98 protein-coding genes, 1 tRNA gene and 1 riboswitch (1 of these 100 cut by a window edge) are annotated in these 115,343 nt (G+C 52.0%); of the genes, 51 read left to right on the top strand and 48 right to left on the bottom strand.

Going from position 1 to position 115,343, the window contains the following annotated elements:
- Positions 1 to 55: 55 nt before the first annotated feature.
- From IE092_RS10845 to IE092_RS10825, 5 genes are all read left to right on the top strand, one after another.
- Positions 56 to 1,033, top strand: coding sequence for a DNA-directed RNA polymerase subunit alpha (locus IE092_RS10845; RefSeq protein ID WP_189357185.1), 978 nt, complete (start codon positions 56 to 58; stop codon positions 1,031 to 1,033).
- Between the two features lie 109 nt (positions 1,034 to 1,142).
- Complete coding sequence (rplQ, locus tag IE092_RS10840) at positions 1,143 to 1,538, top strand: 50S ribosomal protein L17 (protein WP_189357184.1); 396 nt, start codon at positions 1,143 to 1,145, stop codon at positions 1,536 to 1,538.
- Positions 1,539 to 1,659: 121 nt separating this feature from the next.
- The gene (gene cutA, locus IE092_RS10835; protein WP_189357183.1) at positions 1,660 to 1,998 is read left to right on the top strand and encodes a divalent-cation tolerance protein CutA; all 339 of its coding nucleotides are present in this window, start codon (positions 1,660 to 1,662) and stop codon (positions 1,996 to 1,998) included.
- Positions 1,995 to 3,818: a protein-disulfide reductase DsbD gene (gene dsbD, locus IE092_RS10830; RefSeq protein WP_189357182.1), complete on the top strand. Its 1,824-nt coding sequence runs from the start codon at positions 1,995 to 1,997 to the stop codon at positions 3,816 to 3,818. The genes cutA and dsbD overlap by 4 nt, the downstream gene beginning before the upstream one ends.
- A gap of 89 nt (positions 3,819 to 3,907) precedes the next feature.
- Positions 3,908 to 4,546 (top strand): peroxiredoxin, encoded by a 639-nt coding sequence (locus IE092_RS10825; RefSeq protein ID WP_189357181.1) that lies wholly within the window; start codon positions 3,908 to 3,910, stop codon positions 4,544 to 4,546.
- An 89-nt stretch (positions 4,547 to 4,635) separates the two neighbouring features.
- On the opposite strand, the gene IE092_RS10820 is transcribed toward IE092_RS10825, so the two are convergent.
- The 6 genes from IE092_RS10820 to yihA all read right to left on the bottom strand — a co-directional run bounded on the left by IE092_RS10820 (position 4,636) and on the right by yihA (position 11,523).
- Positions 4,636 to 5,172 carry a GNAT family N-acetyltransferase gene (locus IE092_RS10820; RefSeq protein WP_189357180.1) on the bottom strand — a complete coding sequence of 179 codons (537 nt, stop codon included), beginning with the start codon at positions 5,170 to 5,172 and terminating at the stop codon, positions 4,636 to 4,638.
- 32 nt (positions 5,173 to 5,204) lie between these two features.
- Positions 5,205 to 6,641: an exodeoxyribonuclease I gene (sbcB, locus tag IE092_RS10815; protein WP_189357179.1), complete on the bottom strand. Its 1,437-nt coding sequence runs from the start codon at positions 6,639 to 6,641 to the stop codon at positions 5,205 to 5,207.
- A gap of 63 nt (positions 6,642 to 6,704) precedes the next feature.
- Positions 6,705 to 7,817 carry a magnesium transporter CorA family protein gene (locus tag IE092_RS10810; protein WP_189357178.1) on the bottom strand — a complete coding sequence of 371 codons (1,113 nt, stop codon included), beginning with the start codon at positions 7,815 to 7,817 and terminating at the stop codon, positions 6,705 to 6,707.
- On the bottom strand, positions 7,795 to 9,069 hold the full coding sequence (locus IE092_RS10805) for a sterol desaturase family protein (RefSeq protein ID WP_189357177.1): 1,275 nt from the start codon (positions 9,067 to 9,069) through the stop codon (positions 7,795 to 7,797). The genes IE092_RS10810 and IE092_RS10805 overlap by 23 nt, the downstream gene beginning before the upstream one ends.
- A 666-nt stretch (positions 9,070 to 9,735) precedes the next feature.
- The gene (hemB, locus tag IE092_RS10800; RefSeq protein WP_189357176.1) at positions 9,736 to 10,743 is read right to left on the bottom strand and encodes a porphobilinogen synthase; all 1,008 of its coding nucleotides are present in this window, start codon (positions 10,741 to 10,743) and stop codon (positions 9,736 to 9,738) included.
- A gap of 57 nt (positions 10,744 to 10,800) precedes the next feature.
- Positions 10,801 to 11,523, bottom strand: coding sequence for a ribosome biogenesis GTP-binding protein YihA/YsxC (gene yihA / locus IE092_RS10795; protein WP_189357175.1), 723 nt, complete (start codon positions 11,521 to 11,523; stop codon positions 10,801 to 10,803).
- A 199-nt stretch (positions 11,524 to 11,722) separates the two neighbouring features.
- On the opposite strand from yihA, the gene IE092_RS10790 reads away from it, so the two are divergent.
- The 6 genes from IE092_RS10790 to IE092_RS10765 all read left to right on the top strand — a co-directional run bounded on the left by IE092_RS10790 (position 11,723) and on the right by IE092_RS10765 (position 18,590).
- The gene (locus tag IE092_RS10790) at positions 11,723 to 12,421 is read left to right on the top strand and encodes a c-type cytochrome (protein ID WP_189357174.1); all 699 of its coding nucleotides are present in this window, start codon (positions 11,723 to 11,725) and stop codon (positions 12,419 to 12,421) included.
- A 69-nt stretch (positions 12,422 to 12,490) separates the two neighbouring features.
- The gene (locus tag IE092_RS10785) at positions 12,491 to 14,641 is read left to right on the top strand and encodes a cytochrome c biogenesis protein ResB (protein ID WP_229793131.1); all 2,151 of its coding nucleotides are present in this window, start codon (positions 12,491 to 12,493) and stop codon (positions 14,639 to 14,641) included.
- A 1-nt stretch (position 14,642) separates the two neighbouring features.
- Positions 14,643 to 15,788: a c-type cytochrome biogenesis protein CcsB gene (ccsB, locus tag IE092_RS10780; protein WP_189357173.1), complete on the top strand. Its 1,146-nt coding sequence runs from the start codon at positions 14,643 to 14,645 to the stop codon at positions 15,786 to 15,788.
- A 476-nt stretch (positions 15,789 to 16,264) separates the two neighbouring features.
- Positions 16,265 to 17,233 (top strand): protein-methionine-sulfoxide reductase catalytic subunit MsrP, encoded by a 969-nt coding sequence (gene msrP / locus IE092_RS10775; protein WP_189357172.1) that lies wholly within the window; start codon positions 16,265 to 16,267, stop codon positions 17,231 to 17,233.
- Positions 17,233 to 17,853, top strand: a complete 621-nt coding sequence (locus IE092_RS10770) for a protein-methionine-sulfoxide reductase heme-binding subunit MsrQ (protein WP_189357171.1) — start codon at positions 17,233 to 17,235, stop codon at positions 17,851 to 17,853. Before msrP ends, IE092_RS10770 begins: the two co-directional genes overlap by 1 nt.
- A 101-nt stretch (positions 17,854 to 17,954) precedes the next feature.
- The gene (locus IE092_RS10765; RefSeq protein ID WP_189357170.1) at positions 17,955 to 18,590 is read left to right on the top strand and encodes a 1-acyl-sn-glycerol-3-phosphate acyltransferase; all 636 of its coding nucleotides are present in this window, start codon (positions 17,955 to 17,957) and stop codon (positions 18,588 to 18,590) included.
- Here the strand turns inward: IE092_RS10765 and lptM are convergent.
- Complete coding sequence (gene lptM / locus IE092_RS10760; RefSeq protein ID WP_189357169.1) at positions 18,587 to 18,748, bottom strand: LPS translocon maturation chaperone LptM; 162 nt, start codon at positions 18,746 to 18,748, stop codon at positions 18,587 to 18,589. The two genes, IE092_RS10765 and lptM, sit on opposite strands and share 4 nt — an antisense overlap.
- 61 nt (positions 18,749 to 18,809) lie before the next feature.
- Between lptM and cyaY the strand changes: the two genes are divergently transcribed.
- On the top strand, positions 18,810 to 19,124 hold the full coding sequence (cyaY, locus tag IE092_RS10755) for an iron donor protein CyaY (protein WP_189357168.1): 315 nt from the start codon (positions 18,810 to 18,812) through the stop codon (positions 19,122 to 19,124).
- Positions 19,125 to 19,135: 11 nt separating this feature from the next.
- Here cyaY and IE092_RS10750 read toward each other — a convergent pair whose 3' ends face one another.
- Positions 19,136 to 21,433 carry a penicillin-binding protein 1A gene (locus tag IE092_RS10750; protein ID WP_189357167.1) on the bottom strand — a complete coding sequence of 766 codons (2,298 nt, stop codon included), beginning with the start codon at positions 21,431 to 21,433 and terminating at the stop codon, positions 19,136 to 19,138.
- 304 nt (positions 21,434 to 21,737) lie between these two features.
- Between IE092_RS10750 and IE092_RS10745 the strand changes: the two genes are divergently transcribed.
- From IE092_RS10745 to IE092_RS10685, 13 genes are all read left to right on the top strand, one after another.
- Entirely contained in the window at positions 21,738 to 22,814 is a 1,077-nt protein-coding gene (locus tag IE092_RS10745; RefSeq protein WP_189357166.1) for a pilus assembly protein PilM, read from the top strand.
- Entirely contained in the window at positions 22,814 to 23,437 is a 624-nt protein-coding gene (locus tag IE092_RS10740; RefSeq protein WP_189357165.1) for a PilN domain-containing protein, read from the top strand. The genes IE092_RS10745 and IE092_RS10740 overlap by 1 nt, the downstream gene beginning before the upstream one ends.
- A gap of 26 nt (positions 23,438 to 23,463) precedes the next feature.
- Complete coding sequence (locus IE092_RS10735) at positions 23,464 to 24,129, top strand: type IV pilus inner membrane component PilO (protein ID WP_189357164.1); 666 nt, start codon at positions 23,464 to 23,466, stop codon at positions 24,127 to 24,129.
- Positions 24,126 to 24,659, top strand: a complete 534-nt coding sequence (locus tag IE092_RS10730; RefSeq protein WP_189357163.1) for a pilus assembly protein PilP — start codon at positions 24,126 to 24,128, stop codon at positions 24,657 to 24,659. The genes IE092_RS10735 and IE092_RS10730 overlap by 4 nt, the downstream gene beginning before the upstream one ends.
- 32 nt (positions 24,660 to 24,691) lie before the next feature.
- Positions 24,692 to 26,812, top strand: coding sequence for a type IV pilus secretin PilQ (gene pilQ / locus IE092_RS10725; RefSeq protein WP_229793138.1), 2,121 nt, complete (start codon positions 24,692 to 24,694; stop codon positions 26,810 to 26,812).
- A gap of 17 nt (positions 26,813 to 26,829) precedes the next feature.
- On the top strand, positions 26,830 to 29,346 hold the full coding sequence (locus IE092_RS10720) for a beta strand repeat-containing protein (RefSeq protein WP_189357161.1): 2,517 nt from the start codon (positions 26,830 to 26,832) through the stop codon (positions 29,344 to 29,346).
- Positions 29,347 to 29,404: 58 nt separating this feature from the next.
- Positions 29,405 to 31,045 carry a bifunctional shikimate kinase/3-dehydroquinate synthase AroKB gene (gene aroKB, locus IE092_RS10715; RefSeq protein WP_189357160.1) on the top strand — a complete coding sequence of 547 codons (1,641 nt, stop codon included), beginning with the start codon at positions 29,405 to 29,407 and terminating at the stop codon, positions 31,043 to 31,045.
- A 40-nt stretch (positions 31,046 to 31,085) separates the two neighbouring features.
- Positions 31,086 to 32,231 carry a deoxyguanosinetriphosphate triphosphohydrolase gene (locus IE092_RS10710; protein WP_189357159.1) on the top strand — a complete coding sequence of 382 codons (1,146 nt, stop codon included), beginning with the start codon at positions 31,086 to 31,088 and terminating at the stop codon, positions 32,229 to 32,231.
- Between the two features lie 14 nt (positions 32,232 to 32,245).
- On the top strand, positions 32,246 to 32,935 hold the full coding sequence (locus IE092_RS10705; protein ID WP_189357158.1) for a DUF4197 domain-containing protein: 690 nt from the start codon (positions 32,246 to 32,248) through the stop codon (positions 32,933 to 32,935).
- 416 nt (positions 32,936 to 33,351) lie between these two features.
- A complete protein-coding gene (locus IE092_RS10700) occupies positions 33,352 to 34,509 on the top strand; it encodes an ABC transporter substrate-binding protein (RefSeq protein ID WP_189357157.1) in 1,158 nt (385 codons plus the stop codon).
- A gap of 83 nt (positions 34,510 to 34,592) precedes the next feature.
- Complete coding sequence (locus IE092_RS10695; RefSeq protein ID WP_189357156.1) at positions 34,593 to 35,483, top strand: branched-chain amino acid ABC transporter permease; 891 nt, start codon at positions 34,593 to 34,595, stop codon at positions 35,481 to 35,483.
- Positions 35,484 to 35,491: 8 nt separating this feature from the next.
- Positions 35,492 to 37,450: a branched-chain amino acid ABC transporter ATP-binding protein/permease gene (locus IE092_RS10690; RefSeq protein ID WP_189357155.1), complete on the top strand. Its 1,959-nt coding sequence runs from the start codon at positions 35,492 to 35,494 to the stop codon at positions 37,448 to 37,450.
- Positions 37,444 to 38,166, top strand: coding sequence for an ABC transporter ATP-binding protein (locus IE092_RS10685; protein ID WP_189357154.1), 723 nt, complete (start codon positions 37,444 to 37,446; stop codon positions 38,164 to 38,166). Before IE092_RS10690 ends, IE092_RS10685 begins: the two co-directional genes overlap by 7 nt.
- 58 nt (positions 38,167 to 38,224) lie before the next feature.
- Here IE092_RS10685 and IE092_RS10680 read toward each other — a convergent pair whose 3' ends face one another.
- The 8 genes from IE092_RS10680 to IE092_RS10645 form a co-directional block, all read right to left on the bottom strand.
- The gene (locus IE092_RS10680) at positions 38,225 to 39,316 is read right to left on the bottom strand and encodes an enoyl-CoA hydratase/isomerase family protein (protein WP_308427129.1); all 1,092 of its coding nucleotides are present in this window, start codon (positions 39,314 to 39,316) and stop codon (positions 38,225 to 38,227) included.
- A 162-nt stretch (positions 39,317 to 39,478) separates the two neighbouring features.
- The gene (hpf, locus tag IE092_RS10675) at positions 39,479 to 39,823 is read right to left on the bottom strand and encodes a ribosome hibernation-promoting factor, HPF/YfiA family (RefSeq protein ID WP_189357152.1); all 345 of its coding nucleotides are present in this window, start codon (positions 39,821 to 39,823) and stop codon (positions 39,479 to 39,481) included.
- 107 nt (positions 39,824 to 39,930) lie between these two features.
- Entirely contained in the window at positions 39,931 to 41,409 is a 1,479-nt protein-coding gene (locus IE092_RS10670; protein WP_189357151.1) for an RNA polymerase factor sigma-54, read from the bottom strand.
- Positions 41,410 to 41,415: 6 nt separating this feature from the next.
- A complete protein-coding gene (gene lptB / locus IE092_RS10665; protein WP_189357150.1) occupies positions 41,416 to 42,168 on the bottom strand; it encodes an LPS export ABC transporter ATP-binding protein in 753 nt (250 codons plus the stop codon).
- A 2-nt stretch (positions 42,169 to 42,170) separates the two neighbouring features.
- A complete protein-coding gene (gene lptA / locus IE092_RS10660) occupies positions 42,171 to 42,731 on the bottom strand; it encodes a lipopolysaccharide transport periplasmic protein LptA (RefSeq protein ID WP_189357149.1) in 561 nt (186 codons plus the stop codon).
- A complete protein-coding gene (lptC, locus tag IE092_RS10655) occupies positions 42,728 to 43,375 on the bottom strand; it encodes an LPS export ABC transporter periplasmic protein LptC (RefSeq protein WP_189357148.1) in 648 nt (215 codons plus the stop codon). The genes lptA and lptC overlap by 4 nt, the downstream gene beginning before the upstream one ends.
- A 2-nt stretch (positions 43,376 to 43,377) precedes the next feature.
- Positions 43,378 to 43,902: a KdsC family phosphatase gene (locus IE092_RS10650; RefSeq protein WP_189357147.1), complete on the bottom strand. Its 525-nt coding sequence runs from the start codon at positions 43,900 to 43,902 to the stop codon at positions 43,378 to 43,380.
- Positions 43,902 to 44,933: a KpsF/GutQ family sugar-phosphate isomerase gene (locus tag IE092_RS10645; RefSeq protein ID WP_189357146.1), complete on the bottom strand. Its 1,032-nt coding sequence runs from the start codon at positions 44,931 to 44,933 to the stop codon at positions 43,902 to 43,904. Before IE092_RS10645 ends, IE092_RS10650 begins: the two co-directional genes overlap by 1 nt.
- 604 nt (positions 44,934 to 45,537) lie before the next feature.
- Here IE092_RS10645 and IE092_RS10640 point away from each other — a divergent pair.
- From IE092_RS10640 to IE092_RS10600, 9 genes are all read left to right on the top strand, one after another.
- Positions 45,538 to 47,520 carry a monovalent cation:proton antiporter-2 (CPA2) family protein gene (locus IE092_RS10640; protein ID WP_189357145.1) on the top strand — a complete coding sequence of 661 codons (1,983 nt, stop codon included), beginning with the start codon at positions 45,538 to 45,540 and terminating at the stop codon, positions 47,518 to 47,520.
- Positions 47,521 to 47,554: 34 nt separating this feature from the next.
- Entirely contained in the window at positions 47,555 to 48,097 is a 543-nt protein-coding gene (locus tag IE092_RS10635; protein ID WP_189357144.1) for an adenine phosphoribosyltransferase, read from the top strand.
- A gap of 94 nt (positions 48,098 to 48,191) precedes the next feature.
- A complete protein-coding gene (locus IE092_RS10630) occupies positions 48,192 to 48,668 on the top strand; it encodes a GNAT family N-acetyltransferase (protein WP_189357143.1) in 477 nt (158 codons plus the stop codon).
- Between the two features lie 76 nt (positions 48,669 to 48,744).
- Positions 48,745 to 48,884, top strand: a riboswitch (S-adenosyl-L-homocysteine riboswitch).
- Positions 48,885 to 48,911: 27 nt separating this feature from the next.
- Positions 48,912 to 50,330 (top strand): adenosylhomocysteinase, encoded by a 1,419-nt coding sequence (gene ahcY / locus IE092_RS10625; protein WP_189357142.1) that lies wholly within the window; start codon positions 48,912 to 48,914, stop codon positions 50,328 to 50,330.
- A 56-nt stretch (positions 50,331 to 50,386) separates the two neighbouring features.
- Positions 50,387 to 50,731 carry a phage holin family protein gene (locus IE092_RS10620; protein ID WP_189357141.1) on the top strand — a complete coding sequence of 115 codons (345 nt, stop codon included), beginning with the start codon at positions 50,387 to 50,389 and terminating at the stop codon, positions 50,729 to 50,731.
- Positions 50,728 to 51,564 carry a methylenetetrahydrofolate reductase [NAD(P)H] gene (metF, locus tag IE092_RS10615; RefSeq protein WP_189357140.1) on the top strand — a complete coding sequence of 279 codons (837 nt, stop codon included), beginning with the start codon at positions 50,728 to 50,730 and terminating at the stop codon, positions 51,562 to 51,564. The genes IE092_RS10620 and metF overlap by 4 nt, the downstream gene beginning before the upstream one ends.
- 696 nt (positions 51,565 to 52,260) lie before the next feature.
- Entirely contained in the window at positions 52,261 to 52,671 is a 411-nt protein-coding gene (locus tag IE092_RS10610; RefSeq protein WP_189357139.1) for a type 2 periplasmic-binding domain-containing protein, read from the top strand.
- Between the two features lie 29 nt (positions 52,672 to 52,700).
- Positions 52,701 to 53,861, top strand: coding sequence for a porin (locus IE092_RS10605; protein WP_189357138.1), 1,161 nt, complete (start codon positions 52,701 to 52,703; stop codon positions 53,859 to 53,861).
- Positions 53,862 to 54,094: 233 nt separating this feature from the next.
- Entirely contained in the window at positions 54,095 to 54,877 is a 783-nt protein-coding gene (locus tag IE092_RS10600) for an oxygen-binding di-iron domain-containing protein (protein ID WP_189357137.1), read from the top strand.
- Between the two features lie 371 nt (positions 54,878 to 55,248).
- Here the strand turns inward: IE092_RS10600 and IE092_RS10595 are convergent, their stop codons facing one another.
- The gene (locus IE092_RS10595; protein WP_189357136.1) at positions 55,249 to 55,719 is read right to left on the bottom strand and encodes an Lrp/AsnC family transcriptional regulator; all 471 of its coding nucleotides are present in this window, start codon (positions 55,717 to 55,719) and stop codon (positions 55,249 to 55,251) included.
- Between the two features lie 120 nt (positions 55,720 to 55,839).
- On the opposite strand from IE092_RS10595, the gene metC reads away from it, so the two are divergent.
- Positions 55,840 to 57,045: a cystathionine beta-lyase gene (metC, locus tag IE092_RS10590; protein WP_189357135.1), complete on the top strand. Its 1,206-nt coding sequence runs from the start codon at positions 55,840 to 55,842 to the stop codon at positions 57,043 to 57,045.
- 127 nt (positions 57,046 to 57,172) lie between these two features.
- Here the strand turns inward: metC and IE092_RS10585 are convergent, their stop codons facing one another.
- The 4 genes from IE092_RS10585 to IE092_RS10570 all read right to left on the bottom strand — a co-directional run bounded on the left by IE092_RS10585 (position 57,173) and on the right by IE092_RS10570 (position 65,126).
- Entirely contained in the window at positions 57,173 to 59,416 is a 2,244-nt protein-coding gene (locus IE092_RS10585; RefSeq protein WP_189357134.1) for a penicillin-binding protein 1A, read from the bottom strand.
- The gene (locus IE092_RS10580; protein WP_229793130.1) at positions 59,413 to 61,191 is read right to left on the bottom strand and encodes an ABC transporter ATP-binding protein; all 1,779 of its coding nucleotides are present in this window, start codon (positions 61,189 to 61,191) and stop codon (positions 59,413 to 59,415) included. The genes IE092_RS10585 and IE092_RS10580 overlap by 4 nt, the downstream gene beginning before the upstream one ends.
- Positions 61,181 to 62,932: an ABC transporter ATP-binding protein gene (locus IE092_RS10575; RefSeq protein ID WP_189357133.1), complete on the bottom strand. Its 1,752-nt coding sequence runs from the start codon at positions 62,930 to 62,932 to the stop codon at positions 61,181 to 61,183. Before IE092_RS10575 ends, IE092_RS10580 begins: the two co-directional genes overlap by 11 nt.
- A gap of 70 nt (positions 62,933 to 63,002) precedes the next feature.
- Positions 63,003 to 65,126 carry a prolyl oligopeptidase family serine peptidase gene (locus tag IE092_RS10570; RefSeq protein ID WP_189357132.1) on the bottom strand — a complete coding sequence of 708 codons (2,124 nt, stop codon included), beginning with the start codon at positions 65,124 to 65,126 and terminating at the stop codon, positions 63,003 to 63,005.
- Positions 65,127 to 65,694: 568 nt separating this feature from the next.
- On the opposite strand from IE092_RS10570, the gene IE092_RS10565 reads away from it, so the two are divergent.
- On the top strand, positions 65,695 to 66,141 hold the full coding sequence (locus tag IE092_RS10565) for a cupin domain-containing protein (RefSeq protein ID WP_189357131.1): 447 nt from the start codon (positions 65,695 to 65,697) through the stop codon (positions 66,139 to 66,141).
- Between the two features lie 355 nt (positions 66,142 to 66,496).
- On the opposite strand, the gene IE092_RS10560 is transcribed toward IE092_RS10565, so the two are convergent.
- From IE092_RS10560 to metK, 3 genes are all read right to left on the bottom strand, one after another.
- Positions 66,497 to 68,350, bottom strand: coding sequence for a M4 family metallopeptidase (locus IE092_RS10560; RefSeq protein WP_229793129.1), 1,854 nt, complete (start codon positions 68,348 to 68,350; stop codon positions 66,497 to 66,499).
- Between the two features lie 642 nt (positions 68,351 to 68,992).
- A complete protein-coding gene (locus tag IE092_RS10555) occupies positions 68,993 to 69,871 on the bottom strand; it encodes a M14 family zinc carboxypeptidase (RefSeq protein ID WP_229793128.1) in 879 nt (292 codons plus the stop codon).
- Positions 69,872 to 69,891: 20 nt separating this feature from the next.
- Positions 69,892 to 71,073 (bottom strand): methionine adenosyltransferase, encoded by a 1,182-nt coding sequence (gene metK, locus IE092_RS10550; protein ID WP_189357130.1) that lies wholly within the window; start codon positions 71,071 to 71,073, stop codon positions 69,892 to 69,894.
- A 221-nt stretch (positions 71,074 to 71,294) separates the two neighbouring features.
- Here metK and IE092_RS10545 point away from each other — a divergent pair, with 221 nt between their 5' ends.
- The 4 genes from IE092_RS10545 to IE092_RS10530 all read left to right on the top strand — a co-directional run bounded on the left by IE092_RS10545 (position 71,295) and on the right by IE092_RS10530 (position 75,190).
- On the top strand, positions 71,295 to 72,143 hold the full coding sequence (locus IE092_RS10545; protein WP_189357129.1) for a lysophospholipid acyltransferase family protein: 849 nt from the start codon (positions 71,295 to 71,297) through the stop codon (positions 72,141 to 72,143).
- Complete coding sequence (locus IE092_RS10540) at positions 72,140 to 73,006, top strand: LpxL/LpxP family acyltransferase (protein WP_189357128.1); 867 nt, start codon at positions 72,140 to 72,142, stop codon at positions 73,004 to 73,006. Before IE092_RS10545 ends, IE092_RS10540 begins: the two co-directional genes overlap by 4 nt.
- 251 nt (positions 73,007 to 73,257) lie before the next feature.
- Complete coding sequence (locus IE092_RS10535) at positions 73,258 to 74,082, top strand: DUF2087 domain-containing protein (protein ID WP_189357127.1); 825 nt, start codon at positions 73,258 to 73,260, stop codon at positions 74,080 to 74,082.
- A 163-nt stretch (positions 74,083 to 74,245) separates the two neighbouring features.
- Positions 74,246 to 75,190, top strand: coding sequence for a phytanoyl-CoA dioxygenase family protein (locus IE092_RS10530; protein ID WP_189357126.1), 945 nt, complete (start codon positions 74,246 to 74,248; stop codon positions 75,188 to 75,190).
- A gap of 57 nt (positions 75,191 to 75,247) precedes the next feature.
- On the opposite strand, the gene phhA is transcribed toward IE092_RS10530, so the two are convergent.
- Both phhA and hppD read right to left on the bottom strand, forming a co-directional pair.
- On the bottom strand, positions 75,248 to 76,129 hold the full coding sequence (gene phhA / locus IE092_RS10525) for a phenylalanine 4-monooxygenase (RefSeq protein WP_189357125.1): 882 nt from the start codon (positions 76,127 to 76,129) through the stop codon (positions 75,248 to 75,250).
- 81 nt (positions 76,130 to 76,210) lie between these two features.
- Positions 76,211 to 77,326 carry a 4-hydroxyphenylpyruvate dioxygenase gene (hppD, locus tag IE092_RS10520; protein WP_189357124.1) on the bottom strand — a complete coding sequence of 372 codons (1,116 nt, stop codon included), beginning with the start codon at positions 77,324 to 77,326 and terminating at the stop codon, positions 76,211 to 76,213.
- Between the two features lie 181 nt (positions 77,327 to 77,507).
- On the opposite strand from hppD, the gene IE092_RS10515 reads away from it, so the two are divergent.
- Together IE092_RS10515 and lhpI are read left to right on the top strand one after the other, a co-directional pair.
- Positions 77,508 to 78,008 (top strand): Lrp/AsnC family transcriptional regulator, encoded by a 501-nt coding sequence (locus tag IE092_RS10515; RefSeq protein WP_189357123.1) that lies wholly within the window; start codon positions 77,508 to 77,510, stop codon positions 78,006 to 78,008.
- Between the two features lie 177 nt (positions 78,009 to 78,185).
- Entirely contained in the window at positions 78,186 to 79,151 is a 966-nt protein-coding gene (gene lhpI, locus IE092_RS10510; RefSeq protein WP_189357122.1) for a bifunctional Delta(1)-pyrroline-2-carboxylate/Delta(1)-piperideine-2-carboxylate reductase, read from the top strand.
- A 114-nt stretch (positions 79,152 to 79,265) separates the two neighbouring features.
- Here the strand turns inward: lhpI and IE092_RS10505 are convergent, their stop codons facing one another.
- The 4 genes from IE092_RS10505 to IE092_RS10490 all read right to left on the bottom strand — a co-directional run bounded on the left by IE092_RS10505 (position 79,266) and on the right by IE092_RS10490 (position 84,090).
- The gene (locus tag IE092_RS10505; RefSeq protein WP_189357121.1) at positions 79,266 to 79,931 is read right to left on the bottom strand and encodes a GNAT family N-acetyltransferase; all 666 of its coding nucleotides are present in this window, start codon (positions 79,929 to 79,931) and stop codon (positions 79,266 to 79,268) included.
- Positions 79,932 to 80,147: 216 nt separating this feature from the next.
- Positions 80,148 to 81,404 carry a multifunctional CCA addition/repair protein gene (locus IE092_RS10500; RefSeq protein ID WP_189357120.1) on the bottom strand — a complete coding sequence of 419 codons (1,257 nt, stop codon included), beginning with the start codon at positions 81,402 to 81,404 and terminating at the stop codon, positions 80,148 to 80,150.
- The gene (locus IE092_RS10495; RefSeq protein ID WP_189357119.1) at positions 81,401 to 82,123 is read right to left on the bottom strand and encodes a glutathione S-transferase family protein; all 723 of its coding nucleotides are present in this window, start codon (positions 82,121 to 82,123) and stop codon (positions 81,401 to 81,403) included. Before IE092_RS10495 ends, IE092_RS10500 begins: the two co-directional genes overlap by 4 nt.
- Positions 82,123 to 84,090, bottom strand: coding sequence for a lytic transglycosylase domain-containing protein (locus tag IE092_RS10490; protein ID WP_189357118.1), 1,968 nt, complete (start codon positions 84,088 to 84,090; stop codon positions 82,123 to 82,125). The genes IE092_RS10495 and IE092_RS10490 overlap by 1 nt, the downstream gene beginning before the upstream one ends.
- Positions 84,091 to 84,099: 9 nt before the next feature.
- On the opposite strand from IE092_RS10490, the gene IE092_RS10485 reads away from it, so the two are divergent.
- Positions 84,100 to 84,714, top strand: coding sequence for a 5-formyltetrahydrofolate cyclo-ligase (locus IE092_RS10485; RefSeq protein WP_189357117.1), 615 nt, complete (start codon positions 84,100 to 84,102; stop codon positions 84,712 to 84,714).
- A 64-nt stretch (positions 84,715 to 84,778) separates the two neighbouring features.
- Here IE092_RS10485 and ggt read toward each other — a convergent pair whose 3' ends face one another.
- The 7 genes from ggt to IE092_RS10450 all read right to left on the bottom strand — a co-directional run bounded on the left by ggt (position 84,779) and on the right by IE092_RS10450 (position 92,016).
- Positions 84,779 to 86,512, bottom strand: coding sequence for a gamma-glutamyltransferase (ggt, locus tag IE092_RS10480; protein WP_189357116.1), 1,734 nt, complete (start codon positions 86,510 to 86,512; stop codon positions 84,779 to 84,781).
- Positions 86,513 to 86,781: 269 nt separating this feature from the next.
- On the bottom strand, positions 86,782 to 87,327 hold the full coding sequence (locus IE092_RS10475) for a 50S ribosomal protein L25/general stress protein Ctc (RefSeq protein ID WP_189357115.1): 546 nt from the start codon (positions 87,325 to 87,327) through the stop codon (positions 86,782 to 86,784).
- A 108-nt stretch (positions 87,328 to 87,435) separates the two neighbouring features.
- A complete protein-coding gene (locus IE092_RS10470; RefSeq protein ID WP_189357114.1) occupies positions 87,436 to 88,398 on the bottom strand; it encodes a ribose-phosphate pyrophosphokinase in 963 nt (320 codons plus the stop codon).
- 117 nt (positions 88,399 to 88,515) lie between these two features.
- Positions 88,516 to 88,592: transfer RNA gene (locus IE092_RS10465), tRNA-Gln, on the bottom strand.
- Between the two features lie 63 nt (positions 88,593 to 88,655).
- Positions 88,656 to 89,516 carry a 4-(cytidine 5'-diphospho)-2-C-methyl-D-erythritol kinase gene (ispE, locus tag IE092_RS10460; RefSeq protein ID WP_189357113.1) on the bottom strand — a complete coding sequence of 287 codons (861 nt, stop codon included), beginning with the start codon at positions 89,514 to 89,516 and terminating at the stop codon, positions 88,656 to 88,658.
- Positions 89,517 to 89,521: 5 nt separating this feature from the next.
- A complete protein-coding gene (locus IE092_RS10455; protein ID WP_189357112.1) occupies positions 89,522 to 90,130 on the bottom strand; it encodes an outer membrane lipoprotein LolB in 609 nt (202 codons plus the stop codon).
- Between the two features lie 41 nt (positions 90,131 to 90,171).
- The gene (locus tag IE092_RS10450; protein WP_189357111.1) at positions 90,172 to 92,016 is read right to left on the bottom strand and encodes a tetratricopeptide repeat protein; all 1,845 of its coding nucleotides are present in this window, start codon (positions 92,014 to 92,016) and stop codon (positions 90,172 to 90,174) included.
- 172 nt (positions 92,017 to 92,188) lie between these two features.
- On the opposite strand from IE092_RS10450, the gene mutM reads away from it, so the two are divergent.
- From mutM to IE092_RS10420, 6 genes are all read left to right on the top strand, one after another.
- Positions 92,189 to 93,013 (top strand): bifunctional DNA-formamidopyrimidine glycosylase/DNA-(apurinic or apyrimidinic site) lyase, encoded by an 825-nt coding sequence (gene mutM / locus IE092_RS10445; protein ID WP_189357110.1) that lies wholly within the window; start codon positions 92,189 to 92,191, stop codon positions 93,011 to 93,013.
- Between the two features lie 108 nt (positions 93,014 to 93,121).
- Positions 93,122 to 95,059 carry a dynamin family protein gene (locus IE092_RS10440; RefSeq protein WP_189357109.1) on the top strand — a complete coding sequence of 646 codons (1,938 nt, stop codon included), beginning with the start codon at positions 93,122 to 93,124 and terminating at the stop codon, positions 95,057 to 95,059.
- A gap of 6 nt (positions 95,060 to 95,065) precedes the next feature.
- A complete protein-coding gene (gene mutY / locus IE092_RS10435; RefSeq protein ID WP_189357108.1) occupies positions 95,066 to 96,202 on the top strand; it encodes an A/G-specific adenine glycosylase in 1,137 nt (378 codons plus the stop codon).
- 96 nt (positions 96,203 to 96,298) lie between these two features.
- The gene (locus tag IE092_RS10430; protein ID WP_189357107.1) at positions 96,299 to 97,726 is read left to right on the top strand and encodes an alpha/beta hydrolase; all 1,428 of its coding nucleotides are present in this window, start codon (positions 96,299 to 96,301) and stop codon (positions 97,724 to 97,726) included.
- Positions 97,727 to 97,728: 2 nt separating this feature from the next.
- On the top strand, positions 97,729 to 98,559 hold the full coding sequence (locus IE092_RS10425) for an ABC transporter ATP-binding protein (protein ID WP_189357106.1): 831 nt from the start codon (positions 97,729 to 97,731) through the stop codon (positions 98,557 to 98,559).
- Positions 98,556 to 99,719 (top strand): ABC transporter permease, encoded by a 1,164-nt coding sequence (locus IE092_RS10420; RefSeq protein WP_189357105.1) that lies wholly within the window; start codon positions 98,556 to 98,558, stop codon positions 99,717 to 99,719. Before IE092_RS10425 ends, IE092_RS10420 begins: the two co-directional genes overlap by 4 nt.
- A 344-nt stretch (positions 99,720 to 100,063) precedes the next feature.
- Here IE092_RS10420 and rapZ read toward each other — a convergent pair whose 3' ends face one another.
- The 7 genes from rapZ to ilvA form a co-directional block, all read right to left on the bottom strand.
- Positions 100,064 to 100,927: an RNase adapter RapZ gene (rapZ, locus tag IE092_RS10415; protein WP_189357104.1), complete on the bottom strand. Its 864-nt coding sequence runs from the start codon at positions 100,925 to 100,927 to the stop codon at positions 100,064 to 100,066.
- A gap of 2 nt (positions 100,928 to 100,929) precedes the next feature.
- Positions 100,930 to 101,871: an HPr(Ser) kinase/phosphatase gene (gene hprK, locus IE092_RS10410; protein WP_189357103.1), complete on the bottom strand. Its 942-nt coding sequence runs from the start codon at positions 101,869 to 101,871 to the stop codon at positions 100,930 to 100,932.
- Positions 101,872 to 101,900: 29 nt separating this feature from the next.
- Positions 101,901 to 102,368, bottom strand: a complete 468-nt coding sequence (locus tag IE092_RS10405; RefSeq protein ID WP_189357102.1) for a PTS sugar transporter subunit IIA — start codon at positions 102,366 to 102,368, stop codon at positions 101,901 to 101,903.
- Between the two features lie 98 nt (positions 102,369 to 102,466).
- On the bottom strand, positions 102,467 to 105,121 hold the full coding sequence (locus tag IE092_RS10400) for a bifunctional diguanylate cyclase/phosphodiesterase (RefSeq protein WP_189357101.1): 2,655 nt from the start codon (positions 105,119 to 105,121) through the stop codon (positions 102,467 to 102,469).
- Positions 105,122 to 105,323: 202 nt separating this feature from the next.
- Positions 105,324 to 105,884 (bottom strand): hypothetical protein, encoded by a 561-nt coding sequence (locus IE092_RS10395; RefSeq protein WP_229793127.1) that lies wholly within the window; start codon positions 105,882 to 105,884, stop codon positions 105,324 to 105,326.
- 48 nt (positions 105,885 to 105,932) lie between these two features.
- The gene (gene queF, locus IE092_RS10390; protein WP_189357100.1) at positions 105,933 to 106,778 is read right to left on the bottom strand and encodes an NADPH-dependent 7-cyano-7-deazaguanine reductase QueF; all 846 of its coding nucleotides are present in this window, start codon (positions 106,776 to 106,778) and stop codon (positions 105,933 to 105,935) included.
- Between the two features lie 23 nt (positions 106,779 to 106,801).
- Entirely contained in the window at positions 106,802 to 108,337 is a 1,536-nt protein-coding gene (gene ilvA, locus IE092_RS10385) for a threonine ammonia-lyase, biosynthetic (RefSeq protein ID WP_189357099.1), read from the bottom strand.
- A 75-nt stretch (positions 108,338 to 108,412) separates the two neighbouring features.
- Here ilvA and IE092_RS10380 point away from each other — a divergent pair, with 75 nt between their 5' ends.
- The gene (locus IE092_RS10380) at positions 108,413 to 108,904 is read left to right on the top strand and encodes a YqaA family protein (RefSeq protein ID WP_189357098.1); all 492 of its coding nucleotides are present in this window, start codon (positions 108,413 to 108,415) and stop codon (positions 108,902 to 108,904) included.
- Here IE092_RS10380 and IE092_RS10375 read toward each other — a convergent pair.
- The 4 genes from IE092_RS10375 to bluB form a co-directional block, all read right to left on the bottom strand.
- Complete coding sequence (locus tag IE092_RS10375) at positions 108,857 to 111,064, bottom strand: peptidase domain-containing ABC transporter (protein ID WP_189357097.1); 2,208 nt, start codon at positions 111,062 to 111,064, stop codon at positions 108,857 to 108,859. The genes IE092_RS10380 and IE092_RS10375 overlap by 48 nt on opposite strands.
- Positions 111,065 to 111,082: 18 nt before the next feature.
- Positions 111,083 to 112,369, bottom strand: coding sequence for an HlyD family secretion protein (locus IE092_RS10370; RefSeq protein ID WP_189357096.1), 1,287 nt, complete (start codon positions 112,367 to 112,369; stop codon positions 111,083 to 111,085).
- A 116-nt stretch (positions 112,370 to 112,485) separates the two neighbouring features.
- Complete coding sequence (locus IE092_RS10365) at positions 112,486 to 113,694, bottom strand: hypothetical protein (protein WP_229793126.1); 1,209 nt, start codon at positions 113,692 to 113,694, stop codon at positions 112,486 to 112,488.
- A gap of 44 nt (positions 113,695 to 113,738) precedes the next feature.
- Entirely contained in the window at positions 113,739 to 114,524 is a 786-nt protein-coding gene (gene bluB, locus IE092_RS10360) for a 5,6-dimethylbenzimidazole synthase (RefSeq protein ID WP_189357094.1), read from the bottom strand.
- A 208-nt stretch (positions 114,525 to 114,732) separates the two neighbouring features.
- Here bluB and IE092_RS10355 point away from each other — a divergent pair, with 208 nt between their 5' ends.
- Positions 114,733 to 115,343, top strand: partial view of a GNAT family N-acetyltransferase gene (locus IE092_RS10355; RefSeq protein ID WP_189357093.1) — the 5' portion only. The gene runs 541 nt beyond the window's last position; only the first 611 of its 1,152 coding nucleotides appear in the window; the start codon lies at positions 114,733 to 114,735; the stop codon falls past the right edge of the window.

Genomic DNA, 115,343 nt, shown 5'->3' with positions numbered 1-115,343 from the left:
TAATGCCATCAGCCTTATCGGTGTAACGAGCCGAGGGTATTGAAAAGGACATTTCATGCAAACAAATCTGTTGAAGCCACGTATTATCGACGTAGAAACACTGGGTCCTGGTCACGCTAAAGTGACAATGGAACCGTTTGAGCGCGGTTATGGTCATACACTGGGTAATGCGCTGCGTCGCGTACTGCTGTCCACCATGACTGGTTATGCACCGACTGAAGTTACTATTGCCGGTGTTGTTCACGAGTACTCCTCGCTGGACGGTGTTCAGGAAGACGTCGTTGATATTCTGCTCAACCTGAAAGGTGTGGTTTTCAAACTGCACAACCGCGATGAAGTGACCCTGACGCTTAAAAAAGATGGTGAAGGCGCTGTTCTGGCATCCGATATCGAATTGCCACACGACGTTGAAATCATCAATCCTGAACACCAGATCGCTAACCTGAGCACAGGTGGCAAGCTGGATATGCAGATCAAAGTAGAAAAAGGCCGCGGTTATGTGCCTGGTAACATTCGTCGTCTGTCTGAAGATGCGAATAAAACCATCGGTCGCATGATTCTGGATGCATCTTTCTCTCCTGTTCGCCGTGTTTCTTATGCAGTTGAATCTGCTCGTGTGGAGCAGCGTACCGATCTGGATAAACTGGTAATCAACATCGAAACTAACGGTGTGATTTCCCCTGAAGAAGCGATTCGTCAGTCCGCACGCGTACTGGTTGATCAGCTGACCGTATTCGCAGCACTGGAAGGCACAGAAACAACAACCGAAGCACCGTCCCGCGCGCCTGCGGTTGATCCGGTATTGCTGCGTCCTGTTGATGATCTGGAACTGACAGTACGTTCTGCAAACTGCCTGAAAGCAGAAAACATTTACTACATTGGTGATCTGATCCAGCGTAGCGAAAATGAACTGCTGAAGACACCGAACCTCGGCCGTAAGTCTCTGAACGAAATCAAAGAAGTTCTGGCTTCCCGTGGTCTGTCTCTGGGCATGAAACTCGAAAACTGGCCGCCAGCCGGTCTCGAGAAGTAATTGAAGAATTCGGGATGAGGTCACTCATCCCTCCCGTAGTAGTAGCGTACCGGCCCGCAGCTTGTGCTGATAGAAGAGCTGGCTTTTATAAACCTGAAAGGAAATTATTATGCGTCATCGTCACGGCTTACGTAAGCTGAACCGTACTTCTTCCCATCGTCTGGCAATGCTCCGTAACATGGCAGTTTCCCTGCTGCGTCACGAAGCAATCAAAACAACTGTGCCAAAAGCAAAAGAGCTGCGTCGCGTTGTTGAGCCTCTGATCACTATGGGTAAAACAAACACGCTGGCAAACAAACGTCTGGCATTCGCTCGTCTGCGTGACCGCGAAATCGTTCAGAAACTGTTTGCTGAAATCGGCCCACGCTACGCTACCCGTCCAGGTGGCTACCTGCGTATCCTGAAAATGGGTTTCCGCGTTGGCGACAATGCACCGATGGCTTTCGTTGAACTGGTAGATCGTCCAGAGATTTCTGACGTAGCTGAAGTTCCAGCTGCTGAGTAATTCTCAGATTTTCCGGAAAACCGCTCAGTTCGCTGAGCGGTTTTTTTTTATCTGAACGTTTTTGATTCTGCCCAAGCCTTATCGGCACAGGAAAAATTTCTGCCTGAAAGGTAAAATAGTGATGATGAAAAATGCACAGTCACAATACATACTGGTACTGACCAATGTACCCGATCAGACAGTTGCAACGACACTAGCACATGCCATCGTTGAAAATAAACTTGCCGCATGTGTGAACATCCTGCCCGGAATACAGTCTGTGTACAGGTGGGATGGAAAAACTGAGCAGGCCGTTGAAGTCAGTATGCACATCAAGACTCTGAGTACGCGTTACGCGGCGCTGGAAGCTTATCTGCATGAACACCACCCTTATGATGTACCGGAGATCATCGCGGTCCCCGTGGTTGCCGGTTTGCCGGCATATCTGCATTGGCTAGAGGAACAGACAGGAAAAGAATGAAAGCAGCGACATATACTCCGAACGTATCCGCAGGATGGATACGACAATTACAGCAGGTGTTCCTGCTGCTGACAGGCTGGCTGGTATGGATGGCCGGCGCACATGCGCAGGAATTTCTTGATCCCGAGCAGGCATTCCCGGTTCAGGCGCAAATCGTTGACGGTAACGTTGCAGAAGTGAAATTTACGATAGCGAGTGGTTACTATTTGTACCGCGAGCGCCTGAAATTCAGCTCTCCGGACGGAAAAATCGGCGAGCCGGTGCTGCCATCCGGTAAAGTGAAATTCGATGAAACCTTTAACAAGGAAGTCGAGACCTACCGTGACGGGCTGGTGGTTCGCGTTCCTGTTCTGTCAGATGGCAGCTTTACACTCAAAGTGACGCGTCAGGGATGTGCGGATCAGGGCTTGTGTTATCCGCCGCTGGATCAGGAATTCAAACTGACTGCGGCGGCCGCTGGTGGTAACGCGAATGCTGGCAGCGCTGGCTCCATGCCGGTAACATCAGCGGAAACACCGAAAGAAATTGCGTCGCAGGGTGATCTCAGCAGCCGTATCGCCGGTGCGCTGAAGAGTGGTCGCCTGGTTGTCATCATCCCGTTGTTCTTTGTACTTGGTCTGGGTTTGTCGCTGACGCCATGTGTATTGCCTATGGTACCGATTCTGTCCTTCATCATCGTCGGTGAAGGTGCGTCGGTTACACGCGCACGGGCATTCGCTTTATCGCTGGCCTATGTGCTCGGTATGTCGCTGATTTACACAGGCATGGGTATTGCCGCCGGTCTGGCGGGTGAAGGCCTCGCAGCAACATTGCAAAATCCGTGGGTACTCAGCGCATTCGCATTGCTGATGGTGGTTCTGGCGCTGTCTATGTTTAACGTCTATCAGTTGCAGATGCCTGCAGCGATTCAGACACGTCTGACCCAGGTATCCGAGAAACAGCGTGACGGCCGGTTCGGCAAACTGCTGGGCGTGTTTCTGATGGGAGCAGTTTCGGCACTGATCGTCGGCCCATGCGTGACTGGTCCGCTGATCGGCGCGCTGGTGTATATCAGTCAGACCCGCGACATCATGGTCGGTGGTATCGCGATGTTTTCGATTGCCATCGGTATGGGTGTGCCGTTGTTACTGGTGGGTATTTCCGCCGGTAGTCTGTTGCCGAAAGCCGGTATCTGGATGGAAAACATTAAAAAATTCTTCGGCGTGCTGATGCTCGGTATGGCGCTGTGGATGATTTCGCCCGTGATTCCTGCCTGGATGCAAATGACTGGTTGGGCGCTCCTGTTCGGTGCTTACGGTGTCTATGCACTGGCTATTCAGCGCTCCGGCAAACTGGGTAAAGCGATAGGTGTGATATTTGTCTTGCTGGGCTTGTTGCAGGGTGTTGGCGTTGCGACCGGTGGTCGCGATGTGTTTGCACCGGTTGCGCACCTGACTGGTACTCAAAAGCATGGAGTAACGTTCAAGCGTATTAAATCTGTCGCTGAACTGGATCAGGTGCTTGCGCAAAACAAAGGCAAAGTCGCAGTGCTGGATTTTTATGCCGACTGGTGTGTGTCCTGTAAGGAAATGGAAAAGCTGACATTCACCGATGATCGCGTACGCGCCAAGATGGAAACCATGCTGTTGCTGCAAGCTGATGTGACGGCCAATAACGCCGATGACAAAGCTTTGCTGAAGCGCTTTGGTTTATTTGGCCCGCCCGGCATCATTTTCTTCGATTCGCGCGGTCAGGAAATGCAGGATACCCGTGTCGTCGGTTATCAGAACGCAGATACTTTCTATCAGTCATTGCAAAAGACTGATAAAGGCGCTTTATAACCAGTCATTATAAGCATCTCACGACTTCATCGTTGGCGTTGTGAGATGCCGCCCCTATATTGTTGTGACTAACATTTTTGGAGAATTCCATGACTTTGCGTTTAGGCGATATCGCTCCTGATTTTGAACAGGATTCTTCCGTAGGCCCGCTGAAATTCCATGAATGGGCAGGCAATTCCTGGGTTGTTTTGTTTTCACATCCGGCTGATTTCACACCTGTCTGCACGACAGAACTGGGGCTGACTGCCAAGCTGAAACCAGAGTTCGATAAACGCAATGTCAAAGCCATCGCGTTGTCCGTAGACGGCGCACAATCCCATCTGGACTGGATCAAAGATATCGAAGAAACCCAGAATACCGTGGTCGGCTTCCCTATCATCGCTGATGCAGACCGCAAAGTAGCAGGCTTGTTCGACATGATTCATCCGAATCAGTCTGATACCGTGACAGTCCGTTCGCTGTTCATCATCGACCCGAACAAAAAAGTACGTCTGATCATTACATATCCGCTGAGCACAGGCCGTAACTTTGATGAAGTACTGCGTGTGATCGATGCGCTGCAACTGACTGACGCACATACGGTTGCAACACCGGGCAACTGGCGCGATGGCGATGACGTGATTATTCCTTTGTCAGTCAAAGATGAAGAAGTGATCAAACAGAAATATCCGAAAGGCTATAAAGCACCGAAGCCTTACCTGCGTATTACACCGCAGCCAAACAAATAATCTGAATATCCGGATTAAAAAAAGCCCGTCTGCAAAGACGGGCTTTTTGCTTATATGCTGAAAGTTCGCTCAGCTGCATTCAGCATGGTTCAGCTATCACGTAAAGCTTTCCACTCATCCCGCAGCAAGGCATACATCAGAATGTCATGGTAACGGCCACGGTCGAATACTGCACCGCGTGCAGTGCCTTCAAGCTGAAAGCCGCATTTGACGGCAACCCGTTCCGATGCTTTGTTCTCAGTATTCATGTGAATTTCCAGCCTGTTCAGCAGCGTGGTATCGAACAGGTAATCGCGCAGCAGCGTCACCGCTTCTGTCATGATGCCTTTACCGCGTACTTCATCGGTGAACATCGAATAACCGATTTCGCGTGACTGAAAATACGGTACGGTTTTAAAGTGAAATACGCGGCCCAGAATCTGATCTGCCTGATCCGCAATCACAAAAAATTCCATATGCTCACGCGATTCTTGGGCATCCATCAGACGCTTTTCCATCACGGCTGGCAGGAACAATTCACGCGGTAAAAATTGCCCGCGCGCTTCCGGCAGATTCATCAAATGCACCAGATGCGGAATTTCTTCTTTACGCGGATAACGCAGATGAAATGTGCTGCCCGGAATCATGCTTGCTCCTTATAAATATGAATTAATGCATTTTATCGCATCGGAATAATTTGTTCGGCGTAATCGTATAAAGCGCCGAGAATTTCTTCGGCACGCTCATCTGCTTCTTCGGATAACTGATCGATCTTGTCAAAGAAAGCTTCCGCCGTCAGCGCACCGCCGGCACCGTCATGCAGACGCGCGGCACAGTGCTGTTGCCAGTGTTCCTGTTCTTCCTCATTCAGGCTTTCCGGAAAATTACGTGCGCGGTAGCGGAACAGTAATTCGTTCAGACGACTATCCTGAAAATGCACAGAACGGTTCGCAATTTCATAACCATCTAGTTCACGTAATTGGTTCAGAATTTTGCGGTCACCGGCACCGATGAAGCCGCCGTACAAATCCTGATCCACGTCCGCGTCACCATCGCCCGCACCCTGACGCTGATATACCTGTTGCCACAGATCTTCAGCCAGTGTCAGTGCATCGGCGTGCGCAGCATGTTCCATCACTTGCTGCATATCGATTTGCCAGTGCGCCGCACGTTCTGCACTCAGGGTTTTCAGATTACCGATTACCACCGGCGATTTATTAATATGGATGGTTTTCAGGGGCAGACGCTGTTCGCCTTCCGGTAAATCTTCGCTGCGGGTGAACAGACGGCGGCGTATGGTTTCTGCATCCAGACTTGCCAGTTCACGCGGATCAGCTTGCAAGTCCCACACGATCATTTCATTTTTATTGGTCGGATGCATTGCCAGTGGCCAGACTACGGTGATACAGCCGCGTTCTGCCGGAATCATGCCGGACACATGCAGGAAAGGTTTGCGCTGCGGCCAGCCGGTTTCTTCCAGTACCCGTTCTTTACGGCGCAGCGCGAGGCAGAAGTCAAACAGACGCGGGTTCTGCTGTTTCAGCAAACGTGCCAGCGCAATGGTGGCGCGCACATCGGATAAGGCATCATGTGCCGCTTCATGCGCAAGGCCATTCGCTGCGCTTAAATGTTCGAGACGAAAACTCGGGCGGCCTTCATCATTGCGTGGCCACTGTATGCCATCAGGGCGCAGTGCCCATGCGGTGCGTACCAGATCCAGAATATCCCAGCGTCCGCACTGATTCTGCCATTCGCGTGCATACGGATCGGTCAGATTGCGCCAGAATAAAAAGCGGGTGACTTCATCATCGAAACGGATGGTGTTATAGCCGACGCCTATGGTGCCGGTCTGCGCCAGTTCCTGTTCGATGCGGCGCGCAAATTCGGCCTCCGGTACGCCTTGTTCCAGACATTGTTGCGGCGTGATACCGGTAATCAGACAGGATACCGGATCAGGCAGATAATCCGGTGCCGGCTGGCAGAACAACATCACCGGTTCAGCGATTTCATTCAGATCCGCATCGGTGCGGATGGCAGCGAACTGTGCCGGACGGTCTTTGCGCGGTACGGCGCCGAAGGTTTCATAATCGTGCCAGAGAAAACTGTATGCTTGCATGCTGTGCAGCGCCGGGGAACGGCGCGGTAGAAGATATTAATTGAGTAAATAAGAAATTGAAGATCAGATCTGATCGCGGATCTGATCTTCCAGATAGCGCTGGCGACGGAAAACCAGTAACAGCAGCACAACGATGAATGCCATGCCTGCCATGGTGTAACCAAAGCCATGATCGGTTTTGATCAGTGGCATGTGTTCAAAATTCATACCAAAGATACCGGTGATTAAAGTCAGTGGCATAAACAGCGCGGTGATCACCGTCAGCACGCGCATGATTTCACTGGTGCGGTGTGCCATTGCCGAGAAATGCATTTGCACCGCCGATTCCAGCGTGCCTTCGAGGCGACGTGCGTGATTCAGTACGCGCTGCACATGGCTCATCACATCATTGGTACGTACCAGTAACCAGTCTTTGGCGCGTGCGCTGTTGTCATCGAAGCTGTCATAGGTATCGACCAGATGATCGCGCAATTCCTGCAGTGCATCGTGCTGTTCTTCGCACAGATTATCCAGCCGGCGTAATTCCATGCGCGCTTCCAGCAACGCCATCCAGTTATTAAACGGACGGCGCGGATTCAGCAAAGCCTGTTGCCAGCGGTCGAGTTGCTGCGTCAGCGGCTGACGTAATTCCAGATACTGGTCCACCATCGCATTCAGCAAGCGCAGCATCAGATCGGTCGGGCTGGACGGCATACGTGCATTGCGTTGCGGTGTATCGCTGCGCGGCGTGAATGCCAGCAGTTTTTGCTGCAGCGATTCGATGGTGCGGCTTTGTGCCGGACGCACAGTGATCAGCACATCATCGGTAAAGATAAAACTCACCGGCGCAGTCTGCAGTTTCTGCAATGCTGCCGGTAAGCGGCGACGCACCGTGTCGGTGGTATCTGTATTGCGTGACGGTTCCGCATTCAGTAACAGCTTGCGGAATACCAGCATGGTGTAGTCTTGCGTATCTTCAAAACTGGACGGATGGTTCAGATTGGCCGCATCCTGCAAATGCAGATCAAACACGTCGATGCCGGTCAGTGCTGCCAGCTGCTGACGCCAGAGTTCGGCGTCGGCCGGAATTTCCTCATGCTGCATATCCAGCCACAGAAAACCCGGCGAGCCTGCCTGCCATGTACTTGCCTCGCTGAGCCGGTGGCAGCTTTGTTCAGTGATGTGAAATCTTTCCATGCGCGGAATACGGGCCGCTGAGCAGCCATAACCGGACTGCAGGGATCGCGCAGGCCAGTCCGCCCAGTAACAGCCACGGAGTGGTGAAAGCCGCAGTATAAAACCAATCCGGCATGATCAGCGAAAAAGCCGCAAGCGGCAGCGCCAGTAGTGCTACCCGCGACCATTCGCGCTGTGTTGCAAGGCGCGCATCACCGATCCGGTAACAGAGATTCGAAAATCCCCATAACAGCCAGCCGTGCAGAGCAATTTGCCAGCCTGTGTGCAAGGGCAGTGTTATGCACAGGCAGACCCAGCCGATCAGCAATAAGCCAGCCAGTTGCCAAAGTAAGAATGCCTGTGCCGTCGCTGTCTGCGGCTGGCGGAAGGGAGCCGCACCGGCTTGCCACGGCGTTTCGTCTGAATGCAGCTTTACCGTTTGTGCCGGCCACCAGCCCGGTGCCCGCCACAGCAATTGCCAGCAATGCCACCATCGGGGCAGGGCGCGTGCCTGACGCAACAGGCTGCGCCAGATCTGCAGATTCGCATCCCACAACGAAAAACTGCGCAGCGGACTGCGGGTACCGTAAGTCAGTGGCTGATTGTCTTGACGCTGCGCGTAAGTACCGAACAGTTTGTCCCAGATAATCAGCATGCCGCCGTAATTTTTATCGAGAAACACATCATCAGACGCATGGTGGATGCGGTGATTTTCCGGCGTGACGAAAACCTGATCGATCCAGCCGAGGCGGCCGATCGCTTCGGTATGTATCCAGAACTGGTAAGCGATATGCACGAGGGCGATCACCATGAAGACGGATGGTGGCACACCGAGCAAAGCCAGTGGCAGATAAAACAGCCAGCTGACCAGCGGACTGAACAGGCTTTGGCGCAAACCGGCAGCCAGATGGTAAAGCTCGCCCTGATGATGCACGCCGTGCAGCGCCCACAGCCAGTGAATCTGATGTCCGGCACGGTGCAGCCAGTAATAGCAAAAATCGTATAACAGCAGCGTGCCCAGCCACAGCGCCGGTGCGTTCGCATCCCAGTCAAACCAGCGTGCATGCTGCCACAGCGCATCGTAAGCGAGCAGCCCGGGCACTTGCAGATACACCGCCACCAGCTGACTGGCGCCGCCGATACCGATACCGCTGATCATGTCTTCCAGCGGCAGTTCGCGGTTTTTTCGCCAGCGCCACAGAGCTTCAGCGAGGATGGCCAGTCCCATCGCCAGCATGACAGCCAGCATCAGCCAGGGATGTGAGGTGAGCATTTTGCATTTTCCTGATCGGTTGCGTACAGAATTCCGGTAAATGATTTAGTGAATTACGACGCGGGTCGGTAAGCGTAGTACGGCACAGGATTTTTTCAAGTGAAAAATGCGTTTCACGGATCGTGTGCATGTAAAACTTTGTCAGACCATGTCATCAAAGATCGCCGGTAATACGCTGTTTCAGCACCTGTTCAATGCCGCAAAAATACGGAAAAACAGGGGGTATATGGCAAAACCGCCTGATTGTCGGCATGAATACTGGGCGTTTAAAAATACCCCCGGGGGTATTTTTGAGGCAAAAATGGCCGTTTCAGCGGCTTGCGGCCAGGGTTGCGCTGCGCCGCGCTGTGTGCAACATGCGGATTGTCCACAGCGTGCGGCAGTCAGAAACGCAAATCAAATGCTGGTCGGATGCGGAAACCTGCAGCTTTCTGAAGCGTCAGAAAACCGGAGAAGTTGCGCAGTTGTGGTCAGGCGCGGTTTTGGCCTGTGCGCAGAATCCGGTTTATCCACAAACCTTCCGCAAACCTTCAACCCTTCCGCATTGCCGTTATCGCTGCGAAAACAAAAACCGCCGCCTGCATTGCAGACAGCGGTTTCGGATCAGAACGTATTTCAGTCCGGCTGACAACGAAGCAGCATCAGCGCAAACTGAACTGCAGCGTTTTATTTTTTGAGCAGACGCGCAATATCACGGGCAAAGTAGGTCAGCACGCCATCGGCACCGGCACGTTTGAATGCCAGCATCGCTTCCATCATCGCTTTATCGTGATCCAGCCAGCCGTTTTGCGCAGCAGCTTTGATCATCGCGTATTCACCGCTGACCTGATAAGCAAAGGTTGGTACGCGGAATTCATCTTTAACACGGCGCACGATATCCAGATACGGCATGCCCGGTTTCACCATCACCATATCCGCACCTTCGGCCAGATCCAGCGCCACTTCGCGCAGTGCTTCATCGCTGTTGGCCGGGTCCATCTGGTAATTCGCTTTATTGCTCTTGCCCAGATTCGAAGCGGAACCGACTGCGTCGCGGAAAGGACCATAGTAAGCCGAAGCGTATTTGGCCGAGTAAGCCATGATACGGACGTGAATATGACCAGCTTCTTCCAGCGCATGACGAATCGCGCCGATGCGGCCATCCATCATATCGCTTGGTGCCACCACATCGGCACCGGCCGCAGCCTGCGTCAGCGCCTGCTGCACCAGAATCGCGGTGGTTTCATCATTCAGCACATAACCGTTTTCATCGATCACGCCATCCTGACCGTGGCTGGTGTAAGGATCAAGCGCCACATCGGTCAGCACGCCCAGCTCAGGGAATGCTGCTTTCAGCGCACGTACCGCGCGCGGTACCAGGCCATCCGGATTGCAGGCTTCGCGGCCATCCGGCGTTTTCAGCGATGCATCGACCGACGGAAACAGCGCGATGACAGGAATCCCCAGCGCCACACAATCTGCTGCGGTTTCCAGCAACACGTCTACCGACATCCGTTCCACGCCGGGCATGGAGCCGACCGCCTGACGCTGTTGTTCGCCTTCAACGATGAACACCGGATAAATCAGGTCTTCCACCGTGACATGGTTTTCGCGCATCAGCGCACGGGAAAACGCATCTTTGCGCATACGGCGCATGCGGATGGCAGGAAATAAGGGATTAACAGGAGCAGTCATGGATATCCTTCACAGAATCTTTTGGTGCAGCCTGACGGGGCGGATTGCCCCGCAATCTCATTCAGAGCTGTCAGGCTGTTCAGAGGAGGTATTGTCAGACAAAGGCTGGTCGGGGTCTTGATCCAGCCCAAGTAACTGGCGAATTGCTTCATCGGCTTCTTCCACACCGGTGCGTTTCAGTGAAGAAAACAATTGCACGTGGTAAGGAAACAGCGGGCCTTCATCGTCGTGATACTGCTCCAGAAACGCTTCAGCCTTACGCAGCGCCGCGGTGGCTTCGCTGCGGTTCAGCTTGTCGGCTTTGGTCAGCAGACACAGTACCGGACGGCCGCTGTCCGCGAACCATTCCAGCATTTGCACGTCCAGATCCGTGAACGGACGGCGGGAATCCATAATCAGCACCAGCGCAACTAACTGATCGCGTTTCTGAACATAATTGCCGAGCAGAATATTCCAGTGTTGTTTAGCGGCACCGGAGACTTCGGCATAGCCGTAGCCCGGTAAATCCACCAGCATGGCGCGGATTTCTTCGGGACGGGCTTCATCATTACGATGCTGGCCAACGTGGGCGCCACCAATCGAAAAATAATTAATATGCTGAGTCCGGCCAGGGGTCTTTGATGCAAAACAAAGTCGCTTCTGGTTGGTTAGTGTATTAATAGCGCTTGATTTTCCGGCGTTGGAACGGCCAGCGAAAGCGATTTCAGGAATCTGCGTCTTAGGCAGATCCCGCAGGTGATTGACCGTGGTAAAAAAACGGGCTTGCCAGAGAAGGGACATAGATTCAGATCTTGGAAAAATGCAACATGCGGCGCGTATGCTGCCGGAAAGCTATTGTACAATAAGGCTCGCTATGCGGGGGCTTCCCCCGAATGATGAACCCGGTTGTCAGCTCTAGTCTTACGTGTGGCAGACCAGCAGTGTCAACGCCATTTTCGCCTTCAGGGCAGAATCCTCTTACTAGTCTCAGGGTGTTTGAATGAACCGTGCTTTCTTTCCAGTGATGAAATCCCTTGGCATTGCCGTGCTGGCAGTGTCGTCGATGATCCCGGCAGCGTATGCAAATACCGATGCCAAAGCGGTCAAAGCCGATCCGGCCAAAGGAGAAGCCCTGTACAAAGCTGGTGATGCAGCACGCGGCATCGTTGCCTGCGTGTCCTGCCACGGTGATGCAGGCAATTCCACGATTTCGGTTAATCCTAAACTGTCTGCCCAGCACGATGTGTATCTGGTTAAACAACTGACCGAATTCGCATCCGGTGCGCGTAACAATGCCACCATGACCGCATTCGCGAAATCCCTGACACCGGAAGACATGAAAAATGTCGCTGTTTATCTGAATGCGCAGAAATCCGTACCGGGTGCAGCGAAAAACAAAGACATCGTTGAACTCGGTAAACAAATTTACCGTGGCGGTATCGCTGAGAAAAATGTACCAGCCTGCGCAGGCTGCCACAGCCCGAACGGTGCCGGTATTCCTGCACAGTATCCGCGTCTGGCCGGTCAGCATCAGGATTACACGCTGGCACAGCTGCAGAATTTCCAGAACGGTTCCCGTAAAGGCGGCGCAAAAATCGCCGGTGCGCGTCTGAACAGCCCGCAAATGATGACGATTGCAAAATCGATGTCAGAAGATGAAATGCGCGCCGTTGCAGACTATATCGCCGGTCTGAAATAATCCCGCACCACAATCAGATTTTTATACGGAAGGGGGTGGCAGTCAGCCACCCCTTTTTGTCAGCTGCAAATGTTGAATATGGATAATCCGCTGGAACACGAAAGCGCCGGAGATACCGCCGGCATCCGTCTGCAAACCCGCAATACCGTGCTGGCTGACAGCGTGGAATTGCTGTCTTCCATGCGTTTTGCGATCAGTCTGCTGGTGCTGATCTGCATCGGTGCCGTGATCGGTACCGTGGTCAAACAAAACGAGCCAGCCCCGAATTACATCAATCAGTTTGGTCAGTTCTGGTATGAAGTGTTTGATCATGCCGGCGTGTATTCGGTGTATTCCGCCTGGTGGTTTTTGCTGATGGTCGGCGTGCTGGTTTTATCCACTTCGCTGTGCGTGATCCGCAATGCTCCGAAAATGCTGAAAGACATGCGCAGCTGGCGTGAAAACGTGCGCGAGCAATCGCTGCGCAATTTTCATCATCATGCCGAATATGCCTCTGCGCAGGATACCGCGACGCTGACTGAGCGCCTCAGTGCTTATCTGCAAGCCAGTGGTTATCAGAGCAAAGTCGTCGCCAAAGACGATGCCGTACTGATCGCTGCCAAACGCGGTGCCGGTAACAAATGGGGTTACATCTTTGCGCACAGCGCGATTGTCGTGATCGTACTTGGCGCGATGCTGGATTCAGAATTGCCGGTGAAAGCCCAGCAATGGTTGCTGGGCAAAGTGCCGTATGACGGCAGCGGCAATACGCTGATCGCGAAAATTCCTGAAAAGCATCGCTTATCCGAACGCAATCCCAGCTTCCGTGGCAATGCGATGATTCCGGAAGGCGGTATCAGTAATACCGCGATCCTGTCACAACAAACCGGTGTGCTGATTCAGGATTTGCCGGTGTCCGTACGTTTGCGTCAGTTCCATATTGAGTTTTATAACACCGGCATGCCGAAACTGTTTGCCAGTGATGTGACGGTGACTGACCATGAAACCGGCAAAAGTTTCGATGCAACCATTCGCGTGAATCAGCCGCTGGTGTACAAAGGTCTGGCGTTTTACCAATCCAGCTTTGAAGACGGCGGCAGCCGCCTGCGCCTGAAAGCCTGGCCTATGAGCGGGGCACAGGGCCAGCCATTTGCGCTGCGCGGGGAAGTCGGCGGCAGTACGCCGTGGGCACCGCCGGGTCAGAAAGCTTACAACATCGAGTGGTCCGGTTTCCGCGTTTTCAATGTGGAACCGGTCGCCAAAGTGGCTGGTGAAGCAGACAAAGAAAAAGGCCTGAGCCGCCATCTGGGTTCCGCTGCCAAATCAGCAGAAAGCAAAGAATTCCGTAATGTCGGCCCCAGCATCCAGTACAAACTGCGTGATGCTGCCGGACAGGCACGTGAATACTTGAACTTCATGCAGCCATCGCAAATTGAAGGCAGCACCGTCTTCCTCAGCGGTATGCGTGAATCTCCGGCCGATCAGTTCCGCTTCCTGCGGATTCCGGCCGATGATAACGACAGCCCGCAGGAATGGATGCGTATCCGCGCCGCGTTGCAAAATCCGGAATTACGCCGTCTTGCTGCTGAAAAGTTCACCGCGCATGCGTTACCAGCCAGTCTGGCAGGTAATCCGGCAATGAAGGAGCAAATGATCGCCTCCGCCGTCAATACGCTGGCCTTGTTCGCCGGCGATGAAAAATCTGCCGGTTACCGCGCTGTATCGGATTATCTGGAAAAGAAAATCCCGGTCGCCGAGCAAGCCAAAGCGGCAGACGTGATGATGAAAATCCTGAACGGCAGTTTGTGGGATTTGTGGATGACGGCACGCGAAAAAGACGGATTGCCAGTTCTGGATGCGGATGAAAAACACGGTCGTTTCCTGCAGTTGTCCATGGCGGCGTTGTCGGATGCCGGTTTCTACGGTGCGCCTGTGTATCTGCAACTGGAATCGTTTGACGAGGTCAAAGCCACGGTGCTGCAGATCACCCGCTCGCCGGGGCAGGGCATCGTTTACTTCGGTTGCCTGTTGCTGGTGCTGGGTGTGTTTGCGATGTTCTATATCCGCGAACGCCGGCTGTGGATCTGGCTCAAAAAAGGCGATGCCGGTTCGCATATACTGATGGCCATGAGTACCCAGCGTAAAACCCTGGACTTTGAAAACGAGTTTGAACAATGCCGTACGCAGTTAGCTGAAATTGCTGATGCGACGGAAACTTCCCTTGCTCCACAAGGAAAATGATATGGAAATGACGCGTAATGTTCCCGCTGCTGGCGGCATCCTGAAACAACTGAACTGGCAGGACTGGGCATTCAGTCTGTTGCTGGCACTGATGGCAGCGTATGCACTGCAGCGTTTCAGCAGTTTTATGGATATCTACGATAAAGCGATTCTGGTGGCGTCGGTGCCGACCTTCGGCTGGCTGGGCTGGCGCTGGAAACCGGTTAAACCGCTGATGCTGGGTATGACGCTGCTGGCCTTGTCTGCGATCAGTCTGTACAACGGACAGTTGACTCTGGCGAATGAAAAATTCTTCCTGAAATATCTGCTGTCCAGTCAGTCTGCGATTTTGTGGATGAGCGTATTTTTCTGTTTATCCACACTGTTTTACTGGGTTGGTTTGCTGGCGCGTTCGGAATTCGGTGGCAGCGTCGGTTCCGGTCTGTGCTGGGCAGCGGTGCTGATGGGCTTCACCGGCCTGCTGGTGCGCTGGTATGAATCTTATCTGCTGGGGCCGGACGTTGGTCATATTCCGGTCTCGAATCTGTACGAAGTGTTTGTATTGTTCGTGCTGATCACCGGCTTATTTTATCTGTATTACGAACAACAATACCGCACCCGCCAGATGGGCGCTTTTGTGTCGCTGGTAATTACCGCCGCGGTCGGTTTCCTGTTCTGGTACACCGTGAACCGTGAAGCATCCGAGATTCAGCCGCTGGTGCCTGCGCTGCAAAGCTGGTGGATGAAAATTCACGTACCGGCCAACTTTATCGGCTACGGTACATTCTCGCTGGCTGCAATGGTCGCAGTGGCTTATCTGCTCAAAGAAAAAGGCATTCTGGCAGACCGCCTGCCAGCGCTGAATGTGCTGGATGATGTGATGTACAAAGCGATTGCGGTCGGTTTTGCTTTCTTCACCATCGCGACGATTCTGGGCGCGTTGTGGGCCGCGGAAGCCTGGGGTGGTTACTGGTCCTGGGACCCGAAAGAAACCTGGGCGCTGATCGTCTGGCTGAATTACGCAGCATGGCTGCACATGCGCCTGATGAAGGGTTTACGCGGCGTACCGGCTGCTTGGTGGGCGCTGGTCGGTTTGCTGGTGACGACCTTTGCTTTCCTCGGCGTGAACATGTTCTTATCCGGCCTGCATTCTTACGGCACGCTGTAAATTCCGCCTGACACGCCATCAAACGCACCGCTTCCGGCATCCGGAAACGGTGCGTTTTTTATTGCCGCCAGTGAGTAAAAGCTTCAGCCCGTTGCCAGCTTTGCAAAACGGCTGAAAGCAGGTCAAAACAAGGCTAAAAACAAGCCAAATGCGGGGTTCTGCATAGCGATCCGGCGGTCGTCGGCAGAAAGTCAGGGCCTCCGTGAATTGCAAATGACGATCTTTGCATAATACGGGCAATCTGCTGCCTGCCTTTTCACATTTGAAACGCTGCCATGTCACAGGCGCTGCAGCGGCCGAACAGGCTGCGGACGCGGCGCAACATCCCCGCGCTCCGGTGTCAGGTTTTCCGGAACCGTCCGACTAATCGCAGGTCTGTGCAAAACCAGCCTGTCTGCTGAAAAAACACAGGCGGGTTACACTGCGCTGTTGTTTTGTACTGTGCGCAGATCATCGATTATCCACGGGAGTTTGTCATGCTGATACTACCGGGTCCGAACGGAATGGACCGCCCTTACGCCTCTGAAATCACGCCGCGCGAGGTATTTGAAAAGCGCCGCAAATTGCTCGGTATGCTGGCTGCGGGCGGCTTAGCTGGTGTCAGCGGCCTACGCTGGACTGACGCTGCAGCGCAGGCGACCCAGCGACTCGCGGCAGCGGCTAATCCGGCTTACCAGCTGACGGAAAAGCAAACCAGCCGCAAAGATGCGACCACGTATAACAATTTCTATGAGTTCGGCACCGATAAAGCCGATCCGGCGCAAACGGCAGGCACGCTGAAAACCCATCCTTGGAGCATCAGTATCGAGGGTGAAGTCAAAAAGCCGTTTGTGCTGGATCTGGAAGCGCTGCTGAAACTGGCGCCGATGGAAGAGCGGATTTACCGTCTGCGCTGTGTGGAAGGCTGGTCGATGGTGATACCGTGGATAGGTTATTCGCTGTCGCATCTGATTCGTCGCGCCGAGCCGAACGGTAATGCGCGTTATATCGAGTTCGTCACACTGAACGATAAAAAACAAATGCCGGGCCTGAATTATCCGGTGCTGGACTGGCCTTACACCGAAGGCTTGCGCCTCGATGAAGCCAGTCATCCGCTGACATTGCTGACGTTCGGCATGTATGGCGAAGTGCTGCCGAATCAGAACGGTGCGCCGGTCAGGCTGACGGTACCGTGGAAATACGGCTTCAAATCTGCGAAATCCATCGTCAAGATCCGCTTCGTACGCGATCAGCCGCAAACCTCGTGGAACCGTGCGAATGGCCGCGAATACGGCTTCTATTCGAATGTGAATCCGGATGTCGATCATCCGCGCTGGTCACAGGCCAGCGAGCGCCGCATCGGCGAAGATGGCCTGTTCACCCGCAAACGCAAAACCCTGATGTTTAACGGTTATCAGGAAGTGGCATCGCTGTACAGCGGCATGGATCTGAGGAAGTTTTACTGATGCGCAGTCTGAATCTGAGTGCGGCAGCGGTGTCACGCTGGAAAATTGCCGTGTTCCTGCTGGCTTTGCTGCCGCTGATAAGGATCATCGTGTGGGCGGTACTGGACAAAATGGGGGCGAATCCGCTGGAATGGATGACTCGCAATACCGGTTCATGGGCGATCTACATCTTATTGCTGACACTGGCAATCACCCCGCTGCGCCGCATCAGTGGCTGGAACTGGCTGCAGAAATTCCGGCGTATGCTGGGCTTGTTTGCGTTTTTTTACGCCAGCCTGCATCTGACCATGTATATCTGGTTCGACCATTTTTTTGAATGGGAAACGATCTGGCCGGACATTATCAAGCGTCCGTTTGTGCTGGCAGGCATGGTTTCGTGGGGCATGATGCTGGCGCTGGCCATCAGCAGTCCGCAAGCAGTATTACGGTGGATGGGCGGCAAACGCTGGCAGCGTCTGCATCAGCTGATGTATGTGCTGGTGCCGGTCGCGGTACTGCATGTGTACTGGATGAAAGCCGGCAAACACGACTTTTTCTGGCCTGCGGTGTACGGCGGTATCACCGTGGTGCTGCTGGGTTTGCGGATCTGGTTTGCGCGCCGCTCCGCACGTGCAGTCTGAGGAAATGTTCGGTTTTTTCTGTTGCAGTAATCGTATAAACGATTGAGATTTTATGCACAGCGGCGCACAATTTCCGGTCGCAAACCGAAACAGGAATCATCATGCAGTCGTATTTACTGAAGCCGGGCCAGACCAAAGGCATCACGCGCAAGCTTGCCCTGCTGGTACTGGGTTTGTTTGGCTGGAAAGTGTTTTATAAGCCCTTGCCCGGACCGCGTGGCGTCATCATCGTGTATCCGCATACTTCCAACTGGGATTTCCCGATTGGCGTACTGGGCAAAATTGCGATCGGACAGCGCTTTCATTTCATCGCCAAATCATCCCTGTTTGAAGGGATAACCGGAGCTGTGTTCGGCCCGTTTTTGCGGGCTATCGGCGGCGCGCCGGTAGAACGTGGCGTGGCGACCGGTGCGATTGGCAGAATTGCCGAGCAGATCAACCGCAGCGACTGGTACTGGCTGGCGCTGGCACCGGAAGGCACGCGCAGTCTGCGTCCTTACTGGCGCAGTGGCTTTTACCATATTGCCCGTACTGCAAATGTGCCGCTGGCCTGTGCGTATTTTGATTTCCGCAGAAAATGCATCAGTCTGACCGACTACCTGACGCTGACCGGCGACGCTGATACGGATATGGCAGCGATCGCGGCTATTTACAAAGATGTACAGGGTTGTCGCCCCGAACTTGCCGGGCCGGTGAAGCTGAAGCCGGAAGAAACGCAGTCAGCTGAACAAGCTTAAGGTTTCACAGAGTCTTCTTTGGCGGGCGTTTTTGCCGGCACCGGAGCCTGCGACGACACAGGATGCGCTGCCGGTTTGTCCGGCATGTACAAAGGCCCTTTCTGGCCACAGGCAGACAACATGACAGTAAGCAGCAGAGCAGAAAACAAGGTGCGCATCGCAGAAATTCCGAAACGGTTAGAATGCTGATTTCTCAGTAAGAATTTCACGGAGTGTAGCATGACTGAATCTGAATTCCATGATCTGGCGGAAGCCTGCCTGCGTCAGGTCGAAGAGATCTTCGAACAAGCGTTTGAACGTGATGAAATGGATGTCGAGTGCAGCCGCAGTGGCAATGTGCTGACCATAGAATTCGTGAACAACGGTTCCAAAATGATCGTCAACAGTCAGGCACCGATGCAGGAAATGTGGCTGGCGGCGCGCAGCGGTGGCTTTCATTACCGCTATGACGGCCAGCACTGGCTGAATACACGGGATGGCAGTGAGTTATTTGCGACTTTGTCCCGCCTCGCAGCGGAACAAAGTCAGGCATAAGCTTAACGCCGCTATTCCTCAATCACCGGCGGAGCGCCCGGATCGAAGGTTCCGGGCTGATTTTCCACGTAGTAATAATCGCCATTAATCTGCACCACGCCTTGCGGCAGCGGGCGTTCTTCAATCGGAATGTCTTTCAGGGCTTTCTGCATGTAGCCTATCCAGATCGGCAATGCCAGACCACCACCGGTTTCGCGGTTGCCCAGATTGCGCGGCTGATCAAAGCCTATCCATGCAATCCCGACCAGCTTCGCCTGATAGCCGGCAAACCATGCATCAACGGAATCATTGGTGGTACCGGTTTTACCAGCAAGATCGGTACGTTTCAGTACCATCGCTTTTGCAGCAGTACCGAAACGGACAACATCTTTCATCATGCTGTCCATCAGGAACGCATTCCGCTCATCAATCACACGTGAGGCTTCGTTACCCGCGGTTTCCGGTTTGGCCTGCGCTATCACTTTGCCACTGGCATCCGTTATTTTGGCGATCAGATAAGGATTGATTTTGTAGCCACCATTCGCAAACACGGCATATGCACCGGCCAGTTGCAGCGGCGTTACCGCACCGGCCCCCAGTGCCAGTGTCAGATAAGGCGGATTTTTTTCGGGCAGAAAACCGAAGCGGCTAGTGTATTCCTGGCCGTATTTGGCACCGATTTTATGCAGAATACGAATCGAAATCATGTTTTTTGATTTCGTCAGACCCTTGCGCATGGTCATCGGACCTTCGTATTTTCCGTCGTAGTTTTTCGGCTCCCACGCCTGTCCACCAGTCTGTCCTGCATCAAAGCTGATCGGTTCATCAGCAATCATGGTGGCTGGTGAGAAACCTTTTTCCAGCGACGCAGAATAAATAAACGGCTTAAACGAAGAGCCTGGCTGACGCCATGCCTGCGTCACATGGTTGAACTTATTCAGGTTGTAATCGAAACCGCCAACCAGGGCTTTGATCGCGCCATCCGTGGTGCTGGCAGCCACAAAAGCAGACTGTACCTCCGGCATCTGCGTGATGATCCAGTTTTTGCCTTCCTGCATGACACGAATCACTGCACCGCGCTGAATGCGTTTATTCGCCGGTGCTTTCGCTGACAGACTGCTGGCGGCGAAACTTAAACCTGCTTCTTCAATACGGATTTCTTCGCCGGAAGTTAGAACCGCACGGACCTGTTTCGGTGTCGCATCCAATACCATCGCAACCAGCAAGTCATCGCTGGCCGGATGTTCTGATAATTTCTTCTCGATCAGCTCTTCAGCGGCTTCTTTATTCGCGGGCAATTCGACAATGGCTTCGGGACCACGATAACCATGACGTTTTTCATAATCCATCACGCCGCGACGCAGCGATAAATACGCAGCATCCTGATCGGCTTTCGTGATGGTTGTATATACATTCAGGCCACGGGTATAAGTCTCTTCTTTGAATTGCTCATAAACCAGCTGGCGCGCCATCTCTGCCACGTATTCGGCATGTACGCCAAAATCACTGCTGTCCGTCTTTACCTGAAGTTCTTCGGTGCGCGCTTGTTCAAACTGCGCTTCAGAAACATAGCCGAGTTGTCGCATACGCTGCAGAATGTACTGCTGACGTACCGTCGCGCGTTTAGGATTGGCGACCGGGTTATATGCTGATGGCGCTTTCGGCAAACCAGCCAGCATCGCCGCTTCAGCCAGCGTCACATCCTTCAGTGCTTTACCAAAATAAATCTGCGCTGCGGAAGAGAAACCATACGCCCGTTGCCCCAGATAAATCTGATTCATATACACCTCAAGAATCTGATCTTTGGTCAGATTTTGCTCAATCTTCCACGCGAGCAGAATTTCGTAAATTTTCCGCTTGAAGGTTTGTTCACTCGAAAGGAAAAAATTACGCGCCACTTGCTGCGTAATCGTTGATGCGCCTTGCTTTGCGCCGCCCGTCAGATTATGCAAAGCCGCCCGTACGATTCCAAGATAATCTACGCCACCGTGCTCGTAGAAACGATCATCTTCAATTGCCAGTACCGCTTTTTTCATCACATCAGGAATTTCCTGAAATCTTACGACATTGCGCCGTTCTTCACCGAACTCACCAATCAGTACGTGATCCGCGGTGTAAATGCGCAGTGGCATTTTTGGATTGTAGCTAGTGATTGCGTCAATATCCGGCAGATTCGGATATGCCATAGTCAGGGCAAACAGAACGATCAGAATCAGACTGGTTGTCAGTCCGGTGATGACGACAGCGCTCCCGATGGCGATGCGTGCTGCAAGTGAACGTTTTTTCGGGGACGGCTGTTCCGACTGCGGAAGAGAGTTTTGTTCAGACATGAGTTTTCACAATATCAATCACAAACCGGATTATAACGGTTGTGCTTTGGGCTCAGACGGAAAACCCGTTAATCGGAATGAGATGCGTAAAAAACCGAGTGGGGTATTGGCAACGAAGCGCGCAACGCTCGGGAGGAAATTCCTTTACCAAAGCAAGTGATATTGCTAGGATTTCATGTAGGGTAGGCCGACTGTATTTGTAATTGTTAGAAAATGCAGTCACTTTGTGTGCAGTTGGTATTTTATAACGGTTTTTGTTTCAATTTGTAATAAGAACGCGTATGTCGTTCATGAGGGGATATTCTTGGCTTTCAATCTTGCTACCTTGCTTGGCAGAAAAAATCCGCCACTGATAGGCTTGGATATCAGCTCGTTCGATATCAAACTGGTTGAGTTGTCCGAATCGGGCAATAAGACTTATCGTCTGGATCGCTATGCTTCCGAGCCTTTGCCAAAAGGCGCTGTGCTGGACGGTAATATTGAAAATATCGAACAAGTCGCAGACACCATAAAAAAACTGCTGAAAAAAAGCGGCACCGGCGCAAAAAATGTCGCGCTCGCCATGCCAGCCTCCGCCGTTATCACCAAGAAAATTTATCTTCCTGCCGCGCTGAGCGAACAGGCACTGGAAGTTCAGGTGGAATCAGAGGCCAGTCAGTACATCCCGTTTTCAATGGATGAAGTCAGCCTGGATTTTTCAGTTATCGGCCCTGCTGCAAACGAAGAAGACATGGAAGTTATGCTGGCCGCTTCACGTAAAGAGAAAGTCGAAGACAGGGTGGCAGTTGCGGAAGCAGCGGGATTAACTGCAAAAGTCATGGATATCGAGTCCTATGCTGCGAGAGCGGCAGTGCAGCGCTTGATTGATAAGCAGGCAAACGAAGGTCGTGACCAGGTTTTTGCTGTATTTCAGCTTGGCGCGAAACGGACTTACGTCTACATCATATTTAACGGTGATGTTGTTTACGAGCGTGAGCAGCAGTTTGGTGGTAGTCAGCTCACTCAGGATATTGTCAGAAACTACGGCTTGTCGCAGGACGAGGCTGAAATTAAAAAGAAAAACGGCGATTTGCCTGATAGCTACGAAATGGAATTACTTGAGCCATTCCTGGAAAATGCTGCGCTGGAAGTGACACGCGCTATACAGTTCTTTTTCACATCCACACCATACACACGCGTTGATCAGATTTTCCTGACCGGCGGTTGTGCGGTGCTGACTGGTCTGGCGGATATCGTCGCTGAACGTACAAAAATTTCCACTGCAGTCATCAGCCCGTTTAAAGGAATGGAGCTGGCTCCCGGCGTCAATGAAAAAGCACTCAGAAACGATGCTCCCGGATATGCGATTGCATGTGGTCTCGCTTTGCGGAGATTTGACTGATGATTAAGATTAATCTTTTACCGCATCGTGAAGAGAAACGTAAGCAGCAAATCAAAGACTTTTATTCTTTGCTGCTCTTGTCTGCGATTGTCGGGGCTTTTGTCGTCATTATGGTTGGCGCATTAAAGCAGCACGAAATCACAGTTCAGGATGAACGCCTTGCTTTCATCAAGAAAGAAAACGCGATTCTTGATGAAAAAATCAAGGAAATCGCAAATCTGAAACAGGAAATTGATGCACTGAAGGCGCGTCAGCAAGCTGTTGAAGATCTTCAGGGCGACCGCAATCAGCCTGTGTTTTTGTTGCAGGAGCTGGTACGCCACACGCCTGAAGGAGTCTATTTACGAACACTTAAACAGGACGGTCAGCGCGTCACGATCAGTGGCTATGCACAGTCGCAGGAGCGTGTTGCTGAATATATCCGTAATCTTGGCAGCCGGTCTGAGTGGATGTACAAGCCGGATCTGATTGATATCCACTCAACCGGAATTGGTCAGGGGCGTGATGCACGGAAGGTTTCTGATTTCTCAATTAACGTTGGCATCAAACGCCCGCGTGAGCGAGATGAAAGTGCGTCTTCCACCGCGGAAAATGTTCGCTCTGATGCCGCAAAGCCAAATTAATACTGGATGAGATCGAGAGAGTCTGAATGGCTGCGAAATTAAATTTAAATATCAATTTCAACGAACTGGCTGATGATGTTCGGTCGCAGTTCGCTGACACCAGCGGATTGCACCCCGGATTGTGGCCAGTAATTCCCCGTATGAGTGCAGCGGCAGGTGTTTTTGCTGTGGTGATGTTGCTGGGCTGGTTTTTTTACTGGAGCGCCCAGAATGAAGAGATTGAGCAAAAGATGGCTCAGGAAGTTCAGCTGAAGCAAGAATATCGCGACAAGATGCAAAAGGCGATTAATCTGGACGCCCTGAAAGACCAGCGTGCACTGGTTCAGCAGTACGTTTCGACTATGGAAAAGCAGTTGCCAAGCAAAGCAGAAATGGATGCGCTGCTATCCGATATCAACCAGGCAGGTATTGGGCGGGGCTTGCAGTTTGACTCGTTTAAACCGGGTACGCCAGTCGTAAAAGATTACTATGCTGAATTGCCTATCGATGTTCGCTTAAGTGGCAGTTACCATGATCTTGGTGAATTTGTTGCGGATATTGCAAAACTTCCGCGTATTGTTACCTTGAATAACCTCGCTGTCACAACAAATAAAGATGGCGGGTTAACTTTGGAAGTCGTCGCGAAAACATTCAGATATCTGGATAAAGACGAAGTGATGGCGCAGGCAAATCAGAAAAAGGCTAAGAAATGAGATCAAAACTGACAATGCTTGCCGTACTTGTCAGTACGCTTTGGCTTAGCGGCTGCGGGCAGGATGATTCAACAGAGCTTCGTGACTGGATGGAGTCGGTAAAGAAAGAGACCCGTTTGGTTGTTCCGAAACTGAATCCGCCGAAAACCTATATGCCCGTGCCATATGAAGTAAAGGCTGATATAGACCCTTTTAATCCTGAAAAACTGATGGCGGTACTCGCCAGGATGAAAGATAACGGAGGGCGTCTGAAACCGAATATGGACAGGCCAAGGGAAGAATTAGAATCATTCCCGCTGGATACGCTGAAAATGGTTGGAATTATCGAGAAGAATGGCCTGAAACTTGCGCTGATTCAATCAGATAAAAAAGTGTATCAGGCCAAACTTGGTGGATATATAGGACAAAACTTTGGGTTGATTGTCAAAATATCCGAAGCTGAGGTACAGATAAAAGAGACGGTGCAGGACGCGGCCGGAGACTGGGTTGAACGTGAAGCTAAGCTTGAGTTGCAGGGGAGTCAAAAATGACGGCGTTGATAAGTAAAATCAAAAGTGGCGCGATGTTTGTAAGAGTCTGCCTGATCGCGTTGTGCGCACTTTGTTTGCCAGCACTTGCACAATCTAACAGTATTGAGACAGTGGTTGCTAACCAGCAGGGGGCAAATATTGTCGTTAAAGTCGGGATGAAGAATCCGATTCAGAAGGCACCTGTTGGATTTTCCATCAATAATCCCGCACGGATTGCACTTGATTTTCACGATACGCTGAATGCGACCGGGAAAACGACGATTGATGTCAATATTGGTGATCTTCGGACTGTTAACCTTGTTGAGGCAGCTGGTCGGTCGCGCATGGTATTCAATCTGAATAAAGCACTGAATTATGCGACAACGATCGAAGGTAATAACCTGATCATTACTATTGACGGATCTGGCGGCGTTGCGACAGCCGTTAATTCTCAGGGTTTACCTGCAAATCCTGAGCCGGTGAGCTTCGCAAACGGACATAAGCCTCAATTACGTGATATTGATTTCCGTCGTGGTGTCGCGGGGGAAGGTCGCGTAGTGGTGGACTTGCCTTTAAACCAGGTTGCTGTTGATGTTCGCCAGCAAGGCCAGAAAATTTTTGTGACCTTCCTGAAGGTTGGTTTACCCGAAAATTTACGTAAGCGTCTGGATGTCGCTGATTTTGGTTCTCCGGTACAGACCGTAACTACGACACCAAACGGCGAAAATGTGCAGATGGTGGTTGAACCAAAAGGTCTGTGGGAGCACAGTTCTTACCAGAGTGATACTCAGTTTGTTCTCGAAGTACGTCCGATTAAAGAGGATCCGAACAAGCTTACGCAGGGAACTCAGGGATATCGCGGCGAGCGTATCTCATTCAATTTCCAAAATATTGAGGTGCGTGCGATTCTGCAAATCATCGCTGAGGTCAGCGGGCTGAATATTATTGCCAGCGATACGGTGACCGGTACAATCACCTTACGTTTGAAAGATGTGCCATGGGATCAGGCGCTCGACAATATTATGCAAATCAAGGGACTTGATATGCGTAAGAATGGTAACGTGATGTGGGTTGCACCAAAAGATGAACTTTTGACAAAAGAGAAGCTGGAGCTTGAACAAAAAGCGCAGATTGCGGAACTTGAACCACTGAAAACGGAAGCATTTCAGCTGAATTACCAAAAGGCCGAAGCATTCAAGCAAGTGTTTGGTGTTGATGGTGCGTCTACTAACCGAATTTTGTCCAAACGTGGCAGTGCAGTGATTGAACCGCGTACAAATCAGTTGTTTGTTACTGATATTCCTTCAAAACTGGAGGAAGTACGTAAGCTGATTCAGAAAACGGACATTGCATCAAAGCAGGTTCTTATCGAAGCGCGTATTGTTGAGGCAGATGACAAATTCAGTAAAAACCTTGGCGCCAAACTGGGCTTTACTGATATGCGCGGTATTCGTGGTGGTGATGCCGGATATCAGGTTTCAGGGAATCAGCGTGTTGCATTGACAGGAAATTATCTTGGCGTTGGTGAGCAAACCGGTCAGGCAAAAATCACTGATCAAAGTTTTGTTCCAAATTCACAATTTGTGAATTTGCCAGCAGCAGGTATTAACGGTTTGTCACCAGGCAGCCTTGCAGTCAGTTTATTCTCATCCGCAGCGAATCGCTTCCTGAATCTGGAACTGTCTGCGCTAGAAGCAGATGGTAAAGGCAAAATTATTTCCAGCCCTCGTGTAGTCACTGCTGATCAACTGAAAGCATCGATTGAGCAAGGTACCGAAATTCCATACCAGGTGGCGACGGCTAGTGGCGCAACATCCATTGTTTTCCGTAAAGCGTCTTTACGCCTTGAGGTAACACCGCAGATTACACCTGACGGCAACGTTATTCTGGATGTTGATGTTCATAAAGACAGTGTTGGTCAGGAAACTCGTATGGGTTATGCGATTGATACTAAGCAGGTTCGCACAATGGTACTGGTCGAGAATGGTGGTACGGTCGTTCTGGGTGGTATTTATCAACAAACCGAACGTGATAACATGACAAAGATTCCATTCTTTGGGGATTTACCATTGTTCGGAAATTTATTTAAGAGCACCGGCCGGGTGAACGATAAGACCGAATTGCTGATTTTCATTACGCCTAAAATTATGGCGGACCGGTTTAGTATTAAGTAATAAGACAGGAAAATAAAATGATACGACTGCAGAAAAACGGGTTTGAACTCGTAAGGCTGTTCCGCTATTTCGTTGCGATCTTGTTCGCTGTAGCGCTCGCTGCTTGCGGTGGCGGAGGGGGATCGGCAGGCTCGTCAGGCAACGGTGCCGCATTGTTTGTATCTGCTCCGAGCGCGATTACAATTATCCCGGGGCAGACTGTTCAATATACAGTCGGTGGCGGTGTTCCTTCTTACGCGGTTGCAACTGCCACTTCAGGTATTATTGCGACGATCAAAGATAAGGTGCTGACAGTCACTGCGGTGGCGGGCGGTACTTCGCAGGTGACAGTTACTGACAGTGCAGGAAATAAAGTAGGCATTGCCGTCACAATCGGAACAGGTATTCCCTTGTTCACATCGGCACCTTCGGAATTTTCCATGGCTGTCGGTGCGAGCACCTCATCGTTTGTGATTGGCGGTGGTTCAGCTGAATATATCGTATCTGTCGATAATTCTTCTGTTGTCGCACTTAGCTGGATCAATAACAGCTTCTCTCTTTTTGCACGTGCTGCAGGTACGGCAAATGTAACGATCACCGATACAATGGGCGGAAAAATTTCCCTCAAGGTGACTGTAACGGCCGGTGGTACATCCAGCAGTGCGTCATTGACGTCGACTGCACCGTCCACAATCAAGCTGGCATTGAATGAAACAGCTACTTATACAATCAGCGGTGGTACCCCTGCCTATACGGTTGGTAGCTCGGATAATTCGATTGTCAGCGCATCTGTCTCTGGTAATTTACTGACTGTTACCGGTAAAGGAAACGGAAATGCATCGATCAAAGTTCTGGACACAACAGGCCAGAATTTGCCGATCGCTGTACAGGTTGGTAATGCAACTACCGCGATTTTCACATCTTCGCCGTCAGATATCACAGTCGGTGCGGGAAATGCTTCTCCGACCTTTAATGTTGGTGGCGGTACACCGCCATATACGGCAGTTTCTGCAAATGAGCTCGTTGCAAAAGTTGCGCTGGGAACAGGCAGTACTTTTATTGTGAGCGGAGTTGCTCCAGGCACGACGACAGTCACACTGAAAGATAGTACTGGTTCACCTGTTAGCATAAACGTCACGGTTAAAGATACTTCCACAGCACCATTGGCTTTATTCACAAATGCACCATCAGCGTTAACGCTGCAAACTTCAGTTACAGGTTCTTATCTGGTTTCAGGTGGCACACCACCTTACTCTGCGATTCCAAGTAACCCGTCGGTTGTTGATAGTGTTGTCACGGGCAATAATTTGTCAATTACTGGTAAAGTTGCTGGTAATGCAAAAGTAACGATTTCAGATTCCAAAGGTAATAAATTACCGGATATTGACGTTACAGTCTCAGGTGGTACTACCCTGACATTATTCACAACAGCGCCTTCTGCGATTACGATGGCAACAGGTTCGCAGCCGTCATATACGATTTCAGGTGGCGTTGCTCCATACACAGTGATCAGTAGTAACGCAGGGGTAGTCTCTGTTGTTACACCAACCGTTGCGACCTCGGGTGCTAGTTTTACACTGAAAGGTGAAGCTGACGGCTCTGCTTCTGTTCTGATCACTGACAGTACCGGTAAAACCGTTCCCTTGATTGCCGTGACAGTGACTAATACCTTGCCTGGAACGTTAAACACCACAGCGCCGCAGTCTGGTGTTACGCTGAAACTTGGTTCAACGGATACCGACAATGGCAATTACGGCATTATTGGCGGTACGCCACCATTTAATGTGGTGTCGTCCGATGTCACCGTTGCAAAAATTACGTCACCGGCAACTTTCCCGACTTTAACTACAATTTTCTCGGTTAAAGCAGTTGCTGCAGGTACATCAACAATTACGGTGACTGACGCTAAAGGCATCCAGGCGAGTTTTGCAGTGAAGGTACTTGCTGTGACAGGGCCAACGTTCACTGTTTCCCCAAGTAATGTAACAGCAGGGAATGTCGGTGATATCCTTTACTTCCGTGTGGATGGTGGTGTCGCGCCATATACTGTGTTGTCAAATAATTCTGCCGCAATTGGTATTCCGAGTGGGACCGTGCTGTCGAGTTCAGGAGGTACCTTCACAGCTCAATTGACCCGGGCATCCGCAACTTCAAATCAAATTGTTGTTTCTGACGCTGCTGGCGCAGTACAAACGGTGACTGTTTCTACGGTAGGAGCCCCAGCTACAGGATTTTGGGTTACCCCTTCCAGCTGGACAATTGATGAGGCAACAAGTGCACCGGTTACAATGACTCTGAATGGTGGAAATGGACCTTATCAGATTTTCTGGAACGATAAAGTACTGGCAAATGTATATACAAGTACTGGAACGGATTTAAGTTTGCCGTCGTCGACGTTCTTTAACGACAGCACACTCAGCGTACGTGTTGGAACACAAGGAACGCGTTGTGTAGCAGGTGATACAACGATAACTTTCACAATTGTCGATAGTTTAAATCGCTCAACTACAAGTACAATGACGATTAAGAATAGCAATGTACTCTCAGGTTGCTGATACTGCGTCATAATGCTTGGCCAGCTTCCTGAGCGTGAATCAGGCTCAGGAAGCGAACATGGCAGGTAATATCTTTCTAGTAGGGCTAATGGGCTCCGGCAAAACGACAGTTGGCCGGGCATTAGCCCGAAAACTCAATAAGCGGTTTATCGATTCCGACCATGAAATCGAATCCCGTACAGGCGTTTCTATCCCCGTAATTTTTGAAATTGAAGGCGAGGCGAGTTTTCGTGCTCGCGAGGCTGAGGTCATCAAAGAACTGACTTCAATGGATGATATCGTCCTGGCAACAGGCGGGGGGGCAATTCTGAATGCAGAAAGCCGACAATTTTTACACGAACGTGGTACGGTTATTTACTTGCGTGCCAGTGTAAACAGTATTTTGCAGAGAACTCGTCACGATAAAAACCGGCCATTACTCAGAACAGCAGATCCGAGAAAAAAATTGGAAGAGCTGGAGCAACAGAGGCATTCGCTGTATCAACAGACAGCCCATGTGATTATTGAAACTGGTCGTCCGCATATTAATCATCTGGTGCAGCAAATTGTAGAAAAATTGCCCTGTTCAGATCGTACTCTTTCGTCCTCGGAAAATATGAAAACTGTACACATCAATGCTACCGGTCAAAGTGTTCAGACTTTAAAAGTTGAACTGGGGGAGCGCTCATATCCGATTTTTATTGGGCAGGATATTCTGACTGACGAAAAAATTTTGCAAGATAGTATTCAGGCAAAGAGAGTAGTTATTGTCACTAATGATGTCGTGGCACCTTTGTATCTGAGCCGGCTAAGGGAAAAATTACTTTCTCTTGGAAAAGAAGTCAGTGCAGTTATTCTTCGTGACGGCGAAGAATTTAAGACTTGGGAATCACTGACGCAAATTTACGACCACCTTTTAAGTGAAAAATGTGACCGCAAATCGATGCTCGTTGCATTAGGCGGGGGCGTAATCGGGGATATGACGGGCTTTGCTGCAGCGACCTATATGCGCGGAGTTCCGTTTGTTCAGGTGCCCACAACCTTACTCTCTCAGGTAGATTCATCAGTTGGAGGAAAGACGGGAATAAATCATCCTGCTGGCAAAAATATGATTGGCGCTTTCTATCAGCCACAGGCCGTTATTGCTGATACTGCAACGTTAAATTCTTTGCCAGACAATGAGCTATCAGCAGGTATTGCAGAAGTAATAAAGCATGGGGCAATCACTGACCTTGCATTTTTTGAGTGGCTTGAGTCGAATATGAATGCAGTGCGTCAAAGGGAACCGGAAGCACTTGCTTATGTGATAGTCAAATCATGCGAAATCAAAGCAGATATCGTCAGGCAGGATGAGCGTGAAGGCGGGTTAAGGGCGATTCTGAATTTTGGGCATACATTCGGCCATGCTATTGAAGCGGGGCTTGGTTTTGGTGCGTGGTTGCATGGAGAAGCTGTTGGCTGCGGAATGTCGTTAGCAGCCGAGGCATCATATAAGCTTGGATTTATCGACTTTATGCAGCGAACCAGGCTAATTCAGCTGATTAGTAATGCCGGATTACCTGTTATCCCTCCGCAATTGGGGGAGCAGCGCTGGCTTGAATTGATGGAAGTTGATAAGAAAAACGAAGGTGGCAAGATTCGTTTTATTTTGATCAAACCCCTGGGTAAGGCTGAAATAACCGAAATTCCTGCAAATATCCTTAGGGAAATATTACACTGACAAAATTTGCTGAGAGGCAAATATTGAGAGGGGTGAGTGAATGTCATTTTTACTGGCACCTTATGCTGTTCATCCAGATGATTCACGGGGACGCAGTAAAGCAGAACCAGTATCTGCCGGCAGGACGGAGTTTCAGCGTGACAGGGATCGAATCATTCACTGTTCTGCTTTTCGGAGGCTTGAGTATAAAACCCAGGTTTTTGTAAATCATGAAGGTGATTTATTTCGCACCCGGCTCACTCATAGCATCGAGGTCGCACAGATTGGACGTTCCATAGCGAGAAACCTCCGGTTAAATGAAGACCTCGTTGAGGCGATTGCTTTAGCCCATGATCTGGGGCATACGCCATTCGGACATGCAGGACAGGACGCTTTGAACAGGTGCATGCAGGAGTATGGTGGTTTCGAACATAATTTACAGAGTTTGCGTATCGTTGATGAGCTGGAAGAACGCTATGCCAGTTTTAACGGATTAAACTTATGCTTTGAAACGAGAGAAGGTATTCTGAAGCATTGTTCACAGGCGAATGCGGAAAAGCTGGGTGATGTCGGAAAAAGATTCTTGCAAAAAAAGCGCCCCAGTCTTGAGGCGCAACTGACAAATTTAGCTGACGAAATCGCCTACAATAATCACGATATTGATGACGGTATTCGTTCCGGATTAATCACAGACAGCCAACTGTGTGAAGTGCCACTGTATGAGCGTCACCGAAGGATTGTCGAGCATTTGTATCCAGGCGTGTACGGCAAAAGAATTGTCTCTGAAACTATTCGACGTATCATCCATACGCTGATTACCGACCTGATTCAAACCACTACAGACCAGATCCAGCAATTTAATCCACACCATGTTGATGAAATCAGGGAGCTGCCTTCTCTGGTATCTTTTTCTGATCAGGTATCTTCAGAAGCAACAGAACTCAAACAATTTTTGTTTAAGAATCTTTACCGCCATTATCAGGTGAACCGGATGATGCGAAAAGCAAGATTAGTTATTGAAGAGTTGTTTGACGCATTCATGCAAGACCATAGTTTGTTGCCTGCTGATTATCAATTGGGTCGTTCAGGCGCAGATAACGTCGCTAAGCAGGCCCGGCGAATTGCCGATTATATAGCTGGCATGACAGATCGGTTCGCCATGCGCGAGCACCGACGGATTTTCTCAATTCATGAACCACTCATTTAAAAATCACTAGTTATATGAAAAAGTACTTATTTGTCATATTGATGGCGTTGTCTGCATTTTTTTCTTATTCTGACTGTGAAGCAGGTTTGAGCGACTTGTCCAATCAGGAAGCCAGTGTTGGCTTGAAGGCTGCACTAGAAAAAGGTGCGGGTGCAGCTGTCGGACAGTTGGGAAAAGAAGGTGGTTTTCTGAATAACGAAAAAGTAAAAATTTCATTGCCATCGGCGCTGGAAAAGATTCGTCCCGTTTTGCAAATGGCAGGAAAGTCTGCGCAGTTAGATGAGTTGGTGGTCGCAATGAACCGTGCAGCTGAAACAGCGGTACCAAAGGCAAAACCTCTGCTGTTGAACGCTGTTAAATCGATGACGATTTCTGATGCAAAAAATATTGTGACCGGCGGAGATACATCAGTTACAGAATTTTTTCGGCAGAAAACGAGTGCGCAGTTAAGCAAAGAATTTTTACCTGTCGTAAAAGGCGTCACAGATAAATCTGGTTTATCATCAAAATACAATAATGTAATGGCGCAGGTACAGAAGTTCGGCGTGGTTAAATCTCAAGAGTCGACAGTTGAGGGATATGTGACAGAGCGAGCTCTTGATGCGCTTTTCGTAATGATTGCAGAAGAGGAAAAAGCCATTCGGAAAGACCCTTTAGGAGCTGGAAGCAAAGCAATTTCCAGGGTGTTTTCGTTGTTGAATTGATTCGGCCTGAAACAAAAAATCCGGAAGGATGGTTTTTTCTCTGGTTCTTAGAAATAGTTAAATTGAATATGCTATGAATTGGCAAAAAAGCCATTTTTTTAAAAAATAAACCACAGAGCATTTTAAATCGCGTAAGCTTGATTTTCCGTACAATGGAAAATTATCAAAGCAAATATTCAGATGAATATTTGTGGTCATAATATTTAGTAGTTCGGCCTTGCCGGTCGGTAGAAGTTGTTAGAGTCGATTTTGATCAAAAAGAAATGTATTTCGAAAAGGAATTATTTCTTTATCGCAGATGTAGCCAGCATAAAAGATTTATAGCGTTTTCGTTGTAATTTTAGATTTGTTGTTGCACCAGCTGCGCGTTCAGTTTTTGGGATGCGCAATCAAAATAATCACGACAGGAGACTCGTATGCCCGGTAAATTCACGGCAGTTCTTGCCATTACATCCCTTTCATTGATATCCAGTGCATTCGCTGCAGATACGATCCGTATTGGAGTGTCTGGCCCACTCACAGGCGGGTCCGCACCTATGGGGGTTTCTATGCGCGATGGGGTGAAGCTGGCCGTTGCCGAAATTAATGCAAAGGGAGGATTACTCGGCCGTCAGATACAGCTAGTCGAACGCGATGACGAAGCAAAAAATGAGCGTGGCGTTCAGGTTGCGCAAGAGCTCATCAATAAAGAAAAAGTTGTTGCTACAGTCGGATATATCAATACCGGAGTTGCACTTGCATCGCAGCGTTTTTATCAGGAAGCTAAAATTCCCGTGATGAATAATGTGGCTACCGGAAGTGTAATTACAAAGCAGTTTTTGTCTCCTGAGCATAAAGAAAACTACGTTTTCCGTGTTTCAGCAAATGACACAATTCAGTCTGCGATGATTGTTGAAGAAGCGGTTGGTAAGAGAAAACTGACGAAAGTTGCGATTCTTGCTGATTCGACAAATTATGGGCAGCTTGGCAGAGAAGATCTTGAAAAAGCACTCTCAGCAAAAGGTATGAAGGCGGTCACGGTTGAGAAATTCAATATTAAAGATGTTGATATGACTCCTCAGTTACTGAAAGCCAAACAGGCCGGAGCGCAAGCTGTTCTTACTTACGGAATCGGACCGGAATTAGCGCAAATCGCCAACGGCATGGAGAAGCTGAACTGGAAAGTGCCGATGATAGGTAGCTGGACCTTGTCGATGGCAAATTTCCTGGATAACGCGGGGAAAAATGGAAATGGCGCGACGATGCCGCAAACATTTATACAGGATCCGAATACTCCGAAGCGCAAAGCGTTCATCGAAGCATATCAAAAAGCATATAAGGTAGAGCGAATTCCATCACCGGTCTCGGCAGCACAAGGCTACGATTCGGTCTATTTGCTTGCTGCGGCAATTCGACAGGCTGGAACTACTGATGGCGTAAAAGTCCGGGAGGCTCTCGAAAATCTTAATGAAAAAGTGGAGGGTGTAGTCACAACCTATGTCAAACCATACTCTCATGATGACCATGAAGCAATTAAGCCGGGAATTCCTGTAATGGGAGAGGCGAAAGACGGTCATATTGTTTTATCCAAATAAATTTCCTTTTGAAAAGCCGGCATTTTTGCCGGTTTTTTCATTTCTGCTGGCAGGGAATTTATTACAACTACAGAGAGCACATTATGGATATTTTTCTGCAGCTGGTATTCAGCGGAATTGCGCTGGGGATGATTTATGCCGTTATCGCGTTTGGCTACCAACTGACATTTGCAACGTCCGGAACGCTGAACTTTGGTCAGGGTGAGGCATTAATGCTTGGCGCGCTTGCTGGCCTGAGTATGGTAGGCAACGTACATGGCGGACCGTATCTGAATTACTGGCTGATGATTCCGTTAGTGTTGATATTCGGAGCATTGCAGGGTGCATTTGTGGAGTGGATAGGCGTTCGACCTGCAATAAAAATAAAGTCTGAATTTGGCTGGATTATGTCGACGATTGCGCTGGCAATTATTTTCAAGAATGTTGCTGAAAATATCTGGGGAAAAGATGACCTGACTTTTCCTTCGCCATTAAGTGCAGCGCCTTTTCAGGTCTTGGGTGCAAATATTCAGCCAATGCAAATAGTGGTTGTGCTTGGCGCGATTGGAATGATGGTTGCCGTAGAAATTTTTAATCGAAAATCGATTTATGGCAAAGCGGTTGTTGCGACATCGAACGACAGAGATGCCGCAGGTCTTATGGGGATTAATACAAATCAGGTCATTACCTTTTCTTATGCGCTCTCTTCAGCCACGGCAGCATTTGCGGGAGTTCTGGTAGCACCTTTGACATTAACAGGTGCAACCATGGGATCTGCCCTTGGCTTAAAGGCTTTTGCTGTTGCAATTATCGGAGGACTGACTTCCGGGGTGGGGGCTGTGGTTGGTGGGTTGATACTGGGTGTAACCGAGACGCTGACTGGCTTTTACATTTCAACAGGCTACAAGGAAGTGCCGGGACTCATACTTTTATTGCTCGTGTTGGCAGTAAAACCGGCCGGGTTGTTTGGAAAGACAGCCATTAAAAAAGTATGAGGAATAATATGAAAAAAATACTGCATATTGCGCCATGGATCGGTGTATTGGGAATTTTGCTTGTACCTGTCTTTATACACAACCCGTACTATCTGCATCTGGTCGAGACTATACTGATTTACGCAATTCTATTGTTTGGTCTTGATATAGTCGTTGGTTACACAGGTCAGGTTTCTTTAGGGCATGCTGGTTTGTTTGGTATTGGTTCTTATACTACAGGTGTTCTTTTACTCAAATTCGGCCTGCCTTTTTATCTCACGATACCAGCCAGCATCTTACTGACGGCGGGCTTCGGTGCTTTGTTGGCATTACCTGCATTACGGGTAACCGGGCCATATCTGGCGATGGTAACGCTCGCGTTCGGAACAATTATTCAGATTCTGATTAACGAAATGAGCTTTCTCACCGAAGGCCCAATGGGTATCAAGGTGGCAAAGCCTGTGTTTCTCGGAGCCAAACTGACAGAGACCGGACATTACTATTTTGTCGCTTTGATGATGCTGCTGGCGATGCTGTGCGTGCACAGGATATTGAAGTCTTATCTTGGACGTGCATTTCAGGCATTGCGTGATAGTCCGATCGCATCAGATTGTATGGGAGTTTCCGTATACCGCTATAAAGTTCTGGCGTTTGTCATCAGCGCTGCGCTCGCGGGGCTTGCCGGAAGTCTGTATGCCTATTCTGAAGAATATATCTCACCTAACACCTATAACTTCGAGCTGACGATCTTGTTTTTACTGGCAGTGATTATGGGGGGACGAAAGTCGCGTACAGGATCTCTGCTCGGTGCACTTATCGTCGTAATGCTTCCGTCTTTGCTGGCTGACATCGAGTTATTCAGAAAGATTGCGTCGGGCGCAGCATGTTTGGGCGTCATTTTTTCGATCGTGGCATTTTTCCACACCCGTGCTGCACTACGAGGCATGCTGGTGCCGGTTATCGCATTAATTGGTATGGCTTTATTCGCATACAGACTCGAGAGCATTACTGACTGGCGACTGACCATTTTCGGGTTGATGACGCTTTTTGTAGTTTATTACTTGCAAGATGGTATTGTTGGCTTTTCTATGAATATCACAGGTTCCCGGGCAAGGCATGTGACATCTCATACCGGAGCGATGGAAAGTCACAGCGCAGTGCAATTTCACGGAAATCAGACAGGTCGCAACATTCTGAATGCAGATCAGATTGTTATGCAGTTTGGTGGTTTGAAGGCACTTAACAGAGTTGATCTCCTTATCGAAAAAGGTACTGTACATGGATTGATCGGTCCGAATGGTTCCGGAAAAAGCACAATGATGAATGTTCTGACCGGTATTTATTTGCCAACGGACGGGAAAGTGACGTATGGCGGTGCATTGATATCCGGAAAAACGCCGTCTGCGATTGCATTAAGCGGTATCGCGCGGACTTTTCAAAATGTGCAGTTGTTTGGTGAAATGACTGCAACTGAGAATATTCTTGTCGGGTTGCACCATACGTTTGGCAGTTCGTTATGGGATATTTTAGTGGCGAGTCGCAGTGACCGACTGTACGAAGTTGCTGCACGGCAGCGTGCTGCAAGCATACTCAGATTTGTCGGGCTGGATGATCTTGCAGATGAGGAGGCCAGAAACCTTCCGTATGGAAAGCAGCGATTGCTGGAAATCGGGCGTGCGCTTGCACTCAATCCCGGATTGTTACTGTTGGATGAGCCTGCAGCAGGATTAACAGCTCCGGATATAAAAGAGTTAACTCAGATAATTAAGAAAATTAAGGAAAGTGGTGTCACAATTATTTTGATTGAACATCATATGGATGTTGTGATGTCAGTGTGCGATATTGTGACTGTGCTGGACTTCGGACAGAAAATTGCTGAAGGATCGCCGGCTGAAATTCAGCAGGATGCCAGGGTTATTGAGGCATATCTGGGTGGTAGTCAGAAAGACTCGGCTGATGAAAAAACAGCAGTGGGGGGAAAATGCTGAAAATTGAAAACCTGCATGCAGCATATGGGAAAGTTGAAGTGCTGCACGGAATTTCTCTGGAAGTACCTGCTGGAAAACTGGTGACGCTGATCGGCTCCAATGGCGCTGGCAAAACTACGACTATGCGTTCAATTTCCGGGATGCTGAAGCCGAAAAGTGGCATTATTTCTTTGGATGGAAAAAATATCACGGGTCTGGACTCGCATAAAATTGCCAGAGCCGGTCTGGCACACTCACCTGAAGGTCGCAGGGTTTTTTCAACAATGTCAGTGATGGATAACATGCTGCTCGGTGCATTCCCCCGTTTCACAGGCGGACGTCCCAAAGGCGATATTGAGGCAGATCTGCAGCGTGCTATGGAATTATTTCCGCGTCTCAGAGAGCGCAGAAATCAGCTCGCAGGTACTTTGTCTGGCGGAGAGCAGCAAATGCTTGCAATGGCAAGAGCCGTCATGCTGAATCCTGAGGTAATTCTATTAGATGAACCTTCCATGGGATTGGCACCGATTCTGGTGGACGAAGTATTCAGAATACTGCAGAGACTGAAAGATGAAGGGCGAACGATGCTGCTGGTTGAACAGTTTGCTGCTGCGGCACTCGCTGTTGCAGATTATGGCTATGTTCTCGAAAACGGGCGGATTTCAGTTCATGGACCAGCAGCACAACTGAAAAATGATCCTGCAGTGAAGGCAGCTTATCTGGGTGGCAGTCACTGATCAGAGCTGCAGACGACTCCCGCCGGGATATGTGAACAGAACGGCGGGAGTAACATGGTTAATCAATCACCGGGTCAGTCAGCATGTGAAGCGGGTGTGCAGTGTCAGGCCATACGGTTTGGAAGAAATGCTGAATTTCATTTTCGCTGACATCACTGACATGCTGATGTTGCCATTTCGGCTGGTTATCTTTATCAATTACCAGCGCACGTATCCCCTCAGTAACTTCGGTTTGTCCAAAACAATGCCTGACCATCGTTCGTTCCATGCGCAGGCATTCTGCAACATTCATTGTTGCGGATCGCTTTAATTGTTCCAGAGTTACGCACACCATCAAAGGAGAACGCTTTGCTATTGTGGCTAGTACCTTTTTCGCGAAAGTGTCTTCGCCGGATTGCAATTTCCGGCATATTTCGGAAGCAGAGTTTCCTGAAAAGTAGTGATCAATTAAATGGCGATTTTTATTGATAAAACAGTCCCCTTGTGGGAGATGTAAAGACTGAGAAAATTTTACAAGCTGCTGTTTCAGGTTTTGCGTATCACAGGTTTTCAGAAATTGCATGAGCGCAGGGATGTGTTCCGAAGGGATGAGAATATCTGCCAAGCCGGTTTCTATGGCGTCTTCACCGCTGATGATTTCCCCAGTCAGCCCCAGATACCGACCTGTCTGACCTGGCATACGAGACAGAAAGTAGCCGCCGCCGACATCTGGAAACAAACCTATGTTTACTTCAGGCATTGCCATTTTGGTTTTTTCGGTAACGATACGTATTGCCGATTGCGGACCAGCCTGAGCGATTCCCATCCCACCGCCCATTACCACACCATTCATTAAAGCTACATACGGTTTTGGATAATGATGAATCAGATGGTTCAGCGCATACTCTTCTGTAAAAAAATCTTCCAGCAAGGCGCTGCCTCCCTGCGGAGTCTGATTTGCAGCTTCATAGAAAAAGCGGATATCACCCCCGGCACAAAATGCCCTTTCACTACTGCTGAAAATAACAACAGCAAGTACTTCGGAATCTGACTTCCAGTTGATCAGGGTATGCGTGAGCGTACGAATCATGTCGAGTGACAAGGAGTTCAGCGCTTGCGGGCGGTTCAGTTCGATGTGTCCGATATGATTGATAACAGAAGTGCGTATCATGTTGTCCATAAAAAGCATTGTGAGGAAATAAACCGCGATTAACGAATAGTAATGAAGCTGTTTGTCAGAGTGAGTACGGAAAAACGTTCCTGAGATTTTTTATTCAGAAGCCGGAAAGCAAAACAGGGCGTTTCCGCCCTGTGCTCATATTCACTTAAACGATTACAACGATGCCGGATCTGGCATATGTTTTATTGCTTCGTGATTATGGTCCTGAATCTTGTCTTTATGCTTAATTACCTGACGGTCTAATTTGTCAACCAGTGCGTCAATCGCTGCATATAAATCATGTGCAAGGCTTTCAACATGAATATCTTTGCCACTGACATGCAGATTAATATCTGCCTTATGACGCTTTTCTTTTTCACGCAGTTTGTCTACGGTGAGGATAACAGCAATATCAATGACCTGGTCAAAATGACGCCGGATGCGTTCGAGTTTGGTTTGTACGTATTCGCGAATTGCAGGAGTAACTTCGACGTGATGTCCACTGATGGTGAGATTCATACTGTGCTCCTATGTGATGATCTTGCTACTAGAATGCGCTGTCTCAGTTTTTCTGATGTTGCGCTAAATCATATATAGCAATGAAAGCCTGAATTACAAGAATTGCACTACAAGATTTTTCGCATACTCACTGGGGGAATTTTCAGGGCTTCACGGTATTTGGCAACAGTGCGTCGTGCAATTACCATGCCTTGTTCGCCCAGCATGTCTGCAATTTTGCTGTCAGAGAGTGGGCTCTTCTGGTCTTCTGCTCCTATTAACTGCTTGATCAGAGCGCGTATCGCGGTGGATGATGCTTCACCCCCGGTTTCCGTCGCGACATGGCTTCCGAAAAAATACTTCAGTTCAAACATGCCATGCGGGGTCAGCATGTATTTCTGAGTGGTTACACGAGAAATCGTACTCTCGTGTAAACCTAGTGTATCAGCTATTTCACGCAAAACAAGGGGGCGCATGGCGACTTCACCATGTGTAAAGAAGTTGCGCTGACGCTCAACAATGGCTTGTGCAACGCGCAAAATTGTTTCGAAACGCTGCCGCATATTTTTGATCAGCCAGCGGGCTTCCTGCACCTGATTATGCAATCCGCATTCTGAGCGCGATTCACGTGCCAGACCTGCATATAGCGAACTGACGCGAAGTTTCGGCATCACGTCCTGATTAAGCGTGACTTGCCATTGATTTCCGCATTTTCTGACGATTACATCCGGTACGACATAATCCGCTTCCGGTTGCGTGTAATCCGCACCGGGGCGCGGGTTACAGCAGCGAATGACCTGTTGTGCATCGCGCAAATCTTCATCGTCGCAATTCAGGGCTTTGCGCAAACGGGTAAAGTCACGTGCGGCAAATTGCGGTAAATGATTTTCAACAATCTGCAGTGCCAGACGTCTGGTGACAAACGGGATACCCGGGAGGCGACGAACCTGCAGTGCCAGGCACTCCGACAGATTGCGGGCACCGATACCCGCCGGTTCCAGAGACTGCAGCAGGTTCAGGGCAAACTGTAACTCTTCCGGCTCAACATATAACTCAAGCGGCAGGCTCGCATGCAAATCTTCCAGTGATTCTGACAGATAGCCGTTGTCATCCAGTGCATCAATGATCAGTTCCAGTAATGCGTGGTCGCGCGGTTCACGCACTGTCAGGGCAGTCTGGCTGAGCAGAAATTCCCGCAGAGTCTGCGGAGCAGCTTCCAGCTGCGGGCGCAGATCGTCGTCCTCGCCGCCTGATCCGTTACTGCGTATTTCCGGTCCCCAGTCATCCGGATTGACACTTTCAGCGGGTGGTAGGTCAGCGTCAGCTGCCGCTGCTTCGGAAGGCACAGGCTCTTCGCTCGCAGGGGTTGCGGTTTGCATACCAGCATCATTGTGCAGACTGCCTGTATTCAGCGCGCCGTCTGCCAGCAAGCGTACCGCCTGATCCAGCGGATCATCGATCCGTTCCAGCATCGGGTTTTCGATCAGGGCCGCTTCCAGTTCCTGATGTAACTCCAGCGTCGACAGTTGCAGCAGACGTATAGATTGCTGCAGTTGTGGCGTCAGTGCCAGATGCTGAGAGGTGCGTAATTGCAGGCTTTGCTTCATAGACGCTTACATGCGGAAATGTTCTCCGAGATAGACTTTGCGCACAGACTCGTTCTGTACAATGTCTTCCGGCTTGCCACTGGCGAGTACCGCGCCCTGATTAATAATGTAGGCATGATCACAAATACCCAGCGTTTCGCGGACATTGTGATCCGTGATCAGAACGCCGATACCGCGCTCTTTCAGAAAACGGACAATGCGCTGGATTTCGATCACAGCGATAGGATCGACCCCTGCAAACGGTTCGTCCAGCAAAACGAAGCGTGGTTCAGTAGCGAGTGCGCGGGCAATTTCCACACGGCGACGTTCGCCGCCGGACAATGACAGTGCAGGATTTTCACGCAAGCCTTCGATTTGCAGATCATGCAGTAAGGCATCCAGTTTTTTGCGAATATGCTTTTCGCTGAGCGCTTTGCCGTCTTTATCTTTGCGCAACTCCAGTACTGCACGGATATTTTCTTCCACGGTGAGTTTGCGGAATACCGATGCTTCCTGTGGCAGATAGGACAAGCCCATCACGGCACGTTCGTGAATAGCATGACGGCTGACATCGTGCTGGTCGATCCGGATTTCACCGGCATCCGACGGGACCAGTCCGACTATCATATAAAACGATGTGGTTTTGCCTGCACCGTTTGGCCCGAGCAAACCGACGACTTCACCACTGCGCACCATCAAAGACACATCACGCACTACCTGACGCGCACCGTAACGCTTTTGCAAACCTTTGACTGACAATGTGCTTTCCGCGTTTGCCATGTTTACTCCGCCGGTGGTGTCAGTTTGCTCTGGATGACGATACGTACAGCCGGTTTGCTTGCATCATGCTGGCCGCTGGCAGAATTCGCACCGACAAACACTTCGTTGATCGTGTCGTAAGATAAATACTCGCCGTTTTGTTCCTGCGTGACTTTGCCGCTGTCCAGATTTCTGACGCGGGCATCACCGGTCAGGATCACCATGCCGGAAGTGGAGTTAAAGGTCGCTTTTTCAGCTTCGCCTTCCATCCAGCGATTGCCGCCATCAAGCTTCTGACGGAACTGCATCTTTGCGCCGGCGACACCGTTCAGCAGATATTGTGTTGAGCCATCAGCCAGTTCACTCATCACGGCATTGTTAGCTTTAATGACCAGCGAACCCTGACTGATTTCCACGCCCTGGGTTAAATGCAGAACATTCTTTTTCAGGTCGGCGCGGGAGTTACCTGCAGTCGCGACGATTTCTTTGTATTTGTCGCCTTTTTCAGCATGGCTGCTGAGCGACAGCAGCATCATGCTGACTGGCAGCAGGCATCGCAGCCAGCGACGGAGTCGGATAGTCATGATGGATTCCTTGAGGTGGTTGCAGTGCGGCTCAGGCTGCGCGGCTGCACATGCACTTTGACCTGACTGCGTAACTGAAGTTGTTGTGTGATCTGATCGGCTTCCAGCCCGACAGCGGTTGCGCGTACACGCGGCGTGAGTAATTCAACGGCCTGATCTGTGATTACTTTGTCGGTATCCGGCAGCAGCATCAGATAACTGGTTGTTAACTGCATGAATTCAGGATGCGCAGGTTCTGCCTGTACAACCCTGACATCGCCGTGCAAATGGACTTTGTCTTCCTGACGGGTATTATTTTCGGCTGCAGATTTTTGTTCCACCAGTGCTCTGTCGGCGCGCAAGGTTACCGGTTCGCGACGGGCATCGTAGCTGTGGATCAGTGGCTGGAAAATTTCGATCTGGTCAGTCACCGGTAAATGCTGCAGACGGTCGCCGGTGACATGGTAGTTGGCTTTGCCGTTATTCGAAATTTTGATGTAGTTAAAGCGTTCGATATAGTAATCGGGCTCTTTGCGCTGACGTGACGGATCATCACCGCTACCGAAATGGGTAACACTGTGCCAGTACCAGATCACACCCATGGTGATTGCAGCCAGTAAAGCGATACCGGTCCAGGTCTTAAAGCGGTCAGCGGTCAGCGACATACTCATCCGAGGAACCTTGCGAGCATGGCATCATAATGACCCTGTGCTTTCAGGATCAGATCACAGATTTCACGCACAGCGCCGCGACCACCCTGTGCGGTGGTCACATAATCCACGCGGCTGCGGACTTCCGCATGGCCATTCGGTACGCTGGCGGCAAAGCCGACCTGACGCAATACCGGCAAATCGATGACATCGTCGCCGATGAAGCCGCATTCCGCCGGTGTCAGTTGTAATTCTTCCAGTAAGGCCGCAAAGGCGCTGGCTTTATCGTGGATGCCCTGACGGATGTGGCTGATGCCCAGATCGCTGGCGCGTTTCAGCACCACAGGTGACTGGCGGGCGCTGATGATGGCAGTCTGGATGCCGGCGTCCTGTAACAGGCGTATGCCCTGTCCATCGAGCACATTAAAGGTTTTGATGATTTCGCCATCGGCGGAAAAATGCAGGCTGCCATCGGTCAGGATGCCATCCACATCAAAGATCATCAGGCGGACAGCCGCTGCTTTTTGATTGATTGCAGACATCAGATTACCTTTGCACGGGTCAGATCATGAATATGCAGCGCACCGGTCAGGCGGCCTTGTTCATCGCTGACTAATAACTGGTTAATACGGTAGGTTTCCATCATTTCCACCGCTTCGACCGCGAGTTTCTCAGCCCGGATAGTGCGCGGCTGACGGTGCATCACATCACCGATACGGATCGCGCTGAAATCGCGTGCGCCATCCATCAGGCGGCGCAGGTCGCCATCGGTGAACACGCCGAGTATGCGCTGCTGCTCATCCACCACTGCAGTCATCGCAATGCCTTTTTTGGTGATTTCCAGCAATGCGGTGGTCAGTGGTGTATCCGGTGTGACTGCCGGAACGGCATCACCGCTGCGCATCACGTCTTTCACATGCGTCAGTAAGCGGCGACCGAGTGCACCACCGGGATGCGAACGCGCAAAATCTTCAGCGCGGAAACCACGGGTATCCAGCACCGCCACTGCCAGCGCATCGCCGAGTGCCAGCGTGACTGTGGTGGAAGCGGTTGGTGCCAGATTCAGCGGACAGGCTTCTTTATCGACATGCAGGTTCAGATGAATATCCGCGATTTTTGCCAGACCCGATGCCGGATTGCCGGTCATGGTGATTGTGGTCACGCCCAGACGTTTAATGATGGGAACGATCGCCATCAGCTCGGCGGATTCTCCGGAATAGGAAATCGCGATAAATACGTCTTGCGCCGTAACCATCCCCAGATCGCCGTGCGCGGCTTCGGCAGGATGCACAAAGAAAGACGGGGTACCGGTCGAGGCGAATGTGGCAGCAATTTTGCGGCCGATATGGCCGGATTTGCCGATGCCGGAAACAACGACGCGGCCGTTGCAGGCGAGCAACGCTTCAACAGCGCGGGTAAAGGCTTCGGCATCTTCGCCTTGCAGACGGCCTTGCAGCGCGATCAGTGCATCGGCTTCAATCTGCAGTGTTTCCGCTGCCAGCGCCACGGCGCGCCCGGCTGCGTCGGCAGAGAGGCGCGGTATTTCAACAGGTTGGGCATTCAGATTCTTCATGCCCGAAGTATAAACGAAATCCGGTAAGCAAAAACTCTGCCAGATGTAACATTGCTTTGCGCCACACCGATGCGCTGTCCGGTAGCGACGCGCTGGCCCTGCTGTCAGCCTTTTGTGTTTTTCCCGCATGCAGCGCGATAAAGCGGCAGACAGGCAAAAGTCTGGCGAAATTACCCTGAAAACACCTGAAATGCGGTGTTCTGCATAGCTATATGGCGGTGTCTCAGAGTTTGCGCGGTTCTCCGGAGTATGCCTGTGCGGATAGCTGCACAGATGAAGTTACATTTTCCGAAGGATTACCGGCTCCGGTATCGTTGACTAAGGGGAGGAGGGTGACGCAGCGTTCCGGTCGCTTCGTCTTCCGGCAGATTCATTCTTTCAGCGTACCCGCCACGTAACTGACAGCGGTGCACCGGAATGCCGCAGACGGCATTCAAAAGGGCAAAAAATCCCTGAAATGCGGCATCCGGCACAGTCATTTGCCGTTGTCCCAGAGTTTGCGCGGCTCTCCGGAAGTGCCTGATGCGGAAAACCATCACATGCTGTTGGTTCGCATATTGATAAAAACAGCCAGCAAGCGCAGCAAATCGGCAATAATAATTGCATGAATGCACTCGACACGACCTTATCTCTGCTGACCGCCGCCGTGCTTGGTGTGGTGGCTTTTCGTATGCTGCAATTGCCACCGATACTGGGCTATCTGGTGGTCGGTGTTCTGATCGGTCCGCACGGACTGGGTTTTGCCGAAGACAGCGAAGTCACGCATGAAATGGCGGAATTCGGCGTGGTGTTCCTGATGTTTTCGATCGGACTGGAATTCTCGCTGCCCAAGCTGATGACCATGCGTAAACAAGTGTTCGGGCTGGGGCTGGCGCAGGTAGTGGTGACGATCGTGGCGGCGCTGGCCGGTGGTGCGATTGTCAGTTACTGGCTGCCGCAGTGGTTTGCGATCAGCTGGCAGGCGTCGTTTGCGCTGGGTGGTGCGCTGGCGATGTCATCCACCGCGATTGTGTCCAAAATGCTCACAGAGCGGCTGGAGCTGGAAAGCCTGCACGGCCGTCAGATTATCGCCATCCTGCTGTTTCAGGATCTGGCCGTGGTGCCGCTGCTGATTCTGGTGCCGGCGATGGCGGCGCATTCCGGCGATATCGTACAGACGCTGGCATGGGCCGGTGGCAAAGCGGTGCTGGTGCTGTTTGTGTTGCTGGTGATCGGTCAGCGTTTGATGCGAACCTGGTTTCGCATCGTCGTGAAACGGCGTTCGCAGGAATTATTCATGCTGAACCTGTTGCTGGTGACGCTCGGTGCGGCATGGCTGACGGACCGCGCCGGTCTGTCGATGGCGCTGGGCGCGTTTGTTGCCGGCATGCTGATCTCTGAAACTGAATACCGGCATCAGGTGGAAGAAGACATTAAACCTTTCCGCGATGTGCTGCTCGGTTTGTTCTTCATTACTGTCGGGATGCTGCTGAATCTGAAGCTGGTGGTCAGCAATGCAGGCATCGTGCTGTTCCTGTTCGTGGTGCCTTTGCTGCTGAAATTTGTGCTGATTGCCGGACTGGCGCGTTTGTTCGGCAGCACCACTAGCGTCGCGCTGCGTACCGGGCTGGCGCTGGCGCAGGCCGGTGAGTTCGGCTTTGTGTTGCTGAATCAGGCCGGCGCCTTGTCCCTGATCGACAAAGAATTGCTGCAGCTGATTCTGGCGTCGATGGTGTTGTCGATGCTGATATCACCTTTCATTCTGGCAAAATCGGATGCGATTGTGATGAAGCTGTCTTCCAATGAATGGATGATGCAATCGCTGGCGCTGACGCAGATCGCAGCACGCACCATGTCGACCCGCAAGCATGTGATCATTGCCGGTTTTGGCCGCAGCGGACAGAATCTGGCGCGTTTGCTGTCTGAAGAAAATATCGATTACCACGCACTGGATCTGGACCCCGACCGCGTGCGCGAAGCACAGACTGGTGGTGCGAATGTGTCGTATGGCGACGCGGCGCGGCGTGAAAGTCTGGTGGCCGCCGGTATCAACCGCGCGTCGGCGCTGGTCATTACCTATACCAGCACGGCTTCTGCCTTGCGTATTTTGCATTTTGTGAATGAACTGAATCCGAGTCTGCCGGTGATTGTGCGCAGCCACGATGATGTTGATCTGGAAAAACTGCGCGCCGCCGGTGCGACCGAAGTGGTGCCGGAGCTGATGGAAGGCAGCCTGATGCTGGCGTCGCATGCACTGGTGCTGCTTGGCGTGCCTTTGCGCCGCGTGGTGCACCGCGTACAGGCAGCACGCGATGCGCGTTACGAATCCCTGCGCGGCTTCTTCCACGGTGCCAGCGATGCGTCTGACAGTCCGGATGCGATGCAGATTCGTTTGCATACGGTGGTGCTGACTGAACGTGCCACGGCGGTCGGCAAGACGCTGGCGGAACTGGCACTGGAAGATACTGAAGCGGAAATTCACAGTATGCGCCGCGGCAGCCGCCGTCTGGAGTTGCAGGCAGAGCAAGGTTTACAGGCCGGTGATGTGATTGTTTTGAGGGGAACCTCGGAAGCAGTCGCAAGAGCAGAGCTCCGGCTGCTAAAATAGCGGGTTATCGTAAAATTCTGAAGGACCTCAGGCGATGTTAAATCCCTCCGAGTACATCAAACAGCATATCCGTACCGTACCTGACTGGCCGCAGCAGGGCGTGATGTTCCGTGACATCACCCCGTTACTGCAAAACCCGAAGGTATTCCGTGTTCTGATCGATATGTTCGTACATCGCTACATGGACGAAAAAATCGACGTAATCGCCGGTCTGGATGCGCGCGGCTTCATTATCGGCTCCGTGCTGGCCTATGAACTGAATCTGGGTTTCGTACCGATTCGTAAAAAAGGCAAACTGCCTTTCCACACGGTATCGGAAGAATACGAACTGGAATACGGCAGCGCAACGGTGGAACTGCATGCGGATGCGTGCAAAAAAGGTGACCGCGTTGTACTGATCGACGATCTGATCGCGACCGGCGGCACGATGATGGCTGGCAAAAAACTGCTGGAACGTCTGGGCGCGGAAGTCGTGGAAGGTGCCGTGATTGTCGATCTGCCTGAACTGGGCGGTTCGCGCATCATCAAAGACAGCGGCTTGCCACTTTTCACTATCTGCAATTTCGACGGTCACTGATCAGCAAACCGTCAGCGGCCTTGTCAGGCTGGCACTGATTTTGCGTAAAACGGATGAGTTCCCCTCATCCGTTTTTCTTTTCCGGAGTCCGTTTATGTTGCCCGTTCTGATACAAGCCGAATCGCCTGATCATCCGGATGCACGTTTGTTGCTGGCAGAGTTATCGGCGCGGCTGGTGCTGCTGACCGGTGACAGTGGTCAGAGCAGTTTTTGCGCCAGCGATGTGCAGCAGGACGGTGCCTGCTTCGTTGTGGCGCGAAATCCGCAGGGTATGCCACTCGCTTGTGCAGCCCTGCGCCCCGCCGGTATGCAGGTTGCGGAGCTTAAGCGCATGTATGCACGTCCGGGTGAAACCGGCGTGGCAGCACAAGTACTGGGCTGGCTGGAGCAGCAGGCACTGCAATGGGGTTATCAGCAGATTTGTCTGGCAGTACGGCATACCAATCCGCGCGCCATCGCGTTTTACCGTAAGCATGGCTATGCCGCGATTACAGCCTTCGGAAAATACACAGAAAACAATCTGTCGCTTTGCATGGGTAAATCACTGTTGCCGGATAACGGTGTTGCCTGAAACTTAACGGAGAATAAAGCGCGGCACCGCAATGCGCTACAGGTGCAGAAATCGGCAGGCTGGTTTATACTTCAGTCTTTCCAAGGAGCGTTGCGACAGGTCAGCCCTGCCAGGCTTGGAAAAACTTCTCTGATCCGTTTTCTGCAGTTCTGATGTGGCCGAGGCTCACTTGATCTGTTTTCCGGATATCACCGAATTCAACTGCGCTCACGTTACTTTTTTCATTTCAGAAAGGAGGGCGTGATGAACGCCACCACAACACAACAAACCCAACAGGATTTTCTGGTTGCCGACCTGAGTCTGGCTGACTGGGGCCGTAAAGAAATTCGCATCGCTGAAACCGAAATGCCGGGCCTGATGGCAATTCGTAAAGAATTCGCTGCATCCCAGCCACTGAAAGGTGCGCGTATCACCGGTTCCCTGCACATGACGATTCAGACCGCTGTGCTGATTGAAACACTGATCGCACTGGGCGCGCAGGTTCGCTGGGCTTCCTGCAATATTTACTCCACACAAGACCATGCCGCAGCAGCAATTGCTGCCGGCGGCACACCGGTATTCGCATTCAAAGGCGAAAGTCTGGATGAATACTGGGAATTCACCCACCGCATTTTTGAATGGACTGACGGCGGTTACTCCAACATGATTCTGGATGACGGCGGCGACGCAACGCTGTTGCTGCATCTGGGTACCCGTGCTGAAACCGATCTGTCCGTACTGGACAAACCGGGTTCCGAAGAAGAAGTCTGCCTGTTCAATTCTATCCGCGCACATCTGGCCAAAGATCCGCAATGGTATTCCAAACGTCTGGCTGAAATTAAAGGCGTGACCGAAGAAACCACTACCGGCGTGCATCGTCTGTATCAAATGCATAAAGACGGCAAACTGGCGTTCCCTGCAATCAACGTGAACGATTCCGTGACCAAATCGAAATTCGATAATCTGTACGGTTGCCGCGAATCGCTGGTTGACGGTATCAAACGTGCGACTGACGTGATGGTTGCCGGTAAAGTTGCTGTGGTTTGCGGTTACGGTGACGTCGGTAAGGGTTCTGCACAGGCTCTGCGCGCGCTGGCAGCGCAAGTCTGGGTTACAGAAATCGATCCTATCTGCGCACTGCAGGCAGCAATGGAAGGTTACCGCGTGGTAACCATGGATTACGCAGCAGAACACGGCGACATCTTCGTGACCACGACCGGTAACTACCACGTGATCACACATGACAACATGCTGCGCATGAAAGATCAGGCCATCGTTTGCAACATCGGTCACTTCGATAATGAAATCGACGTGGCTTCCCTGAAGCAGTACACATGGGAAAACATCAAACCACAAGTCGATCACGTAATCTTCCCGAACGGCAAACGTATCATTCTGCTGGCAGAAGGCCGTCTGGTAAATCTGGGTTGTGCAACCGGTCACCCATCGTATGTGATGAGCTCCAGCTTCGCGAATCAGACACTGGCGCAGATCGAACTGTTCCAGCGTAATGCAGACTATCCGGTCGGCGTGTACACGCTGCCGAAGCATCTGGATGAAAAAGTAGCCCGTCTGCAGCTGACCCGCTTCAACGCACAGCTGACTGAACTGACCGAAGAGCAGGCGAACTATATCGGCGTGAAAAAAGAAGGCCCGTACAAGCCTGAACACTACCGTTATTAATCTGCAAAACTCCCCGCCATGCTCGTCAGACCGGGGAGTTTTTTTCAGGAGATGTTATGCGTTTGTTAGCCAACTGGCTGATCAATGCCATTGCCTTACTGGCGATTCCGTATCTGATGCATTCCGTACAAATCGACGGACTCGGTACCGCGCTGGTGGTGGCATTGGTGCTGGGACTGGTGAATGCCGTGATCCGGCCATTGCTGGTCTTGCTGACTTTGCCGGTCACCATGCTCAGCATGGGTTTATTTATTTTCGTGATTAACGGCCTGCTGTTCTGGGGTGTGGCGAATATGGTGGATGGTTTCCATGTCACCGGATTCTGGTCTGCTACCGGCGGCGCATTGTTATACAGCGTGATCTCCTGGACATTGTCGACTTTAATTTTTGAGCAATCATGACTAGCCCGAATTTCAGTATTGAATTTTTCCCGCCAAAGACAGCAGAAGGTGCGGAAAAACTGCGCGTGACACGTGCAAAGCTGGCGCAACTGAAGCCGCAATATTTTTCTGTGACTTTTGGTGCAGGCGGTACGACACAACAAGGCACACTGGATACCGTGGTCGAAATCCAGCGTGAAGGGATGCAGGCTGCACCGCATTTATCCTGTATCGGCGGTACGAAAGAATCGATCGGTGCGATTCTGCGTCAGTACCAGAATTTCGGTATTCGTCGCGTTGTTGCACTGCGCGGCGATTTCCCGAGTGGTTACGGTATGGGCGGAGAATTCCGCTACGCAAATGAACTGGTGGAATTTATCCGTGCCGAAACCGGCGACTGGTTCCATATCGAAGTGGCGGCATATCCGGAAATGCATCCGCAGGCGCGCTCGCCACAAGACGACGTGAACAATTTTGTACGCAAAGTCAAAGCCGGTGCCAACTCTGCAATTACCCAGTATTTCTACAACGCCGACGCTTACTTCCAGTTTGTCGATGAAGTGCAGAAGCAGGGCGTGGATGTGCCGGTGGTGCCGGGCATTATGCCGATCACCAGCAGCTCACAATTGCTGCGTTTCTCCGACATGTGCGGCGCAGAGATTCCGCGCTGGGTACGTCTGAAGCTGCAAAGCTTCGGTGATGATACTGCGTCGATCAAAGCCTTCGGTCTTGATGTTGTCACCGACATGTGTGAACGTCTGCTGGCAGGCGGTGCACCGGGTCTGCATTTTTATTCGCTGAATCAGACAATCGCCACGACCGAAATCTGGAATCGTCTGACGGCCGGCAAGTAAGTAAGAAGCAGCTTTCACTGAGCGAACATCAGCGTCGATGTAACAAAAGAAAAAGCACCCGCTACGGGTGCTTTTTCTTTTGCGGCAATTTGCTGGCGCAGCGTAACGACATTTGGGCATCCGTGCGTATCATCGCATGAACAGTAAAACAACAATGCGGCATCGGTGTGAATGAATTGTTGTTTTTTGTCAGGAAATGGGGCTTGTCTTGGAGTTGGTTCGTGTTTGTATCTATATTGAACTCAGGGGATGGTTGGTGCAGGGGGGCTCTGTCAATCGGAATTTATTGAGAGATATCATTGGGGCAGATTTGTACGCAATGCTGGCTGGCGCGCAGCCAGCATGGAACGCGAGCAGCATCACGATGCGGGCTAAAGGAAAAACCACCGGGAAACGGAGGTGCCGGGCACAATGCTTTGTTGCGTCGCTTGCACAGGCTCCAGTCTGTGCTGCTGAGTGCATCCTTCCGCAACTATGTGGAAGTCGCTTCGCAGGCGGACTGCTTTGCAATCCGTTTTTCCTTCTAAGCAGCCGCGCACTGCTTCCCGGCACCTCGCATTCGCGGCTATTGATGAAATAAATGCTGATAATCTATTCTGAGCATTCAAGCGTTCCCGCATCCTGATTCTGCGACGTTCAGTGGTGCGGAAAATTATTATCGGTCATCGCTGTTGTCGTCAGGCGGGGAGGCGCTGTATGAAAATGCGTGATTGGTTAATTTCCGGCGGGTTGCTGGCAACAATGCTGCCATCGCTGGCACATGCGGAACTGGTTTTGATTGTGAACAAAGACAATCCTGCGACCAAAATATATCTGACTCAGGTTTCACAATTCTATCTGGGAGGCTCCAGTTTGTTTGCGCCTGTGGAACTGGCAGATACTTCTCCGCTGAAAGCTGAGTTTTATAAAAAAGTACTTGATAAAGAGCCGTCACAAGTACACGCAATCTGGGCCAAACTGACATTTACAGGTAAGGCCAAGCCGCCGAAAGAATTCAAGACCCCAGCCGAGGCACGTAAATACGTGGCGGAGACGCCGAATGCCATCGCTTATATAGATAAAGCCAGTGTGGATGATTCGGTCAAAGTCGTCGCTGTCGTTCCTTGACCATCAGCTGCATTGTCAGGAGGATTACTATGAAGAAGCTTGTATGTGCTTTGTTATTCCTGCCCGGTCTGGCATCAGCAATTGATCTGGATGAATCGGGCTCGCTGAAGCTGAGCGGTTTTTACAACATCACGGGTGCCAAAGTGATCAGTGGCTCTGCGCTTGGCAGTTCTACGCCGTGGAATTACATGCAGTACAAATGCCCGTGTTCTATTCAGAACTGGGAATACACTGGCATGTATGAAAAAGAAAAAGGCTGGCAGTTTGACCAGGAATCGCTGATCGGCGTACAGATTAAAAAAGAATTCAGCAGTACGTTTTCCGCGACTGCGCAGTTCATTGCCCGTGCCAACAACCCGAATCAGGGCTCGCGCCCGACGGTTGACTGGGCCTATCTGACCTGGCAACCATCAGAAGATTCTGCATGGACATTTCAGGCGGGGCGCTTCCGTATTCCTTTGTATTATTACAGTGATTATTTATATGTCGGGTATGCGTATCCGTGGGTGCGTCCGGCACCGGATGTGTATGGCTGGCCGATTTTTGCCTATAACGGTGCGAATGTCAGTTACCGTACTCAGCTCGGTCAGTCAGACTGGGCGATGACTGCTACAGCATGGACCGGCAGCTATTCGCAAAGCAATAATGCTTATTACACCCGTTTGTATTACGGTACGCCGACCGATGATGCATGGAAAAAAATTCTCGGCGCATCGGTTACCGTGAATAACGGTATTTTCGATGTCCGTGCAATGATGATGCGGCATGAAGAAACCGTATCGCAAAATGATCCGGTCGCCGGCACCGTCTATCTGCTGAAAGATCAGCCAACGCGCATTTACGGTTTGTCTGCCAATATGGATTATAAAAACTGGCTGATCAAAACCGAGCTTGACCGCTTCGAACAAAAGAATCCGGCAATCGGTCTGAACGCGATTTATAAATACGCATTAATCGGCGTTGGCTATAACTATGGCGCATGGACCCCGATGTACACGTATTCGCAGTACACAACGGTGACCGAGCCGATTGAAGCACGCAGCTCGCATTATTTGTCACTGCGCTGGGATTTCCGGAAAAATATGGCGTTGAAAGTGCAGTACGATATTTCGAAAGATAAGTCGCATTACTCTTATCCTTTCTTCGGTGACTCCAGAGTGTTATCGGTATCACTGCAAGGCACATTCTGAGCATTTCTGAAAGAATGTTCTGACCCCGCAGTCTGTGGCTGCGGGGTTTTTTATGACGCTTGGCAAAGCGCAGAAATGTCGTGTAATTCGCATAACTTGCTGCCATTTGTCCGGAAATGCAGAAAGTGGTGTTATGTGCCATGCATCAGATTGATGTAAGTCAAGAAACCTCACGGCGCTGCTCGTTACAATCTGATGTCCGATTTTGGATGACAGCATAACGGGAGAAAACATTGGCAATCGAACTGTATAACGATGGTAAGCACGTTTGTATCATGTTCAATGATCTCGTTAAAGATGCTACCGATCATGCTGTCCAGGCCAATCAGTTTCTGGTGGTCTCTGACGGCGAGGGTGCACTGATTGATCCATCCGGCCATCTGACTTATAACTCGCTGGTGTTATCAATGCACCGCTATTTGCCGAAGCAACAACTGAAATATCTGTTTGCTTCGCATCAGGACCCGGACATTATCGGTGCGCTGGACAAGTGGTTGTTCAGCACCGAGTGCAAACTGTATGTCTCCAAACTGTGGTCACGCTTTGTGCCGCACTTTTGTAATCTGAACCGTGCAGAAGGCCGCATCATCGGCATTCCGGATGAGGGTATGCCTGTGCATTTACGCGACACCACCATCCACGCGGTACCGGCGCACTTTTTGCACGCTGAAGGTAATTTCCAGTTTTACGATACCAAATCCAAAATTCTGTTTTCCGGTGACGTCGGCGCATCTATGGTGGATGAGCATGAAATCGAAAAACCGATTGAAACCAAAGAAGAATTTCTGGCATCGCTGCACACCATGAGCGGTTTTCATAAACGCTATATGGTGTCGAATAAAGTCTGCCGTTACTGGGCAGCAATGGTGCGTGAAATGGATGTGGATATGCTGGTGCCGCAGCATGGTCGCTACTTCAAAGGTCGCGAAGCGATTCACGCTTTCCTGGACTGGATAGAAAACCTGCAATGCGGTATCGATCTGTTCACACAGGAGCATTACCGTTATCGCGGATAAATCCGGATTCATGCCATCCGGCATGTGCGGAAGAAATGCAAAGCGCTGCAGACCTGTAATGGCTGCAGCGCTTTTTTATTATCCGCCTGACTGGTCAGTCCCTGAAATCGCTTCAGAGATACATGACCAGGAAAACAATCTGAAAACTCCTGAAGAGGCCTGAAAAGCCCTGCAAAGCCCGAAAAACGGCCAGAATGCGGAGTTCAGCACAGCGATACGCTTGTCGTCGGCAGAAAGTGCGGGCTTCGCAAAAACGCATGTGACGATATTTGCACAGAGTCCGCGCCGGAAACGCGTTTTTCACCCGGATTATTCAGTGTGCAGCGATGGCAAATTCTGCGGCAGATCCGCTGAAAACAACTGGTGGAAACTTACTTCTTCAGCTGCACATAATCCAGCGGCAGCGCCGTGGTGCTTTTGATGACTTCCATCACAAAACTGGAGCTGACATCCTGCAGATCCGCTACGCGCACCAGTTTTTTGTACACCTGATCAAAACCCGCCATATCCGGCACATGCACTTTCAGCAGGTAATCGATATCGCCGCTCATGCGCAGAATTTCCACGATTTCCGGAATATCACGCACGCCGCTGATGAACTTTTGCATCCAGGTTTCGTTATGCCGCGCTGCTTTCAGCGCCACCATCACGGTCAGCCCCAGATTCAGTTTGACCGGATCACATAAGGTCACCTGCGCCTGTATCACGCCTTCTTCCTGCATCTTCTGCACCCGCCGCCAGCACGGTGTGACGGATAAATGCACGGATTCGGCCAGTTCAGCCATCGAAATACTCGCATTTTTTTGTAGAATTTCGAGGATTTCTAGGTCTTTTTTATCCATAATTTCTAATTTGTAGAAAATTTTTTTAATGTTAGCCCAAAATTGCACTTAATTTGGTAAAAAATTTTCCGTGCCTCTTGTTACGATTTCTGCATAGTTACTTTTATGCAGGAGCGCACCATGGCAGACCACAGCACAGAATTTCAGACCGCCACCAGACTGACCCACGCCGGACGCAAAGGCAAGCGTCATCATGGTCCGGTGAACCCGCCGCTGGTCCGCGCATCAACCATGCTGTTTCCGGATTGCGCATCGCTGCAGGAAGCCTACGGTACGCGCCGTGTCTACGGCCGCCACGGCAATGAAACTACGCATGCGCTGGAACAGGCATTGTGTGCAGCCGAAGGCGCTGCAGCCTGTCTGCTGACCCCGTCCGGTTTGTCGGCAATCACCACCACGCTGCTGGCTTTGCTGAAATCCGGTGATCATTTGCTGATGACCGATTCCGCCTACGATCCGACCCGTCACTTCTGCGACAACATGCTGAAGCAAATGGGCGTGGAAACCACTTACTATGATCCGCTGGCAGGTGCAGATATTGCCGCGCTGATCAGACCGAATACCAAAGTTATTTTTGTTGAGTCGCCGGGTTCGCTGACCTTTGAAGTGCAGGATATTCCCGCGATTGCCGCCGCAGCGCATGCGGCCGGCGCGGTGGTGGTGTCTGACAGCACATGGGCAACGCCGGTGGGCTGGAAATCGTTTGAACTGGGCGTGGATGTATCGATCCATGCAGCGACCAAATACATCGTTGGTCACTCGGATGCGCTGATGGGTGCAATCCTCACGAATGCTGCGCTGGAAGCGCCGATTCGCGATACCTACAAACAACTCGGTCTGGCGATTGGCGGCGATGATGCTGCGCTGGCACTGCGCGGTTTGCGTACCATGGCAGCCCGTCTGGCGGTGCATCGTGAAAGCGCAATGCGCGTGGCTGAATGGCTGGCAGCGCAACCGGAAGTGGCCGAAGTTCTGTATCCGCCTATGCCGGGCGCACAAGGTCATCAAATCTGGAAACGTGATTTTGATCCGAAATATGCCTGCGGTCTGATGGGGGCACGCTTCCATGACGATATCTGCCGTCAGCAAGTTGCGGCACTGATCGACAGTACGGATTTATTCGGTATCGGTTTCAGCTGGGGTGGCTATGAAAGTCTGATTCTGCCGACCGATCCTTCGCGTGTTCGTAACCATCGTGCCGCGCAATGGACTGCGCCGATGATACGTTTGCATGTGGGTCTGGAATGTGTGGAAGATCTGATCAGCGATCTGCAACAAGGATTTGACGCCTTGCGGGAGCAGGCGCGTTTGGCTCGTGCAGCCTGACTCTCCCTGAAGGAGCAATAGGGCTGTCATACGCTTGTCATGCTGTTTCGCTATGATAAGGACTGTCCTACTGCTTCTCCTCCAAAGGTCAGGATGTTTTTCCCGCGGCGTTTGCCGCGGGATTTTTTTATTGCGCAGGCGGTGTGACAACAGCCGGTGCTTCTTCCAGACCCAGCTGGCGCACGCCACCGCCGTTCAGCCATTCCTGATACATCCAGTCACCTTCGGCATTGCTGACACCTTCCGGCGCAGCACGCACGATTTGCGGCTTACCGGCCAGTGCGGCACGCATACTGTCGATCCAGATCGGCAACGCCAGCGTCGCACCGAATTCACGTCCGCCAAGTGATTTCGGATCGTCATAACCCATCCACGCAACTGCCACCACATTCGCGGCATATCCGGCAAACCAGCCGTCTACCGCATCGCTGGTGGTACCGGTTTTACCCGCCAGATCGGAACGTCCGAGTCTGGTACTGGCCGACGCACCCGTACCGCTGCGTGTCACTTCGCGCAGCATACTGTCGGTAATAAAGGCATTGCGGGCATCAATCACACGCGCTGATTCATCCACTTTGGTTACCGGTACGGATTTCAATACCTGACCTTTGGCATCCGTGATTCGGGTAATCAGTTGCGGGCTGACCTGATAGCCACCGTTCGCAAACACCGCATACGCACCTGCCAGCTGCATCGGTGTAACGGAGCCGGTTCCCAGTGTCAGCGTCAGATTGGCCGGATGCTTATCTTTACTGAAACCGAAATGCTGCAGCCAGTCCAGTGCATGCTGTACACCTATCGCTTGCAGTATCCGCACCGAGACCACGTTTTTCGAATGTGCCAGCGCATAACGCATACTGACCGGGCCTTCGTATTTTCCATCGTCATTGCGCGGGTCCCATTTCAGCACTTCATCGGTGGTTTGCGATAACTGCACGTCGTTGATCTGGGTTGCCGGTGAAAAGCCTTTTTCCAGCGCAGCCGAATAAATAAACGGCTTCATACTCGAACCCGGCTGACGCCAGCCGCTGGTAACGTGATTGAATTTCTTCCGGTTGAAGTCAAAACCACCGACCAGCGCGCGCACCGTGCCATCATCGGCATTCAGTGCCACATACGCACCTTCGACTTCCGGCAACTGTGTGATACTCCAGCGGTTTTTATTGTCTTTAATCACGCGGATCACGGCACCCGGCACGATTTTCAATGCCGACGCGGCTTTCGCTTGCAAACCTGCACTGGCAAAACGCAAACCGTCACCATCGATGCTCACGGTTTCGCCGCTGGCCAGTTCTGCAAGCACTTTGCGCGGGCTGGCCTCAGTCACGACGGCTGCCAGCAAAGTATCGCTGGAAGGATGTTTTTTCAGTACGTCATCAATCGCATCGTCACGCTCTTCACTGTCGGAAGGCAGCTGAATAAAGGCTTCAGGGCCACGGTAGCCGTGGCGCTGATCGTAAGCCATCACATTTTTACGCACAGCTTCATACGCCGCATCCTGATCCGCTTTCAGCAGCGTGGTGTAGACGCGGATGCCGCTGGTGTATGCCTGCTCTTTGTATTCCTCGACGACTTTCTGACGCACCATTTCCGCGACATAGTCAGCACGCGAATCAAAAATCTGTTTGCCGGTGACCGTGATTTTTTCATGCACTGCCTGATCGTACTGATTTTCCGTAATCACACCACGGGTCAGCATCAGCTTCAGCACCACTTCCTGACGCTGTTTCGCTTTCTGGAAATTCGCTACCGGATTGTGACGTACCGGATTTTTCGGAATGCCGGCCAGCATCGCTGCTTCTGCCAGTGTCACATCTTTTAAAGGTTTATTGAAATAGGTGCGTGCTGCACCGGCAAAGCCATGCGAACGTTGTCCCAGATAAATCTGGTTCATATACAGTTCCAGAATCTGGTCTTTGGTCAGCGCAGATTCGATGCGGGAGGTCAGCAATAATTCTTTGAGTTTGCGATTCACGGTTTTTTCCTGACTCAGGAAGAAATTCCGTGCCACCTGCATGGTGATGGTGGAAGCACCCTGATGAAAGCCGCCGCGCAAATCGGCCAGAATTGCACGTCCGGCACCGATGTAATCCACGCCATTGTGTTCATAGAAGCGTGCATCTTCTGTCGACAACAACGCATCTTTCATAACTTTCGGCATATCTTTGATGGCGACAAATTCACGGTGTTCTTCACCGAATTCACCGATCAGCGCATTATCAGCGGTATAAATACGCAGCGGAATTTTCGGCCGGTAATCTGTGACCGCATCCAGATCAGGCAAGCCGGGAGCCAGTACCAGAAAGGTATATCCCGCTACGCCCAGTACCGCTGTTCCGGCGAGAGCGCCTAATCCTAATAACCACTTCATATTGTTTCCCTTTCTTCCAGCGTCTGTAAGGTGTACAGGCGCTGATAAATACCTTGCTCGATCTGCATCAGACTGGCGTGCTGCCCCTGTTCTGCAATCACGCCGTGATTTAACACGATAATCTGATCGGCATCACGTATCGTGGATAAACGGTGCGCAATCGCGACGACGGTGACCTTGCCGCGTAATTCATTCAGTGTCTGCTGCACGATCTGTTCAGTTTCACTGTCGATATGCGAAGTTGCTTCATCCAGAAATAAGACCTGCGGTTTACCCGCCAGCGCACGTGCAATCGCGATCAGCTGTTTCTGACCGGATGAGAGTTGTACGCCACCGGTGCCAAGCTGCGTTGCATAGCCGTGTTCAAATCCGCAAATAAAATCGTGAATATGCGCAGCCTTTGCCGCAGCAATCACTTCGTCTTCAGCAATGTCACGGCCCATGCGGATATTATCGGCAATGCTGGCTGCCAGCAAATACGGTTCCTGCGGTACCAGACCGACGCGCTCACGGAAGTGTTGTGTACCATAAGCATGGACAGGCTGATCATCGATCAGGATTGTGCCAGAGTCAGCTTCGTAAAAACGCAGCAGCAGGCTCAGTAGCGTGGACTTACCACTGCCGGTGTGCCCGACGATACCGGTCATCTGGCCGTTTTCTATGTTCAGATCAATGTTTTTCAGGACTGGCTTGCCAGTCTGGTAGGAGAAGCTGAGATCAAGGATGCGGATGCTGCCGCTCTGCATCTGTGCGTGACTCGCTTTTTCTTCCGCTGCAGGTTCCTGTAACAGTGTATTCACGCGGGCAGCAGACACAATGGCTTGCTGAATTTGTCCGAACTGCATAGTGATCTGGATCAGTGGTTCCACGACACGCGCGATATAGCTGACAAACGCATACAGAATACCGATTTCCACACCGGAAAAACGCTGCTGGCTGAAGCTGAAAATCACGATCACTAAAATCAGAATATTCAGAAAATCCAGCGCCGGACGCAACAGCCAGGCGTTGGCTTTTAACTCTTGCAGACGTGCAGCGTAATGCTGCTGACCTGTCTGATCAAAGCGTTGAGCAAAACGTTGTTCAGCGCGGCTGGCTTGCAGTGTGTGCATACCCTGCAGGCTTTCTGCCAGTTGTGCATTGATATCGCTGCGCAGCTGGCGCGCACGGGCAACTGCCGGAGCACTCCAGCGCTGATAAAACCAGACGATCAGCACTACTGCCGGAATTAACGGCAGTACCACCAGAAACAGACGCCATTCGAGCAGCAGCATGCCGGTCATGGCACCGATCACCACAATCGAACTGTCCAGCATCACAAACAATACCTGCACGTACAGATTTTTGACTGCTTCGGTATCGTTGGTAACGCGGCTGACCAGCTGGCCGGTCATGCTGCGGTCGAAGAAAGCCATCGGTAGTTTCAGTACGTGGGAATACACTTGTTCACGCAGCCGCTGCACCGAACGCATCGCCACACCGGCCAGTCGCACCAGTTGCCGGTAACGCAGCCATGTTGCTATCCAGCCGGAAATCAGGAAAGCTGCCAGCAGCGGAATGATTTCTGTCCATGCCAGCTGACGTGGTAACAGGTACTGATCAATAAAGGCTTTACCGAGCCACGGGCCGATGGCTTCCAGTCCGGCCGCGATCAGTAACAGCAGCAAGCCTTTGCGCACCTGCGATTTTTCAGGACTGGCAGCACTGAACAACAGTTGCAGTGCCCGCTGGCGTTGTTCTGCCGGTGTCATACTTGGTTGTTGCTCAGGCTGCATCTAAACTCGCCTCCAGTTGCTGGTAGCGCCATTGTGCGGCGTACCATCCGTTGTGTTGCAATAGGAAATCATGGTTTCCCTGTTCGTGAATATGTCCGTTTTTCATCACAATAATCTGATCTGCTTCTGCCAGCGCACTCAGGCGGTGGCTGATGATGATCATGGTACGGGTCGGATGTTGCTGGCGCAGATGGCGTAAGTGCTGCAGGATCTGCGTTTCCGTTGCGGTATCGACCGCAGACAAGGCATCGTCCAGAATCAGTAAGGCACTGTCGGTCAGCAAAGCGCGCGCAATCGCCACCCGCTGACGTTGTCCGCCGGACAGCGTAATGCCGCGTTCGCCGACCGGGGTGTCATAGCCTTGTGGGAAACGCAGAATGTCATCGTGGACGGATGCCAGTCTTGCCGCTTCTTCAATCTGTGCGCGGCTGGCACCGGGTGCTGATAAAGCGATGTTTTGTGCCACCGATGCAGAGAACAGAAACGGTTCCTGTGCAACCCAGTTCAGTTGTGAGCGCAGCGCATCTATCTGATATGCATGCAGCGGATGTCCGCCCCACAAAATCTGCCCCTGCTGTAATTCATACTGGCGCAGCAGTAAGCGTACTAATGTGGACTTGCCGGCACCGGTCGGGCCGGCAATGCCGATGGTTTGTCCGGCGCGTATTTCCAGATGCAGATCCTGCAGCGCAGGTGTTGCCTGAGTCGGATACGCAAACTGCACATGCTGCAGCGTGATGGCCGGTGCCGGCATGTTGGAAAGGCTGCCGGTGTCTTTGACCAGCAATTCTGCATTCAGTACCGGTTCCAGTCGCTTCCATGCTGCTTTACCACGTTCCAGCAAGGCCAGTACCCAGCCTGCAGCAAACATAGGCCAGATCAGTTGTCCCAGATACATGCTGAAGCTGGTCAGCGCACCGATCGTGATTTCATGCTGCCAGACCAGCCAGCCACCCACCGCTAACGTCATCAGACCGGCAAACGTCAGGCTCAGACCGACGGCAGGTTCAAAGGCCGCTTCCCAGCGCTGTGCCTGATAGCTGGATTCGCGTGCGGCACTGGCCAGCGCTGAAAATTGCGCTGCATTCCTCTGTTCCAGTCCCAGTGCGCGGATAGTACGCACACCAGCCAGCGATTCCTGTACCTGCTCATTCAAGGCGCTGAAACTGTCCAGCGAAGCTCTTGAAGCATCATGCACATGGTGGGTGATTTTGCGGAAAGCCAGCGCCATGAAGGGGAAGGGCAGTAAGGCAACCAGTGCCAGCCGCCAGTCAACGGATGTCAGCATCATGCTGATCACCAGCGCGAAGGTGACGCTGCCGTCAAACCCTGCCAGCGCTGCTTCGCCTGCAGCCAGTTCAATCGCATCGGCATCATTTGTGCCCATTGCCATCAGATCGCCGGTTTTTTGCTGATCAAAAAAAGCACCGCTTTGCAGGCAGAGTTTCTGATATAGCCGCGTCCTTAATTCCACGCCCAGCTGATAAGAAGCGGTGAACAATTGTATGCGCCAGCCTACCCGTAAAAAGTAGATGACGATACCGGCCAGCAGTAAATACGCCAGTTCTTTTATTAACTGTGTATTGTCAGCCGGATGGCTGGCCAGCAAGTCAATCAGATGACCGGTCTGGCGCGGAATCCAGACAGTCAGTATGGAAATACAGAACAGCATTGTTGCTGCCAGCACATAATTGCGCCGGTGCCGCCGTATAAAAGACCACAAAAACTGAAACAGTGTCATAGCGTTATCAGATAAAAAAATCCGTTACTCCGGCATGGAGTAACGGATTGCGGAAGGGCGAAAAGCCGGATTACTTGTGTACTGCGTTCGCAGCGTTATCCGGTTTCAGCATATTCCACAGGAAGGTGTAAGTGATGGCACTCATGTCAGCGCGTTGCTCGTTGTTCGCCGCACCGCCATGGCCGCCTTCGATGTTTTCATAGTACCAGACATTCTTATGTCCCTGTTTCAGCATCTTGGCTGCCATCTTACGGGCATGACCCGGATGCACGCGGTCATCACGGGTGGACGTGATGAACAGCACATTCGGATATTTCACACCGGCTTTGACATTGTGATAAGGCGAGTAACGGCGGATGAAATCCCACTCGGCTTTGACATCCGGATTGCCGTACTCACCCATCCACGAAGCGCCGGCCAGCAGTTTGTTGAAGCGCTGCATATCCAGCAACGGTACCTGACTGACGACAGCGTTGAACAGATCCGGACGCTGTGTCAGCGCCACGCCTGCCAGTAAGCCACCGTTACTGCCGCCCATGGCACCCAGATGGCGCGGGCTGGTGATTTTTTTGCTGATCAGATCCTGCGCTACTGCCGCGAAGTCATCATAAGCGCGCTGACGATTGCCTTTCAGTGCTGCTTCATGCCAGCGCGGGCCGTATTCGCCGCCGCCACGGATATTCGCCACCACGTACACGCCACCTTTTTCCAGCCAGCTCTTACCGAGGCCACCGGAATACGATGGTGTCAGTGGCACCAGGAAGCCGCCGTAGCCGTACAGCAGGGTAGGGTTGTTGCCGTCCAGTTTCGCATCTTTGCGCTTCACAACAAAGTAAGGCACTTTGGTGCCGTCTTTTGAGGTCGCAAACTGCTGCACTGTTTCATACGCACTGGCATCAAAGAAAGCCGGTGCAGACTTCAGTAATTCACGCTGATCGCTGCCGGCATTTGCCATCATATACACAGCCGGTGTCAGGTAATCAGAAAAACTCAGGGTGTACGCATCGCTGTTTTCTGCATCCCAGCCAGCCACACCGACTGCGCCCATGGTCGGCAGATTGACCTGACGGGAACTCCATTTACCGTTTTCCAGTTTCCATTCGGTCAGACGGCTTTTCACGTCTTCCAGTGTTTGCAGCAACAGGAAGTTCTTGGTTTCTGCCGCACCGACATAGGATGTGGATGCGCTTGGTGTGAACAACACGGTAAATTCACGGCCGCCCTGTTTGAAGCTGTCAAAACCGGTTGCCAGTACGCTGCCGCTGACATAGGTTTTGCCGTTCACAGTCCAGTCTTCGCGCAGGGTGACCAGCATCTGATCGCGGAAGAAACCGATATCCGCTTTGGCCGGTACGTCCAGACGGTTCAGTTTGTCGCCGTCGCGGTAAAAGTGTTCTGCGGTGTAGAAAGTGATCTGACGGTGCAGCAATTCATACTGATGATTCTGATGGCGGCTCAGCTGCGCGCTGACGCTCATGTCCGTGGTTTTACCTTCCAGCAGCGTGGTCGCATTTTGCAGCGGTGTGCCGCGTTTCCATTCTTTGATGATGCGCGGATAGCCGGAATCCGTCATGCTGCCTGCACCGAAATCAGTGGCGACATAAATGCTGTTCAGATCGCGCCAGTCCGCCGACAGTTTGGCTTCAGGCAATGTAAAGCCGTCTTTCACAAAGGATTTGCTGGCGATATCAAATTCACGCACAGTCACTGCATCCGCACCGCCGCGTGACAGGCTGATCAGACAGCGGTCATACACCGGCTCGCGGCAGTTTGCGCCTTTAAATACCCAGTTAACATTTTCTGCTTTGCCGATGGCATCGATGTCCAGCACGGTTTCCCATGCCGGCGTTGCTTTGCGATATTCTTCCAGCGTGGTACGACGCCATACGCCGCGCGGATTGGCTGCATCGGTCCAGAAGTTGTAGACGAAATCGCCCATTTTGTAGATGCCCGGAATACGGTCTTTCGAGTTCAGCACCACCAGCAGGTCATCTTTCAGCTTCGCGAATCCGGCGTCATCTTTCAGCTTGGCACGGGTTTCGGCATTGCGCGCTGTCACCCATTCCATGGATTTTTTGCCTTCGACATTTTCCAGCCACTGGAAAGCGTCCTGTTGCGCAGCGGCGCTGCCGGCAAAGCTGGTCAGGGCTAAGGCGATGGCGGCAATGGCCGTCCGGTTGTGGTGTTGGTTCATTCTTCTCCTCTCGGGTCTGGTGATATTGTCAGCAGCTTTGTACGGCGCATGCAGCACACGCTGATGCGGGCAAGCCTGCAGGTATCCGGGAAAGCGATATTCGCATTCAGGCAGTCTGGCTGCAAGGTTTTCGATGCCTTAAAAACACTGAAGTTCGGGAAATGCCGTAAAAACAGGGAAGCGCTGGTTTTCCGTCCCTGCTGCCGTCAAAAATTTCGTTTTTGCGCAGAATTGTGAATAGTCTGCCCGACCGTCTGTTGCAGCCGGAAAACAGGCATTTTTAGCCTCAAATGCGGTGTTCTGCACAGCAGTTGCGCTGTCGTCGGCAGAAAGTTTGGCTCTCCGAAAATGATGAATGCGGATAGCTGCATAGTGCTGCTCCTTGCCGGCACCGGATCACTGAATCTGTTGCACCGGAGCACTAGCCGGACGAAAGCGTTGTATCCGGGCAGTGGCAGCGGGTGTCCGGCAGAAATATGTGTTTTGCATTGCGAATGCAGAACAGCAGCAAGCCGGTGGCGCGGTATAGTGTCGGATTGACTAAATAACACTAATTAAGGAGTTAAGCATGCAAGGTTTTCCGTTTTCCCGTCTCGCAACCGGGTTTGTAGCGCTGGCTTTATCGGCATTCAGCGGTGTTGCGCTGGCAGATGGTCCGGCACATGCCGGTGCGGTATCAGAAGTATTACTGAAAAGCACCGCTTCCTGGGATGGCAAGGCTTACGCTGCTTATCCGGCCGGACAACCGGAAATGACCGTCCTGAAGATCACAATTCCCCCGAAAACCAGCCTCCCGTGGCACCATCATCCGGTAATGAACGCCGCGTATGTGGTGTCCGGTCAGTTGACCGTGGAAAAACAGGAAAACGGTGAAAAGAAATTGCTTGGCCCGGGTCAGGTATTGCCGGAAATGGTGGGCAGTGTTCACCGTGGTACCAGTGGCGACGAGCCGGTGGTACTGATCGTGTTTTACGCCGGTGCGCAGGGGACGCCGCTGACAATTAAAAACGACTGATGTATTGACCGTCACCAGCGTCGCTTGTAGAACTCATTTCATAAATAGCCACGAGTGCGAACGCGAGGTGCCGGGATGCAGTGCGCGACGCAACAAAGCAATGCGCCCGGCACATCCGTTCCCGAAGGGTTTGCCTCATAGCGCACGCTGGACAGCGTTGGACGCGTTGTGAATAGCACCGCTATTCACTGCCTTGTCCGTCTTGCCAGCCTGCGCTATGAGACAAACGCATCTCGCGGGTATTTATGAAATGAGTTCTAGATATTTGCCAATCAGAAGTCAGGTTCAGCGAAGCACAACACAATAAAAAAATCCCCGGCGAACCGGGGATTTTTTGTTTTCTGCACCCTGTGGATTACTGGTAAGTTGCTACCAGAGACATACCACTGGAAGTTGCGTAGCCATATACCATGATGTAGTAGGTAGTGGCTTTTGGTGCCGCAACAGAAACAGTTTCTGTATTGGTGGAACCATCAGACTTGAAGTCGTAAGTGGTTGTGGTTGGCGCTGCAGACGCTTTCACGTACAGATCAGAGTCACCAGTGCCACCGGACAGTTTGATGCTCAGGTTTTTCGCACCGGCTGGAACAACCAGTGTGTAAACCTTATTCGCGCCGGCTGCCAGGCTGATACCGGTGACCGGTACGCCTTTGGTCAGTGCTGTGCCGCTTGGAGGTGTTGTTGTGCAGGATACGCCAACTGCTTTGAATGCCGCAGTCACGTCAGCCACCGCATAACCGCGGTTGCCAGCTGCTTTTTCCACACCGCATGCACCGGCGTTGAATGTGCTGTTTGCAGTCCAGTACAGACGGTTTGCATCAGCCATGACCTGGAAGGCTTTTTTGGTATCCCAGCCAGCAGTTGTTGCCAGCAGGTAGAAGGCTTTGTTGTACACACCGCTGGTGTAGTGAACGTCCATGCTACTGGTGTATTTGGACGCGTTATCGATAGAGCGGCCATCCAGTGGCGGGTTGTACATGTAACGCAGTGCGCCTGAACCTTTGAAAATGTCAGTGCCGACTTTGAAGTCGTTGGTGCCGCGAACATAGAATTTCGCTGCTTCACCGGCCATGTCAGAGAACGCTTCATTCATACCGCCGGACATACCGGAATACACCAGACCGGAGTTTTGTTCGGTATAGCCGTGGGAAACTTCATGGCTGGTCACGTCCAGAGAAACCAGTGGGTAGAAGGTTGTTGCGCCGTCGCCGTAGCTCATTGCAGAACCATCCCAGAATGCATTTTCGTAGTTAGAACCGTAATGCACTTTCATGACCAGTTTCTGGCTGATCGGACGTACGCCGACGTATGCCTGATACATGTTGAATACCTGATTACCGAAATAGTGCGCATCGTTCATTGGCGAATAAGCACCGTTGATCGATTTCACAGTATTACGCGGGCAAGTATAGGAATGCAGTGTGCCGGAGCCGGATGTTGCACCGTTCATGTTGTAAGTATCAACATTGGTGCTGCTCAGCTTACAGGTAGAGCCGCTGACCAGTACGTCCAGGAAGCCGTAGCCAGCAGTTGTACCGTATTCGTACTGACCGGTTTTCTGGTTACCGCCAGGACCTGTGCCGGACAGTGTGTGTGTCAGACCTTCCCATTGTTGCAGTACTTTGCCGGTGTTCGCATCGATCAGGAAGTGCGGACGGCTTGGTTTGTTCGGGTTGGATGTGTCAACGAAGGAAATCGCATAGACCAGTTGCGCTTTGTTGTTGTCATCCAGTTTAACGTACAGTTTAGCCTGTTCGTTTTCGGAAGAATGTGCACGTGCCTGTGTTTTGGCCATGCCCAGTGCTTGTTTGTCAGAGTACAGTGGTTTTACGGAAACCAGATCTCTGTCGATGTTGCGGATCATGGAGCCGCTCATGACCGGTGCTGCGAAACCGCGCACACGGTGTTCAACGATGGCTTCGCCCCAGACAGGTACGCCCTGATGCAATTGCTGATAACGGGTAACAACTTTGCCGTCAGCATAAGACTGGCTGCGCAGTGCTTGCAATTCGCCGGATGCCAGACCCAGTGCCTGATGCGCCTGGATAGAGCCGCCAGCTGCCAGCGATGCGCGGGATGCTGTGGACAGTGCTGGTGCATTTTTTTCCAGATCAATACGATCTGCCGCAGATGCATCCCATGCTGCTGCCAGCATCAGTGCCATCACGGTAGGACGGAACAACTGTTTTGTTTTCAAAGCTCGTGTCATTTTTTCTCCAGTATTTCTTGTAGATATTGTTGAACCCGCCGGTTCCCGGTCGGGTGAAAATGAACCGCAAAGAACGAATGGGGTGGTCAGCTTCCCGACTCGTGACCGGGATACGGTATGCAGCCTGACTCACTCCCTGATGGACTCGCCACATCGCTGTGACGAAACGGAAGTTAATCAGACAAAATTAAATTCGGAAACCGACTTGTTGTTTTGTGAAAAATAGAGGGAAACTGTAAAGAAATTTTTTCGAAACAAAATTTCTTCTGTCGCCGTTTTTTTCAAACAAGTTTCATGCGAAATGAATAATGCGAGCGGAAAAAGGTGGAAATGTCTACCTTTTGCGCAAAACTGTTTTAATAAAAAAGATTGACAGTCAGTAAAGTGCTTACCAAAAGCACATTGACAGAGGTGAGGGGCTGTGATTACAGCTGCAGCAACTTCTTTGTAAAGCGCTGCTAAGTCATTGAATCAGAATGGGTAAACCGCAAAAAAGTTCCCGAAATTTGTTTTCTGTGCAGAAATCATTACCTGATACATGTGTAATGGAATGCAACAAGTGTGATTATCGCCTGAATTTCGGAAAATTTTGTAAAGAAATTTTCTTTTTTGAGGTGGAAAATTCAGTTTCCTGAAAAAATATCAATCTTTCACCGATGCTTTGGAAAGATTTTTTCTTATCCATTGCTGCATGTCATCCCAGATACGGTTGATTTCGTCATCGGACGGCATTTGCCGCGCATTCGGTAACTCTATCGTCACCACCGGAATATCCTTGTGCAGCCCGCTGTAATTACCGAGCGAACCGGGGTACACGCCGACACGGTTATAAATTAAGCGTCCGAAACGTACCGGTGGCTCGGCAGGGCCGTCAAAATCCAGCACGCCGTAAGGCGCATGGACAGAAATAATCACATGTGGTTTATAGCGTTCGATTTCTTCGTTCACCCAGCGGCTTTCCGGTTCGGAAACCGGTTGTTTGCCGGGAAAACGGCGCGGATCACGCTTCGTGGTACGCACCCAATAATCTTCGGCTTCTTTCTGCCATTCCGGTGTCGGGAAGTTGCGGTTCAGGTCTACACCGTTGGCATTCACGCGGGTGGCTGGCCTTGCCAGCAAGCCATCCGGATTCACAACCGGCGCTACTTTCCACTGAAATTCACCGGGGCCATTGCGCAGCAGCTTGTCCATCCATTTAAACGTAATTGCGGAAGAAGTCTGCTCATCGCCGTGAATACCGCCGAGCAGCAGAATGCGCAAGGCTTTCGGGTTACCAGGTTTGGCGCTGAAAAAGCGCGTCATCAGCGGAATGCTCCGAACCGAATACGCGCCGGACGGGGCCAGATACAAACGCAGGCAATCCTGCTCTGAAACAGCCGGTAACTGAGGAGTGATTGTTTTACACCAGTGTTCACTGGCAGAGGGGGGCGGAGGAACGGCGGTGCCGGAGGCAACCGCCGTGTAAGGCATCAGCGCGGTGCACGATGCCAGCGTGCAGGCTACTGCGAAACGACGTGGCATCGGGATGCTGACTCCTTGTATTACAGTCCTGCTGCAGCGCGCAGAATCGCTGCTTTGTCGGTACGTTCCCAGCTGAATTCAGGCTCTTCACGACCGAAGTGGCCGTAAGCAGCTGTTTTGGAGTAAATCGGACGCAGCAGATCCAGCATCTGGATGATGCCTTTCGGACGCAGGTCGAAGTGCTCGTTCACCAGTGCGGCGATTTGCTCGTCAGGGATAACACCGGTACCTTCGGTATACACTGTCACGTTCATCGGACGTGCAACGCCAATGGCGTAGGCAACCTGAATCTGGCACTGACGCGCCAGACCGGCAGCCACGATGTTTTTCGCGACGTAACGTGCCGCGTAAGCTGCGGAACGGTCTACTTTTGTCGGATCTTTACCGGAGAATGCACCACCACCGTGCGGGCATGCGCCACCGTAGGTATCGACGATGATCTTACGGCCGGTCAGACCGCAATCGCCTTGCGGGCCACCGATCACGAAACGGCCGGTCGGGTTGATCAGGTATTTTGTATCCTGCAGCCACTCGGATGGCAGTACCGGTTTGATGATTTCTTCGATGACGGCTTCGATAAATGAAGCTTTCATCTTGGTTGCAGATTCACTCTGGTCAGGGTGATGCTGAGTGGACAGCACAACGGTATCGATAGAATGCGGTTTGCCGTCAACATAACGCATGGTGACCTGAGATTTTGCATCCGGACGCAGGAATGGCAGGCGGCCATCCTTACGCAGTTGCGCCTGACGCTCTACCAGACGGTGTGCATAGTAAATCGGCGCAGGCATCAGTTCCGGTGTTTCATCGCAGGCATAACCGAACATCAGACCCTGATCACCGGCACCGGTGTTCAGATGGTCGTCGGATGCGTGATCCACGCCCTGAGCAATATCATTCGATTGTTTGTCGTAAGCGACCAGTACCGCGCAACCTTTATAGTCGATACCGTAATCGGTATTGTCGTAACCGATACGCTTGATGGTGTCGCGGGCAACCTGAATGTAATCTACGTGGGCGTTGGTAGTGATTTCACCAGCCAGCACCACCAGACCAGTATTGGTCAGGGTTTCAGCAGCTACACGGGAACGCGGATCCTGTTCGAGAATTGCATCCAGAATCGCATCAGAGATCTGATCAGCTACTTTGTCCGGATGTCCTTCGGATACTGATTCAGAGGTAAAGAGAAAGTCACTTGCCATCGCAGGCTCCTGTAAAAAATGACCGAAAAAATGTGCCGCAGTCAAAATGTGAACCTGCGACGCTTTAGCGGAATTTATAAACCGCCTCGCAAGTTGTCTGTTAACTCGGCGGTAAAGCTGTGCCGGAACAGTATTCCGGTGCGCAATGTGTGATATTTTACGCCTTCTCTCGATATTCTGTCGAATACCCCTCGTTTTTTCACTGGTACTTGAGCGGCGTCATGCTAGTTCGTCTATTTCGATTCTTTTCATATTTCCCTTTGCCGGTGCTGCATGCCGGCGGCGCAGCACTGGGCTGGCTGGTTTACGGTCTTTCCGGCTCTTATCGTCGTCGTATGCGACACAATATGCAGCTGGCTGGTGTGGAGGCGCATCTGGGCGCAGCGGTCAGCGAAGCCGGTAAAAATATTGCGGAGCTGCCTTTTATCTGGTGCGCGAAGCCTGAGCGTGTGTTAAAAACCGCGACGCTGGAGAACTGGGAACTGGTGCAGACTGCGCTGGATGCCGGTAAGGGTGTGATTTTCCTGACACCGCATCTGGGTTGTTTTGAGATCGTTGCGCAATCTATTGCAGTGCGCACCCGCTTAACGGTGATGTACCGTCCGCCGCGTCAGGAAGCGCTGAAACCGCTGATTGAAGGCGCACGTGCCCGCGACAATCTGTTGCTGGCGCCGGCCAACTTATCCGGTGTGCGCATCATGGCAAAAGCACTGCGCAAGGGCGAAGCAATTGGCCTGCTGCCGGATCAGGTACCGCAGGAAGGCGAGGGCGTGTGGGCGCGCTTCTTCGGCAAGCCGGCGTATACCATGACGCTGTCTGCCAAACTGCACACCATGAGCGGTGCACCGGTGATTGTGACGTATGCTGAACGTCTGCCGTTCGGACGTGGTTACCGCGTTCGTTTCCTGCCATTTGAAGAAGCCCTGCCGGAAGATGCGGCGGGTCAGGCGGAAGCAATTAACCGAGCGATGGAAAAACTGATTCTGGCCGCACCGGCACAGTATTTCTGGAGTTACAACCGCTATAAAACACCGGAAGGTGTCAGCGGGCCGGAGCAGGATGCGGTATGAGACTGATGTTATTGATTATGTGGTTGCTGCACTGGTTGCCGCTGCCACTGCTGGGGCGTTTCGGTGAAACGGTCGGTAGTTTCTTATTTTATGTGATTAAGAAACGCCGCCGCATTACGCTGACCAATCTGCGACTTTGCATGCCGGAACTCAGCGAAGCGGAACGCTACCAACTTGCTAAGCAGCATTTTCGTTACTATGCCCGCAGCGTGTTTGAACGCGGCATTCTGTGGTGGGCACCGGAGTCGCGTCTGAAAAAACTGATTCATGTCGAACCCGGCGTACCGCTGGCTGACATTAAGGCCGGTCCGGTCGTGATCATGTGCCCGCATTTTGTGTGTCTGGAAGTCGCGGGTGTGGCGACCATGCTGGAATCTTCGCTGTGTTCGATTTATTCCGAGCAAAAAAATAAAGTGTTTGACCGTGCGCTGCGTAAAGGGCGTTCACGTTTTCGTCCGGTGCAATTGTTTTCACGTAATGAAGGCATTAAGCCGATACTGCGCGCCATGCAGCAGGGCTTGCCTTACTTCATGCTGCCGGATATGGATTTCGGTATTAAGAATGCAGAATTTATTCCGTTTTTCGGTGTGCCTGCCGCGACCCTGATTGCGTTGCCGCGTCTGGTGGCAACTTCCGGTGCGAAAGTCATTCCGGTCACCGCCACTTATCTGCCGGATTACCAGGGCTGGCAGGTACGTTTCCATCCGGCGTGGGAAAATTATCCGGGCGATGCCAGCCTGACCGAGGCCACCCGTCAGATGAATGCGTTTATTGAAAGCCAGATTCGTTTCGCACCGGCAGAATATTTTTGGGCGCATAAACGTTTCAAGACACGTCCGGAAGGCGAAGCAGGCTTTTACTGAGCTGTTGCGCGTTCTGTGCAATCAACCTAGAATAGCGGGACAGGTGCGTAGGGGTGCCTGCCCGCAAAAGAGGATCTCACCCTGCTGTCTTTGCAGACCACAGATGTGCGTCTGCCATCTTTCCGATGTGATCAGCCAGTATTCGTTTGACGTAGCGGGTCGTCAGCATAACGAATCGGAGCGGTCATGTTGCCTCAGTCTTTATCCTGTTTTCTGACGTATCATGTCCGTGCCGTTCACGGAGAAATTACATGAACGTACTCACTGAAGAAATCAAAACCCGTGCACGTGTATTGCAAAAGCAATTGCAACGTCAGCACAGTGCCAGCATTAAACGCGTGCGGATATTATGTCGCCGTCGCAACTGGTCGCCGGAAACAGAACCCAGCCACAGCCAGTGCCTGAACCTGATTGCCGCTGACACAGGCTTTCGTGACTGGGAGCATGCTCGCTGTGCATTATCCGGCCAAGCCACTGACCCCGGTGATATGGGGGCGTTCTGGTACGGAGAACATGCTGCCGGTTTTACTAATCTATGGTTTTCCGGCTATGCAGAAGCCCGCCACCAGCAAGCTTTACAACCCGGTATGTTTTTGTTGCCGTATGCACGGCAGTTTGTGCTGGCAGAAGCTTCGTTTGTGAAACATCTGGGGATGACAGACGATGATGCGGTATGGTCTGCAATTCAGTATGATCTGGTGGCAGCTTATGGCAGTCAGGCATGGCAGACGCTGGCGCAACAGCGTCTGCAGCAAACGCGGCTGGAACACTGGGAAAGCCAGTGGAACTGGCAGGCAGACCAGCAGGCTTTGCACAGTGATGAGCAGACCTCAGCGCAGATTCTGAAAAACTTTGTCGCAGACGAACGCATACAAAAAATCCCGCAGCAAAGAAAAAAACGACTGGTGATTCTGCGCTGGCTGGCGGCACAGATCAGCATGGATATGCCTTATTCTGAAATAGCACTGAATCAGGTATTAAGCCGTTATCACGATGATGTGGCGACACTGCGCCGTGAACTGGTGGTGCATGGTCTGATGCAGCGTGAGAACGGAATTTACCGCAAACTCCGCTGAGTTCTGAAACCGAAAAAAACGCAGTACAGGCTTGCAGAATGCCGGATGACCGATTGCAGGTCGTCCGGCATTTTGTTGTATGTCTGTGAGCTAATCTTAATTTACTTGTTCACAGAACCCCGTCAATTTACACTGATCAGATTGATATCAGCCGGGGGGTTCCATGCAGGATAAACCAGTGTTAGAGCAGCTCTGGCATCGCATTTGCAATCCTTCCGGCAACACGGCGGAAGATCCTGACGCAGGCTGGGAACAGCAGGTTCGCGCTTTGTATGCGCATCATATTGCGCATCCGGTTGCGTTGCGGTATTTGCTGGAACAACGTCCTTCGCTGTCTGAATTTTTGCAATGGGTGGCGCAGTCTGAGGCCGGATATCAGGTGCTGGATACGCATACAGAAAACGATCAGCCCACCGGGACTGACTGGCTTCTGACACCGGAGCAACTGGCCTTCTGGCATCAGAACGGTTATCTGGTTTTACCTGCAGTGATTGACCGTCAGGCATGCGCTGAAACCTGCGATGCTATTTGTGATTTCCTTGGCATACAGCAGCATGATCCGGCCAGCTGGCATCTGGCAAATCAAAAAAAGCATGGGCTGATGATGCCTTTGTATGACCATCCGCGTATCAATACCAATCGTGAGTCAGGACGTATCCGGGCCGCGTATGAACAATTGTATGGCAGCACGGCGATCTACAAAACCATTGATCATCTGAGCTTTAATCCGCCTGTAAGCGCGGAGACACCGTTTTCCGGCAGTGATCTGCACTGGGATGTCAGTCTGGCGCAACCCGTGCCGGAGAAATTTCAGGGCTTGTTATATCTGACCGATTGCGGCGCGGAAGAAGGGGCGTTTCACTGTGTACCGGGTTTTCATCATGTGCTGGCAGACTGGTTGCAGCAAGTGCCGGCCGGTGTGAATCCCCGTGAATACGCCGCTGCAACGCTGGTGCCTGAAGCTGTGCCGGGAAATGCCGGAGACTTTGTGATCTGGCATCAGGCTTTACCGCACTGTGCAACACCGAACTTCGGTAGCAGGCCACGTATGGTCCAGTATCTGACTTATATCCGGGATGATCATAAAGATCATGACATCTGGATATAAAAAAGCCTGCACAAAAAAGATTGTGCAGGCTTTTTGCGACAGGGTGACTAAGTGAAATCAGCCCGGCAGCAATTCCGTTTCACCGTCCAGCAAACTATTGGCAGGATACGGTGTTTTGGATTTCAGCTCTTCGTAATAGGGCGTGAAATCCGGTGCGGTGCCTTCAAACAATTCATCGAAACTGTTAATCACGAAATAGGTTTCCTGATACGTGTCGATTTTGTACAGCGTGTTCAGGCAGCGCTTGATATCCAGATGGATATGGCGCGATGTCGTACCCGGTGTCAGGCAGTATTCGACTTCACCGCCGGATGACAGAATGCCAGCGCCGTAAATACGCAAGCCTTCCGGCGTATTGATCAGACCGAATTCCACGGTGTACCAGTACAGGCGTGCCAGCTGATCCAGACCGCCGAGCTGCATGGCTTTTAAACCTCCCTGACCGTAACGCTGCATATAGTCGGCGAATACAGGGTTGAACAGCAGTGGTACATGGCCGAAGAAATCGTGGAACACATCCGGCTCAACGATGTAATTGAATTCTTCCGGTTTGCGCAGCCACACTGTCACCGGGAAACGGCGGTTTGCCAGATGGTCGAAGAAGGTCAGTTCCGGAATAAGGCCCGGTACGGCAACGATGGTCCAGCCAGTTGCTGCTTCCAGTTTTTTCGAGGTGGCTTCAAATTGCGGAATGCCATCTGCTGCATTTAAACCTTGCAGCGCTTCGATAAATTCATTACAGGCGCGGCCCGGCAGCAGCGCCATCTGGCGCTGATACAAACGGCGCCACAGCGCATGTTCTTCTTCCGTATACGCTGCCCAGTCCTGTTGCACAACATACTGCGCATCGGCGCTTGCGTAGTCTCCGCGTAAAGCGGCGCCGTGGGATTTTTCGGCCACAGTGGCCAGAAAGTCTTCGTTGCTGACGGTGGTATCCATGATTTTATTTATACTTGTTAAGACAAAAGGCTGACACTCGGGAGTGTTCAGCCTTTTGCGATTGTCTCATATCGTTTTTGCTTACGCTGTGGTGGTTTCGTCTTTCAGCACACCGCGGCGGATTTGATCCAGCTCAATGGATTCAAACAAAGCGCGGAAATTGCCTTCGCCGAAGCCCTGATCACCTTTGCGCTGGATGATCTCGAAGAAGATCGGACCAATCACGGTGGTGGTGAAGATTTGCAGCAGTAACTGACGCGCTTCTTCGGTGGATTTACCGTCGATCAGAATACGCAGCTTGCGCAGTTCTTCCAGATTTTCACCGTGGCCAGGCAGACGACGGTCAACCAGATCGTAGTAAGTTTCGATGGTGTCCTGGAAGCTGACGCCGTCAGCTTTCATGCCTGCAACGGTTTTGTATACATCATCTGTGCCCATCGCGATATGCTGAACACCTTCGCCGTGGTACAGATCCAGATATTCTGCGATCTGGGATTTGTCATCAGAAGATTCATTGATCGGGATGCGGATTTTGCCGCAAGGCGAGGTCATCGCTTTGGATTTCAGACCTGTGTGTTTACCGGCGATGTCGAAGTAACGGATTTCGCGGAAGTTGAACAGGGTTTCGTAGAAATCAGCCCATTCTTTCATGCGGCCACGGTAGACATTGTGGGTCAGATGGTCGATGTAGGTCAGACCGTGACCAACCGGATTCGGATCCACGCCCGGAATCGCCACGAAGTCAGCATCGTAAATGCTGATATTGCCGATCGCGCCAGGTTCTGCGCCGTCTTTGCCTTTCCAGCGGTCAACGAAATAAATCAGAGAATCGCCGATACCTTTGATGGCAGGAATATTCAGTTCCATCGGGCCGGTTTTGTTATCGAAGCCCCATGCGCCCAGTTCCAGTGCGCGTTTGTAAGCGAAGTTCGCATCTTTGACGCGGAAAGCAAATGCGCAGACGCAAGGGCCGTGTTTGCGTGCGAATTTCTGTGCAAACGAATCCGGTTCCGCGTTGATGATGAAGTTCACATCACCCTGACGGTACAGTGTGACATCTTTGGTACGGTGTTTAGCAATGGCCACAAAGCCCATCGTTTCGAACAGCTTGCCCATGGCAGCCGGATCAGGTGCGGCGTATTCGACGAATTCGAAGCCGTCGGTGCCCATCGGGTTTTCCCAGGTTTGGAATGTCATGTTTGTCTCCTGTGGGGGATTCGTTTGAAATTCTGCTTCAACCGGCACATTCGTACGCGGTTTGATACAGCGCAAACTCACAGTATAGTCGGCGTAACACGCCATTTAATTCCAAAATTCACCAAAGATTGCATGATGTGCGCAATAATGTTGCGCATATTCTGATGATGAGGGGATAAAAATGGCGCAGATTGAACTGGATAAAATTGACCGCAAAATTCTGGCGATTTTGCAGGCGGACGGGCGGCTGACCAATCAGGAAGTGGCAGAGCGGGTCAATCTGTCGCCATCGCCCTGCCTGCGCCGTATCAAGCGTCTGGAAGAGAGCGGGGTGATCCGGCAATACGTGGCGTTGCTGGAACCGGCGCGTATCGGCCTCGGCTTGCTGGCTTATGTGAATGTGCGGCTGGAAAAGCACAGCGATGTGCCATCGAAAGGCGCGTCGCGTTCGCCGCGTGATGATTTTGCGGTATCGGTGGCGCAATGGGCGGAAGTGGTGGCTTGCTATGCGATGACCGGTGAAATGGATTATCTGCTGCGGGTGCATGTGGAAGACATGAACCATTTTTCCCGTTTCATGATGGAAACCCTGCTGCGCCATCCGGCAGTGCTGGATGTGAAGTCCAGCTTCGCGCTGCAACAGATCAAAGACACCACCGCCTTACCGCTGGGTGCGGCCTGATCTTATCGGATATTGATTGTGCAGACTTCGTCAGCGGGGGTGTCCGGAGCGCCACTGTTTCTGCGGACGTCGATGAAAAACTGTGCCATTCTCCGCATTTCAGCGGTTTTTTGCCTTGTCGGCGGCAGTCAGAACACCGGATAATAGCGGTATTTTTTAAATATATCAGGAGTGCATATGCAGGTGATTTCCGCTGAACAGGTACATCAGTCGCTGAATTTTCCGGTACTGATTGCGGCGCTGGACCGCGCATTTGCCGGCACCTTCCATATGCCGGCGCGGCAAGTGTTTCCGCTGACGGAACAGGAAGATAATCACGATGCGTTTGCGGTACTGCCATCGTGGAACGATGAAGTGATCGGCGTGAAAGCCTTTACCTATTTTCCTGATAACGGAGCACAGCAATTGCCGACGCTGTTTTCGAAAATTCTGCTGTTCAAACGCGATCACGGTGAACCGCTGGCGATGGTGGATGGCACCAGCGTCACTTACTGGCGTACCGCGGCCGTATCGGCGCTGGCAGCACAAAAGCTGGCGCGTCCGGACGCATCGCGTTTGCTGCTGCTGGGCACCGGCAATCTGGCGCTGCCTTTGCTGCGGGCGCACGCTTCCGTACGTCAGCTGACTGAGATTCAGGTCTGGGGCAGGGATGTGAAAAAAGCCGAAGCGGTGGTCGCGGCATTCCGTGCGGAACATCCTGCGCTGCAGATCACGGCTGTCAGCGATCTGCGCGCGGCTGTGCGGTCGGCAGAAATCATTGTTGCCGCTACCGGCAGCGCCGAGCCGCTGGTGCTGGGCGAAGATGTGCAGGCTGGCTGCCATGTCGATCTGCTCGGCAACCACAGTCCGGACCGGCGCGAATGCGATACTGAGCTGGTGGTCAAATCCTGTGTATTTGTCGATTACACCCCGAACGTGGTGCGGGAAGCCGGTGAATTGCTGATTCCGCGTGATGAGGGCCGGTTTTCCATGGAAGAAATTTTTGCCGATCTGGCGGCTTGCTGTCGTGGCGTCGCCGGACGCCGTTTCACTGAGCAGATTACCTTGTTCAAATCGGTGGGAACGGCGCTGGCAGATCTGGTGACAGCGCATCTGGTGCAGCGCCAGCTCAGCGTGCCGGAAAACAGAGCAGAGCAGTCGTAATCCGGGGTAAATGCGGGGTTCTGCACAGCAAAATCCCGCTCGTCGGCAGAAAGTCCGGCGCTCCGTAAAACACAAATGCGGACTTCTGCACAGCCTTAGTAATCAAACAGGTGCTTATTTAAAGCCCGGCAAATGCCTTAACAGTTTGACTGCCGCCCGCGCATTCGCTTTCCAGGTGTAATCCAGAAACGCCACCTGTTCATCCATCGCCTCTTTCAGGATCGATTTCGCCGAAGCAGGGCGCAGTTTCAGATAGGCATCCGCTTCGCCGTATTCGCGGTGGATCTGCATGCCGGCTTTTTTGGCGATATGGATCATGGTCTGATTCGATGCCAGACAATGCATGTACAGCGTGTCCACATCGGCATTGCGGCAATGAATCGCACCGCGCTGAAACAGGCGGAAACCGATGCCCTTGCCACGCGCATACGAGGAAACCGAAACCCCGAATTCCGCGACCTGACGTTTCTCGGTATTGTCGTCGTAATCCTTACGCGCCATAAATGCCAGATGACCGACGCCCACCAGACGGAAATGGTGACTGAACACGCCGAATACTTTGTCGCGCGAAAAATCCAGACTTTCCACATATTTGCGGATCAGTGCATCCGGCAGCACGGTACCGAAACGCAGCAGGCGGTCACTGTCTTCCAGCCCCAGAAAATGGCGCAGGATACGGTGACGGTCATTGGCCGACAGTTCTTTGACACGGATCACCGGACGGGGATGCTGACCGGAAGGGTCTGCCGGCTGAACCGGAAACACATCAGAGGATTTCATCGCAGCTCCACAATACAGCGGACGCCATACCCGTCCGCTGACAGTTTTCTGATACTGATTTGTGCGACGCACAATGTCTGCTATTGTAGGTCAGCCCATAGTTCAAAAAAAGGCATCGCTACCGAGTATTTGTTCCAGAATAGCAGGCGGATTGCGCAAGCTCAGAGAATATTTTGCTGCAACGCAACAGGTGCGATCTGACGAGGCCGCGCAGGCTCAGGCCTCATCGTCGTCTGCCGCGATACCGCTGTTTTTACGCCATGCACGGATGGCATCGATTCTTGCACTGCGTACCGCTTCCGGAATCCGTGCCGGTGTCGTACAAGCCTTCGCCACAGCACCGGCATCCACGCTCAGTGCAGCTTCCAGTGCTGCTTCCAGAAAGGCTTTCTGGCGGAATTCGCGGGTTTCATAACCGGTGCGTCCGCAATAATCACATTCAATGGCCAGCAACATCGCACGGAAACGGTCGGGTTTGCGGTAAGCGTCGCAACGCTGAAACAAATCTGCAATGGTCGCCGGACGCAGTATTGCTGCCTGACCACAGACGCCGTGCTCACGCGTGGTCATCACCGCCAGATCGCGGCAGTCCGAAGGCACCCGCAAACGCTGGCAAACGGCATCGGTCAGCGGTACACCCAGTGCTTCGTGTCCGTGATGTGCAGGCCATGCTGCGGGATCGGTCACACCTTTACCCAGATCATGCAGCAGCGCGGCAAAGCGCACCGCCAGCGGATAGCCGCGCTGTGCGGCCTGATCGACGACCAGCATGCAATGCACACCGGTATCGCCTTCCGGATGGTAATGCAAAGGTTGCGGCACGCCCCACAAACGTAGCAATTCCGGCAGCAAGCGTGCCAGCGCACCGCACTCTTTTAAAATTTCTATCATGCGCGACGGGCGCTGTTCCATCAGGCCGCGCGCAATTTCTTGCCATACCCGTTCCGGCACCAGTGCATCGACTTCGCCTGCGGCCACCATATTCCGCATCAGCTGCATGGTTTCCGGCGCCACGCTGAATTCCTGACCGGGCGCAGAAAAACGGGCAGCGAAGCGCGCCAGCCGCAGTATCCGCACCGGATCTTCTTCAAACGCCGGTGACACATGGCGCAGTATGCGCGCGTTCAGATCGGCTTGTCCGCCGTAAGGATCAATAATCTGACCGTCGTCGCCGAGCGCCATCGCATTAATCGTCAGATCGCGCCGGATTAAATCTTCTTCCAGCGTCACTGATGCATCGGTGTAAAACGCAAAACCTTTGTAGCCGGCTGCGGTTTTTCTTTCGGTACGGGCCAGTGCATATTCTTCATGGCTGCGCGGATGCAGGAAAACCGGAAAGTCTTTGCCTACTGGTTTGTAACCGGCAGCCAGCATTGCTTCCGGTGTGCTGCCGACGACCACGTAATCGACGTCCTGTACCGGCAAACCCAGTAAGCGGTCGCGCACCGCGCCGCCAACCTGATAAATCTTCATTCACCCTGCCTTTCAATACGGGCATCATGCATAGGCAGTGTTTCGGTTTCCATTTCGGCGCCGTGTATCCAGTGCGCGACAGCAGGGTGGGCAATCACGCGGTCTGCATAGGCTTCCAGCGCTGGTGCCAGCGCGACGCCGTAAGTACGAAAACGCATCACAACCGGCGCAAAATATGCATCGGCAATCGAAAACGCACCGAACAGATAACCATGCGCACCGTAGCGTGCCAGACAATCTTCCCAGATTTCACAAATGCGGCCGATGTCCGCCTGTGCGCCCATGGTACGGCCTTTGCCGGGAAAGCGGCCTTTGATGTTCATCGGCATGTCAAAGCGCAGCGAGGAGAACCCGGAATGCATTTCAGCGCAGATGCTGCGAGCATGGGCGCGCGCCAGCACATCCTGCGGCCACAGATTCAAAATCGAAAACTGTTCTGCCAGATATTCACAGATCGCCAGTGAATCCCAGATCACATGCTCATTGGCGATCAGGACCGGTACTTTTCCGGCCAGCGAATAGTCAGCAATTTTGCTGGTGGTATCACCCTGACCGAGCAGAATACGGATTTCTTCAAATGGGATGCCGAAGGCGCGCATCAGTACCCACGGCCGCATAGACCATGAGGAATAATTTTTATTGCCGATCACCAGTTTCAGGGAAGGGCGCTGATCTTTCATCAGCGCGGCAATAGCGGGGTGAATTGCAGTTTCTTGCATCAGAGTTTCCTGTCATCAGGTAAATCGGCATCGCTGGCAGACATTCCTTTCGGCACGACCACACCCAGACGGGCTTTCAGTGACTGCGGTTTTTTCTCAAGAATAGCAGCATAGTAGGTTGCATTTGACAGCACGTTTTTGACATAGCCACGGGTTTCATGGAATGGAATGGTTTCAGCAAAAATAGCTCCTTCCACCGGCTTACTGAGTTTGGCACGCCATGCGCGCGGACGACCCGGCCCCGCATTGTATGCCGCTGATGCCAGCGCCTGCGAGCCGCCCAGATCAGTCAGCACCATGTTCAGGTAATTGGTACCGAGCTGAATATTAGTGTCGATGTCATTCACCTGATGCGGTAAGAAATCGCTGAGCCCGATTTTCTTTGCCACATAACGGGCCGTCGCGGGCATGATCTGCATTAAGCCTGAAGCACCGACATGTGATTTTGCCGTCATGACAAAGCGCGATTCCTGACGGATCAGACCATATACCCAGGCCATATCCAGACCGAGTGAGCTGGTCATGCGGTACATGCTGTCGCTGAACGGCGTCGGAAAACGCTGTCCGAAATCGGTTTCGCCACGGGTACGGTCAGAGGTATTCACCATGCGGTCCAGCATCTGATTCTGGCGCGCCAGTTCCGCCGCCGCCAGATGCTGACGTTCATTCATCCGGCGCAGTTCCCAGTTCCATTCGCGTGTGCCTTCGGTTCGCAGGTTCATCCCATAAAAACGCAGCGCACGCTGCAGACCGGGATTTTTTTCCATCTGCGCCAGTTCTTCCGCACTGATGGCGCGGCCAGCCGGTGGTACGCCGATTTTCCTGCCGCTTTCCTCGGTCGCTAACTGACCGTAAAAATGGTGCTGATCAGCGATGCTGCTGAACAGTTTCGCCGCTTCATCGTTGCGGCCTTCGGCTTTGTAAGCGCGGCCCAGCCAATAAATCCAGGCCGGATCATTACGCAGGCTCGCCGGCATGGCGAGGATGCCCTGACGTACCAGTTTCCAGTCGGTTTCGCGTAATGCTGAACGCACCCGCCACTGGCTGGCTTCTATCGTCAGATCTGCACCGTCTGCGCGGGTCCAGTAACCGATGGCATCCGGTTCCAGTTTGTAGGCTGATTGCAGGGCGATCTGCGCCCAGCCATTGGCGCGTTCATGTTCACTCAGACGGGCGCTGTAGCGGGATAAGGCTTGTGCAGCTTCTTCCGGATCGGATTTGGCAAGGCGTCCGAGCGCTGCCAGAAATAATTCCCGCGATGCCTTGCTTTGCTCCGGACCTTTTTTCATCAGCGCTGCCGGTTTTTCAAATGCTTCGCTGATTTTCTTTTCCGGAATATCCAGCAGCTTGCCGAGGCGCAGTGCCAGCGGCAGCGCACCGTTTTCAGCCGCCATCCTTAACTGGAAATACACAAAACCTGCATCCAGCTGCTGATTCTGATACATGTAATTCAGCATGTTGTAGCAGCCTTCGCCGTAGTCTTTCGGACTGTTCAGCAGGGCTTTGGCATCCTGCGCCACTTTTTGTGCTTTGGCTGCGCGTGATAACACGGCGTAGCAGCGTAACTGATTATCGTCGGCCACCACGAATTGCGGATACTGCTGATCAAACAGTTCCCATTCGCCGCGCCGTCCCAGCATTAACAGCCAGTCATTACGGGCGCGGTCAGCAATCGCGCTGCCTTCGTATTTCTGTATAAATTCGCGGAACTCCGTATTGCTGGCTTTTGCCATGCGCGCACGCAGACGGTAGTAATCCACATACGAAGGAATATCATAGTTGCCGAGCTGCGCCGCATACTGATCCGCCGACTGGCTGTCATCGTGAAACGCTGCTTCCCGCAGCGCCATCAGCCTGTCATCATCATTGACCAGTGTTTTTTTGCCCGTTGCTGCCTGCACGGCAGACATGTGAAAACCTGCTAACATCGTGACGCTCAGTGCGCTGAGCCAGAATTTGACAGCCATTTTTTGATCATGAGTAAAACGATTCTTAACAGTATGACACAGGCAAACCCTGACGCACACTCTGATGCGATGAAACCGGTGAGCGATCGCAAAGCCTTGCGTAAGGCATTACTCAGCGCGAGAAAATCTGTGGCGGCGGAACAGCGTCGCATCTGGGATGCGCAGATAGCGGAAGGGTTAATGCGATGGTTGCAGCAACGCCAGCCATCCAGCCTCGCGGTGTACTGGCCGATTCAGGCAGAACCTGATTTACGCGACTGGTATCCGCAAATCACAGCGATGGGCATACAGCTGGCGCTGCCCTGGGTCGTGGAGAAAAATGCGCCGCTGAAATTTCTCGCATGGCAGCAGGGCGATGCCATGGAGCTTGATGAATACGGTATTCCTTTACCCGCTGATAAGGAAAAGCTGATCGAACCGGAAATACTGCTGGTGCCTTGCGTGGGTTTTAATCAGCAGGCGTACCGGCTTGGATACGGCGGCGGATTTTATGACCGGACGCTGGCGCAGCTGACCTCAGCTCTGCCGCTGGGAATTGCGTACGAACTGGCATCAACGGTGTTTGAGCCCGGAGAGTTTGATTTACCGATGTCGGGTATTCTGACCGAGTCAGGTCTGCGCTGATACGAGGCCGGAGGGCGCCAAAGCAGACAGCGAAAGATGCGCATCTGCTTTGTACCGGGAAACATTAATACGCTGCAGCTTTGCCGTCAGGATTGCGCGGATCAGAGAAACCAGCCAGACCCTTTGCCGTGATTTGTATGGTCTGTGTTTTTCCCATGACCTGTGCCGGCTGCAGATTTTGTCCGCGTTGCGCCAGCAGGCGCAGAGTATCCTGGCTGATACCTGCTTCGTAACGTAACTGATCGGGCAGCCATTGCTGATGAATACGCGGTGCAACAGCCGCTTCAGCCGGATTCATGCCGAAGTCGATCATATTTACCAGCGTTTGCAAAACGGTAGTGATAATGCGGCTACCGCCCGGACTGCCGGTTGCAATCACTGGTTTGCCGTTTTGCAGTACCAGTGTGGGGGACATAGAGCTTAATGGACGCTTCCATGTGCCGACAGCGTTTGCTTCACCGCCAACCAGTCCGAATGCATTCGGTACACCCGGTTTGACGGAAAAATCATCCATTTCATTATTCAGCAAAATACCGGTGCCACTGGCGACGATGCCGCTACCGAAATTCAGATTTAAGGTGTACGTGGTGCTGACTACATTGCCATACTTGTCGGCCACGCTGTAATGGGTAGTCTGATCGCTTTCGTAAGGCTGCAGTTTGCCGGCGCGTATCTCAGTTGACGGCGTCGCCTTGTCCGGTGAAATTTGCTGTACCAGCGCATTAGCATAGGCTTTACTGGTCAGTGCCTTTACCGGTATGTTGATATGGTCCGGATCGCCCAGGTACTCTGCGCGGTCAGCATAAGCGCGCTTCATGATCTCACTCATCTGATGAAGTGTGGCAGCGCTGTTATGACCTTGTTCACGCAACGGAAAATGCTCCAGCATATTGAGCATTTGTACAATGTGCACGCCACCGGAACTTGGCGGAGGCATGGAAATCACTTCAAATCCACGGTAATTGCCGCGTACCGGTACCCGCTCAGCTGCGCGATAAGCCTGCAGGTCAGCCTGTGTAATCAGACCGTCATTCGCCTTCATTTCTGCGGCAATTTTCTGTGCAATCTCACCTTCGTAAAATGCTTTGGCGCCATCACGCGCAATCAGTCGCAAGGACTTCGCCAGATCTGTCTGTTTTAAAAGATCACCGCTTTGCAGCGGATGTCCGTTCCGGAAGAAAATAGCACGACTGGCAGGCCAGCGTCCCAGATGCCCGGCTTCTGCCGTCAGCAGACTGGCCAGGTGCGGGCTGACTGTGAAACCTTTTTCTGCAAGCTGTATTGCCGGTGCAAGCAGTTGTTGCCACGGCAGGCTGCCGAAGCGTTTATGCGCGAGTTCGAGGCCTGCAACGGTTCCGGGAATGCCTACCGCCTGATGGCTGTAAGTGGATTTCTCAGGAATGACATTACCCTGTGCATCTAAATATAAATCACGTCTGGCCGCACGTGGTGCCAGCTCTCGAAAATCCAGTGCCACTTGCTTTCCGCTGCGACTGTCATGCACCAGCATAAACCCGCCGCCGCCAATGTTACCGGCATTGGGCAAAACGACGGCGAGTGCAAACCCGGTTGCAATTGCGGCGTCAATTGCGTTTCCGCCACGCTGTAAAATCTCCAGTCCGGCTTGTGATGCCAGTGCCTGCTCGCTGACGACCATGCCTTGTTTGCCATGAACCGGGCTGATGATCGGATAGCTGGTATCGTAACGAATTCCGGCAGCGATCTGTGCCTGACTGGCAGGAGTGAAAAAAATGCTTAGGAGTGCAGCGCTAAGCAGCGCAGTTTTCCATTTCATCATAAAAGGCTCCGTTGCGTAGGCAGAAAATTCTGTGCCGTTAAACCATTGATAATCTGACAGTGTAATCGTAAATCAGTACATCAGCACAAGACGGGCTGGCAATGGGGAGTTTTTAATACTCCTGTTCCGTTTATTAGCTGGCAGATGTCAGGAGCAGGGCGGGTACGATGAGTGAAGCTCAGCTCAGCCGGGAGAGTAGCGTTTGATCTGTGTTAAAAAACAAAAAAGCCAGCGCAGGGCTGGCTTTTCCGGAAATCTGAATAAACAGATTAAGCAGCTGCGTTAGCAACTGTTGCGTCGCCGTGAACAACAGCAACGCCTGCTGGCAGAACCAGATCAGCAGCGTGAACAGACTGACCAGCTTCGATTTTGGACAGATCTACTTCGATGAATTCTGGCAGGTCAGCTGGCAGGCAGGAAACTTCAACTTCGTTCGCTACGTGGCTGATCAGAGCGGAAGACAGTTTAACTGCTGGAGATACGTCTGCGTTTACGAAGTGCAGAGGTACTTTTACAGTGATTTTCTGGGTCATATCTACACGTTGGAAGTCAGCGTGCATTACCATTTGTTTGTATGCATGCATCTGGAAGTCGCGCAGCAGAACTTTTTCTACTTTGCCTTCAACTTCCATATCCAGGATAGAAGCGTGGAATGCTTCTTTACGCAGTGCGTGGAACAGTGCGTTGTGATCCAGAGTGATTGCTACTGGCGCTTCAGTGCCACCGTAGATGATGCCTGGTGTCTGGCCAGCGCGGCGCAGGCGGCGGCTCGCTCCGGTCCCCTGCTCTTTGCGTGCGAATGCTGTGATTTTCATGGTGTAACTCCAAATTGTGCAAGCAAAGCTTGCGGTGAAACGGCCCCGCGACCAGGGCCGCAAAAAAAGCGCCGCCCAAACCGGACGGCGCAAGAATACTTTGTGTAATTAGTCAGTGAACAGAGACATGACCGATTCACCTTTGGTGATACGGCGGAATGTTTCTGCCAGCAGGCTGTCACAGGACAGCTGACGGATTTTGCTGCATGCGCGTGCAGCAGCGGTCAGCGGGATAGTGTCGGTAACGACCAGTTCATCCAGCGGAGAATTGGAAATGCGATCCACTGCTGGTCCGGACAAAACCGGGTGTGTACAGTAAGCCAGTACTTTTTTCGCGCCGCGTTCTTTCAGAACTTCAGCCGCTTTGACCAGTGTGCCTGCTGTGTCAACCATGTCATCCATAATGACGCAGTTACGGCCTTCAACTTCACCGATGATGTTCATGACTTCGGAAACGTTCGCTTTAGGGCGACGTTTGTCGATAATGGCCAGATCGCAGTTCAGGCGTTTTGCCAGCGCACGGGCACGAACAACACCGCCAACGTCAGGCGAAACAACCAGCAGATCTTCGTAATTTTTTGCTACCAGATCGCCGAGCAGAATCGGGGATGCATAGATGTTATCAACAGGAATGTCGAAGAAACCCTGAATCTGATCTGCATGCAGATCCATAATCAGAACGCGGTCAACGCCGGCTTCTTCCAGCATGTTCGCGACAACTTTTGCAGAGATCGCGACACGTGCAGAGCGCGGACGACGATCCTGACGTGCGTAACCGAAGTAAGGGATGGCGGCAGTGATACGGCCAGCTGACGCACGTTTCAGTGCATCAACCATCAGCATCAGTTCCATCAGGTTGTCATTGGTCGGAGCGCAGGTCGATTGCAGTACGAAAACGTCTTTACCACGAACGTTTTCGTTAATCTCCACAGCAACTTCGCCGTCAGAAAATTTAGAAACATCGGCTTTTCCGAGCGGAATACCTAATTGCTTGGCAACGCCGGCTGCAAGAGTCGGATTAGCGTTACCAGTGAAGACCATCATGTTGTCATTGACGCGCGCGTTTGCCATGGCGGGACCTATCGGCTGAATATACGGTGAGGATGATGTCTGAGTCTATACGACAAATCATCAAAAGCAAAAACTGAAAAAGCCGCCGCACAAAGTATGCGGCGGCTTTCTGTATGTTGGCAGGGGAAAAAGGATTCGAACCTTTGCATGCCGGAATCAAAATCCGGTGCCTTAACCAGCTTGGCGATTCCCCTACACTAAAACCTGTTTTCTGCTAGCAGAACTTCGATTATTTTATCACGAAATTCGCGTCAGAATCAATCTTTTGCCTGCAGTTTTTTCATCATCGGATGAATTCTCAGTGATTTTGCCTTCCATAATTTCCACTGACCCTCATGCTTTTCAATAATTTTGTCAGCTTCTGATTCATCAGAAACAGCGCAAAATACGCAAGCTCCGGATCCGGTCATTTTTGCTGATCCGAACTGACTTAACCACTGAATGGCTTTATCTACTTCCGGATACAGCAGGCAGGCAACTGACTGCAGATCATTTTTCCATTTAACGAATTCGTCAGCAGGAAAGTCCGTTATTTTGACGGGTTTGGTGTCTCTTGTCAACTGGGGAGCACCGAAAATTGCGGGGGTCGGTACATGTACACCCGGTTCGACCACGACGTACCAGCATTCCGGTGTTTCTACAGGCTGTAATTCTTCGCCGATACCTTCAGCAAATGCGTTCTGACCAAACAGAAAGAAAGGCACATCCGCGCCAAGTTGCAGTCCGAGTTGCATCAGTTGTTGCTGATTCAGACCTGTGTTCCATAAGTGATTCAGTGCCATCAGTGTTGTCGCCGCGTCGGATGAACCACCGCCCAGACCTCCGCCCATCGGCAGACTTTTGTGAAGCGTCAGCAGAGCACCGCGTTCGCAGCCTGTGTGCTGTTGCAGTAATCGCGCTGCGCGAATAATTAAATCACTGTCTTCAGGGACACCCGGAATGTCATTGCTACGTCGGATGAGACCATCATTCGTAACTTCTGCATCCAGGTAGTCACAGCGATCTATCAGTTGAAATACAGATTGCAGAATATGGTAACCATCCGGCCTGCGTCCGTTAACATGCAAAAACAAATTCAGTTTGGCCGGGGCAGGGCACCGGGTCAGAGAGAGAGTCATGGTGCTTAATCTTCAGCGTCGAGAACGATCTGTATTATGACTTCACCAGCCTGTTCTGTGTAACCACTGATATCGATACGTTTTGGTTTGCCGGCACTGTACCAGCTCGCAAAACGCAGTTTCCAGCCATTTTGTTCCAGGCTCTGATCTTCCGGATTTAATTGGCGGATTTGTCCGTCTGTATTTTTGATATTTCCCTGAAGCCAGTCTTTCATACCACTTGCAGGTAATGGGTAACGCAACACTTCCTCCAGTAACTGATCAAGGCTGGCAGAGAGAATTGCCGGCTTGCCCGGTTGTTCCAGTGAGGCCTGATCCGGTTGTTCTGTGATACGTGCGACAGTCTGACCAACAGGAGAGTAAATCTGAATCTCGAGTTTGTCGTTTTGCTGAGACCAGTCAAAGCGCCCCGGAAATTGCTGGGGTTTTCCCTGAGTGTTATAACGTACAAATAATTTGCCACCGCAGTTAAACGTGCCGGAGCGTATCTCCCCGGTTGTGGCAGGTTTTTGTGTGGAAGCAGATTGCGGCAGCGTCTGGCATGCAGAAATTGCAGTAGCGCAAATGATAACGCTTGTCAGTGAAGACAGTTTGCTGAAAAAAGTGCGGATCATAAAAATGGAAATGCCGGTGAGCAGTGTCGCCGGCAATGAAATCAGGGTTGTACTTTCAGGCGTTCCAGTGTGCTGCGTAACGACTGATTGGATGCGTCTTTTTTCAGGGCATCTTGCCAGATTTGCAGTGCTGCCGCCTGGTCACCTTTTACCCACAGAACCTCGCCAAGATGTGCTGCGATTTCAGGATCGGTACGCATGCTGAAAGCTTTGCGTAATATTTCTTCCGCTTTGGCGTGCTCACCTTTCCGGAAATGCACCCATCCCAGGCTGTCCAGAATGTAAGGATCTTCCGGGGCCAGCTGATTCGCTTTTTCAATCAGCGTAGTTGCTTCATCCAGCCGGATGTTGCGGTCAGCAAATGAATAGCCGAGCGCATTGTAAGCGTGCTGGTTTTTCGGCGCTAATTGAATTACTTTGCGCAACTGCTTTTCCATTTCTGTGAAATTCTGCTGACTCTCCAGCACCATCGCATAGTCGTACATCAGATCGCTGGCTTCCGGAAAACGTTTGATTCCCTGACGCAGAACATCAATGGTTTCGAGTACGCTGCCACTGTCGCGCAGCAATTGCGCTTCTGTCTGAATTAACTGAATTTCTTCATTCTGACTACCGGCGGTTGTTGTGTGCAGGATCTCGCGCGCCTGATTCAGATTGCCCATGCGCGCATACAAACTGGCCCGGCGCAGTTGTACGCCAAACCATGCAGGATTACGGCCATCCATTGCATCCACTTTCGCCAGCCATTCCTGAGCCTGCTGCGGATTTTTTCTTTCGTAGGCGATGCGGGCAAGGTTCAGATAAGCCATCGTCAGATCGCGCTCTTCGCTTTTTTGCTCGCTCAGTTGCAAATAGCGAATGAAGCCGGCCTCTGCTTCGTCCAGCTGATTTTGTTCCAGTGCAAGTACTGCCAGTGTATAAGTTGCGTTGGTGTCTTCCGGTTTGTCGCGCAGTATCAGCCGGAATTGCGCTGCAGCTTCAGCGTAGCGCTTCTGCTCGATCAGCAGACTTGCCAGTGCGATTCGCAGATCCTGCGCCCCGGGGTTTTTGTCGATAAACGTCTGCAATTCCGGTATCGCTTCCGTTGGCGCGGATGCCTGTGCAATTGTCAGTATTGCTAATTCAGAATCCGGTTTCAGTGCCAGTACCTGACGTGCGTCACGCACTGCACGGACTTTGTCACCGGCATTCAGCGCGGCCTGAGCTTGGGCAACTTTCGCATCGGCACCGGACTGATATGGCGCAACAATCTGATCCAGCGTATTCAGCGCAGCCTGTTTATCTTTTGCGCGCGACAGCAGGCGTTGCGCCTGAAGCATCAGAATGCCGCGTTGGGCCGGCTGACTTTCTGCAAGTTTCTGGCTGTAGACGGACTTGATTTCATCCAGCTCGCCGTTCGTCAGCATAAAGCCGAGGTAGTATTGTGTCGCTTCGTTGGATTCAGGTGATAATTCGCGCCATAAACGGATCGCCGACAGCGCTTCACCGGGCTGTCTTGCTGCCAGTGCCATTTCCATGGCGCGCTTGGCAATGCGCGGGTCACGTGTCTGCTGTGCAACTGACAGTAAGGTGACGTAAGACGCTTGCCACTGACCGCGCTGAAAAGCGATTTCAGACGCCAGAATTTTATAAAACAGCTCATCGGTCAGCTTGACAGCAGGCAGTTTTTCTTCCGGTACGCTCGTCGCAGTTGCAGATTTGCCTCCCGGTGCAGGTGCTGATAATGCTGCATTCGCGGCATCATGGACATGATGCGCATCGTCGGCTTGTAATGTACGCTGCTGACCGGTAGTGGCGCAGGCGCTCAGGAGCAAAAGGCCGGCAATTGCGCTGGCTGGACGCAATGCGGAAAGCACAGGTTTGAATGATGCAAAAGTGGTATTCAAAGCGGATCCGATAAAAAATAAGCTGTCTGATTGTACGCTGTATCGTATTTAACAGTATTCAATGACTTGTGCCGGATTGTAAATGTTTTTTGTTTGTCTATAAGGTACTGCTGCGCAACCCCTGCAGCAAATATAGTGAACATCCGGCAAGCAAGTAAAAAAGGGAGTGAAGATGCCGGAATTGCCGGAGGTAGAAGTAACACGTCTTGGTGTGGATCCGCATATCAGCGGTAAAACTGTCACAGCGGTGATCATGCGCCGTGCCGGATTGCGCTGGCCGTTTCCACCGGATTTACCGGACTTGCTGAAAACAAAATCCGTGCTGCGTACTGGAAGACGCGGTAAATATTTGCTGCTGTTTTTTGCCAACGGTACTTTACTGATTCATCTCGGGATGTCCGGGCATTTAAGAGTGGTACCCGCTGGCAGTCCTGCGGAAAAACATGACCATCTGGATCTGGTATTCGGAGGGCAGGCGATCCGGATGACGGATCCGCGACGTTTCGGCGCAGTGCTCTGGCATGATGCCACTGATCCTCTGCCGCTGGCTGAGCATCCTTTACTAAAAAAGCTCGGTGTTGAGCCACTGGAAGAAAAGTTCAACGGCGAACTGTTATATCAGGCGACCCGTCAGCGCAAGTCTGCGATAAAGCAGGTTCTGCTCGCCGGCGACATCGTGGTCGGTGTCGGAAATATTTATGCCTGTGAGAGTTTATTCAAAGCGGGAATTCATCCTGAAAAGCCAGCGCATAAAGTGAACCGGAAAAGTTATCACCTTCTGGCACAGGCGATTCGCGAAACGCTGGCAGCTGCTATTCAACAGGGTGGCAGTACGCTGAAAGACTTTATTGGCGTTGACGGACAAAGCGGATATTTTCAGCAAAGCTACTTTGTTTACGACCGCGAAGCGCAGCCTTGCCGAATCTGTGCGCATCCGGTGCAGCGTATTGTGCAGGGACAGCGCAGCAGCTTTTTCTGTAAGCATTGTCAAAAATGATACTTTGCGGAAAGAATGCGACGGCTGTGCACCGCTCAGAGGAGAAATGCGCATTTTTTGCCACGCTTACATATATACTTGGGATAGTAAAAAATATCAGAGGGAAACATGAGTAGTCTGGTTCGCAATTTCCAGGAATACAGTGAGTGGCGCAAAGGCGTAGCCCGTGCACTGCAGGACTATCGCGCCTGGATCGGTGGTTCCGATCTGGCGGATCAGGCGACGGATCAGCGTCTCGGACGCTTATGTGAGCGTCTGGTGGACGATAAGTTATCCATCGCGTTCGTCGCTGAGTTTTCCCGTGGTAAATCTGAGCTGATCAATGCGATTTTCTTCGCAGATTATGGTCAGCGTATCCTGCCGTCTTCGGCTGGCCGTACCACCATGTGTCCGACCGAGCTGATGTACGACGAAACAGTGCCACCATGCATTCGCCTGTTGCCGATTGAAACCCGCGCAGAAGCACAATCCACCAGCGAATACAAAGGCCAGAATCATGTCTGGAAAGTGCTGCCGCTGGATGTGCAGTCGGGCGACGGCATGCTGGATGCTTTCCGTCAGGTCAGCCTGACCAAAAAAGTCAGTGTGGATGTGGCAAAACAATATGGCTTGTTTGATGAACAGGATCCTGACGCAGCGCTGGAAGTAGATGAAAACGGTCTGGTCGAAATTTCCCAGTGGCGTCATGCGGTGGTGAATTTCCCGCATCCCTTGCTGAAAGAAGGCCTGATCATTGTCGATACACCTGGCCTGAATGCAATTGGTACAGAGCCGGAACTGACGCTGAACCTGATTCCGAATGCGCACGCGGTATTGTTCATTCTGGCAGCCGACACCGGCGTGACCAAGAGCGACATTGATGTCTGGCGTAACCATATCGGTAACGGACTCGGCCGGCTGGTTGTGCTGAATAAAATTGACAGCATGTGGGACGAGTTGCGTACCAAGGAAGAAGTCGATGGTCAGCTGAAGCGTCAGGTTGAAACGGTGGCGCATACGCTGGGACTGGAGGAGAAACAGGTATTCCCGGTTTCTGCGCAAAAAGGTCTGGTTGCAAAAATTAATAAAGATGCACCATTACTGGCCCGCAGCCGTTTGCCGGCACTGGAACATGCTTTATCAAAAGAACTGATCCCTGCGAAACAAGACATTATCCGCGGCCAGCTGACCAGTGAAGTCAACGAGATTATCGGTGCGCAACAGGCAATGCTGGCATCGCGCAGCCGGAATATCGTTGAGCAAATGCTGGAGCTGAAGAGCCTGCGCGGTAAGAATATGAATGTCATCGAACACATGATGAAACGTGTCGATGCAGAGAAAAAAGAGTTTGATGCTAGTCTGATTCGTATGCAGGGAACGCGCTCAGTGTTCACGCGCTTGTCGACAGAAGTATTCACCACGCTGGGTATGGATATTCTGCGCGAAGAAGTGCGCCAGACCCGTGAAGCGATGGAAAAGAGCCGCACTTCTCTGGGCTTGCTGGATGCGGTAAAACAATTCTTTGCCCGTGCCCGTGCAAACCTGATTCAGTCGAATAAAAAGACTGATGAAATCTCGGAAATGATGGGCGTAATGTACCGTAAGTTCTCTACTGAGCACGGTCTGGCTTTATCCGCGCCAATGTCTTTTTCGCTGGATAAATATGTGGAAGAGCTGGATGCGATTGAGCTGGTGTTTCAGAAGCAGTTTAATATCGTCACCATTCTGCCGCAAACGCGTACAACGCTGATGCACAAGTTCTTTGATTCGATTGCTGCACGTATTAAACAAAACTTTCTGCAAGCCAATAAAGATGTAGAGGCATGGCAGAAAGTGGTGATGGCACCGTTAGAGGCGCAAATACGTGAACATAAGCTGCAACTGAAAAACCGCATGCAGTCGATTCAGCGCATTCATGTGGCAACAGACAGTCTGGAAGATAAGATCGCCAGTTTTGAAAGTATTCAGGCAGAACTGGATGCACAGAAACAAAAAATGTCTGACCTCGAAACGCAGTTACGTACGGCGCTGGCTGCAGATTTAAATCCTATGCGAGTCGCTGCCTGATTTTTTATGACAGTTTTACATCCTGATCTGGCGGCAATTGCCGCCAGTTTTTTTTCTGATGGTCCTTCCCTCGGTGATCGTGTCGTTCAATGGCAGCGGGTGCACGGGCGTCACGATTTACCTTGGCAAAAGAACCGCACGGCATACCGTGTCTGGTTGTCTGAAATCATGTTGCAGCAGACGCAGGTCACGGCCGTCATTCCTTATTACGAACGCTTTTTACAGCGTTTTCCTGATGTGTTCAGCCTTGCAGCGGCACCGTCTGAGGACGTAATGGCATTGTGGGCCGGGCTGGGTTATTACACCCGTGCGCGTAATCTGCACCGTTGCGCACAGGAAGTTGTTGCCAGCTATCAGGGCGAGTTTCCGGCAGATCCGGCGTTATTGCAGGCTTTGCCGGGCATCGGTCGCTCCACTGCGGCTGCGATCAGCGCATTTTCATTCGGTACCCGTGCCGCAATTATGGATGGCAATGTGAAGCGGGTGTTTGCCCGTGTGTTCGGTATCCGCGAATATCCGGGCAATAAGCCGGTGGAAGATCAGCTGTGGCTGCTGGCTGACAGTCTGTTGCCGCAGGAGGGCATGGATGCATACACGCAGGGGTTGATGGATCTGGGGGCAACGGTCTGTACCCGCAGCAAGCCGGTTTGTATGCTGTGTCCGCTGCAGTCACATTGCGTAGCGCACCACGAGCAGCTGACGGCAGACCTGCCGGTACGCAAACCGAAAAAAGCAATACCACGCAAACAAGTGCTGATGCCGCTGGTGATGGTAGATGGACAGATTCTGCTTGAGCAGCGGCCACCCACAGGTATCTGGGGAGGGCTGCTATCGTTACCGGAAATCGGTGGTATGCAACTGGCAGACGCACAGCCATACACGCCGGATACTGCAGCGGTAAAACACTTTGCAGCGCGGTTTGCCGAGGTGCAGGCAATTCGGGTGCTGCCGGATTTTGAACATGTGTTCACCCATTTCCGTTTGCAGATTTTTCCTGTCATTGCAGAAGGTGCTCGCTGGTTGCCCGCCGTGTCTGAACCTCGCTACATGGTGGCGCGGCCGGAACAGGCGGATGCACTGGCATTACCTGCACCGGTAAAAAATTTGCTGACAGAACTGGTCAGAGAAAACACGCCGGGCTGAAGTCGTTTTTATGTTGCACGTCAGCACAGATTTTCATAGTTAAGAAAATTGCCTTGAATTACACTCCTTGTTTTGCCTCAATACAGGGAGTTTCACTTGTCCGCTATTTCACGTGCAGGCTGGTTACTGTCCGGCCTGCTGTTTTCCGGAGCTGCTGCTGCGCAAACGACAGCATGCCGCCATCCGGATTTTCCACAGGAAGTGCGCTGCGGTGTCGTGCAGCAGCCACTGAATCCCGATCAGCCTGCCGGTACCAAAGTAGATATTCACTACGTGGTATTACCTTCGCAGGATAAAAATAAATTACCGGATGCGGTGTTTCTGCTGGCCGGTGGCCCCGGTCAGAGCGCCATTCAGGTAGCTGCTACCGGCAATGGCATGCTGGGGCGCCTTAATAAGCGACGCGATCTGGTGTTTGTCGATCAGCGTGGCACCGGTAAGAGTGCCGGCCTGCAATGTCCAGAGCTGGAAAAAGATGACTTCAGCAGTGATGACGATGTGATGTTTCAGCGCATGGAGCAATGCCGTATCCGCTTACAGAAACTGCCGCATGGTCAGCTGGATCAGTACATCACCAGTATTGCGGTAAAGGATCTGGAAGCAGTGCGCCGTCAGCAAGGCTATGCGCAGATTAATCTGGTCGGCGTATCTTACGGTACGCGCGTCGGACTGGAATATCTGCGCCAGTTTCCCGCGCAGGTGAGACGACTGGTGCTGGATGGCGTTGTGCCGCCGGATATGCGTTTGCCGGCGGAAGATAATGCTGCCGCCATTGATGGTATTTTCCGGTTCTGTGAGCAAGATAAAGCCTGTAACCAGGCGTATCCGGATCTGAAAGGTCAGTGGAATCACCTGCTGCAAAGCCTGCCGCAAAAAGTGAATCTGCAGCATCCACGTACCGGTCAGATGCACAGCGTTACGATGCGTACCGGATCAGTGACGGCGATGGTGCAGCGTGCGTTATACGTGCCTTCCCAGACAGCTATGCTGCCGTACGCCATTAGCCATGCCGCGCACGGTGACTTCTTGCCGATGACCACACTCAGCGGTGCAGGAAATCTGCCGGGTGCAGCGAGTATGAGTTACGGCATGCATTATGCCGTCTGGTGCAGCGAAGCATTACAACGTCCGGCTGCGAAGAATGACGGCAGTATTTTTATGCTGCAGGCAGAAGAAAATTATCAGCGCATTTGTAAGAACTGGCCGCGTGCGCGGGTTCCGGAAGCGTTTTATACCATCGCGCCTTCACCGGTGCCGGTATTGTTGCTGAGCGGTGGTATTGATCCGGTAACGCCAACCCGCCATGGTGACAAGGTCGCAAAAGCGCTGGGACAGAAAACCCTGCATATCAGCGTACAGCACGCCGGTCACGGCATGCTGATGAATGCATGCATTCGTGATGTGAACTATCGCTTCATTCACGCTAAAGAAGAAAAAGATGCGCTGGCTGTGGATCAGCGCTGCGTAAAACAAATTCCGCGCCCGCTGGCATGGATGCCGGTACAAGCAAAAGCGGAGGGGTAGCCATGATTGTTGTCGATAATCTCAATAAACATTTTATCCGTCAGGGAGCGCAGTCCGGTGCCGACTGGCGTCAGATCTTACGCTCGCTCGGGTTGATGAAAAAACAGCAGGAGCTGGTGAAAGCAGTTAACGGCGTCAGCTTCCGTGCAGAAGACGGTGCGATCACCGGATTGCTTGGTGCTAACGGTGCCGGTAAAACCACCACGCTGCGCATGATTGCTGCGCTGCTGCCTTCCGACAGCGGCAATATTCTGGTGGACGGCGCTGCAGTCACCCCAGGTAGTTATGCAACTCAGTCCCAGATGGGTGTGTTATCTGATGCGCGTGGCTTGTATCCGCGCCTGACTGCCCGCGAAAACATCCGCTACTACGGCCGTTTGCACGGACTGAGTGCGGATCACACGGAACAGCGTATTGAACAGCTGGCGCAATGGCTGGAAATGCAGCCTTTACTGGACCGCCGTACAGAAGGTTTCAGTCAGGGCGAACGCATGAAGACCGCACTGGCGCGGGCACTGGTGCACGATCCGAAAAATATTATTCTCGATGAACCAACCAATGGTCTGGATGTGGTGGCAACCCGCGCTCTGCGTGAATTTCTGTTATTCCTGAAATCACCGCAGGGTGGTGGTAAGTGCATTATCGTTTCCACCCACATCATGCAGGAAGTGGAACGTCTGTGCGATCACGTTGTGATTGTGGCCGGTGGCCGAAATGTTGCAGAAGGAACGGTAACGCAATTGAAGCAGTTGTCCGGACATCAGGATTTTGAAGATGCATTTGTATCGCTGGCATTTTCTTCGCAATTGCATCAGCACAAGGAGATTGTATGAGCGTGGGTTTCACGATTGTTCTGAAGGAACTGAAGGATGCATTGCGCGACAAACGCACGCTGATGACGGCATTTCTGACCTCACTGATCGGCGTACCGCTGATGCTGCTGATTTTTTCTGTCGTGTTATCCCAGGTGGAAGGGCAGGAAGAGCGCCGTGAAGTGATGGCTGTCGGAATGGAACATGCACCGCAGCTGGAGAATTTCATTCTGCGTCAGGGATACACCATACTGAAAGCCCCTGCCGATTACGAGCAAAAGTCGCGCAGCAAAGAACTCAGCCTGCCGGTGCTGCTGGTACCGGAAGATGCTGCTGAACGTTTCGCGCACGGTGAAAAAATCACCCTGAAAGTCGCTTATGACACAGCAAACCGCAGCGCTGAATTCGGTCTGCGTCCGCTGCGTCGCCTGCTGGATGGCTTTGCGCAGGAAACCGTGCTGGCAGATCTGACCATGCGCGGCATTTCCAGCGATTTGCTGCAAAGGGTGGAAGTCAAGGAAGTGTATCTGCGCGCTGCGGAAGAGCGCCGCGCCACCGTGACGGAAATGCTACCGATGATGGTACTGATGGCGATTGTGGTCGGCGGTATGTATGCATCGATTGATACCACCGCCGGCGAACGCGAACGCGGCTCGCTGGAACCGCTGATGATGAATCCGGTGGGCGGTGCGCAGCTGGCACTGGGTAAATGGCTGGCAGTAACGCTGGTCGGGATGGTGGTACTGGCACTGACAATCCTCAGTTTTTTCCCGACGCAGGCGCTGATACAGAATGAAACCCTGAAAGCCGAGTTTCAGTTTGGTCTGCGCGATGCCGGCTATTTCATGCTGGTGCTGACGCCGCTGGTCGCGATGATTTCGGCGATTCAGATTGCATTGTCCCTGAGCTGTAAGAGCTTCAAGGAAGCGCAAATCCGTACGCAGCTGACGACGATGATTATTCCTATGGTGTCGCTGGTGCCGGTGATGTTTCCGGGGCGGGAACCGGCGTGGACAATCTGGGTACCGGTGCTGACGCAGAACCAGATGCTGGGCAAAATCCTCAAAGGAGCGAGTCTGGACTGGACCGCGGTCGGCGTTTCCTGGATTGCTGCCGCTGTACTGACGGCAGTGTTTCTTGTGTACACCGCGCGCAAGATGCGTCAGGTTGTCATGCTGTAACAACGAATCTGCCTAAAAAAGACAAACCGCCGGTGTGCATGCACCGGCGGTTTTTTATCGCCTCATGCTTGTGACGATCATGAAAGTTATGCAAATATCGTCATCAGACATTTTTGAAAGCCCGGACTTTCTGCCGACGACAGCGGGGTTGTTATGCTGAACTCCGCAAATTGGCTTGTTTACGCCTGTTTGACGGCCTTATACCAGCCACAACGCAGACCGGCAGAAATATCCGGCGTATCGGTGATCCGGCTGTGAAACCGGGGAACAGGTTTACATCCGTGTAAAGACAAATGGCGCAGCATTGTTGCTGCGCCATTTGTCGAATGCGGGATATTTTTCAGTTACTGCAGGCGGCGGTGACGTACCAGAACGTCTTCCTGTCGTGCAAAATGCCGCGCGAGCTTTTCCACCATGAATACAGAGCGGTGCTGCCCGCCGGTACAGCCGATTGCGACGGTCAGGTAGCTGCGGTTATCTTTCTTGAACGATGGAATCCATTTTTCCAGAAATTGCAGAATATCGTGATACATCTCGTGCGCCATGCTTTGATTTTCGAGGAAATCAACAACTGGCTGATCACGACCGGTAAGGTCACGCAGTGCCTGATCATAATGCGGATTGGGCAGCATACGGACGTCGAATACCAGATCGGCATCCAGCGGCACACCGCGTTTGAAGGCAAACGATTCAAACATTAACACCAGCGGAATATTCGGAATGCCGATGAAATCTTTGACCCATGCGCGCAGCTGATTCGCACGCAGATCGGTGGTGTCGATGACATGCGCCAGACCCTGAATCGGTGCCAGAATTTCGCGTTCCTCATCCAGACACTCGGTCAGGGTTCTGGTCGGCGACTGATTCATATCCAGATTCAGACGGCGCGACAAAGGATGGCTGCGGCGGGTTTCAGAAAAGCGGGCAACCAGAGATTCTGTACTGGCGGTCAGAAACAGAATCCGCACATGGTGACCCTCTTTCTTCAGCATGTCGATGGTTTGCGGCAGATAGCTCAGTCCGGTCGCGCTGCGTGTATCAATCGCCACCGCGGCAGACGTCTGGTTGTCCAAGACCAGCGTTTCCACCAGCTGCGGCAGCAAACCCGGTGGCAGGTTATCAACACAGTAGTAATTGGCGTCTTCCAGCACGCGCAGTGCAACCGATTTTCCGGCACCGGAAATACCGGAGATCAATAAAATTTCCATGTTCAGTCTCCGGCTTCCATTGCTTTGCGCTGGCGTTCCATAAAGTCTTCCAGCGTATTAATGCCGCGTAATTGCAGAATCGTGTTGCGTACCGCCGCTTCCAGCAATACCGCGATATTTCGTCCGGCGGCAACCGGAATCACCACTTTGCGAATCGGCAAACCAAGCACATCTTCGGTTTGCGAATCGATCGGCAAGCGCTCATAGTTTTCTTCCAGCGTACTGCGCCGGACCAGATGTACGATCAGCTTCAGACGCATTTTGCGACGCACGGCAGTTTCACCGAAGATCGCACGGATATCCAGCAGACCAAGTCCGCGCACTTCCAGCAAGTTCTGCAAGAGTTCAGGGCAGCGGCCCTCAATCATGTTCGGCGCAATCCGCGAAAATTCGACCGCGTCGTCCGCCACCAGTCCGTGGCTGCGGGAAATCAGTTCCAGACCCAGTTCACTCTTACCGAGACCGGATTCGCCGGTGATCAGCACGCCGACCCCAAGCACGTCCATAAAAACACCGTGCATTGTGACTTTCTGCGCCAGTTTTTTGGACAGATAGACGCGCAGGTAATCAATGACCTGTGCCGACGGAAACGGTGTGGAAAACAATGGAATATTGTTGTCGTCACACTTGGTTAAGAAGTCAGGCGGAGAATCCAGACCCTGCGCCACAATCAGCGCCGGTGGCTGTCCGGCGACCAGTTCACGAATCAGATTGCCGCGCGATGCCGGTGATAAGCGGTGATAGTAAGCCAGCTCCTGATGCCCGAGCACCTGAATGCGCCCGGGGTGAATCAGGTTTAAGTGACCAACCTGATCTGCTGCCGAGGCCGCATCGCCGGTAATGCACTTGTCCGCACCGGCAAACCCGGCAAACCAGCCAAGCTGCATACTGTCACGGTTATCGTCGTATATTTTTTGTATCGTGAGTTCTGTATTTAAAGGCATGGCGCAGGCTCAGGCGGCAATTTCAGGGTTCAGGGAAGCGGCGTCGGCTGCCATGCCAGAATTTTCTGATGCACGATAGCAGGATCTGGCTCATTGCAGAGTTCTTCGCGGAAGCTTTCGCTCGATAACATTTCCGCAATTTCAGACAAGGTTTCCAGATGCTGCTGCTGTACATTGTCCGGCATCAGCAGGAAGATCAGCAGTGTCACAGGCTGACCATCGGGTGACTCAAACGGAATGCCGTCTTTCAGGCGCACAAATGCCGCGATGGGAGACTTCAGACCCTTGATACGGCCATGCGGTACCGCAACACCGTGTCCAAGGCCGGTCGAACCAAGACGCTCACGCGCAAACAGATTTTCAGATACGGTGGAACGGGCAATGCTGCAATTGTTTTCAAACAGCAGCCCCGCTTGTTCAAACGCTCTTTTTTTACTGGAGATTTCCAGATCCAGCAGAACATTTCCAGGCGGGAGGATTTTTGCAATATTAGTCATGATGCAATAGAAGTGACGGCCTAGTGTGCAAAATGCAAGACCAGCAATACCCGAATTATAGGCTGGAAACCTTGCTCAGGTGTAGAGAATGGTGAAATTCAGGCTGGCTTGCGCGCCAGTAGTTTGCTGAATTCCTGTGCTGTCACCGGCGGGCTGAAGTAATAGCCCTGCAAGTCGTGACAACCGGTTTCAGACAGGAAACGCAACTGTGCTTCGGTCTCCACGCCTTCCGCCGTGACCCGCATTTTGAGTGCGCTGGCCATCGCGATGATCGCCTGCGTCAGTGCGATGGAATCCTGATGTCCCGGAATCTGGTGGATGAAAGAGCGGTCAATTTTCAGGTTGTCAATCGGGAAACGTTGCAAATAGGAGAGCGACGAAAAGCCGGTGCCGAAGTCATCCAGAGAGATACTGACACCCAGTGCGCGCAGTGCATTGAAAACCGGCAGCAGTTGTTCGGGATCGCTCATCAGCAAACCTTCCGTGATTTCCAGCTGCAGTGCCATACCGGGCAAACCTGTGCGTTCCAGCGTCGCTGCGATGAAACCCGGCAGCGCATGGTCGGCAAACTGTTTTGGTGAAATATTGACGCTGATCGTCAGATCAGAACCGGTTTGCAGGCGCCATTGCATCGTTTGCAGGCAAGCCTGTTCCAGCACCCAGCGGCCAATCGGCAAAATCAGTCCCAGCTCTTCTGCGATGGGGATGAATTCAGCCGGCGAGGTTAAACCCATACCCGGCATATTCCAGCGTATCAGTGCTTCTGCACCGATAATCTGTCCGGTATGCATGGCGATTTTGGGCTGGTAATACACCTCAAATTCCTGCTCGTTCAGCGCACGGCGCAGACTGCTTTCGATGGTGTAACGGTGTTGTGCGCGGACATTCAGCTCGGTCGTGAAGAACTGATAATTATTTTTGCCACATTCTTTGGCGTGATACATCGCTGAGTCAGCACAGCGCATCAGTTCCGACACATCACTGCCGTCATGCGGATAAATGCTGATGCCGATCGATGTGCCGAGGTGATATTCCTTATTGTCAATCACGAAAGGAATGTGCAGTTGTTGCAATACCTGATCGCCGATTGCGCGGACTTGTGCCGCATCGCGGAGATTTTCCACAACGATTACAAATTCATCGCCGCCCAGCCGCGCCAGCAAATGCTGCTCGTTCACGCATAAACGTAAGCGCTGCGCGACTTCGCGCAGCAGCGCGTCACCAGCGGCATGTCCGGCGGTATCGTTGACGTTTTTGAAGCGGTCAAGATCCAGAAACATCAGTGCAACTTTTTGCTGTTGTTGCGCAGCTTCACTGATCGCTTTATTCAGACGCTGATTCAGATAATGCCGGTTTGGCAAACCGGTTAGCGCATCGTAAGACGCCATGTAGTTCAACTGTTGCTGTGTTGCCCGCATCTCCGTGGTATCGGTGAACGACACCAGTACAGATGACACGGTATCTCCGGATTTGCGGATAATCGGCAGGCAGTTAATTTGCAGCCAGACGACAGAGTTGTCCTGCAATTCTACGCCCAGGGTTAAGTCCAGAATCGGTTCGCCGTTGCGGAAAACACGGGATGCGGGGTCGTTGCCACTGTCTACCGTAGTTCCGTCTTCAGTGAATAAGCGGCGGAAGTAGCGCTGCGTTTTTTCCGATGTTTCAGGATGGTCGATTTTCAGAATTTTCAGCGCAGACGGATTGCTGGTCAGAATCTGGCCTTTTGCGCCAATGACCATAATACCTTCAGTCAGATTAGTGACCACGGAACGATAGCGTTCTTCGCTTTCCTCCAGGCTTTGCTCCATATTCTTTTTATCAATCGCCAGCCCGATCAGATCCGATGCATCGGTGATCATACTTTGCTCATCATCGTTCGGATGATGTTCATAATCATAATAAACATCAACAGAACCCAGCACGTTGCTGAATGCTGTTCGAATCGGCAGCGACCATGCCGCGCGAATACCGGCAGAAGAAGCCACTGACTTCAGATTTTCCCACGAAGGACTGAGGCTGATGTCCTGCACAATCGTGATGCGGTCATAAAATACCGCTTCGGCGGAACACCCGTGCATAGTACCGACGGGTAAAACAGATAAAGCGCGGGTAAAAGATTCCGGCAGCGAGGGGCCGGCACCGAGACGAAGTAAGCCGTCTTCAGGCTGATACAGACTGATAGCGCACATTGCGCCATTGTCCAGTAAGCGCTCCATACGGTCACAGACATCTTCCAGAATGTCTGTCAGTGGTTTGTCCAGCGCGATCATTTCGAGAATTTCTTTCTCGTGATGCAAGGCCTCATGTACCCGGCTGCTCGGGTGCTGACTGCTGATCATGATCGGGTAGGCGGCAGGGGAACTGCGTTGTTTTCTTGCGGTGATCAGAATTGCCGGTGTGTTATCCAGCACGAAACCCCGGCTGTAAATTTCCAGATCAATGCGACTGCCATCGAGCGCTTTGCACTGAAAATACTGCGGACCGGGAATGCGTTCATTTTTACCAATTTCAAACAGCTGACGTACTGTCTGATGGTGCTGCGCAATCAGGAACTCTTCGGGGCGCAGACCAAGAATCTGCGTCAGCGATTCTGCTTTCAGTAATTCTAATCCCGCAGGGTTGGCAAAGCTGATACGCTGATCTGTCAGGACATAAACTGCATCCGGTAACAGTTGCAGCAGACCAGGATGCCATTCAGAGCGGATTTCACTGGGTGGAACAGGTGTGTTCTTAGACGTGTTGACAGGTATCACGACAAAAATCTGCAGGATGGTTGAACAACATCCCGGCTCGCAGAACTGGGGCAAGTGATCCTGGCAGTTGCGACGCTGCTATCGCTTTCCGGTTCGGCGAACCCGGTCTATGGCTCGGGTAAGCCGCCGGATTCGCGATCAATACCGCAGAATCCGGTCAATCCGGACTATGATGGCAAGCAGCGCGCGTTTCGTCAATCAGTTAATTCAGGTCGATTCTGACGAACAGCAACAGTACATCGCCGTTCCCTTTGTTGCGCGAAAAGCGGGGGACATATGCCGCCATCAGTTTATTGTGACGTGTACCAACGGAGGCAACTGGTAATACAGCCGGAAATGGTACACCACCAAAGTAGTCGGTACGGCTGATCAGCAGACCAGTGGCACCGATACCGGCTTCCCATTCGTTGTTAATCGGCTTCATCCACTGATAGCTGTAGCCAGCCATTGGCTGAGGTTTGAAATGCGAGTCGGAAATGACCATGCCGAAGATTGCTTCTTCATTATCTTTCCCGTCGCGCATCGATTTCATGAAGCCCAGTCCCCAGGCTTTTTCATTCAGTTCATTGATACGTTCACGGGTATATGTACCGCGTCCGTGACGGGCCCAGCCTGAAGCCAGCAACGAAAGCTCACCCTTGTCATACAGGGTTGTTACTTTGTCTTTGGATTTTTGCCACCAGCTGTCTTCAGCGGCATCTTCTGCGTGTGCAAAGCCCGGCATTAACAGCGCGGCACTCAGCAGGGCAGGGAAAAATTTCATGAATTGTTTTATTAACATGCTTTCATCCGGAAAAAATATAGGTCGTGCTTATTGTCTTGCATGCCTTGCATTCGAAGGCATTTGCGCAGTGCTGAAGTTGGTACGCCACGGGTTAATGTCCAGTCCGCCGCGTCTGGTGTAACGCGCATAGACGGATAATTTTTGTGGTTTGCACTGGCGCATGATGTCCATAAAAATGCGTTCAACGCATTGCTCGTGGAATTCATTGTGGTTACGGAATCCGATCAGGTAGCGCAGCAGATTTTCCTGATCAATTTGCGGACCGACATAATGAATCTGTACGCTGCCCCAGTCCGGTTGCCCGGTCACCAGACAGTTTGATTTCAGCAAGTGTGACACCAGCCGCTCTTCCACAATCGCATCATCAAAGTTTGCCGTCAGCAGCGATGGTACCGGCTCATACTGATCCACATCGATATCCAGCCGATCCAGCAGCATGCCCGGCAATTCACCGAACTGCAGTTCGGAAAACTGTTCAGGCATTGTCAGGCTGACCTGCACGCCGGCACCGGCCGCAGCAGATAAATCCTTTTGCAGCATTTGAATCAATTCATCTGTTGATGCGACTCTGGTCTGATTGAAAGAATTTAAATACAGCTTAAATGACTTGGATTCAATCAGGCACGGAGAATCGGCCGGAATCAGAAAACGGGCAATCGCTACCTGCGGTTTGCCACGCTGATTCAGCCACGATAACTCGTAACCGTTCCAGATATCCATACCGAAAAAAGGCAGGTTACCGGTCACACCGATTTCTTCCCGCTTCGCGAGGCGCGGGATCGGAAATAACAAACCGGGGTTGTATTCCGATTCGTAAGTTGTTGCTTTCCCCAGAGCGGATTGCTCCGGGGTTGCGAAAGTTTTGTCAGACATAGTGATTCAACGATAGTGCGGGATCAGCCGAGGAACAGCTGATACACCGGGTTATTACTTTCATCCCAGTAGCGGTAGCCCAGTGTGGACAAGAACGCGCGGAATGCTTTCATTTCTTTTTTCGGCACCTGCAGACCTACCAGCGTCCGGCCATAATCTGCACCGTGATTGCGGTAATGGAACAGACTGATATTCCAGTTCGGCGCCATGCTGTTCAGGAAGCGCATCAGTGCACCCGGACGTTCCGGGAATTCAAACCGGTATAATAATTCATCCTTCGCCAGCGTACTTTTTCCGCCGACCAGATGGCGGATATGCAGCTTGGCCAGCTCATCTTCGGTCAAGTCCAGCGTCGGAAAACCATGTTTTTCGAAATTGCGTGCGATCTTGCCGGATTCGGTTTTGTCATGCACCTGAATGCCGACAAAGATGTGCGCTTGTTTCTCATCGCTGATGCGGTAGTTGAATTCTGTGACATTGCGTGGCCCGACAAGTTCACAGAAGCGGCGAAAACTGCCGCGCTCTTCCGGAATGGTCACCGCAAATACTGCCTCCCGCGCTTCACCGACTTCAGCGCGCTCTGCGACAAAACGCAGACGGTCGAAGTTCATGTTGGCACCGCAGGCAATCGCTACCATGGTTTCTGCTTTTACCGGTTTCTTCGCCAGACGTGCTCTTTCGATATACGCTTTGCAACCTGCAACGGCCAGTGCACCGGCAGGTTCCAGAATGCTGCGCGTATCCTGAAACACATCTTTGATTGCGGCGCAGACTTCATCGGTGTCCACCGTGATGACTTCATCGACATATTGTTTTGCTACGCGGAAAGTTTCTTCGCCGACCAGTTTGACGGCTGTACCGTCAGAAAACAAACCGACATCATTCAGCGTGACACGGCGACCGGCGGCCAGGCTGCGTGCCATGCCGTCAGAATCTTTGGTTTGCACACCAATAATGCGCACATCCGGACGAATCGCTTTCACGTAAGCAGAAACACCGGCGATCAGACCGCCACCGCCAATTGCGACGAAAATCGCATGCAGCGGGCCGGAATGCTGGCGCAGGATTTCCATACCGACAGTACCCTGACCGGCAATCACATCCGGATCATCAAACGGATGGACGAAGGTCAGTTTGCGTTTTTTCTCCAGTTCCAGCGCATGCGTGTATGCATCCGAGTAAGAATCGCCGTGCAATACGATCTCGACCAGATCACCGCCGAAAGTACGTACCGCATCAATTTTGACCGGCGGTGTGGTGGTTGGCATCACAATCACAGCTTTGCAACCGAGTTTACGAGCACTGAAGGCAACGCCTTGCGCATGGTTACCGGCCGAGGCGCAAATCACGCCGCGCTTCAATTGTGCAGGTGTCAGATGTGCGATTTTGTTATACGCGCCTCGAATTTTAAAACTGAATACGCGCTGCATATCTTCGCGCTTGAGCATAATTCGGTTATCCATCCTGGCAGACAGACTGGATGCAAATTCCAGCGGAGTCTCTTCAGCAACGTCGTAGACGCGGGCGGTCAGGATTTTCTTCAGATAATCAGTGCTCATAAATATATTCAGGAAAAATAATGGAAACGGGCCGCCCTATTATAATGGATGGCTCTGACTGCTCGTTTTTTTTGCATGATTGAAGCTTCTATACATTGGCTGCTGAGCGTGCTCGCAGTGCCCGAAGTCGGTCTGACATCGGTTTTTCTGATTGCCCTGATTTCTGCGACCCTGCTTCCGCTGGGTTCGGAACCGGCTGTATTTGCTGTCGTGAAAGCGAATCCTGATCTGTTCTGGCCGGCAATTCTGGTCGCGACGCTGGGAAATACGCTCGGAGGTGCGATCGACTACGGTATGGGTTACGCTGCAAAGAAAGCGTTTCACAGCGAGCGCCAGACAGCATGGTTTCGCTGGCTGGAACGCTTCGGGCCGAAAACCATGCTGCTCGCCTGGTTGCCGGGAATCGGTGATCCTATCTGTACGCTGGCAGGCTGGCTGCGTATGCCATTCTGGTCCAGTGTTTTCTACATGGCAGTCGGGAAATTTCTGCGTTATGTTTTTATGACCTGGGCACTGTTATCAGTGACTGACGGTTTCGGCCACTGGCTCGCCACGCACATGGGCTGATGGTGCTGCAGCAGCCTCCGCTTCGGTTTGTGCAGAGGGCGGATGCTGAATCTGATCGAGCTGCACCTGGCCACCCGCCAGCATAATCAGGCGCTCTGCCATTGCAATCGTATCCGGCCTGTGCGCGACCATGATGCGTGTCAGCGGAATTTGCCGGATTGCCTGATTCACTGCATGTTCATTCTGCACATCCAGATGACTGGTTGCCTCGTCCATCACCAGTAAGCGCGGCTGATTGTATAAGGCGCGCGCCAGCAGAATGCGCTGCTTTTGTCCGCCGGAAATACCGCTGCCGATGTCACCGATCAGCGTGTTGTAAGCCATCGGCATCTGGATAATTTCCTGATGGACGGATGCCATCAGCGCGCACATTTGTATCCGCTGCATATCCGGTGCAGGATCGAAAAATGCGATGTTGTCTGCGATTGAGCCCGCGAATAGCTGATCATCCTGCATCACAGTGCCAAGCAAACGGCGGAAATTGGCCAGTCCCAGTTGCTGTAAGCGAATACCGCTGATCAGAATTTCACCTTCGCTTGGCTCCAGCAAGCCCAGCATCAGCTTCATCAGCGTGGTTTTACCGCAGCCGGACGGGCCGGTAATCGCAACGAATTGACCTTCGCGGATATGCAGATTCAGATTGCGCAGAATATAGGGTTCGCCATCTGCATAACGGAAAGACACATTGCGGAATTCAATATTGGCTTTCAGCTGCGCCGGATCGTATTCGTTCAGATGCTGTTCAGATTCCGGTTGCGTCAGCAGAATATCGGCAACCCGCTCTCCGTGCAGTCTCAGCATACGCAGTTCAAATAATTTATCGATCAGGCTGGCAACGCGCTGACTGAACTGGTCTTTGTAACTGATAAACGCAAATACCATACCAATCGAAAATTTCTGATCAAGTACCGCCAGCGCTGCCATCCAGATAATCAGGATACGCTCTGCACTGAAGATCAGACTGTTCGCAGTCTGGTAACTGACGGCAATTCTGGCGATGCGCAAATCAGCATTGAACTGATCGGCCAGTGCATTCATCCAGCCTGCACGGCGCTCTTCTGCACGGCTGAACAAGCGCACACTCTGGATGCCGCGCACCGATTCCATAAAATGGGTTTGCTGTTTAGCAGTGTGAATAATCTGTTCGGCCGAAGCATTGCGTAAAGGCTGGAAAATCATCCAGCGCAACAACGCATACAGCACCACCGCAATACAGGAAATGCCTGCCAGCAATGGGCTGTACCACAGCATCATCAGAAAGGTGCCGATTACCAGTACGCCATCAATCAGACCTTCTACAAACTGCGTGGTCATGCTGTGCTGCATGGTCTGAATCGAACCGAAGCGCGAAACAATATCACCGGTATGGCGCTTTTCGAAATACGGCAGAGGCAGTCGCATCAGATGCGAGAATGCATTACTCAGCCACTGAAAATTCAGACTGGTGGACAAAACGGTTGTCATCCACGAACGGGTCGCTGAAATACAGGTTTGCAGTAACACCAGTAACAGGAAACCGCATCCCAGTACCGTGACCAAGTCGCGGTCAGCAGCAACCAGCGCTTCATCGACGGTCCATTGCATGTAAAACGGCAGCACCAGTGCGCAGACTTGCAGTGCCAGTCCGAGCAGCAGCAATTTCAGCAAACCGGATTTCAGTCCGATCACTCTGCCCATCAGAGCCAGCAGCGAGAATTGCTGAATTTCTTCGGTTTTTTTGAATTCTGCGCCCGGTGTCAGTTCCAGTGCGACGCCGGTGAAATGCCGTGAAAATTCGTCCAGCTTTAATTTGCGTTCACCGACTGCCGGATCGTGAATCACCGCATGTTGTGCCGTGACCGATTTCAGTACCACGAAGTGATTCATATCCCAGTGCAGGATGCAGGGCAGCTTCAGCTCCGGTAAATGCTCCATATCCAGCTTCAATGGGCGGGTTTGCAATCCTATGCCCTGCGCCATGCTGATCAGGCTTTTCAGGGTGCTGCCTTTCAGTGATACTGAAAAACGGCGGCGCATGGATGCCAGATCAATCCGGTGTCCCCAGTAAGAACTGACCATGCAGACAGACGCCAGTCCGCATTCCGCCGCTTCGGTTTGCAGGATCACTGGTAAATGCTGACGCTTCCAGAAGCGCAGCTGCGATAAAAAATCATGACTCATGATAGCTATTCCAGAAAATTACAAGCGGCCGGAAATGCTGTACAGCGGTTCCAGCACCCATTCATACAAACGACGGTTTTCCAGTTGTATGCTGGCGTCAATCTGCATGCCGGGTTTCAGCGGATATTCCTGTCCGTAGGCAGTCACCGACTGTTTATTCAGTACCAGCCGGATACGGTATAGAGGTTCATTGGTGTTTTGCATGCCGGATGGTGGCAACTCATCGATACGCAACGGCGATTGCGCAATTTCGCGCACGGTTGCCTGATGCTGACCGAATTTCTGATACGGATATGCCGGATAGCGTACCAGTACCTGCATGCCGGGTTTGACGAAGCCGACCGAGCGCGAAGGCACATACAATTCTGCTTCCAGAGCCGTCTGGGTCGGGAGCAGGGTAGCCAGCGCCATGGATGGCGTGACAGTCTGGCCTTTCTCTGCATTGACTGCGGCGATGGTGCCGTCCTGCGTGGCGCGTACAATAATCTGGCGACGCGCTTCGTTATCTGTCAGATCCTGACTCAGGGCATGAATATTCCGTTCTATCGCGGCTTTTTCGCGTTCGCTCTGGGTCTGAATATCTTTCAGTTCAGCACGCAGGCCGGATAAATCGCGCTGGTTATTCAGGATGGCGCGTTGTAATTCATTCAGTCGCTGGCGCTGGTCAATCAGATCCGCCTGTCTTTCCTGTAACTGTGCTGCGGAAATGTAATTGGTGCTTTGCAATTCCTTAAAGCGCTTTACATTTTGTTCCGCCATGTCCACACGCTGCTGCTGCAACACAATCTGATCCTGAATTTTGACCGCATCGAGTTCCGCATCGCGGATTTTTTGCTGCAGGCTCTGGCTGCGTTGTGAGCTTTGCTCACGCACCTGATGCATTTCTGTGCTGTAACTGTCGCGCCGGCTTTCAAGTAAGCGGGAAATGGTTTTCTGCGCATCCTGACCGTCACTGCCGGCGCGGTCGCCGCTCAGTACAAACAGAACGTCACCTTTCTTTACGGCTTGCCCTTCGCGGATATATTTTTCAATGATGATACCGGCCTGTACCGGAATCACTTTAATCAGGCCTGCTGCAGGAATCAGAACACCGTTTGCCTGTGCTTTGCGCGTGGTGGAAAACAAAAAGAAAAATGCGATCAGCAAGCCCATCAGGATGACGATGGCTGCCGTCAGCCATTTGAAAATTTCCGGATACTGCAGGATCACGGTGCCGTACATGCGGTGTCCCTGATGGCTGATCGCAGCTTCGCGAAACAAGGGGCGTGCAGCCTGCTGACTGTTTTCCTGTGATGTATTACTCATCGTAAAGTTTTTTCAGAAATTGAAAAGCGTAGTCCGGACGCACCGGTGTTCGTCAGATGCCGGTACGTCCGGACTGCAGATTGCGCAGATACGCAAAGGTATCTGCGGCAGCAGGGTCAGCGCATCATGGATGCTGTTTTCGGGCGGCGTAATAAGTCGGCGAATACATCCCAGCGGCGCTGCGGGTTGTCGCCAGCTTGTTGTTCTACCCAGGCTTTGACCACATCCTGACCAAGGTTGTAATTGATTACGTAGGAGCGGTTTTTTTCAATAAAGCGCAGACGCTGTTCAGAACGCTGCTGGTCTGACAAGCTGTATTTCATCAGCATGGCAACCGCTTCCGTTTTGGCTATGCGTCCGTCCAGATAGTCTTTTGCGACCATATTCCCCGCGTAAGACAAGGCTTGCAGCGTATCCTGAATCGCATAGTAATCATCCGCCAGTTCGGGATGAATGCCTGCCAGCGGGAACAGCACTTCTTTTTCAAACTGCAAACGTTCTGCGCGCGGGAAAGCAACTTCGATACCGTAATTGGCACTGCCTTCCGCCAGAAACGATGCCGGTGAATACAGCGGATACACCGCGTATTCCATCCACTGTTTTTGCTGTACCAGATCCTGTTCAATCAGCAGATTAAATACATGATGGCCCGGATAGGCTTCATGGCTGGCCAGATCAATCGCACGTGCGATGAACATCGGGAAATCGGTATTCACTTCGATCAGGCTGTAGGCATTACCTTTGTACCAGTTGTAGGCACTCCAGACCTGATCTTTGACGTAGGCGATACGGAAATTTTCATTTTCCGGCAACGGAATCTGTGCCAGTGTGCGTGCACGGGATTCGGCTACCGCCGCCTGAAATACCGCGTCCAGTCTGGCGGACGGAATTTCGAACTGACGGTTGTAAGCGCTGAGACGCTGATTCAGATCGCCCTGACCCGGCACCTGTTTATCCAGCTGTGCGAGGGTGGCATCCAGATCATCCGGTGTCAGTGCCGGGCTGACGGCATCGTACAAGGCCGCTGATTCTTCATCAAAAGGCAGCAAATGTCCCTGCAACTGGCGGATATAGGTGGCGACGGACGCAATATGTTTTTCCAGATACACACGGCGTTCGGTTTCTTCTGCAGGCGGCGCTGACATCGTCGCGATCGCCTGCTGCAGTTCAGTTGCCGTTGCCAGTAAATCATTCAGGCTGGCTTTGCGCACATTCTGTTGCCAGGTTGCCGGGCCGGTGTAGGCATCAATGTAGCCGGGATCATGTTCACCGACCGCCAGCGTCAGGCGGACATAGTGTTCTGCGATTTCGTTCAGAGTAGACATGCTGATTTCCTGTTGATGTGATTCAGGGTACAGCATGTGATTGTTCATGACTTTGGCGTTGTCAACAAGCTTTCATTCACGGCATTATTCGTGTTGTGCGCAATTACCTCAGCAGACAACTGAGTCTGCACGATTAATTGACGGAATTCTGCATCTGGTAAAGGCTGATCCCACTGGTTTTCCATGACCAGTGATTCCAGCGGTAAGCGCTTGCGCCAGCCTTTGGTCTGCAGTTCCGGCGTCGCTTCAAAATGGCTGACGTAACCGATGCACAGCAGAGCAATGACCTGAATATTGTCAGGAATACCGAGAATCTGATGCAGTCGTTCGCGCTGAAATATACTGACCCAGCCAACGCCCAGCCCTTCAGCACGTGCGGCCAGCCACAGATTCTGTACGGCGCAGACTGTGCTGTATAAATCCATTTCCGGCATGTGGGTGCGTCCCAGTACCACCTTGCCTGCACGCTCGCGGTCGCAGGTAATGCACAGGCTGAGCGGTGCGTCCAGAATCCCAGCCAGTTTCAGACGCTGATATTTGTCGCGCTGTTCATCCGGGAACATGGCAGCCGCTTCCAGATGCGCTTCTGAAAACGCCTGATGCAGCGACTGGCGGGTTGCAGCATCGCGCACCAGAATAAAATTCCACGGTTGCATGAAGCCGACACTCGGCGCGTAATGCGCAGCCGTCAGCAGGCGAGCCAGCACGTCATCGGGAATCGCATCCGGCAGGAATTGTGAGCGTACATCGCGGCGGGTAAACAATGTGGTGTACAGCGCAGACTGCAGGGGATCGCACTGATCAAAACTGTCGGGCAGGGTGTGGGGCATGGACTTTCGGCATTCAGAAATAAAGGGTGCAACAGAACTTAGTCTGCGCTGACGGGTCTGAGTTCCTTCGGGTACCCTGCAGACCACTCAGCAGGCGTGCAGGGATAGACAATCAGGAAACATTGTTGCGCCGTCCGGACGGTGCAAACTTGTCCTCAGCCATAAACTGTGGCATAAAGCACTGTTTTTGTAACGTAATGTAGCGGATATGCGTGCAGTTAACGTCAAATGGATGACCAGTGAAGCAGACCTGCGCGGGCTGGAAGCCGGCTGGCGTGCGCTGGAATCCCGCGTACCCGGCTTACTACCATTTCAGACGTACGACTGGAATGTTTGCTGGTGGCGGCATTTTGCACGGAATACGGTCTGGATCAAAGATCATTTGCTGATCGCTGCAGTATACGATCAGGAAATGCTGGTGGCGGTGATGCCGCTGATGAATACCCAGATCGGCCACAGCGATTTTCACATCTACCGCAATATCCGGCCTTTTGGTGCCGATCCTAATCTCACCGAATTACGCGTACCGCTGGTCGACCCCGCTTACACGGAAGCGCTGGCGCTGGTCTGGGATCAGTTGGCGGAACACGAAACCTTTGGTCTGACAGAGTTTCAGATGGTGCTGCCGGATGCGCTGAGCGCTGCTACGCTGGAGCACACCCCGCATCTGCATTTGTTGTCGCAGCGGGCGATTCCGAATTTCATCGTTGAACTCGGTGATGACTGGGAACAGTTCCGCAGCGGCCTGAAGCGCAATATTAAAGAATCGCTGCGTCGCTGTTATAACTCGCTGAAACGGGACGAACTCAGCCACCGGCT

It is taken from the genome of Cognatundibacterium squillarum, assembly GCF_014652435.1.
In the GTDB taxonomy this organism is placed as follows: Bacteria; Pseudomonadota; Gammaproteobacteria; order Burkholderiales; family Burkholderiaceae_D; genus Undibacterium; species Undibacterium squillarum.
This window is presented reverse-complemented; position numbering and strand designations above follow the sequence as displayed.

Coding starts and splice junctions, on each gene's coding strand:
- IE092_RS10845 (WP_189357185.1), top strand. CDS start 56: ATGCAAACAAATCTGTTGAAGCCACGTATTATCGACGTAGAAACACTG.
- rplQ (WP_189357184.1), top strand. CDS start 1,143: ATGCGTCATCGTCACGGCTTACGTAAGCTGAACCGTACTTCTTCCCAT.
- cutA (WP_189357183.1), top strand. CDS start 1,660: ATGATGAAAAATGCACAGTCACAATACATACTGGTACTGACCAATGTA.
- dsbD (WP_189357182.1), top strand. CDS start 1,995: ATGAAAGCAGCGACATATACTCCGAACGTATCCGCAGGATGGATACGA.
- IE092_RS10825 (WP_189357181.1), top strand. CDS start 3,908: ATGACTTTGCGTTTAGGCGATATCGCTCCTGATTTTGAACAGGATTCT.
- IE092_RS10820 (WP_189357180.1), bottom strand. CDS start 5,172: ATGATTCCGGGCAGCACATTTCATCTGCGTTATCCGCGTAAAGAAGAA.
- sbcB (WP_189357179.1), bottom strand. CDS start 6,641: ATGCAAGCATACAGTTTTCTCTGGCACGATTATGAAACCTTCGGCGCC.
- IE092_RS10810 (WP_189357178.1), bottom strand. CDS start 7,817: ATGGAAAGATTTCACATCACTGAACAAAGCTGCCACCGGCTCAGCGAG.
- IE092_RS10805 (WP_189357177.1), bottom strand. CDS start 9,069: ATGCTCACCTCACATCCCTGGCTGATGCTGGCTGTCATGCTGGCGATG.
- hemB (WP_189357176.1), bottom strand. CDS start 10,743: ATGACTGCTCCTGTTAATCCCTTATTTCCTGCCATCCGCATGCGCCGT.
- yihA (WP_189357175.1), bottom strand. CDS start 11,523: ATGTCCCTTCTCTGGCAAGCCCGTTTTTTTACCACGGTCAATCACCTG.
- IE092_RS10790 (WP_189357174.1), top strand. CDS start 11,723: ATGAACCGTGCTTTCTTTCCAGTGATGAAATCCCTTGGCATTGCCGTG.
- IE092_RS10785 (WP_229793131.1), top strand. CDS start 12,491: ATGTTGAATATGGATAATCCGCTGGAACACGAAAGCGCCGGAGATACC.
- ccsB (WP_189357173.1), top strand. CDS start 14,643: ATGGAAATGACGCGTAATGTTCCCGCTGCTGGCGGCATCCTGAAACAA.
- msrP (WP_189357172.1), top strand. CDS start 16,265: ATGCTGATACTACCGGGTCCGAACGGAATGGACCGCCCTTACGCCTCT.
- IE092_RS10770 (WP_189357171.1), top strand. CDS start 17,233: ATGCGCAGTCTGAATCTGAGTGCGGCAGCGGTGTCACGCTGGAAAATT.
- IE092_RS10765 (WP_189357170.1), top strand. CDS start 17,955: ATGCAGTCGTATTTACTGAAGCCGGGCCAGACCAAAGGCATCACGCGC.
- lptM (WP_189357169.1), bottom strand. CDS start 18,748: ATGCGCACCTTGTTTTCTGCTCTGCTGCTTACTGTCATGTTGTCTGCC.
- cyaY (WP_189357168.1), top strand. CDS start 18,810: ATGACTGAATCTGAATTCCATGATCTGGCGGAAGCCTGCCTGCGTCAG.
- IE092_RS10750 (WP_189357167.1), bottom strand. CDS start 21,433: ATGTCTGAACAAAACTCTCTTCCGCAGTCGGAACAGCCGTCCCCGAAA.
- IE092_RS10740 (WP_189357165.1), top strand. CDS start 22,814: ATGATTAAGATTAATCTTTTACCGCATCGTGAAGAGAAACGTAAGCAG.
- IE092_RS10735 (WP_189357164.1), top strand. CDS start 23,464: ATGGCTGCGAAATTAAATTTAAATATCAATTTCAACGAACTGGCTGAT.
- IE092_RS10730 (WP_189357163.1), top strand. CDS start 24,126: ATGAGATCAAAACTGACAATGCTTGCCGTACTTGTCAGTACGCTTTGG.
- pilQ (WP_229793138.1), top strand. CDS start 24,692: ATGTTTGTAAGAGTCTGCCTGATCGCGTTGTGCGCACTTTGTTTGCCA.
- IE092_RS10720 (WP_189357161.1), top strand. CDS start 26,830: ATGATACGACTGCAGAAAAACGGGTTTGAACTCGTAAGGCTGTTCCGC.
- aroKB (WP_189357160.1), top strand. CDS start 29,405: ATGGCAGGTAATATCTTTCTAGTAGGGCTAATGGGCTCCGGCAAAACG.
- IE092_RS10710 (WP_189357159.1), top strand. CDS start 31,086: ATGTCATTTTTACTGGCACCTTATGCTGTTCATCCAGATGATTCACGG.
- IE092_RS10705 (WP_189357158.1), top strand. CDS start 32,246: ATGAAAAAGTACTTATTTGTCATATTGATGGCGTTGTCTGCATTTTTT.
- IE092_RS10700 (WP_189357157.1), top strand. CDS start 33,352: ATGCCCGGTAAATTCACGGCAGTTCTTGCCATTACATCCCTTTCATTG.
- IE092_RS10695 (WP_189357156.1), top strand. CDS start 34,593: ATGGATATTTTTCTGCAGCTGGTATTCAGCGGAATTGCGCTGGGGATG.
- IE092_RS10690 (WP_189357155.1), top strand. CDS start 35,492: ATGAAAAAAATACTGCATATTGCGCCATGGATCGGTGTATTGGGAATT.
- IE092_RS10685 (WP_189357154.1), top strand. CDS start 37,444: ATGCTGAAAATTGAAAACCTGCATGCAGCATATGGGAAAGTTGAAGTG.
- IE092_RS10680 (WP_308427129.1), bottom strand. CDS start 39,316: ATGATACGCACTTCTGTTATCAATCATATCGGACACATCGAACTGAAC.
- hpf (WP_189357152.1), bottom strand. CDS start 39,823: ATGAATCTCACCATCAGTGGACATCACGTCGAAGTTACTCCTGCAATT.
- IE092_RS10670 (WP_189357151.1), bottom strand. CDS start 41,409: ATGAAGCAAAGCCTGCAATTACGCACCTCTCAGCATCTGGCACTGACG.
- lptB (WP_189357150.1), bottom strand. CDS start 42,168: ATGGCAAACGCGGAAAGCACATTGTCAGTCAAAGGTTTGCAAAAGCGT.
- lptA (WP_189357149.1), bottom strand. CDS start 42,731: ATGACTATCCGACTCCGTCGCTGGCTGCGATGCCTGCTGCCAGTCAGC.
- lptC (WP_189357148.1), bottom strand. CDS start 43,375: ATGTCGCTGACCGCTGACCGCTTTAAGACCTGGACCGGTATCGCTTTA.
- IE092_RS10650 (WP_189357147.1), bottom strand. CDS start 43,902: ATGTCTGCAATCAATCAAAAAGCAGCGGCTGTCCGCCTGATGATCTTT.
- IE092_RS10645 (WP_189357146.1), bottom strand. CDS start 44,933: ATGAAGAATCTGAATGCCCAACCTGTTGAAATACCGCGCCTCTCTGCC.
- IE092_RS10640 (WP_189357145.1), top strand. CDS start 45,538: ATGAATGCACTCGACACGACCTTATCTCTGCTGACCGCCGCCGTGCTT.
- IE092_RS10635 (WP_189357144.1), top strand. CDS start 47,555: ATGTTAAATCCCTCCGAGTACATCAAACAGCATATCCGTACCGTACCT.
- IE092_RS10630 (WP_189357143.1), top strand. CDS start 48,192: ATGTTGCCCGTTCTGATACAAGCCGAATCGCCTGATCATCCGGATGCA.
- ahcY (WP_189357142.1), top strand. CDS start 48,912: ATGAACGCCACCACAACACAACAAACCCAACAGGATTTTCTGGTTGCC.
- IE092_RS10620 (WP_189357141.1), top strand. CDS start 50,387: ATGCGTTTGTTAGCCAACTGGCTGATCAATGCCATTGCCTTACTGGCG.
- metF (WP_189357140.1), top strand. CDS start 50,728: ATGACTAGCCCGAATTTCAGTATTGAATTTTTCCCGCCAAAGACAGCA.
- IE092_RS10610 (WP_189357139.1), top strand. CDS start 52,261: ATGAAAATGCGTGATTGGTTAATTTCCGGCGGGTTGCTGGCAACAATG.
- IE092_RS10605 (WP_189357138.1), top strand. CDS start 52,701: ATGAAGAAGCTTGTATGTGCTTTGTTATTCCTGCCCGGTCTGGCATCA.
- IE092_RS10595 (WP_189357136.1), bottom strand. CDS start 55,719: ATGGATAAAAAAGACCTAGAAATCCTCGAAATTCTACAAAAAAATGCG.
- metC (WP_189357135.1), top strand. CDS start 55,840: ATGGCAGACCACAGCACAGAATTTCAGACCGCCACCAGACTGACCCAC.
- IE092_RS10585 (WP_189357134.1), bottom strand. CDS start 59,416: ATGAAGTGGTTATTAGGATTAGGCGCTCTCGCCGGAACAGCGGTACTG.
- IE092_RS10580 (WP_229793130.1), bottom strand. CDS start 61,191: ATGCAGCCTGAGCAACAACCAAGTATGACACCGGCAGAACAACGCCAG.
- IE092_RS10575 (WP_189357133.1), bottom strand. CDS start 62,932: ATGACACTGTTTCAGTTTTTGTGGTCTTTTATACGGCGGCACCGGCGC.
- IE092_RS10570 (WP_189357132.1), bottom strand. CDS start 65,126: ATGAACCAACACCACAACCGGACGGCCATTGCCGCCATCGCCTTAGCC.
- IE092_RS10565 (WP_189357131.1), top strand. CDS start 65,695: ATGCAAGGTTTTCCGTTTTCCCGTCTCGCAACCGGGTTTGTAGCGCTG.
- IE092_RS10560 (WP_229793129.1), bottom strand. CDS start 68,350: ATGACACGAGCTTTGAAAACAAAACAGTTGTTCCGTCCTACCGTGATG.
- IE092_RS10555 (WP_229793128.1), bottom strand. CDS start 69,871: ATGCCACGTCGTTTCGCAGTAGCCTGCACGCTGGCATCGTGCACCGCG.
- metK (WP_189357130.1), bottom strand. CDS start 71,073: ATGGCAAGTGACTTTCTCTTTACCTCTGAATCAGTATCCGAAGGACAT.
- IE092_RS10545 (WP_189357129.1), top strand. CDS start 71,295: ATGCTAGTTCGTCTATTTCGATTCTTTTCATATTTCCCTTTGCCGGTG.
- IE092_RS10540 (WP_189357128.1), top strand. CDS start 72,140: ATGAGACTGATGTTATTGATTATGTGGTTGCTGCACTGGTTGCCGCTG.
- IE092_RS10535 (WP_189357127.1), top strand. CDS start 73,258: ATGAACGTACTCACTGAAGAAATCAAAACCCGTGCACGTGTATTGCAA.
- IE092_RS10530 (WP_189357126.1), top strand. CDS start 74,246: ATGCAGGATAAACCAGTGTTAGAGCAGCTCTGGCATCGCATTTGCAAT.
- phhA (WP_189357125.1), bottom strand. CDS start 76,129: ATGGATACCACCGTCAGCAACGAAGACTTTCTGGCCACTGTGGCCGAA.
- hppD (WP_189357124.1), bottom strand. CDS start 77,326: ATGACATTCCAAACCTGGGAAAACCCGATGGGCACCGACGGCTTCGAA.
- IE092_RS10515 (WP_189357123.1), top strand. CDS start 77,508: ATGGCGCAGATTGAACTGGATAAAATTGACCGCAAAATTCTGGCGATT.
- lhpI (WP_189357122.1), top strand. CDS start 78,186: ATGCAGGTGATTTCCGCTGAACAGGTACATCAGTCGCTGAATTTTCCG.
- IE092_RS10505 (WP_189357121.1), bottom strand. CDS start 79,931: ATGAAATCCTCTGATGTGTTTCCGGTTCAGCCGGCAGACCCTTCCGGT.
- IE092_RS10500 (WP_189357120.1), bottom strand. CDS start 81,404: ATGAAGATTTATCAGGTTGGCGGCGCGGTGCGCGACCGCTTACTGGGT.
- IE092_RS10495 (WP_189357119.1), bottom strand. CDS start 82,123: ATGCAAGAAACTGCAATTCACCCCGCTATTGCCGCGCTGATGAAAGAT.
- IE092_RS10490 (WP_189357118.1), bottom strand. CDS start 84,090: ATGGCTGTCAAATTCTGGCTCAGCGCACTGAGCGTCACGATGTTAGCA.
- IE092_RS10485 (WP_189357117.1), top strand. CDS start 84,100: ATGAGTAAAACGATTCTTAACAGTATGACACAGGCAAACCCTGACGCA.
- ggt (WP_189357116.1), bottom strand. CDS start 86,512: ATGATGAAATGGAAAACTGCGCTGCTTAGCGCTGCACTCCTAAGCATT.
- IE092_RS10475 (WP_189357115.1), bottom strand. CDS start 87,327: ATGAAAATCACAGCATTCGCACGCAAAGAGCAGGGGACCGGAGCGAGC.
- IE092_RS10470 (WP_189357114.1), bottom strand. CDS start 88,398: ATGGCAAACGCGCGCGTCAATGACAACATGATGGTCTTCACTGGTAAC.
- ispE (WP_189357113.1), bottom strand. CDS start 89,516: ATGACTCTCTCTCTGACCCGGTGCCCTGCCCCGGCCAAACTGAATTTG.
- IE092_RS10455 (WP_189357112.1), bottom strand. CDS start 90,130: ATGATCCGCACTTTTTTCAGCAAACTGTCTTCACTGACAAGCGTTATC.
- mutM (WP_189357110.1), top strand. CDS start 92,189: ATGCCGGAATTGCCGGAGGTAGAAGTAACACGTCTTGGTGTGGATCCG.
- IE092_RS10440 (WP_189357109.1), top strand. CDS start 93,122: ATGAGTAGTCTGGTTCGCAATTTCCAGGAATACAGTGAGTGGCGCAAA.
- mutY (WP_189357108.1), top strand. CDS start 95,066: ATGACAGTTTTACATCCTGATCTGGCGGCAATTGCCGCCAGTTTTTTT.
- IE092_RS10425 (WP_189357106.1), top strand. CDS start 97,729: ATGATTGTTGTCGATAATCTCAATAAACATTTTATCCGTCAGGGAGCG.
- IE092_RS10420 (WP_189357105.1), top strand. CDS start 98,556: ATGAGCGTGGGTTTCACGATTGTTCTGAAGGAACTGAAGGATGCATTG.
- rapZ (WP_189357104.1), bottom strand. CDS start 100,927: ATGGAAATTTTATTGATCTCCGGTATTTCCGGTGCCGGAAAATCGGTT.
- hprK (WP_189357103.1), bottom strand. CDS start 101,871: ATGCCTTTAAATACAGAACTCACGATACAAAAAATATACGACGATAAC.
- IE092_RS10405 (WP_189357102.1), bottom strand. CDS start 102,368: ATGACTAATATTGCAAAAATCCTCCCGCCTGGAAATGTTCTGCTGGAT.
- IE092_RS10395 (WP_229793127.1), bottom strand. CDS start 105,884: ATGAAATTTTTCCCTGCCCTGCTGAGTGCCGCGCTGTTAATGCCGGGC.
- queF (WP_189357100.1), bottom strand. CDS start 106,778: ATGTCTGACAAAACTTTCGCAACCCCGGAGCAATCCGCTCTGGGGAAA.
- ilvA (WP_189357099.1), bottom strand. CDS start 108,337: ATGAGCACTGATTATCTGAAGAAAATCCTGACCGCCCGCGTCTACGAC.
- IE092_RS10380 (WP_189357098.1), top strand. CDS start 108,413: ATGATTGAAGCTTCTATACATTGGCTGCTGAGCGTGCTCGCAGTGCCC.
- IE092_RS10375 (WP_189357097.1), bottom strand. CDS start 111,064: ATGAGTCATGATTTTTTATCGCAGCTGCGCTTCTGGAAGCGTCAGCAT.
- IE092_RS10370 (WP_189357096.1), bottom strand. CDS start 112,369: ATGAGTAATACATCACAGGAAAACAGTCAGCAGGCTGCACGCCCCTTG.
- IE092_RS10365 (WP_229793126.1), bottom strand. CDS start 113,694: ATGTCTACTCTGAACGAAATCGCAGAACACTATGTCCGCCTGACGCTG.
- bluB (WP_189357094.1), bottom strand. CDS start 114,524: ATGCCCCACACCCTGCCCGACAGTTTTGATCAGTGCGATCCCCTGCAG.